Source organism: Pseudomonas sp. AL03, from assembly GCF_029960815.1.
GTDB lineage: Bacteria > Pseudomonadota > Gammaproteobacteria > Pseudomonadales > Pseudomonadaceae > Aquipseudomonas.
In genome coordinates this window covers 1-115343 of record NZ_JASBRE010000008.1, presented here as the reverse complement: position 1 = coordinate 115343, position 115343 = coordinate 1, and the positions used below count along the sequence as shown (strand labels likewise).

Genomic DNA, 115343 nt, shown 5'->3' with positions numbered 1-115343 from the left:
GCTCGGCGGTGAACGCCAGCAGCGCTGCGGCGTGCTGGTCTATGACCTGGACACTCGGCGCTTCACCCTCGGCGAAGAACTGCTGACCCTGACCTCTCGCGAACAGGCCGTACTCGAAGCCCTGATCGCCCGTCCCGGTCGGGTGATGAGCAAGGAGCAACTGGCTGCGCAAGTGTTCGGCCTGGACGAAGAGGCCAGCCCCGACGCCATCGAGATCTATGTCTATCGCCTGCGCAAGAAGCTCGACGGTCAACCGGTCGTCATCGTGACCTTCCGTGGTCTCGGCTACTTGCTGGAAAGCCGTGATGCATAAGCCCAGCAGCCTGCGCTGGCGGTTGCTGTGGAATCTGGCGCTGTTGCTGGTGGTGTTGATGCTGGCCAGTGGTTTGAGCGCTTACTGGAACGGTCGCGAAGCCGCCGACACCGCCTATGACCGGACCTTGCTGGCGTCGGCGCGGACCATCGCCGCCGGTGTGTCTCAGCGCGACGGCACGCTGAGCGCTGACGTGCCGTATATAGCCCTCGATACCTTCGCGTACGACAGCGCGGGGCGAATTTTTTACCTGGTCAACGACATCAATCAGAAACTGATCTCCGGTTACGAAAACCTTCCGCCGCCGCCACCAGGGACGCCGCGCACCGATGATTATCCGGCATTGGCGCGTTTCTATAACGCCCAATACCTGGGACAGAACGTACGCGTGGTGAGCCTGCTTAAACCTGTGAGCGACCCGAACATGAACGGCATGGCGGAAATTCGGGTGGCGGAAACCGATGAAGCGCGGGTCAGCATGGCTCGCAGTCTGGCAGCGGACACGCTGTTGCGTCTGGGCATGCTGGCGGTCGGCGCGTTGTTGTTGGTTTGGTTTGCGGTCAGCGCGGCGCTGCGTCCGCTGGAACGCTTGCGCACGGCGGTGGAGGAGCGGCAGTCGGACGATCTGCGGCCGTTGCCGCTGGTGGAGGTGCAGCACGAGTTGTGGCCACTGGTGCGCGCGCTCAATCACTTTACCGAGCGCCTGCGCGGGCAGTTCGAGCGTCAGGCGCAGTTCATCGCCGATGCCGCCCATGAATTGCGCACGCCCCTGGCGGCGCTCAAGGCGCGACTCGAACTGGGTCTGCGTTCGAGCGAACCGCAAACCTGGCGCAGTACGTTGGAAACCGCCGCCCAAGGCACGGACCGATTGACCCACCTTGCCAATCAATTGCTCTCGCTGGCACGGGTCGAAAATGGTGCCCGGGCCATCGCCGAGGGCGGTGCGCAGTTGCTTGACCTCAGTCAGCTGGCTCGCGAGCTCGGCATGGCCATGGCACCGCTGGCCCACGCACGCGGTGTGGCGCTGGCGCTGGAAGCGGACGAACCCGTCTGGTTGCGCGGCGAGCCGACGCTGTTGAACGAATTGTTGAGCAATCTGGTGGATAACGCGCTGGCCCATACACCGCCGGGTGGCAATGTCATTCTTCGGGTCACGGCACCGGCAGTGTTGGAGGTCGAGGACGACGGCCCGGGGATTCCTCTTGAAGAGCGCGATCGGGTGTTCGAACGCTTTTACCGGCGCAACCAGCAGGTGGCCGGTTCTGGGTTGGGGCTGGCGATTGTCGGCGAGATCTGCCGCGCACACCTGGCGCAGATCAGCCTGCACGATGGCGAGCAGGCGGGGCTGAAGGTGCGGGTGAGTTTTATTGCGGGGTAGTTTTGTGGTGTCTGGACTGGCCTCACCGCGGTCTCTCGATCAATAAAACATCGACCGCGACTCTTCCAGATCGCGGCACATCGCCTCGTTTTCAGGATCAATCCCCAGCTTCTTGAACGCCGGCACGCTGAATGCGTCGATACGGGCGAGGGGATGGTCGGTGTCCTTGTGGCAATACAGGCTGGCCACTTGTACCAGATCGACATAATCGACCCGCTCCGACTCTCGCTTGAAGTCCAGATAAAGCCCCGGCACCTGTACCAGCATTTCCGGAAACTCCCAGACCCTGAGCAATTTGTCGCCGATCCACGGATGAATCTGGTCGATCACATGGTTGAGGCTGACCGCGTCAGACAGCAGTTCATAGTGATCTTCAGCGTAGGTCAGGATCGGCAGCACACCGATCTGGTGCACCAGTCCGCCAAGGGCTGCCTGATCGGGTTTTAGTTGGGTGTAGCGGCGGCACAGTGCGTAGCTGACTCCGGCGATTTCCAGGCTTTTGCGCCAGACTTCTCGCATTTTCTGTTCCACCACCTCGGAGCGGGCATGGAAAATCTGCTCCATGACCAGCCCGATGGCCAGGTTGCTGCTGTAATTGACACCCAGTCGAGTGATCGCCGTGTGCAGATCAGTGACTTCCTGGGTCGCGCGCAACAGCGGGCTATTGACCACTTTGATCAGGCGTGCCGACAGCGCGGTATCGCGGCCGATCACTTTGCTCAATGTGCTGACACTGATTTCAGGGTCTTCTGCGGCCTTGCGAATCTGCAGGGCCACTTCCGGTAACGTTGGCAGAACCAGGTCGTCGTTATCGATGGCCTCAACCAAATCCTGTTGGACCTTTTCCGCCAGCTCACTCATTTCGTTTCTCTAGGTGTTGCGACAAGTGCTGCTGTTAACGCTGGATTTCGCGATCGCGATCCAGTGGGTACGGCAGGTCGAGCAGGTGCAGGGCTGGCCCTTCGAGCGCGCCCAGATGGATATCACCCCCTTCTGCTGCTTCGGCTTGCAGCACGGCCAGAAGTTCAATGTTTTGCTCGGCGCGGGCGGCCAGCACCACTTCACCGATGGAACTGCCATGGGTCGGGGAGAACAGTGACGTACCAGGTTCAGGCAGCTCGTTGGCATCCAGTTTCAGGCGATACAAGCGGCGCTTGAGCTTGCCCAGGTACTGCATGCGCGCGACGATTTCCTGACCGGTGTAGCAACCTTTCTTGAAGCTCACGCCACCAACGGCTTGCAGATTGAGCATCTGCGGGATGAACAACTCGCGAGTGCTCGGCATGACCTGACCGATCCCTGCGCGGATCTGGCCCAGCAGCCATTGATTCAAATCGCCTTCGGCCAACAGGGCGGACAGCTTGACCTTGATGAGGTCGGCCTGGTCGGCGGCGACCCAGAGTTCGGCACGATCCGGCGAGACGCGAATGGCAATCAGACCTTCACTGCGCACGACGCTGTCGGTTTCTGCCGGCAGCTCAAGTCCCAGGCTGATCAGTGCAGCCTCACCATGATCGACGCCGAGGCGGACCCAGGCTGCGCTTTCGTCGGTCAGTTTGGATTTGGAGAACACCGCGTACTTTTTCAGGTCCGCCAGTTGCGGCTCCAGCAACTCAGTGGCCATGGCCATCAGAAAGCCATCGCCTTCCAGCAGGATGCGGAAGCTCGATTGCATCCGGCCTTTCTGCGTGCAGCGGGCGCCGAGGCTGGCGTGGGATTCGCTCAGGTAATTGAGGTTGCAAGTCAGTTGGCCTTGCAGGAATTTGCTGGCATCCGCGCCGCGTACTGCGAGAGCGCCTTCATGAGACAGGGTGCAGAAAAAAGCAGAATCGGCCATGGGTCATCGCAGGTTAAAGAGTCTGGGGGACATCATAAGGGGGCGCTCTCGAAATGGGTAGTTCACAAAGGATCGTTGGTGGCCGACCAAAGCCGAGTGTCCGACTCTGTCTGGGGCTGTATACTTGCGGCCTATTTGAGGAGCGCTCCATGGTCGAAGATGTTGAACTGAATCGCCTCTACTGGCACAGCCGCCGCGGCATGCTTGAGCTTGACGTGTTGCTGGTGCCGTTCGTGAAAGAGGTCTATCCGCACCTCAATGATGTCGACCGCGATTGCTACCGCAAGCTGCTCGAATGCGAAGATCAGGACATGTTCGGCTGGTTCATGGAGCGCGCCGAATCGGAAGATCCAGAGCTTCAACGCATGGTTCGCATGATCCTGGATCGTGTCCAGCCCAAATAATGCGTTCGAATGCCGCTGGCATGCCTCACGGCAGTTGCTGGCGGCGTATCTTCTGGCCCAGCTGTTCGCGCTGGGTTCGCTGTTTCTTCTCTCTATTCCAGTCTGGGCCAGTCTGCTCGGCGTTGTTCTGTGCGTGGTTCATGGCTGTTGGGCATTGCCGAGGCAGATTCTGCTGACGCACCCTCAGGCATTTCGCGGCTTGCGTCGCGATGCCGATGGCTGGCAGTTGTGGAACCAGGCTGCAGGTTGGCAGTCAGTGCAGTTGCGACCGGACAGCCTGGCGTTGCCATTGATTGTGGTGCTGCGTTTTCGACTGCGAGACGAGCGGCGGGTCAGATCAATCTGCGTTCCCCGCGACTCGCTGGCGACGGATCTGCACCGACGCCTGCGGGTTCGGCTCACGTTCAGTCGACGTAGGTGGGCGGCACCAGAATAGTGTCCAGGGCGACCGGCAACATGTTCGGATAGTCGAGGGTGTAATGCAGACCGCGACTTTCCTTGCGCTCCATGGCGGACTGGATCATCAGCTCGGCCACTTGGGCCAGGTTACGCAATTCGATCAAATCGCGACTGACCTTGTAGTTGCTGTAGAACTCATCGATTTCGTCCAGCAACAGCCGCACCCGGTGTTGCGCCCGTTGCAAGCGCTTGTTGGTGCGCACGATGCCGACATAGTCCCACATGAATCGCCGCAGTTCGTCCCAGTTGTGCGCAATGATCACGTCCTCATCGGAGTCGGTGACCTGGCTCGCATCCCAGACGGGCAGGGCGATCGGAATCGAAACCTGCGGCAGCTGCTCAAGAATGTCCGCCGCCGCCGAGCGCGCGTACACGAAACACTCCAGCAACGAGTTGCTGGCCATACGGTTGGCGCCATGCAGGCCGGTGAAGCTGGTTTCGCCAATGGCATACAACCCTGGCACGTCGGTGCGACCGTGCTGGTCAACCATCACGCCGCCGCAGGTGTAGTGCGCCGCTGGCACCACCGGAATCGGTTGCTTGGTGATGTCGATGGAAAACTCGAGGCAGCGTTCGTACACAGTCGGGAAGTGAGTCTTGATGAACGCTTCCGGCTTGTGGCTGATGTCCAGATAGACACAATCGACGCCCAGACGCTTCATTTCATGGTCGATGGCCCGGGCGACGATGTCCCGTGGCGCCAGCTCGGCGCGAGGGTCGAAGCGCTGCATGAAGCGTTCGCCGTTGGGCAGCTTAAGATGTGCGCCTTCGCCGCGCAGGGCTTCGGTGACCAGAAAGCTTTTGGCTTGCGGGTGATACAGGCAGGTGGGGTGGAACTGGTTGAACTCCAGATTCGCCACCCGGCAGCCCGAACGCCAGGCCATGGCGATGCCATCACCGCAGGCGCCGTCGGGGTTGCTGGTATAGAGGTAGACCTTTGCTGCGCCACCCGACGCGAGGATCACAAAGCGAGCGCCGTAGGTGTCGACTTCACCGGTCCCTCGATTGAGGACGTAGGCGCCGAGGCAGCGATTACCTTCAAGGCCAAGGCGCTTTTCGGTGATCAGATCGATCGCGACTCGTTGCTCCAGCAGTTCGATGTTCGGTCGTTGCCTGGCCTTGTCGAGCAAGGTTCTGAAAATCGCTGCACCCGTGGCATCGGCGGCATGGATGATGCGCCGATGACTGTGACCGCCTTCGCGGGTCAGGTGAAACTCAAATCCACCATCTTCGGTTCCGGACTGTTCATCGCGGGTGAAGGGCACGCCTTGGTCGATCAGCCATTGAATCGCCTCTTTACTGTGCTCGACGGTAAAGCGCACGGCGTCTTCGTGGCACAGACCGCCGCCGGCATTGAGGGTGTCATCGACATGTGACTCAACGGTGTCGGTGTCATCCAGGACGGCGGCGACGCCACCCTGGGCCCAGAAAGTCGAGCCATTGGCGAGGTCGCCTTTGCTCAGTACGGCAATGCGCAAATGACCGGGCAAGGTCAGCGCAAGGCTCAAGCCGGCAGCACCGCTGCCAATGACCAGTACATCGTGTTGAAACTGTTGGCTCATTTCAGGATTCCGCTCAAAGCGACCTGGGTCGGGGTTGGCGCAAGACACCTGGATCGGCGAGTCAAGACAGCCACACAGCCCACTAGTATATAGAGGGGGGGAGCGGCACAATAGCCGAGCCCACATGGCATTGTGAAACTACTGTGACGGAAAAGACTGGACGCTTCGTCGGATGTTTTTTTGACCGGTTCGGCGACTAGAAGACTGTATCGTGGATTTAACAGTCTTTTTCTCTTCACGGTTGCACAATGTCAGCCTTGCGCAGCTATAAATATTTGGAACTTTTGCCAAAGGCCCAAGATCAATAGACCGTTGCCTGATTTAAGGGACAGTGTCGGCTTCAACGCGGGATCTGTGGTTTGATCCTTGCCGGCGAATCCGATGACAAGATTATTCGCGCAGCCGGGCTAACCCGAGCTGCGCTTTTCGTGCGTGCCAAATCAGAGCCCGCAGGAAACTTGCTTGGAGGGGGAGAACTTTTGCGAAAAGCCCGAGTCTATGTTTGCAAGTCTGGTTGTTTAGTTATGCAAGCCTCTTCCGAGCTTATCGAGGAGTGTTCATGCTAACCCAGGAAGAGGATCAGCAGCTGGTCGAACGCGTTCAGCGCGGCGACAAGCGAGCTTTTGATCTGCTAGTGCTGAAATACCAGCACAAAATTCTCGGGTTGATCGTGCGTTTCGTGCACGACACCCATGAAGCCCAGGATGTGGCGCAGGAAGCCTTTATCAAGGCGTACCGTGCACTTGGAAATTTTCGCGGAGACAGCGCGTTTTATACGTGGCTTTACCGCATCGCCATCAACACGGCGAAAAACTATTTGGTTTCACGCGGCCGCCGGCCGCCGGATAGCGATGTCAGTTCCGAGGATGCAGAGTTCTATGATGGCGATCATGGCCTGAAAGATCTCGAGTCGCCAGAGCGTGCATTGCTGCGGGATGAGATCGAAGGCACCGTCCATCGAACCATTCAGCAACTGCCAGAAGATTTGCGGACGGCGTTAACTTTACGTGAATTCGATGGTCTGAGTTACGAGGACATTGCGGCCGTCATGCAATGTCCGGTGGGTACCGTGCGCTCCCGGATTTTCCGCGCTCGGGAAGCCATCGATAAAGCCCTGCAGCCGTTGTTGCAGGAAAACTGAGACAGCGGCGACAGCCAAGAGAGGAACGCCATGAGTCGTGAAGCCCTGCAGGAATCGCTGTCCGCAGTGATGGATAACGAAGCGGACGAATTGGAATTGCGTCGGGTATTGAATGCCTTTGACGATGTTGAAACCCGTGAAACCTGGGCTCGTTATCAGATCGCTCGGGCAGTTATGCATAAGGATCTGCTGCTTCCACGTCTGGATATCGCTGCGGCAGTCTCTGCTGCGCTGGCTGACGAAGCCGTACCGGCAAAAGCCTCCCGTGGTCCATGGCGCAGCCTGGGTCGTCTGGCGGTCGCAGCATCGGTAACCGTCGCGGTACTGGCGGGCGTTCGTCTGTATAACCAGGACGAGATCGCTGGTGTCGAATTGGCACAGCAATCCAATCAACCGGGTCTGGCCGTTCCTCAGGTCAAGGGTCCAGCTGTTTTGGCAGGCTACAATGAGAGTTCGGAAGCCACTGGTCCTATGGCCAACGGCGTATTGCAAGGTCAGCCAGGCTGGCACGATCAGCGGCTGCCGGGCTACTTGCGCCAACATGCTCAACAGGCTGCATTGAAAGGTACTGAGAGCGCTCTGCCCTACGCTCGTGCAGCAAGTCTGGAAAACCGTTAAGGAGGATCATGCGCGCCATACCTCTACTTACGCTTCTGCTCGGTGGCTGGTTTGTTGTTCCAGCCAATGCTGATGAAGCCCAGGACTGGTTGATCCGTCTGGGCCAAGCCGAGCAACAGCAAAGCTTTCACGGTACATTCGTCTACGAGCGTAACGGTAGTTTTTCTACCCACAACATCTGGCACCGCGTCCAGGATGGCAAGGTCCATGAGCGTTTACTTCAGCTCGACGGCTCGGCACAGGAAGTCGTGCGCATTGATGGACATACTCAATGTGTCAGCGGCACCCTGATAGCAGGGCTTGGGGATTCCCCCAACTCCGCTGCTCGTGCACTCGATCCACATAAGCTAAAGAATTGGTACGACCTTGCCGTCATTGGCAAGTCGCGTGTGGCCGGGCGTGCGGCAGTGATCGTTTCACTGACACCCCGCGATCAACACCGTTACGGTTTTGAATTGCATCTGGATAAAGAAACCGGCCTGCCTCTGAAATCATTGCTTCTGAATGAAAGAGGGCAATTGCTGGAGCGATTCCAGTTCACCCAGCTGGATACAGCCGATGCTCCGTCCGATAGCGACTTGCAGCCTGGCGCCGATTGCAAAACTGTTGCCCTCGACAGCGACAAGGCTTCTGCAATCAAGGCCGCTCAGGTATGGCGTTCGGACTGGTTGCCGCCTGGTTTCGAGCTGACCAGTAGTACATCGCGCAAGGATCCAGAGACCAAAACTCAAGTTAACAGTCTGATGTATGACGATGGTCTGGCCCGTTTCTCGGTTTTCCTGGAACCGTTGAATGGCGCAACAGTCACTGATACTCGCACCCAGTTGGGGCCGACCGTTGCAGTTTCCCGGCGCTTGACTACCCCGCAAGGTGAGATGATGGTGACCGTGGTCGGTGAGATTCCGATTGGCACCGCTGAGCGGATTGCGCTATCCATGCGCTCCGACGCCACTGCAACCAAGTAGTGAGCTTATCGAAATGTTTGGTGAGCATTTCAACTTGCAAATATCTCCGAATTTTTCTATAGGTCAGAGCCCCTCGGCTCTGGCCTTGTTTGTTGTTCCCGGAACAAAAATACCGGCGTATTGTTCCCGGTGTTCCTTGCTCCATATCGCTTAACCATGCTCGTCGTAACGGGAGCCGTATGTCGATACCACGCTTGAAGTCTTATCTCTCTATTTTTGCCACCGTGCTGGTGCTTGGTCAGGCGGTCGCTGTTCAAGCGGCCGAGTTGCCTGACTTCACACAGTTGGTCGAGCAGGCCTCGCCCGCGGTAGTGAACATCAGTACCACGCAGAAACTGCCGGACCGCAAAGTGTCGAGCGAGCAGATGCCTGACCTTGAAGGCTTGCCGCCGATGCTGCGCGAGTTCTTCGAGCGTGGCATGCCACAGCCGCGTGCGCCTCGCGGTGATCGTCAGCGTGAAGCCCAATCCTTGGGTTCGGGCTTCATCATCTCGCCTGATGGCTACATCCTGACCAACAACCATGTAATCGCCGATGCCGACGAAATTCTCGTTCGACTCGCTGACCGTAGCGAATTGAAGGCGAAGCTGGTCGGCACCGATCCACGTTCCGATGTGGCTCTGTTGAAAATCGAAGGCAAGGATCTGCCTGTCCTGAAACTAGGCAAATCTCAAGATCTGAAAGCCGGCCAATGGGTCGTGGCTATTGGCTCGCCATTCGGTTTCGACCATACCGTGACCCAAGGTATCGTCAGTGCCATCGGTCGCAGCCTGCCGAACGAAAACTATGTGCCGTTCATCCAGACCGATGTGCCGATCAATCCAGGTAACTCTGGTGGTCCGCTGTTCAACCTGGCCGGTGAAGTGGTTGGCATCAACTCGCAGATCTACACCCGTTCCGGCGGCTTCATGGGCGTGTCGTTCGCGATCCCTATCGACGTAGCCATGGACGTCTCCAATCAGCTCAAAAGTGGCGGCAAAGTCAGCCGTGGGTGGTTGGGTGTGGTGATTCAGGAAGTGAACAAGGACTTGGCCGAGTCATTCGGTCTGGAGAAACCGGCCGGTGCGCTGGTGGCTCAGATCCAGGATGACGGCCCGGCTGCCAAGGGTGGCTTGCAAGTAGGCGATGTGATCCTGAGCATGAATGGCCAACCGATCGTCATGTCCGCCGATCTTCCGCACCTGGTGGGTGCGCTGAAGGCCGGCTCAAAAGCTGATCTGCAAGTGATACGTGAAGGCAAGCGCAAGAATGTCGAGTTGACTGTTGGCGCTATCCCGGAAGAAGGCAAAGAGCTGGACACCCTGCCAAAATCCAGCACTGAACGCAGCAGCAACCGCCTGGGTGTTTCCGTGGCCGAGCTGACTGATGAACAGAAGAAAACCTACGACCTCAAAGGCGGCGTGGTCATCAAGGAAGTCCAGGACGGTCCTGCTTCTCTGATTGGCCTGCAGCCAGGCGATGTGATTACTCACCTGAACAATCAGGCGATCGGTTCCACCAAGGAGTTCACGGATATTGCCAAGGCGCTGCCGAAGAACCGCTCGGTGTCGATGCGGGTTCTGCGTCAAAATCGCGCCAGCTTCATCACCTTCAAACTGGCTGAATAAACCGGTTGTTGGCTGAATAAAAAACCGCCTCGAAAGAGGCGGTTTTTTTGTGTCTGCTGATAAGAGTCAGCCCATCATGTCCTTGATCATGCGCTCTTGCTCCATCAGCTCCCGTTGCCGAGCGTCGATTCGCGACGACAGCGGGAAGTTGGTGCCGGCCTTGCGCTTGGCGAAGTCCAGTTGCTGAATGGCCTGACGGTAGTCCCCAACCAGGGCGAAATACTCGGCGCGGGCCTGATGCAGGCCGATGATGTTGCCTGACAGACCACGGGTTTCGGCCACCATGTACCAGACGTCCGGATCGTCCGGACGGCTCTTGAGCAGATTCTCCAGTGCTTTTTCCGCTTCGGGTGCACGGTTCTGCTTTAGCAGCAGGTCGACACGCACCGAATTCAGCGGATAGTTGCCCGGGTATTGAGTCAACATCCGGTCAACCCGAGTCTGGGCGTCCGGCAGGCGATTGTTGGTAATATCGAGATCGACCTGAGCCAGGTTGTAGATGATCTCGTTTGGCGACTTGGCCAGCAGCAACTTGAGGTTTTCCCGTGCTTCGTTCAGCTGACCACCCTTGATCTGGGCGAGCGCCAGGCCATAGCGCGCGACATCGTTTTTCGGGTTTTCATCAAGCTGGGCGCGAAAACGCTTGGCGCCCAGGCCAGGGGTTTCTTCATAGATCAACTGGACCCGTGCACGAATCAGCTGATAACGCATGGTGTCTTCGACGCCGCCCGGTTTTGCCTGTTCGGCGCGGTTGCGGGTGTCGGCGATCCGCGACTCGGTGACCGGGTGAGTCAGCAGAAACTCGGGTGGCTTGGCGTCAAAGCGGTATTGGCGCGCCAATCGCTCGAACATGGTCGGCATCGAGCGCGGGTCGTAACCGGCCTTTTCCAGATTGAGGATGCCGATGCGGTCGGCTTCCTGTTCGTTCTGGCGAGAGAAGCGCCGCTGTTCCTGAATGGCCGCCGCCTGTGTGCCCGCAATGGCCGCGATCCCGGCATCGCCGGCACCGGCTGCGGCAATCACGATCCCGGCCAGCAGCGCGGCCATCATCGGCACTTGCATGCGCTGTTGGGCTTCGACGCCGCGGGCGAAGTGGCGTTGCGACAAGTGAGCCAATTCGTGAGCGAGTACCGAGGCGTATTCGCCCTCGGTCTGGGCATTGAGAAACAAACCACCGTTGACCCCGACAATTCCGCCTGGTGCCGCGAAGGCGTTGAGTTGCGGGCTGTTGATCAGGATGAACTCCAAGCGCCGGTCATTGACCTGGCTGGTCTCCACTAGTCGGTAGACGCTGGATTCGACGTAGTCCTTGAGTTGCGGATCATTGAGCTGTGCAACCTGACTACGTAACAGCGCCAGCCAGGCACGGCCCAACTGGTGTTCCTGTTGCGGCGAGACGATGGCAGAACTGGCGTCGCCGAGTGACGGCAGGTCGTCGGCGAAGCCCGGTGAGGCGAGCAGGCAAGCGAGCGTCAGCAGGGTAGGGCGCAAAAAAGTCATGCACAAAGCCTTAGTCGACAAAGACCTTACTGTAGCCGGACACTACGCTTCGGACCAGATATTCTAGCCGCTCAACCACCTGACCCCGGAGTGATGCAATGACCGACGCTGTAGCCCATGACGCCGAACTCGACGCCAGTGGCTTGAATTGCCCGTTGCCGTTGCTCAAGGCCAAGCTGGAACTGAATCGACTGGCCAGCGGCGCAGTGCTCAAGGTGATCGCTACCGATGCGGGCTCACAGCGCGACTTCCGCACCTTTGCCCGATTGGCCGGTCATACGCTGCTTCGTGAAGAAGATGAAGCGGGTGTTTACCGCTACTGGTTGAAAAAAGCCTGAATTCTGCTGCGTTCGTTTCTAAGGGATTATTGATGTTCAAGGTGTTACGCGACTGGATTCAGCGCTACTTCTCCGATGAAGAAGCCGTGGTGCTGGCAGTCCTGCTGTTTCTGGCGTTTACCGCCGTGCTTACGCTGGGCGGCATGCTCGCGCCAGTGCTGGCCGGGATGGTGCTGGCGTATCTGATGCAAGGGTTGGTCGTCACTCTCGAACGCCTGCGCATGCCCGGAGGGGTGGCGGTGGGGCTGGTCTTCGCCTTGTTCATGGGGGTTTTGCTGGTATTCATTATTGTCGTGGTGCCGTTGCTCTGGCATCAGCTGATCACCTTGTTCAACGAGTTACCCGGCATGCTCGCCAAGTGGCAGTCGCTGTTACTGCTGCTGCCCGAGCGCTATCCGCATCTGGTATCCGACGAGCAGGTGCTGCAGGCCATCGAAGTGGCGCGGGGCGAGATCGGCAAGTTCGGTCAGTGGGCGCTGACGTTCTCGCTGTCGAGTCTGCCGCTGCTGGTGAACATCATGATCTACCTGGTGCTGGTGCCGATCCTGGTGTTTTTCTTTCTCAAGGATCGGCAAATGATCGGTCAGTGGGTGCGTGGCTACTTGCCCCGTGAGCGGGCGCTGATCACCCGCGTCGCGCAGGAAATGAACCGGCAGATCGCCAATTACATTCGCGGCAAGGTCATCGAAATCTTCATTTGCGGTGGCGTGACTTACATCGCTTTCGTCGCCCTGGGCCTGAACTACGCGGCGCTGCTGGCGTTGCTGGTGGGTGTGTCGGTGGTGGTGCCCTATGTCGGGGCCGTGGTGGTGACCGTGCCGGTGCTGTTGATTGCGCTGTTCCAGTGGGGCTGGAGCGATCAGTTCATCTATTTGATGGCGGCTTACGGGATCATCCAGACACTGGACGGCAACGTGCTGGTGCCGCTGTTGTTCTCGGAAGCAGTCAATCTGCATCCGGTGGCGATTATCTGCGCGGTGTTGTTGTTTGGCGGGCTGTGGGGTTTTTGGGGGGTGTTTTTTGCGATTCCCCTGGCGACGCTATTCAAGGCTGTGCTGGATGCGTGGCCGCGCAAGGAGCCGGTGGTGGCGCCGCTGTTGTAAGCGGTCTGTGGGAGCAGGCTCCCACAGCATTCAACGATCAGGCCTTGTTCAGCGCTTGAGCAGCAGCCAACACCACATCTACATGCCCCGGTACCTTCACACCCCGCCATTCCTGACGCAGCACACCGTCCTTGTCTATCAGGAATGTGCTGCGCTCAACACCCATATACTCTTTGCCATAAAGCTTCTTCAGCTTGATCACGTCGAACAACTGGCAAAGTGCTTCTTCCTTGTCGCTGATCAGCTCGAAGGTGAACGCTTGCTTGGCCTTGAAGTTTTCGTGGGATTTCAGGCTGTCGCGAGACACGCCGAAGACTTCAGTGTTGGCGGCTTTAAAAGCGTCCAGCTGATCGCGAAAGCCCTGACCCTGCTTGGTGCAGCCCGGTGTGCTGTCCTTCGGATAAAAGTAAATTACCCCCTGCTTGCCTTTGAGGCTCGCGAGGCTGACGGTCTGCCCGCTGGTGGCGGGTGCTTCGAAGTCGGCAACCGGTTGGTCGATGGCGACGGCCATGAAAGCTTCCTTACATCGGGTTTTGTGGGCGCCACGGTTCGATCAGGGCATCCAGGTTCAGCGCGTCGGCGAAATCCAGGAACTGATCGCGCAGCCAGCTGATCTGCACACCGGCCGGCAAGGTCACGGTAAACGTGGCATTGAGCATGGTGCCGCCGGTTTGCGGAGCCTGATAGGTGTCGCAGGTCAGGTTTTCCAGCTCGACGTTGTGGTCCATGAAGAACTGGCACAGCTCGTTAATGATGTCCGAGCGGTAAGCCGAGCTGACATAGGCGACGTACGGCAGGGCCTGAGGACGATTCTCCAGCGCCGCGCTGCGCACCACGTTGACCGTAAAGGCGTGCTTCTTGGCGAGGCTCGGCAGGCTGCCTTCGAGGCGCGCCAGGGCGTCCCAGCTGCCGGAGATCTCGAGAATCAGCGCACTGCACTCGCCATGACGCGTCAGGCGAGAGGTGACCACGGCGCAGCGGTTTTCATGGCTGGCGCGGCACAGGACGTTAGTCAGCTCCATGGGGTTGGCGCCGAGGGCACTGATGACAAGGAATTGTTCGCGAACTGTGGGGGTGGACATGCAGCATTCCTAAAGCGATGAGCGGTCGATACTTCTACGGGCTTTTTTTGCCGAGAGCGAGCCTGCGGATGCGAATTCAGAAAACCCGAGCCGCAAGGTTGCAACGTGCTCCAGTGTGGCAAGAGCGAGGGGTGGCAACGCTGGGTCGGGGCTTGTGATGCCGAAAAAGAAGGCTGGAACCCGGCGTACGAGCTTATCAGTACCGATCAAAGTCTGAAGGGTAGCGAAAAGCAGCGCCAAGGGGAATGGCAGCAGCGCAGTACTTTGCTTGTACAAGCATCTTGGCGCCAGTACCATTACCGCTCTCTTTTTCCGGCAGGAGCGGTTGCATGATTGCGGGCAGTATGGTGGCACTGGTCACACCCATGGATGCACAAGGTCGTCTCGACTGGGACAGCCTGAGCAAACTGGTGGACTTTCACCTGCAAAACGGCACCCACGCCATCGTGGCGGTCGGCACCACAGGTGAATCGGCCACTCTTGACGTGAATGAGCACATCGAAGTGATTCGTTACGTGGTGAAGCAGGTTGCAGGGCGCATCCCGGTGATCGCCGGTACCGGCGCCAACTCGACTCGCGAAGCCATCGAGCTGACCAATAATGCGAAGATGGCCGGCGCCGATGCCTGCCTGCTGGTAACGCCGTATTACAACAAGCCGACCCAGGAAGGCTTGTACCAGCACTTCAAAGCCATCGCCGAAGCCGTCGACATCCCGCAGATTCTTTACAACGTGCCGGGCCGTACAGCCTGCGACATGCTGACCGAAACCGTGATCCGCCTGTCGACCGTGAAAAACATCATCGGCATCAAGGAAGCCACCGGCGACCTGACGCGTGCCAAAGCCATCATCGACGGCGTCAGCAAAGACTTCGTGGTGCTTTCCGGTGACGACGCCACCGCAGTCGAACTGATCCTGCTCGGCGGCAAGGGCAACATCTCGGTGACCGCCAACGTTGCGCCGCGCGACATGAGCGACCTGTGCAACGCTGCTCTGAAAGGTGACGCCGTGACGGCCCGCGCGATTCACGAAAAGCTGATGCCGCTCAATAAAACCCTGTTTATCGAATCCAACCCTATCCCCGTGAAATGGGCGCTGCATGAAATGGGCTTGATGCCGGACGGTATCCGTCTGCCGCTCACCTGGCTCAGCGCTGCCTGTCACGAACCGCTGCGGCAGGCCATGCGCCAGTCCGGCGTCCTGGTTTAATTGAGGAAGTACTACGCATGAAGCGAATGGCCGGACTTTCCGCACTTGCCTTGATCATCTCCAGCACCAGTGGCTGCGGATGGGTTTGGGGCCCGGAAGGTTATTTCCGTGACCGTGGTAGCGATTACCTGGAAGCGCAACAAACTGCACCCATGCAATTGCCGGCGGATGTCAGCACTGCCAAACGTCTGGATCCGCTATTGCCGATCCCGCGCAACGTGGCCGATGACACCGCTAAGGGCGAGTACATCGTTCCTCGTCCGCAACCGTTGTCGGCAGCCGCCGACGCCAGCGCCTACTCCCTGCAAAAGACCGGTGATTCGCGTTGGATCGTCGCCCAGAACCCGCCGGCCGAAGTCTGGCCAGTGGCTGTGCAGTTCTTCCAGGACAACGGTTTCCGTCTGGACGAACAGCGCCCGCAAACCGGCGAGTTCACCACCACCTGGCAGCATTCCGACGAACTGTCCGCCGCCATGGCCAAGCGCCTGAGTGCGGCCGGTGTCGGCGCTGACAGCGAAACCCGCGTGCGGGTCCGCATTGAGCCTGGCGTGCAACGCAACACCAGTGAAGTCTATGTGGTCAGCGCCGAGCGTCCTGCCGGTAGCACCTCCGACGTGGCCTTTACCAACCGTTCGGTCAACACTGGCCTGGACGCGGCACTGGTCGACGACATGCTCGCGAGCATGAGCCGCACCTCGGAGAAGGGCGGTTCGGTTTCCATGCTGGCTTCGCGTGATTCCGATACGCCAAGCCGTGTCAGCCTGAGCGAAGACGGCAGCGGCAACCCGGTTCTGAACGTCGGCAACGATCTGGATCGTGCCTGGTCGAGCGTCGGTCGTGCGCTGGAACAGGGCGAATGGCGCGTTGAAGACATCAACCGCAGCCTGGGCCTGTACTACATCAACCTGGCCGAAAAAGCCGAGAAGAAAGACGAGAAGCCTGGTTTCTTCAGCAGCCTGTTAGGCAGCGCGCCGAGCAAGGAAGAAGTTGAATCCCGTGCCGAGCGTTATCAGGTTCGCCTGAGCAAGGTTGGCGAGAACGTCCAGGTCACCGTCGAGAAAAACATCAATACCGTGGCGCCAGCAGACGTGGCGCGCAAAGTGTTGAGCGTGATTCAGGACAACCTGGGCTGATCACATGCGTTTTGCCGTTCTCGGCAGCGGTAGCCAAGGGAACGGCACGCTGATAGCCAGCGCTGACACGTATGTGCTGGTGGATTGTGGTTTCTCCCTGCGGGAAACCGAAAAACGCTTGCTGCGCTTGGGTGTGAGCCCTGCGCAACTGAGCGCGATACTCGTGACCCACGAACATGCCGACCACGTGCATGGCGTGGGTTTGCTGTCTCGGCGCTACAATCTGCCTGTCTACCTCAGTCGCGGCACCCTGCGCGGGATGCGCAAACCCATTGAACCGGCTGGCCTTCTGGCTGGCGGTGAGCAACTGCAGATCGGCGCACTGAGCATCGGCGTTATTGCCGTGGCACACGATGCACAGGAGCCGACGCAATACGTATTCAGTGACGGTGAGCGGCGTTTCGGCCTGTTGACTGACCTGGGCTCGTATTGCAACAAGGTGCTGGACGGTTATCGGGACCTCGATGCGTTGATGATCGAGTCCAATCATTGCCGTGACATGCTGGCTCGCGGTCACTACCCGTACTTTCTCAAGCAGCGGGTGGGTGGTGAATTGGGACATTTGAACAACCATCAGGCGGCATTCCTGGTGTCTGAGTTGGGCTGGCAAGGCCTGCAACACTTGGTCCTGGCCCATTTGAGCAGCAAGAACAACCTGCCGCAGCTGGCCCGGCAATGTTTTGTCGACACCCTCGGGTGCGACCCGGACTGGCTGCAACTGGCCGATCAAGATTCAGGGCTCGACTGGCGACATATCGCCTAGCCCACCTACTTAGCAAGCGGAGCCCATCATGGAAAAACGTGAAGAACTCTACCGCGGCAAAGCCAAATCGGTTTTCAAGACCGACGACGCTGACCGCTTGATCCTGCTGTTTCGCAACGACACCTCGGCGTTCGACGGCAAGCGCATCGAGCAGCTCGATCGCAAAGGCATGGTGAACAACAAGTTCAACGCCTTCATCATGCAGAAACTCGAAGCAGCCGGCGTGCCGACCCAATTCGACAAACTGCTGGGCGACAACGAATGCCTGGTGAAAAAACTCGACATGATCCCGGTCGAGTGCGTCGTGCGTAACTACGCCGCCGGCAGCCTGGTCAAGCGCCTGGGCGTCGAAGAAGGCCTGAAGCTCAACCCTTACACCTTTGAACTGTTCCTGAAGGACGACGCCAAGGGCGACCCGTTCATCAACGAGTCCCATGTTGTGGCATTCGGTTGGGGCACCGCCGAGCAACTGGTTCGCATGAAAGAACTGTCGCTCAAGGTCAACGAAGTCCTGAGTAAACTGTTCGACGACGCCGGCCTGCTGCTGGTCGACTTCAAACTCGAATTCGGTGTCTTCTCCGACGGCTCCATCGTCCTGGGCGACGAATTCAGCCCGGACGGCTGCCGTCTGTGGGACAAGGCCACCGGCAAGAAAATGGACAAAGACCGCTTCCGTCAGGGCCTCGGTGACGTCATCGAAGCCTACGAAGAAGTCGCCAATCGTTTGGGCGTACCGCTTTAATCGACGCAAGCATCTGATAGCACGGAAAAATTTCGCTTAGGGGGTTCGCTTCCGGCAAAAGTGTTGTTATGATGCGCGCCGTTGGAGAGATGCCAGAGTGGCCGAATGGGACGGATTCGAAATCCGTTGTACCTTCACCGGTACCTAGGGTTCGAATCCCTATCTCTCCGCCATATTTATACTTAAAGGCCCCATTTTATGGGGCCTTTTTGCATTCTGCTGTTTCTGTTCCCCCATGTGTTCCCTTGCGCGGCCTAGCCCTCTGGGTGCTACAGCTGTGGTCAGTCAGCGCGCTATCGTCGTCCTGCCGCAACCGATGGCAAATTAGGAAAAACGCCGCTTTTCTCGACATGAGAAAGCGGCGTTTTACTGGGCTTTTCACCGTAGAGCTTGAAATCAAAAAGCTCCGGTCTCCGGCTTAAGTGAACAGCATTGCGGTCAACACCGGTTTTTTATTGTCGCTAGAGCCGCTTCAGGCCGCTGCGAGGTCTGGCCGAATGCGCGTCGAACGGACTGCGGTCACCAACGCCAGAATCGGCGCAATGGTGAACAGCGCAAACAGCCAGCGCGCGGCGTTGGCGGTGCCTTCGGCGTTGGAAGGGTCGTTGAGCCCGGCCATGTTGGCGATCATGCCGGCCAGTGCGGCGCCCAGCGCGGTGGCGAACAGTTGTACGGTGGTGATGGAGGACGCGGCTGAGTCCTGGTCTTCGGCCGAGGCCACTTGCAGGACCCGGGTCAGCAGGTGTGGCCAGCCGATGCCGATGCCGAATCCCACCAGGGTCAGGGCAATGCAGATTGGGGCGAGCAGCGCCCAGTCTCCGCCACTGTTGAACGGTGTGGCGACGGCGAGGATGATCAGTCCGACCAGTACGAACACCGGGCCGCTGATGATTGCGCGGCGCACGCCACGCTCGCGCCAGCCGGAGCTCATCACTTCAGACAACGTCCAGCCAGCGGCCATGAGGGCCGCCAGGTAGCCGGAAATCAGCGGTGTCTGCCCGTGCAGGGTTTGGAGGAAGTACGGTACGAAGATCTCGCTGGTCATGCCGATCACCAACAGTCCCATGGTCGCGTACAGCGCACAGAGTGGGGTATTGAGCCGCAAGGCGTCCTTGGGCAGCAGGCGCGTCAGGGTGCTGGATTCATGACGAACCAGGAAAAATACCAGCAGCAGGCAGAGGCCTATGCCAAGCAGGTTCCAGGTTGGAAGCGACGAGGCGCTGCCGGCGCATACCGATAGCACTGCCGCGGCCAGCAGAAACAGTTGCAGCAAGGGCAAGCGGCCCACGGGCGGTTGGTTCATGTCACGTTTGGGCAACACGTTGCTGGTCAGCAGGATGTACGCCAACGTCACAGGGACCAACGAGCCAAAGGCGGCGCGCCAGGCATCCATTTCAGCAAAAATGCCGCCGATGGCCGGGCCGATCAGCGTGGCGATCCCCCACATACCCGAGACCAGAGCCATGGCTCGAGGCCAGAGACGCTCTTCGAACACCAACTGAATCATCGAGTAGCACAGGGCGAACATCAAACCACCGCCCAGGCCTTGAACCGAGCGACCGACCAGCATCACCGGCATACTCGGTGCCAGTGCGCAGATGAGGCTGCCGGTGAGGAAAAGTAACGCGGCTATCGCATAGGAAACGCGTGGCCCTGTGCGTTGCAGGACTTTGGCCGTGAGCGCGGAGCCCAGGATGGATGCGACGACGAAAAGTGTGGTGTTCCAGGCGTACAGGTCGAGCCCGCCGATTTCCTTGACCACGGAGGGCAGGATGGTCGTGGCGATGTAAATATTGATCGCATGCAGCGCAACGCCTCCTGACAGTGCGATGGATCGCGCGGCGTTTTTTCCGGAGAGTAAATCGCTCCAGCTGCTTTCTTCCGTAGACATACAACCTCCTGCTGTGACTCGCGACCCGACGGATTGCGAGAGTTAATTGCCTGATTTCAAGGCTTGGGTTAGATTTACCAAGTAAATTCTTTAAATATTGAAGCTGCGGGGGTCGTTGTTTGTCAAGAAAATACTTGGAAAAACAGGATGAAGTCTCGATGTCGCCAGCCGACCGACTGCTTTACATGCTCAAGACCCTTGGCCCGCAACTGGCGGCCGATGCCGGACGCGCGCTGGGTACCACGGGGGAAGCGGCGCGCCAGCAGTTCGTCAAGTTGGCCGCCAGCGGCCTGGTGCACGCTCAGTCCGAGGCCCGGGGCGTCGGACGCCCGTCGCAGGTCTGGCACCTGACGGCGGCTGGCCATGCGCGGTTTCCCGATACCCATTCGGAACTGGCCGTGCAGCTCTTGCAGACCGTGCGCGAGACCTTCGGGCCCGGGGCCATCGATCGTCTGATCGATGTTCGCGAGCAGCAGAGTCGCACCTTGTACCTGCAAGAACTGGCCGGTGCCGAGACCCTTCAGGAACGGGTCAAACGCCTTGCGGCCCTGCGTGCCCGTGAAGGCTATATGGCCGAGTGGAGCGAGCAACCGGACGGGGCCTTCGTGTTGATCGAGAACCATTGTCCGATCTGCGCGGCGGCGGCCGCGTGTCAGGGTTTCTGCCGTGCCGAACTGAATGTGTTCGAGCAGGTTCTGCAAGCCAGGGTTGAGCGCGTGGAGCACATTCTGATGAATGCCCGCCGTTGCGCTTATCGCATTACCCCGGTCTGAAGAACCCACCGGACGCTCATTTCTGGCACACCAGCCCCACCTGATCGCAATTGCGTTGAAAGTCGTACCAGTATGCTTCGCCAAATTCGTCCAGATGCTTTTGCGGGATCATCGGGACGACCCATTCGAAGTGACTAAAACCGGCTCGTCGGATGGCGCGCTCGTAGACCTCACGGCTGAGGCGATAGAAGTGGAAGGGCACCGGTGGCTCGGTGACGAACTGCGCATCACAGGAGAAGCCGCCCTCTATAGGCTCTTCACTGAGGATAGTCAGGCCGTAGCGGGTGAAGTTGCAGATCCCCAGGCGGAAGTCCGGGTTAGAGGTGTAGGCAATCAACCGACCGCCTGGCAGCAGGCTGTTGTGGATGTTGACCAGCATCTGCACCAGGGTTTCCTCGCTGTCGGCGTAGCACAGCAGCCAGACGGCACTGACCAGATCGAAGCTGCCCAAGTGAGGCATCAGCGCCACGTCATGCACGTGGTACTGCAGGTTCGGCACGTCCAGGCTGTCGTTGATCGCCAGCTTGATCATCTCGCTTGAGATGTCGACACCCACCACTTCATCAGCCCCGCGTTCGATCATTTGTCGGGCGAAGAACCCATGGCCGCAGGCCAGGTCGAGCACTCGCTTGTTGTTCACATCGCCGAGCATGTGGAAGAAGGTGTTGACCTCCACCTCTCGCTCGCTGGCCTTGCTGATGGCCTGGTCAAACTTTTCGCCGATACCGTCGTAGATTGCCACGTAGTTGTTCATGGTGCGGATGTCCTGGGAAGTAGGGAGATACAGCAAAATCCGGCAACCGCTGCCGAGATAACGTTGGGCAACGGTTGCAACGGAGGGAGGGTTACTGAGCGGGAATAACCGCCTGCCATTTTGGCAAGGCGGCCTCCAGGCGCTTGCCGAACTCGATCAGCCGCGCCTCCTGCCAGTGCGGGGCGACGATCTGGATACCGATCGGCAAACCGCTGGCTTCATCGACCCCGGCCCGAATGACCAGCACCGGTGACCCGGACAGGCTGAACGGGAACACGTAGCCATATTGGTGACGATCGTTCAGGGAGTGGCCATGCTCGAACGCGACCGTGGGGTGGACCGGCGTGATCAGCAGGTCATGAGTTCTGAAGAACGCCGCCAGCTGGTAGCGCATGCGATCAAGGTTGTTCCAGTCGAGCTTCACCTGGTCGATGCTGCATTCGACTTCCTCGCTCATGGCCACCAGAGTGTTGAGGGCCGGGGTGAAGGACTTCTTGCCAATGTCGCTGAACAACTGTTTCCAGCCCCTGGCCGAATCGCCGCCAGTGATGAACAGACGCCACAGCACATCGCAGGATTCTTCGAGCATCGGCGGCTGTTCGTCGCTGATGCTGGCGACGATCTTGCCGGTCAGCTCGCGTACCGTATCCAGCGTGCGGGCGACGGCGAGCGACGGTGAAACCCGTGAGGTTTCATACAGGAATGCCACCCGCAGCTGATCCAGCGGTGTATCCAGACCTTGCCAGGGCACGTCGACGGTGTCCGGGTCATGACCGTCGGGCCCGGCGATGAGGCGGCCCATGACTTCGACGTCTGCGACATAACGACCCATCACTCCGAAGCTGGAGGTGTGGTGAAAGAGCCCGGAGCGCTCGCGTGGAAACTGTCCGGTCAACGGCACTCGGCCCTGCGTCAGTTTGAAGCCGCAGACCCCATTGAAGTGCGCCGGAACCCGCACGCTGCCGCTGGCATCCGACGCCAGGCCAGCCGGGGAAATCCCGGCGGCAATAGCGGCGCCTTCGCCACCGCTGCTGCCGCCGGCGGAACGGTTCAGGTCGTGGGGATTGCGGGTCAGTCCATAGACGAAATTGTCGGTTTCAAAGGCCATGCACAGTTCGGGTACGTTGGTCAGCCCGATGATGATTGCTCCCGCAGCACGCAGGCGGGCGACGGCAGTGGCATCTTTCTGACTGGCGTCACCGAGAAACTCGGTGAGCCCGCGCGACAGCCGATAACCTTCGACATGCAACACGTCCTTGATGGTAATCGGCACACCGTGCAGCGGCCCCAGAGACTGACCCCGGGAAACCGCGGCGTCGGCCTCGCGGGCCCGCGCGAGGATCGTTTCGTCGGTGTGCTTCTGGATCACCGCGTTGACAGCAGGGTTGCGTTCTTTCAAGGCCTGCAAGTAGTGGCGGGTGATGGCTTCGCTGGTCAGGGTTGAATGACGGATCAGCGAGGCCATTTCAACCAGGGAGAGATCGTCCACGCTAATCATTGGTCTGCGCTCCGTGGGGTCATGGCGTAAGGGAGGCGGTAGAGGTTGCGGATGATCGGCGTCATCAGTTTGAGCATCCAGCGCGGCTTGCTGGCAACGGCTTCGAGCGATTCTTCCAGGGCCTTGAGGACCTGGCTGATTTCCCCGGTGCTGATGGTCAGCGGTGGATAGAAACGCAACACCGGCGCCGAGGCTTTTTCGTTCAACGAGTGCCCGGCGTGAACCCCGCGTTTGGTCAGTTCCATGCTGATCAAGCTTTCCCACACCGCGCCCTTGAGGCGCAAACCGGTCATCAGGCCAATCGCTGGCGCGTCGCTGATTATCTGCGGGTAGGCTTCGGCCAGTAGCTGCAATCCCCGGCACAGCTGTGTGCTGGAAGCTCGGGATTTTTCGATCAGTTGGCCGTCTTCAATCGCATGGATTGCGGCCAGGGCCGTTTCACAGGCATAAGGCAAGCCACCCTGGCCGCAGACTTGATCTTCAAGAGGGTCGAGTGGCAACTGTTCGATCAAGGCGCGGCTGTACATCACCGCCGCGATGGCTGCGTAGCCGCCGGTCAAGCCCTTGGAAAGCACCATGATGTCGGGCACTACATTGTCGTAATCGACGGCGAACCATTTACCGCAGCGACCGAACGCCGTCTGGATTTCATCGGCGATCATCAGGCAGCCGTGGGCGCTGCACAATTCGCGGATCCGCGTGTTGTAGCCGACCTCGGGCAGGGTCAGGTAGGCGCCGCCGAGGATCGGCTCGATGTAGACCGCCGCCACCTGGTCGGTGATGGCGTGTTCCAGTGCGGCGAAGTCTCCGTAGGGAATGAAGTCGACCGTGAGGCGGTTCAGACCATGCTGGTTGCTCTGGTACTGCTGGCCGAGGATCGCCATCGTGGTCAGGGTCTTGCCATGGTAGGCATTGCGCATGACCACGATCCGTTTGCGCGGCAACTGCCGTTTGAGCACGTAGCGCAAGGTTTGCTCGATGGCTTCGGCACCGGTCATGGTGTAGCGCACATCGCCCCACTCGCCGGGCGCCAGACGCCTGAGGGTCTCACTCAACTGGTGTTGCGAGTCGTGGGTCAGCCCTTCGGGCTGCCAGGCCATCCGGTTCAACTGACGCTGGCTGGCGTACTTGACCAGAGGGTTCTGGTGGCCGACCAGAAATATTCCATAGCTGCACGCACAATCGATGAAATGCTTACCGCGATGGTCGGTGACGATCGCACCTTCGGCGGAGCGTTCGATTCCGGTATTGGCGATGCGATAAAGCTTGGCCGCCGAGGGCGTCCAGTGTTTGTAGCAGTCATCCACCAGGCTGTTAAGCAGCATATTGCAAGGTCCTTTTTATAAGGCGTGCGGCGTCGACGACGCGCTCCGTGCGCGCGACCAATGGGCAACGCAAGAGCAATTCACGCCCGCTTGGCCGACGAATATGCACACCGGCGGCGTACAGCGCCCGTTGCGCCTCAACGGCTTGCTCAGTGCTGGCCAGCGGTACCTTGACGATGCCGCCGATGGCCCGTGCACTGAGGTCGGCCAGCTCTGTGGCCAGCGCCTTGCCGTTGTCGAGACTGCGCTGGTCCAGCCGCTTTTCCTGCGCATAGCGCAGGGCGGTCCGTGCCGCGATGCACGATGGCGGGTTACCGGCGGTGGTGCTCCCGTGTTTGGCAGGTGAGACTTTGCCGTAGGCCTTGTAGGCCAGCGCATGGCTGCAGGTGTAGGTGCCGATGGGGATGCAGCCGCCGCCCAGGCTTTTGCCCAGAACAACGATGTCCGGGCGCGCACCGGACAGACTCTGCGACAGCAGATGCCCGACGCTACCCAGACAGGTGTCGACGTCGTTGAACAGGGTCGCAATTCGCTGGCTGTTGGCGATCCGTTCCAGACTGGCGATCAGCATTGGGTCGACCGCTTCCAGCAGTCCGTTGGCGGCCGTGCGCAACGGGCCGTAGCACAGGGCAAAACAGTCCTGCCAGATCGCCATGTCCGGCAGGTCGTGCACCGAGTCGACATGCACCACCTTGATCCCCAGAAACTCCCCGGACTCCGGGTAATGCTCGGGGGCGCTCAGATAGCGTCCATAAGACAACGAGCCGTACGCCACGCCACCCACGGCGATCACCGTACGCCGATGGGGATTGATCGAGCGTGCGAGTTTCAGCGCACCTTCAAACGCCTCGTCGCCGGAGTTGCAGACATACGAGTTCTCCAGCCCTTCGGGCATGAAGTCGCTGAGTTGCTTGCACAACTCGATCAACGGCGCGGACAACAGGACACGGTTGGACAGGCCGATTTTATCGACCTGCCGACTCACTGCTTGCACCACCTCGGGTACTTGCAGGCCGAACCCGCCACTGAGGTCAATCAGTTGATGGCCGTGGTTGTCGATGAAGCTTTCGTACTGGCCTTCGACGGCCCAGGTCTGACCTGGGTGATTCGTGATGGCGGCCATTACCGGTAGCTCAGCGCATTGAAGATGCGACGCTGGTCATCGATGATCGCTTGTCGGCCGTGCATGACCCGGCGGTTGTCGATCATCACCAGGTCCAGGTCCTGCCAGCCCACGGTGTGAGTATTGCGTTCGGTGATCTCGGTGATTTCCGCCAGCAGGTCGGCGGGAATCTCTTCGCCGTTCTCGAAATCGATCACCGGTTTCTCGTAGTTGAAGGACGGCCCGAGAATGCTGTTGGCGAAGGCGGGGTGCTCACAGAAACTGGAGGTCTGGCACGCCGGGACGCTGTAGGCGTAGGCCACGCAATCGGTGCCTGGGTTGTATTCCATCCGGGTGTTGGGGTCCTGGCCGATGATCTCGCTCAGGTGCTCGAAACTGGCGTCTTCCAGTTGCTGGATTTCCGGTTTGTAGTAGCAGACGATCTTGCGCCACTTTTCGCCCGGTACGGTGCGGCGGTAGCGGATACGGCTGCTCTCGAAGCGCTGACGGGCCTCTTCGCTGAGTTCCTGGTAGACCTTCACCCCATCGCACAAGGTGGTTTGCGAACCTTTGGTGGGGGCGATTTCGCAGAAGAACCATGTCAGGTCCGGCCAGATCGGCGCGTTGCCGTTTTCGCAGTGCAGGCCTACGGCATCGGTGCCGGCGTCCACCAATTGTGCGACGCCTTTGGCGATCACGCGGCCCGGGTCCAGGCTAAGGCGCGAGCTGTGTTTTTTCACGAAGGCACCGAACTCGTCCAGAGACAGGATGCAGTTGCGGAAGATAATCACGCCGGCGCTCGAGAGCTCTTCGAAAACCGCCGCGGTGTCGGTGTTCAAGGCATACTCGCGATCGGTGATGACCCGCGCCTGATAAGTAGATTGATTCATGTCGCTAGTCCTTTAGTGAGTACATGTCTGACGATGCAGGTCAGTGGCGTGGGCTCTACGGGCCGGGCCGTTGAGGGTATAGAGGCTTTGCAGCTGCGGGGCGTCCGGCGCCAGCGGCCAGAGGGTCTGCGGCAGCTCGACTTCCGAGAAGCGCTGTTGCGCCCAGTCCTGGGTGTGTGGGTGGCTGAACTGCGGCCCGACGCTGAGCACGATCGCCAGTTGACCGTCTGCGGTCATGAACATCAGCGCATCGTTCACGCCGGTTTGCTCTTTGAACTCCAGCTCGATTTGCTCCGGAGAAACATTGCGGCCGTTGGGCAGGCAGATGATGTTTTTCTCGCGTCCGGTGATGAACAGGAAGCCCTCGTCATCGAGCTCGCCGATATCACCTGTGCGCAGCCAGCCATCCTCGGTGAAGGAACAGGCACTCGGATCGACCCAGGAGTAACCCCGGAACATCGAGGTGCTTTTGATTTCTACCCGTTGCTGATCCGTCACCCGGACCTGGACGTGAGGCAAGGGTTTACCAACGCTGCCCAGCTTGCTGTGGGTAGGGGTGTTGACGCTCACCACCGAACCGTTCTCGCTCAGCCCGTAACCCTGATGAACCTCAATACCCTGCGCGCTCAGGCGTTGCAGTTTTTCGCTGCTGATCGGAGCGCCACCGGCGGTGATGTACAACTCGTTGCGCAGCAACGACAGCAGCTCTGGATCGGTGTTTTGCTCGGCCACTTCAAGGAACACGTCGAGCATTATCGGCGGTACGGTGACCGCGCTCGCCCGGGTTTTGAGCAGTTGCGCAAGAATCGCCGAGGTGGTGTAGCCAGCCTCACCGATCAGCGGCGTGTGCTCGTCCAGGAAATATACCGTGCCGCCGGACAGTAGCGGCAGGTAGACCGCCGTGACCTGTTCGATCAACAGGCTCAGCGGCACCACCGACAGGTAGCGTTTCTGAAAGGCGGCCGGGACCACGCCGAGTAGCGATTGCAGCACAGCGCTCAGGCCGTCCAGACTTTGCTTCACGCCTTTGGGCTTGCTGGTGGTGCCGGAGGTGTGGATGACTTTGCAGATCCATTCAGCATCGGCGCTGTCGATGAAGCTTGGGCCCGCCGGCACTGGAATCGGGGTCTGAAGTGCGCTGGGTACATGGACCAGACGGCTGGCGTTGAGGTCGATTTCCCAGCGCGTTTCCAGAGTCTCCAAGCCTTTGTCATCGACCAGGAAGCCCGAACATTCTAAGGCCAGGTGTTCGGCCTGGTACTTACTGAAACCCAAAGGCAGCGGCAAGGAGGTGAAGCCGAAGAGCAGACAGGCGAAGTCGGCAATGACCCAGTCGCTGCTGTTGCGCATGACGATGCCGATGGTGCGCTTTTCGTCGGTGAACTGGCGGTTCATGTGTTGCCCAAGCTGCCGGGCATGGTCCAGCACCTGGGCGTAGGTCAGACGGCACCCGCCCGTGCCTTGCGCCGAAGGAGTGTCGACGACGCAGATGGCATCCGGTGTGCGTTGGGCCTGGGCCAGCAAGCGTTCGACGAAATGCGTCATGCTGCTTGCTCGCTCTGCACGTCGAGCCGGAAAACGGTCTTGAGGACGGTCTCGTGATAGTGACGCTCCATCTCGCCCAGCTTGATGTAACCGGTGATAGGCGTCTGGTCGTAGTAGGAGCCCCATTCGACTTCCGCTTGGGAGGTCATGCGTTGCGGGTCGGCCTCGCAGATTTTGTTGACCTTGACGTTGCAGTTGCCCATCACTTTGATCAAGTGGGGGGTGCAGGTGCACAGCAAGTAGCGTGCGCCCATGCACCAGGTCACCACCGAGAGCATATTGAACAGGGTCTGGCCGGCAACCGGATTGATCGACGCGGTACTGCCGACTTCGACGATGCAGTCGCGTTCGATCCGGGTGTTGGTGATGCTGGACAGTGTCTCCTCGCACGCTGAGTCCAGATAACACTCGGACAATAGAGGGCCTGACTTGGCAAAACTAAAACCTGCACAAGACTGAATGGAGTCATTGTGTTGTAAAACGATTAAAAAGTACTCGGGAGATGGCTCGATGATGGCATTAAAGGATTTCATGTACCGACGTTTTACAAATTCAACGGCGGACTTCCAGAGTTGGGTATTGCGTTTGGCTACTTGAATGCGCATGCAAGTTTTCCTTTCTTTTCTGCGGGAGTCGATAGTGAGATTGTTGAATCGCTTGGTTGTGGTACATGCGTGCTCATTGATCTTGTTGTTAATTACGGCAACCGGCGCCCTTTCATACCCCCTGTAACAGCTTGGTTTTATCAACTGTTGGGCCATGTTTCTCGACGGTGTTCGTTCACCATTGGGTGTCTGTTGTTTTTAGACTCCCACTCGTGTCCACAGCTATAGCCACACCGATGCGTGTAGGGCTTTCTGGTCGGGAACGGTGGGGGGCGTATTCGGTATGTCAGTGAATAGCAAATCCTTGCGATGACGTACTTAGACAGCGTTCTGCGTGGGTTCGATTTTTCTCATAAGTGGCTTGATTGTTTAAAGTGAATTAATTAACCAGTACCTATTCAGAATCTTCATGTGAGACATGAAGCCGATGCCGGGTAATCTTTTGACGGACAAAAAAATAAATAAAACGGTGCGTTAATTGTCTCGTTCTAGTTGTATGACAGAAAGAATACAGGCGAGGGGAGTGTCGGAGGATATGAGTCCGGGTGGGGCCCGGACTCGGAGGGTGCATATTCGATCAGGCGGATTGTGCCAGCCAGGCCAGTTGTGGTCCGTCGGGAACGATTCGTGTCGGGTTGATGTGGTTGTGGGAGTAGTAGTAATGCAGTTTGATGTGTTCCATGTCGATGGTGCGCCGCACGTCTTCGCGTCGGGTCAACCGGCACAGATAGTCGTACAGTGCCGGGTAGTCTTGCAGCGGGCGCAGATTGGCCTTGAAATGCAGGCAATACACTGCCTCGAAACGAATCAGCGTGGGTAACAGGAACAGGTCGGATAATGTCAGTCGGTCGCCGAACAGGTAGCGTTGATCAGCGAGACGCGTTTCCAGTTCGTCCATGGCGTCGAAGAACACCGTAAACGCCTCGCTGTAACTCTGCTGGTCGCTGGCAAACCCCATGTTGTACACCATGCGATTGACGTGCGTGTGCAACCAGTCGTTGAGGCTCGCGATTTTGTCGCCCAGGTCGTCGGGCACCAGTTCGATGGGCGTCTTCGCCAGCGGCAGCAACCGGGTCGCCATCTGCCAGGCGAGGTCTGCGGAATCGTTATGGACGATCCGCTTCTGGTGTTTGTCCCACAGCACGGGCACCGATTGATTACCGGTGAACCCGGGTCGGGAATGTTCATACAGCGTGGAGAGCAAGGACACTTCTTCGTGCAGAGGGTCCGGGTCCACGTTGTCGAACTCCCAACCCTGGTCATGACGGCGTGCGGCAACCGACGAGACGTCCAGTACACCCTCAAGCCCCAGTACGCTCAGGACCAGATAGGCACGGTGCGAAAATGGGCAAGCCTGCGAGATATACAGATGGTAACGGTCGGTTTCAGCCACGAGCTCGGAGAGAAACAGCTGATCGTTGAGGGTGTTGTTCACCGCTTTGGTCATGTTACCTCCCTTGCGAACCAACCATTTTCAGGCGAGGTCGTTCGCCCAATTCGTTGATTGCCTGGTCGATCTCGTGACGCGCTTGTTTGAGACCTTTGGCCAGGCTTTCTTCACCCATGCCCAGGCCTTCGGCGTAGACGTATTTGATCTGGGTCAGGCCAATGAAACCGAGGATCTGCGACAGCCACAGGGCCAGGGTGTCCGGGCCATTGCTGTAGATGCCGCCGCTGGCGGTCAGGACGTACACCGGCTTGCTGTCGATCAGGCCGACAGGAACGGTTTTGTTGTACGTGAAGGTCACGCCGGAGATGACCAGTTGATCGATGTAGGCGTGGATCAGCGAAGGCGCACCGAAGTTGTAGCGCGGCAGGCCGATGACGATGCGGTCGGCTTCGTTGATTTCTTCGATCAGTTCGTTCGAGAGGCTCAGGGCTTGGCGCCCTTCATCGTCGCTCGGCTCGCGGCCATACAGCGCAGCCATGGTGTTGGCGTTGAGGTGGGCAATCGGCGTTTTGCCGATGTCGCGAACGACGATGGAGGATTCAGGAATGACTTCTTTGAGCTGGTCCAGGAAGTAGTCCACCAGTTGCCCGGAAAAACCACCATCGTGTTTGATCGACGAACGTATCACCAGTATTTTTTGACTCATGGCTTTCTCTCTCTCAGGAAATGCAGCGGCTGTTTGAGAGTAAGTTTTGAACAATCGGAGAGGCAGGAATAGCGCATAAATTCAGGTTCACCCACCCATGGCAGTCATGTATTTCTCAAGGCCCTTTTTACAGGAGCTTTGTCGGCGTTTTGGGGGGGGGAGTTGATGCGGCTCAAGCGTTGGAGGAGGGCTGGAAAGCCCCGGGAGCGGGGCTTTCGAGGTTACCACTGATGTTTTAGGCGGAACTTGCTTAATTGCGCTGAAGCGATTTTAGTACGGGTTTGATCGCTGTTTATTTTCCAAGCGGCTGCTTGAGTAAATATCAGGTTTCGGCCGCTTCTTACAACTTCGGCCTCAATAACTACTTCGCTGTGCAGGGGCGTGGCTGACATCAACATGCTATTGAAACTGTTGGTCAGCGCATATTCATCTGGCCCTAGCAGCGGCAGTGTGGCAAGCATGCTCACCACATCCAGCATCGAGTAAATGACCCCGCCGTGGAGCGTTTGGCTGAGGTTGTCGATGGCCTCGCTGACCACCAGTCGACATTGGCAGAACCCCTCTCGTTGTTCCACCAGCCGCAAACCGCAGTAGCGCTGGTAGGCGTGTTCCAGCAACGCGCTGGAATGGGCGGCGGCGTGTTCGCTGATTTGGCGCATGTCCCTGCTCCTATAAAGATCGTCCGATGATGTCCAGCATGATTTCGTGGGTGCCGCCGCCGATGGCCAGCAGGCGCGCGTCGCGATGGATCCGCTCCACCAGGGCCGGTTCGATGCAGCCGTGGGCACCGTGCACTTGCACCGCGCCACGAGCGATTTTCTCCAGCACGGCGACCGACTGGTTCTTGGCGATGGCTACCCGGTGTGGATCGAGGTTGCCGTCGGCCATCCAGTTCACTGCCGACTCGACATAGTGTTGCGCCACCGCGAGTTCCGCGTGGTACTCGGCCAGTCGTTGGCGGATCACCGATTTGTCGAAGAGCGGTTTGCCCCCCATCTGACGCTGCTTGCACCAGTCGATACTGGCTTGCAGCGCCATGTCGGCGGAGGTTACGGCCATCACCGCAAGATTCAGGCGTTCCTGCAGCAGGCTGTTTTGCAAGATGCGCCCGACCCCGGAGCCTTGAGTGAGACGTACCACCGGGGTGTTCGTAAAATGCAGGTCGGTCAAAGGCAGGCACCGCCAACCGAGGCACCGCTGCGGGGTGTGCATGATGCCTGGGGCATGGCCTTCGGCGAGAAACAGCGCCAGACCGTCCGGAGAGTGCGCGATCAATAACAGCCAGTCTGCCCGTTCACCGTTGCAGACGAAGGCCTTGGTGCCGGTCAGCCGGTATTGCCCGTTTTCGAGTACGGCACGACAGTTCATGCCGCGCAGGTCCGAGCCGGCCTGGGGTTCGGTCAACGCCAGGGAAATACTGCATTCACCGCTCAACACCGCGGGCACCACACTGCTCGCAAGCTCAGGCGCACACCGTTGCAGCGCCTTGAGGCTGACAAAGTGTGAGGCCAGGCCCATGGTGATGCCCTGCGCGCCACTGCGAGTCAGCTCCTGCACCAGGATGGCCAAGGCGCGTGGATCATCGGGCAGTTGGTTCTGGTTCTGACCCAGTGCCAACAGGCCGGCAAGGCCTGCGCGCCGGTGCAGTGCCGGCGGGTAGGTGCCCAGGGTTTCCCACTCGGCGACATGGGGCGTGATGTGCTCCGCAACAAAGTGTGCAACCCGCTTGCGAAAAAGTTCGCTCATGGCAATTCCCTCAAAAAACCGTGGTCAGGGCCAGGTCCTGGAAGCGGTTGACGATGGGGGAGATGCGCGTCGGTGTCATGGCTCGGTCTTCTTCGAAGTAATACAGATCCGTCATGTCGCTCATCACCTTGAGCATCGACCGTGAGCGCTCCGCGGCGCGAATCTCGTAGCGTTGCAGTGCGCTGTCGAGGTTGTCGTCGCAATGGCCGATCAGCGCCTGGGCCAGCATGAAGCCGTTCTCAAGACCCAGGGTCAGGCCATAGCCGAGGGTCGGCAGCATCGCGTGGATACTGTCGCCGAGCATCACCACCCGTGAACGTTGCCAGGCGCCGTCGCCGGTCAGGGCTGTCATCTTGTGGGTGAGAATCTCCGACTCCTCGGTGGCGGCGATCATCCGTACCACCTCGCTCGGCAGCTCGGCGAACAGCTTCAGCAAGCCGGCCCGATCATGCAGGGGCTGGTGATGATGCTGATACGCGGCGAACCAGTAGCGATAGTTACTGTGGGCATCCAGCGGGTATGTCACCACGCGCGAGAAGGCCGAGGTGAAGATCTGGCAGCGATCGGATTTGAGCAGGTCCGAACCGAAATCCACCATGCCGCGGCTGGCCACCAGACCGGTGTCGTAAGGCGCAAGGTTCGGGTTGATGAATTCGCGCACGGTGGAACCGACGCCGTCGGCGCCGATCACCAGGTCGAAGTCTTCCTCACTGTTGTCGCTGAAGCTCACCCGGGTCTTTTGTCCCAGATCCTGCAAGCGGTTGCAGCCCATCTGAAAGCGCACGGCGCCGTCGCCCAGTTCCTGCAACAGCAGGCGGAACAGCTCGGTACGCCGGAACATCATTGCCGGTGCGGGGATCCCCAGCCCGCTCGGTCGCACCGGCTGGCTGTGGATCAACTGGCCTTCGCGTGAGTAGGTGTCGAGGAACTCGATCGCCTTGCCCTGCTCCAGGAACTCGCGGCTATTGAACAGAAAGCGCAGCACTTGCACGCCTTGGGGCCAGACGTAGATCCCGGTACCTGAGTCCCGAGGACCCAGGCTGCGTTCATACACCGTACAGGACAGCCCGAAGCGTTTGAGCATCAGCGCACAGGCGAGGCCATTGAGGCCTGCGCCAATGATCGCGATTTTCATGCAGCGACTCCTCGTATCCTCTGCGGGTTGACGGTGGCTTGCATCTTGTAGCGACGCTGCAACAGGCAGAGGCTGGTCAGCTCCATCAGCATCGGATCGAGCAGGCCTTGTTCCAGTGGCGTCAGGCCTGGCAGACGATCGAGCAACTGACGGACTTTTGCCGCATCGAAGAACGGCAGGTTGTCCAGCTCGCTGCCGTGCAGCACGTCCTGCACCAGTTGATACAGACGACCTTGCTGCTGCAGCGTGGCCGGTGGTGCACGGAAGTAATGCTTCTTGCGCTCATACAAGGCTTGCGGCAGGTAAGGGCGCATGGCTTCGCGGAAGATGAACTTCTCGGTCGAGCCACGGACTTTCATCCAGACCGGCATCTTGCAGGCCAGCTCGACCACGTGGTGATCGAGCAGCGGTACGCGACCTTCGATGCTGTTGGCCATTTCCATGCGATCGCCCAGGGTGGTCAGCACGAAGTTTGGCAGGTACGACTTGGCCCAGAGGTACATCGATTTATGCACCGGGTCGCGACCTTCGAGCTGGCTGTGATCGAGGCGGTCGAAGAACTGGCGATACGGGTCGATCCCGCTGAAGTGATTACGGAAGTCACTGCTGTACAGGCTTTCCAGCGCCTTGAACCAGCCGGCCTGGTTGTCCAGCCAGGACACACCGTGGTTGAGCTGATTGATCATCCAGTGAATGTCATCCGGCATCTCGGAACGGGTGTAGCCCTGTTCGCTTTTCTGGATGCGCTGGCGCAGCTTGCTGATGACCTGCGGGTCCTGGCGTTCGACGTTGTACAGCAGCATGTCACGACGGAAGTGCGGGTAACCGGCGAACACTTCATCGGCGCCCTCACCGGTGAGCACGACTTTCATGCCGGCCTTGCGCACTTCCTGGCTGAGGATGTACTTGGCCACGCCGTGGGCATTGAAGAAGGGTGTTTCGTTGTGCCACAGCGCCTGTTCGAAATTGTCCGCCAGGTCATCCTGGGTAATTTCGATAGTGTGGAAGCGTGCGCCGTTGTGCTCGGCGGCCAGGCGGGCGAAACGGTTTTCGTCGTAGTCTTCCATGTCGGTGAACGACAGGTTGAACGCATCCAGGGGTTTGCCTGTCAGCTGCGTGGCGAGCCCGAGCATCGCCGAGGAATCGATGCCGCCGCTCAGGTAGACACCGATTGGCACGTCGGCACGCAGGCGCAGGCGCACCGATTCTTCGACGGCCGAGCGAATCGCTTCGATCATGCCCTGCTCGTCGGTAGGGTCTGGCGCATCCTTGCGGGCGAACTCCATGTCCCAGTAACGGCCGCTCTGCATGCCGCCGTTATCCACCAGCACCCAGGAACCGGGTTTGACGCTGCGCACGCCCTTGAACAGGGTATGGTCGCGCAGGTAGAACGCGCGGCTCGCGTAAGCATCTTCATCCCACTCGCAAGGCACGCCGGCCGCGAGGATGGCTTTGACTTCCGAGGCGAAATACCAAGTGCCTTCGTGTTGGGTGTAGAACAGCGGCTTGATGCCCAGACGATCACGCACCGCCAGTATCAGGCGACGTTGGCGGTCGAACAGCACGAACGCGAACTCGCCGCGCAGGTGCTTCAAGCCGGCCATGCCGTAGCGACGGTACAGGTGCAAGGCGATTTCGCTGTCGGATTCGGTCTTGAATACGCAGCCTTCGGCTTCCAGTTCCAGGCGAATACGCTCATGGTCATAGAGTTCGCCGTTGACTACGATCACGAGGTCGCCTTCGTCGGCAACGATAGGTTGTGCGCCATTGTCCAGACCGATGATGCTCAAGCGCGTATGGCCCAGGGCCGCACGACCCGCCGGATCGTGCCATACACTGCTTTCGTCCGGACCGCGATGGTTGATGCTCTTAAGGGCGTCGGCCATGGCCTGTTCGGACATGGCTCCTGGAGCGGCTTGATACATACCGATAAAACCACACATAAAAATTTTTCCTTGAGAACATCAATAATGTTGGCGACGTTTCACTGCGTTTGCTCCGTGCCCGTGGACCGAGTGTTCACGCAGGGTCCGGGGCGATGTTTCAGAGGGCCCAATCAGGTTTGCGATTGTTGAAAAACGCATTCAGGCCGGCCTGTCCTTCGGAGGAGGTGCGCACCTTGGCGATCAGGCGAAGGTTGTCGGGCTGCTCCTCAAGCAGACCGTCGTGTTTGCCCAGTCGGCGCAGCATGGTTTTTATTTCGCGGCAGGCTTGCGGCCCGCCTTTGTGGATATGCCCAAGCCACTGATCGCGACTGCTGTGGAGTGCCGAGGTCGCGGTCTGTCGATGCACCAGGCCGAGGTGCACGGCGCTGGCGGTATCGAAAATCTCGGCCGACAGCATGTAGTGCCGGGCCTGGCGCATACCGATGGCGCGTACCACATAGGGGCTGATCAATGCGGGGACCAACCCCAGGCGGGCCTCGCTGAACGAGAACCGCGCATCGCTGCTGGCCAGCACATAGTCGGCGCAGCTGATCAAGCCCAGGGCGCCGCCGAACACCGAGCCCTTGGCCAGGGCGAGCACCGGAACCGGGAACTCGTCGAGCCGCTGTAGCACGATGGCCAGGCGTTCCGCATCGTCCAGGTTTTGCGCGTGACGGAACTCCAGGCTGCGGCGCATCCAGTGCAGGTCTGCGCCGGTGCAAAAGTGCGTTCCCTCCCCATCGAGCACCAGGGCCCGAAGGTCATCCTGGCTGGCCAGCAGCTCGAGATGCTCGGCCAGTTGCAGCAACAGTGCTTCGTTCAGCGCGTTGCCTGCATGGGGCCTGTTCAGTGTCAGGCAGGCCACGTCTGGATTGATCCAGCTCAGCAGAACCTCACTCATTACGCGACTCTCAAGGCTTGCTGAGTGTTTTCTTCATACAGCCGGCGATAGCCTTCGGTACCGGCGAAGCGATAGCTGGCGCTGCTGATGCGTGGCGTTTGATAGGTTTCGGCATCGCTTTGTTTGTCGCCATAGAACCAGTCGGTGTACTGCGCGTGTTCCAGCTGTGTGCGGCGCTCGAGCATGTTGGCGTGGAAGTGCTTGCGCGAATGGTTTGCGTAGCCCTTGACCACCGTGCCGGAGAAGAACTCGCCGACACTGCCGGAGCCATAGCTGAACAGGCCGATGTTTTTGCCAGAGAGGTCTTGCGCGTTGTTTTCCAGCAGTGACAACAGTGCGATGTAGAGCGAAGCGGTGTAGCAGTTGCCGATGGCTTTACCGTAGATCTGGCTGTCGGCGTAGCTGCTTTCGCCGAGCGCGGCGGCTGCGGCTGGCTCCAGGGTTTCGAACACCGAAAAGGCTTTCTTGGCCATTTTGGTGAACGGTTGATGGAAGCACAGGTAACTCAAATCGGTGAGCGCCAGGCCACCGTCATTGCGGTAGTTCTCCCAGGAATGCTTGAGCGATTCCATGTAAATATCGATCGACAGCTTGCCGTCGACAAACGCGGTGGAGGCGAAGTTCGGACGCCAGAAATCCATGACGTCCAGGCTGTATTTACCCTCATGCGGGTGAATTTCCAGAATGCGCGGGTCCTTGGCGATGATCATCGCGATAGCCCCGGCGCCTTGGGTGCATTCGCCTTCCGAGTCCTGTTTGTAGCGGGCGATGTCCGAGGCAATCAGCAGGATTTTTTCGTTTGGACGCTGACGCACCAGTGCACAGGCCATTTGCAGGCCGGCGGTCGCGCCGTAGCACGCCTGTTTGAACTCGATGACTCGGCAATCGGCTTTGAGCCCCAGCATCCGGTGCACGAAAAGCCCGGCGGACTTGGACTGGTCGATACCACTCTCGGTTGCCAGGATGACGGTCGAAATGGACGCTCTCAGATCGTCGGTCAGCAGCGGTTGGGTGGCGTTTGCGGCCATGCTGACGATGTCTTCGTCAGGCGCTGGAACCGCCATGAATTCCTGACCGATACCCACCAGGTATTTGTTGGGATCAATGTTATGCCGCACGGCAAGTTCGTGAAGCGGGAAAAAGTGCTCCGGTACATACAACCCAATGTCATCGATGCCGATCTTCATGTTCAATTCCATGATCTTTTATTCCATAGGTGAGGTGTTGGTGTTCTGCAGTGCGGCGTCGATTTATTAAGAAATCAAATGACGACAAATTATTACCGTAATCCTCTCAAGCTGGAAAAGCGAAATATTCAGATCGGATCCAGTACCTCCCTTCATGTTTTTCATTACGCTTATGCATGTGAATGTTTTTTAGGCAGCCTTCAGTCATCATGCGCAGTTTTGGCGCAGGCTTTATTCATATAAAAATCGGTGATTCTGCTGCGCACGGCACCGATGTGGCTGTTTTATGAACAACCGTAGAGGCTGGATGTGACAGAAAAGTTATAAGGTAATGCTTAAGGTATTTGCCGATTTGTCCTTCGGAAAAACAAGGTTTCTGGTTCTGGCAATAGCCCGGGGGAGGAGGACGCTAAAGAAGGGAGTCATTCAGGAGTTGGAGACTTAAATAACAAGGCAATAGACTACGCACCCACTGGAATGACCAGTCAGTGGCAGGGAAGTTGACAGGGGCTGTGTTTTTTAAACTAACCTGTGGCGCTGGTTTGTTTTCTCCAAAATGAACTTCTGCGTGTCGCGCGATAGCGGTGTTTGGAGCGCGAGTCCTATTGTTTTGTTCGCGGCGGGTAACAGTGATAAAGGTAAAGAACGGGTCTGGAAAAGTGAATTAAATTGAGTCAAACCAATCATTGTTTTCATGTGTTCTAAAACGACACGGATCGACAGTGAGCACGCACGAGTCGAGCGCGTCGATTGAGTAGGGCGAGAGGGTTTTTTGTGGTAAAACGCCACGTCGCAGTAGCTCTGATTTTTACCTGATACGGACAAGGAGGTTCGAATGTTTTCCAAGATCAGTCTCGACCAGTGGCAGGCTTTTGTTTCTACGGTTGAGTGTGGCGGTTTCCAGCAGGCTGGCGAGCACATGTTCAAGTCGCAGTCGGCCATCAGCCATTCGGTCAATCGCATGGAAGCCCTGCTGGGTCAGGAACTGTTCCTGATCGAGGGGCGCAGGGCGGTATTGACGCCTCTGGGCCAAGCCCTGCTGCCTCAGGCCAAGCACTTGCTGGGCTCGGCGCAAAAACTTGAGCGACTGGCCAATCAGTACCAGCCGGGGCTGTTTACCGAACACGCGCTGGCGGTCGACATGCTGTTTCCCGCCGATTTGCTGGAGCAGGCGCTGTTCCGGTTTTCCTCCGTCTTGCAAGGGCACCGTATCCGGCTGTACGAAACGGCGTTGTCCGGCGCACGCGAACTGCTGGAAGACGGCAAGGTCGAGCTGGGCATCGCCAGCAGTCTGCCGGCGGGCTATATGCAGGAATTCTTGCTCAACGTCTCGCTGCTGTGCGTCGTGGCGTCCGATCACTCACTGGCCCATTTCAACGGCGAGCTGAGCCTTACCGACATGAAAGACTACCGACAAATCGTGATTCGCGATTCGGGCATGCGCACCTCGCAGAACAGCGGTTGGCTCGGCACGTCGCAGCGCTGGACCGTGAGCAACCTGAGCACCGCGCTGACCTTTGTCGAACGAGGCCTGGGCTTTGCCTGGCTGCCGGAGCACATGGTCAGCGAGAAGCTGGCGGGTGGTCAGTTGCGCACGGTGCCACTGTGTCATCAGCGTGAACGCGAAGTGCCGATGTATATGGGCTTCCCGGAAGAGTACAAGCTCAACCCGGAAGTCCGGCTGATGACCGACATCATTCGCGAGCTGTGCCAGGGCATCAAGAGTGACAAATCCGAGGCCCTGGCACTCTGAAACCGTGACCCACCTGTGGCAAGCGGGCTTTCCTCAGAGTGTCTTGACGTCTTGTTGCGCCAGGTCTGCCGGCAGGAAGTCCTTGTCGGGGTCGTAATCAGGTTTCAGGTACTGCGCCAGACTTTGCAGGTCAGCGGGGCTCAAGGTTCCGGCCGCAAGCTTCAGGCGCAGGCCGCTGAGGATGTAGCTGTAGCGGGCCAGGTTGTATTCGCGTACCGCGTTGTACAGATCACGCTGGGCGGACAGGATGTCGACGATGTTGCGGTTACCCACTTCATAGCCGACTTCCGTCGCGTGTAACGCGCCTTGGCTGGAGATGATAGTCTGGCGCAACGCGCGCACCTGTTCGCGCTCGCTGTTGACCGAACGAAAGGCATTGCGTGAGGCCTCGACCACCTCCCGTTGCAGGCTGGTCTGGTCGTATTCGCTTTCGTCGAAACGGTGATAAGCCTCGCGAACCCGAGAGCTGGTGCGTCCACCGCTGTACAGCGGCAGCTTGAAGTTCAGCAGCACTGAACTCTGTTTCTCATTACCGCCGCGCTGGCCGAAGGCAGGTGGGTTGTCCATCACATCGGCGTCACCCTCGGAATACCCCAATTGCAATCCCAAGGTAGGTAAGTGTTCGGCTTTTTTGCTGCGCAGGTTTTCCTGTGCCGCCTGGGTTCTCAGCTGACTGGCACGCAGGCGCAGGTTTTGCGTCAGCGCCTGGTCAACCCAGGACTGGGCTTCGTTGGGCACCGGTGGTTCGACAGGGAGGGTATGGCGGATGCCGATCAAGGGTGCCTGAGGCTGGCCGGTCAGGCGATTCAGCGCCTGGTAAGCATCGTCGGTCAGGCGCTGGGCATTGATCACGCTGGCATGGGAGCGGTCGTAGCTGGCCTGCGCCGAAAGCACATCGTTCTGGTCCGAGAGGCCGGCGTCGTAGCGTTGCCGGGTCTGGTTCAACTGACGCTCGAAAGCGCGCAGTTCGGCTTTGGTGGCGGCCAGGGTGTCTTCGGCCAGCAGCGTGTCGAAATAGCTCTGGGCGGTCTTGAGTACCAGCCCTTGCTGGACGGTGGAGAAGTCCAGTTGAGCCTGTTCGCTCAGGGCGTGGGCAGACTTGAGGTTGAACCAGTGCGCGGCATCGAACAGCGGCTGGTTCAATGTCACGCGGTACAGGCTGCCGTTGCGTGTGTCGACATCATGCAGGTTGGTCCGGGTGCTGCCGTTCAGGGCTTGCAGGTCTATCTGTGGCAACAGGTCGGCCCGTGCCTGGGGCACGGCTTCGCGGCGGGCGAAGTAGTCTTCCTGAGCGGCGGCTAATTCGCTGTTGTGTTCCACGACCTGGCTGTACACCGACATCAGTGTGCTGCGTGGGGACGTTTCAACGGCGTTGGCCTGGGTGGCGAAGATCAGCAGGGTTATCAAAGACAATCTGAACATGACAGGTACTCTTTTTCGGCCAGCCTGTCCCGCAGAACCCGGTGCGGGTTCTGCGGCAGGTGGCGAGATGAAAACAGTTGGGGGCGGAATCAGTCCGTCAGGGCGTTGCTGACCTGGCTGAGTTCCTGATTGCGGGCCGAGTGCTGAGCGGCTCGGTGATCCTTGGCCAGGTAGGTATAAACGGTGGGCAGGATGAACAGCGTGAACAGCGTGCCCACCAGCATCCCGACCACAATCACCAGACCCAGGCTGAATCGGCTGTGGGCACCCGCACCGCTGGCCAGCAGCAGTGGGATCAGCCCCACCACCATGGCGGCGGTGGTCATCAGAATCGGCCGCAAACGGATAAGCGCCGCCTGCTCGATGGCTGTGCGCCGGTCGAGTTGCTGGTTCTGTTGCAGTTCGTTGGCGAACTCGACCATCAGGATCCCGTGCTTGCTGATCAGACCGATCAGCGTCACCAACCCGATCTGGGTATAGATATTGACGGTGGCGTAGCCCAGGTACAGCGGAATCAACGCGCCGCAGATCGACAACGGCACACTGATCAGAATCACCAACGGATCGCGCAGGCTCTCGAATTGCGCTGCCAGTACCAGGTAGATCACCAGAATCGCGAAGGCGAAGGTGATCATCAACGCGCCGCCTTCCTGAACGAATTGGCGGGCATCCGACAGCCAGTCATGGGTAAAGCCGGCAGGCAATGTCTGGGCTTGCGCGGTCAGGAATTTTACCGCATCGCCGATGCTGACACCGGGCGCCGGAACGGCTTGCAGGGTGGCCGAGTTCAGCTGGTTGAACTGGGTCAGCTTGTTCGCTTCCACCGCCATCTCGAAACTGACCAGTGTCGACAGCGGAATGTGTGCGCCGTTGGCCGCCTCGACGTATTGGCCCACCAGCAGCTCGCCGGACATGCGCTGGTTGCGCGGCACCTGCGGGATCACATCGTAGGCCCGACCATTGAGGGCGAAGCGGTTGATGTAGTTTTCGCCCACCAGCACCGCCAGTGAATCACCGATCGCCTGCATGCTGATGCCCAGATCGTTGGCCTTGGTACGGTCGATCTTGATGTTGACCAGCGGGCTGTTGAAGTCCAGATCGCTGTCGACTACAGCGAACAGTCCGCTAGCGCGCGCCGCTTGCTTGATGCGTTCCAGTTCTTCGAACACCACGCGGTGATCCTGGGAGCTCTGAATCACCATCTGCACCGGCAGGCCACCGGTGGAACCCGGTAATGAGGGCAGTTGGAAGGCAAAGATGCTCATGCCTTCGATCTCGTTCGCTTCCTGCTGCACCTGGGCCTGAATGGTGTCGGCGCTGCGGGTGCGTTTGTCCCATTCGCTGAGGTTGGCGCCGCCGAATGCGCTACGTGGTCCGTCGTTGCCGACCACGACCCAGGTCATGTCGGTTTCCGGGTAGGTGCCCAGCAAGGTATCGAGTTTGCGCGAGTAGGTTTCGGTGTAGTCGATGTTGGCGTATTGCGGGGCCTTGGCCACCGCCAGCACTTGTGCCTGGTCTTCGCCGGGGGCGAGTTCACGCTGGGCGTTGAGGTAGAGAAATGGCAGGCTGGCGAACACCAGCACGGCAATCACAGCGGTGATCCACGAATGGTGCAACGAGAAGTCCAGCACCCGGCCGTACTTGTCGCCCAGCCAGTGGAAGAACCGTTCCGCGCCACGGGCCATCACGCCTTCGTTGGACTTGCTGGTGAGCAGCAACGAGCTCATCAGCGGCGACAGCGTCAAGGCAACGATCCCGGAGACGATCACCGCCCCTGCGAGGGTAAAGGCGAACTCTTTGAACAGTGCGCCCGTGAGGCCGCCCATCAGGCCGATGGGTGCGTAAACCGCCGCGAGGGTGATGGTCATGGCGATCACTGGACCACTGATTTCCCGTGCTCCCACCATCGCCGCATGCAGCGGTGACTTGCCTGACTCAATATGTCGGTGGACGTTCTCCACCACCACAATGGCGTCGTCCACCACCAGCCCGATCGCCAGCACCATCGACAACAGGGTCAGCAGGTTAATGCTGAAGCCGAACAGGCTCATCATCGCCGCGGCGCCGACCAGCGACAGCGGAATCGTCACCAGTGGAATCAGTACCGTGCGCATCGAACCGAGGAACAGGAAAATCACCACGGCAACGATGACCACCGCTTCCAGCAAGGTGCGCATCACTTCGTCGATGGACGCCTTGATAAAGCGCGCGACCTCGAAAACGATGTTCATGGTCATGCCCGGCGGCAGGGTTTTCTGCACTTGAGGCATCATGTCCTCGACCCCTTTGACGATGGTCAACGGGTTGCCGCTGGGCGTCGGGTGCAGGCCGATGAAGACGCTCTTCTCACCGTCCATGATGCCGCTGGTTTCATAGGCGGTGGCGCCCAGCTCGGCAGTGCCGATGTCACTCAGACGGATCAGCGTGTCGCCCTTGCTCTTGATCACCAGCTGTCGAAACTGCTCGACACTGGTCAGATCGGTGTTGATGTTGATGTTGGCCGAAACGTATGCACCCTTGGTCTGGCCGGGGGCTGCCTGGAAGTTGTTCTTGCGGATCGCCTCGGCCACGTCGCTGGCGGAGATATTACGCGCCGCCATGCGCACCGGGTCCAGCCACAGGCGCATCGCCAGGGTCTGACCGCCAAGCACTTCGGCATTGGCGACGCCGTCGATGGAGGAATACAACGGCTGGATCACCCGCGACAGGTAATCGGTAATGGCCGGCAGGCTGATATCCTTGCTGGAGAAACCGATGTAGATCACCGCTGTGCCTTCGCCGGAGGATTTGGCGATCACCGAGTCATAGGCGCCTTCGGGCAGGCGGTACTTCACCTGATTGACCGCCGCCATGATTTCCGTCAGCGCCTTGTTGGAGTCGGCGTTGAGTTTCAGGCGGATGCTGATCAGGCTCTTGCCTTGAGTCGAGCTGGACGTCAGGTAATCGACCCCGTCGACCGAGGCCACCGCCTGGGAAATCGGTTGGGTGACGAACCCCTGCATCAGCGAGGAGCGGGCGCCGGGATAGTTGGTGGTGACGGTGATGGTTGCGCTTTCCAGTGCCGGATACTGGCGTATCGGCAGATTGAGCAGCGCCAGAACGCCGAGCATCACGATCAGCGCGCTGACCACCAGCGTCAGCACGGGACGACGAATAAACAGGTCGGTGAATTTCATACCGGAACAGAGCCTTCTTCTGTTGCTCGTTGGCGAAGGGAACGCTTCATTGCTTTTGCGCCATATCCAGGAGCGGGCCATTGTTCTGGGCCATGGCATCCTCGGTGATGCGCACCGGCATGCCATTGCTCAGCTTGATCTGGCCGGAAATCACCACGCGCTCACCGGGTTTGATCGCATCGAGTACGACGATGCGATCGCGATGACGGGGGCCGACCTTGACGAACACCTGCTCGACCTTCAGTTGGCCGCCATTGTCGCGCACCACAAACACCGAGTTGCCGTAAGCGGTGTAGTTGATCGCGGTTTCCGGCACGGTCAGGGCGGTGGTCGGGTTGGGCAATGAAATCGTGACGTCGGCGAACATCCCCGGTTTGAGCAATAGGTCAGGATTGTCCAGCGTGGCCTGGACCTGCATGGAGCGGGCGCCCGGATCGATCTGCTGTTCGAGGGTGCTGACAATGGCCTTGAACAACCGGTCCGGGTAGGCGTCGACGCGCAAATGGACCTCTTGGCCAGGTTGCAACTGGGCCGCGGTCTGTTCCGGCATCGGGAAGTTGACGAACAGGCGCGAGAGATCGGTCAGGGTCACCACCGGATCACCGGGGTTGAGGTACTGGCCCAGGTTGGCCCGGCGAATACCCAGGACCCCGGCGAACGGTGCGCGGATGGTCTTCTGATTGATCACCGCCTGGACGCCGGCGATATCCCCGCGCACTTGGTCATAATTGGCCTGAGCCTGATCCAGTTGCGATTGCGTGGAGGCCAGCAGCAAGACTTTGCGGGTGCGCTCCAGGGCCAGCCGGGCGTTCTTGGCCTGGGCCTGTAGCTTGCTCATGTCACCCTGCTCGGGTTCATCATTGAGCTTGATCAGCACCTGGCCGGCGCTGACGCTTTTGCCGGAGGTGAAGTTCAGTTGCACGATCCGCCCGCCGACTTCCGGCGAGACCTGGACCTGATTCACCGCTTCGAGGGTGCCGACGCCGGAAAGCTCCACCGGGATCGGGCCGGACACCACGCTGGCCACGGCCACCGGGGTCAGCGCGGCCACTGATGCGACAGGCTTGTCGGCCTTGCCGCTGGCCAACAGCGGGGTGAAGGCGGCAATCCCGATCGCCGCTGCCAGCGCAGTGCCGCCGCTGAGCCAATAAGTCATTTTCATCTCAGTTGTCCTCGAGAACCGGAAGGTTGTCAGCAATGGCTTGCTGCATTTGTGTGAAGTTGTCGCACAGCGTGTCCAGCGACAGAGCCCCCGGTATCATCCACATTCCTTCGACCACGAGGCTCGGCACCGAGCTGATGTTCAGGGCCAGGCCTCGGGCGAGATCGTTTTCCAGGTCACTCAGCGCGTGCTGGTGCAGGTACTGGGCGAAGTATTCCGCGGTGAAGCCTTGCTCCTCGGCCACTTCGAGGATGGTCTGCAGGCTGCCGATGTTGCGGCTCTCCACCAGATGGGCGTGCTGCAGGCGGTCAAACATCAGTTCGTGGGCCTTGGGTCCGGCCAGGGACTGGGCGGTCTGACAGGCTTTGGCGGCCAGCAGGCCCGAGGGGTATTCAAAATCCTGTTGGCGCATGTCTTCGATATTGATGCGCTTGACCTCTTCGGCATTTGCGCACTGTTCCCAGTGCTGGAGGATCACTTCCTTGGCCTGGGGCATCGAACCGAAACGCTGGATCATCTGCGCGTTGTTCGATTGCAGGACGAAACTGCGATGCTCGATATCCAGATCGAACTCTTCGCTCAACGCTTTCAAACGAGGGCCCAGTACAAAGCACCAACCACACACAACATCATGAAAATATTCAACTTTTAGAGGCTTCATGGGGGACTTCCTGAAATCAATGAGATGGCAGGACTATCCCTTGGCGGGTGATGAACAAAAAAGCGACTTTTTTGAGGTATATCCACCCATGGTGCTCATCATCGGGCGGATAGCTGTCGTAGTAGACAGGTATGGGGTCGGGCGGAATCACGGAGCGATCTTGTTTGTGCTGAGCTTTTCGTGAGCAGGTCGGGATGAATGCGGCATAGGCGCTGTATGAAAAATAAGTAATGTTTCCTGAAAAGTGACTGTACTCAGTTACCCTTTTTACTGGCCTCAGTGTCTGTTGGCTTTCGTCGAGATGGAGTGATTTTTTAGCAGTGTTTGCTTACTTTTGATCGCCCTTAAATCTTGAATCACTCGTCTACTCTGCGTGCACAGACCAGGAGTCTGTCGTTATCAGCAGTCGCAAGGAGCGAACCATGTACTTTGAGATTTACAGGCAGTCGCGAGGCACTCCGCTTACCGGGAAGGGCCTTGCTTGCACGTGATCGGGTTGATAAAAAGCGCCCACAACGAAACGTCGGTGAAGGAAATCTAGGCAGTACCTGCGGGTGTGTTGAAACGGGGCTGCTCAGGCTGTCAGCGCAGACGGATTCAGAAAGTACGATGCATCCAGGTCATTAGCTATCATGAATACAGCGCAAATCACCGGATGACGGAGGAGTGCATGAACAGGTGGCGACGTCTTTGGGTGTTTGTGAAGCTGGTGGCAGCATTTTCGGCCTGCCTGACCGTTGCTGTTGAGGCTTTTCGCTACCTGTTGGAAAGCCCCGACGCAGCGCAACTTCATCCTTTGAGCATTGTGGTTGCCGGGCTTATCTTTGGCTTCATCACCTATGGAATCCTTTCACTGATTGATAGGGTTGTACGGGGTTTCCTACCCCGTCCTGACCCAGTCGCCACTACGGCAGCACCACTTGAGGAAGATCCAGTGCTGATGCAGGAACAGCCTCTGGCCTTGTCAGCTGACGATTCAACTCAGCAGAAAAGTTAGTCAACTGACGTCGGAACAGGTAACGCTACAGCGTAAGAAAATTAAGCCAGTTTCTGGGAAAACTTACTCAACCCAGTCACTCTATTTACCAACCCCCGTATCCATTGGCCGCCCCGCGAATCAAGGATATTTCTCCGAAATATCCGCTGACATTGAAACCCGTTGCCTCAAAAAATCCTCATCTATTCTGGTTTCGCAGGTCACTGATCTGCCGTAATCAGCAATCGCAAGGAGCGAGCAATGTATTTTGAGATTTACAGGCAAACCCGTGGCATCGCACAGACTGGCAAAGGTCAATGGCGGTGGCGTTTGAGGGCGGGAAACAATGAAACGATTGCCAGCGGGGAGGCTTACGTCAACAAGGCTGATTGTGTGCATGCCATCAGTTTGATCAAAGGGACCCACGATCAGACGCCGGTCAAGGAAATCTAGGCTTCAAGCGGTGAAGCTGCTCAGTCAGAGTAGCTTCGTTTAACCGGGCGGTCTTACGGTTGCGACTGTCCCAGTTTTCTTTTGATCAGTTCGTAGACGCCTTTGCCCTAAACATTGCTGAGCTTAAAGTCGTAAGCGCTTGCCGCCAGATGAACGAAGAAATCAGGAAGAGGATGTAAGACGAGGCCGCTGTCTGAATTTGGATTAAACGCAAACTGCTTGAGTCGCATAGACGCCGATTGCGCCACCTACCTAAACTGTTATCAGATTTGGGAGCGGGGGCAGTGGATGAATCGCAACGAACTACGCAAGGCCGACATCAACCTGATGGTGGTGTTTGAAACGCTGATGCTCGAACGCAACGTCACCCGGGTGGCGGAGAAGTTGTTTCTCGGTCAGCCGACCATCAGTTCGGCGCTCAATCGCTTGCGCACGATGTTCAACGATCCGCTGTTCATTCGCGTCGGCCATCGAATGGAGCCGACGGCGCGGGCCGAGGAGATCATTCTGCACCTGTCGCCGGCCCTGGATTCGTTGTCGGTGGCGTTGAGCCTGACCCATGATTTCGACCCCGCCAGCAGCACCATGACCTTTCGAATCGGGCTGTCGGACGATGTCGAGTTTGGCCTGTTGCCACCGTTGCTGCGTGCCCTGCGCCAAGAGGCACCGAAGGTGGTGTTCGTGGTGCAGCATGTCGATTACTGGCGGATCCCGGATTTGCTGGCATCGGGCGATATCACGGTGGGTATCAGCCAGACCCGTGGCTTGCCAGCCAACGCCAAGCGCAAGTTGTTGCGGCACATCCTGCCCAGCATTTTGCGCGCGGATGCATCGGACACACCGCTGACGCTCGATGAATATTGCGCGCGACCGCACGTGCTGGTTTCCCACACCGCCAATGTCAGTGGTTACGCCGATGAGTGGCTGGCGGAGATTGGTCGTACGCGTCAGGTCGTCCTTTCCGTGCCGCAATACAGCTCGCTGCCGGCTTTGCTCGCGGGCACCGATCTGATCGCCAGCCTGCCGGACTATACGGCTGAGGCCATGGCGGCGTCCGGCCAGCTGTTCCAGGAGCCGTTTCCGTTCAAGACACCGACACTGGATCTGTCGATGGTCTGGCTCAGCCATGTCGATACCGACCCCGCCGAGCGCTGGTTGAGGTCGAGGCTGGAGGCGTTCATGAGTGAACGTGCGGTGTTGCCGCTGCCCGAGTGAGTAGGGCAACGCTGTGTTATATGTATGACCTTTCTGCCAACCTTGAGGAGCTCAGTCATGCCTCACCTGCACATGGAATACACCGCCAACCTGCCCGAGCTCAATGCCGACGTGGCGTTGATCCGGCTCAACAATACGTTGGTGGCTTCCGGTGAGTTTGCTGCCGAATACGACATCAAGAGCCGAGCGGTGAAGGTCGAGTCGTTCAAGGTCGGCACGGCGTTAGGTGAACGGGCCTTCGTGCATGTGAAACTGGCACTGCTGAGCGGTCGCTCGGCGCAGATCAAGAAGCAGTTGTCCGAAAGTCTGCTGGCGGTGGTGCAGGACTTGTGTGAATGGCCGATGGACGTTGAAGTCCAGTTGGCCGTGGAAATCCTCGACATCGATCGAGAGTCCTACACCAAGATTGCCATCAGCCCCTGAGTTTCAGGTCATTTCCTGCTCGGTGCAGGCTTTGACCACTTGTTCGCGCAGCCAGGTGTTGGCACTGTCCTGATCGACATTCTGGCTCCACTGCATGTCGAGGCTGAAACCCGGCAAGTCGTCAGGCACTTCGCAGTGATTGAAGATTGCCTCGTTGGCCAGCAGTTGCTGGATGCGCCGAGGCAGGGTCACGATGAAGTCGGTACCGGTGATCATCTTCAGTGCCGCGCTGTAGCTGTTGGAGCGCGCGACGATCTGCCTTTTTTGCGCCTGCTGCGCCAGCCTGCCGTCGACCATGTTGGTGGTGGATGTCCAGGGTGTCGGGAACACGTGCCGGCGTTCTGCAAAGGCTTGCAGGCTTAAACGCGGCTCCGGCGGTGTGGCCCGTTTGTCGAAGACACAGACCAGGTCATCTTCCAGCAGCCTCCGGGATTTGAAATCGCCGTGACTGCGATGAAAGTTCGGGCCGAAGCAAATCACCAGGTCGAGGCTGCCGTCGCGCAGTTCTTCGGCCGGGATGTCGGTTTCGAACTTGTGCATGTTGACCATCACCGGAAGGTCGGCGAAATCGAAGCTTTTCAACAGACGCGGCAGGATCAACTGCTCGAAGTATTCAGGTGCGTAGATATTGAAGGTGACCGGTTGCCGGGTCGGGTCGAACGCCTGGGCACCGGCGTGACACAGGTTGATGCTTTCGAGGATCTTCAGCACGTGGGTGTACATGGTGCTGGCTTTGTAGGTGGGGCGCATACCCGCGCGGGTATTGATGAATAGCTCGTCTTTGAAACTGGTGCGCAGTTTTTTCAGGCAGTAGCTCACAGTGGACTGGCTGACGCAGAGCGCCTCGGATACACCGGTGACGCTGCTTTGCTCATACACAGCGATAAACACCATGAGGTCCTGCATATCGAGCTTTCTAAGCAAGTTACTGTTCAGCATCCGTTCCGTCTCGCTGTGCTCCTTGCGCTGACTGTGCGCAAACTTGTGCGAGTGATCCTAACGGAACGATGGTGCCAGGAGAATGCCCTGTAGGAACTTTCATGGAAAGTTGTGGGGCAGTTCCAGATGCCTTCAACCCTGACCGGCTGCAGGCGTTTCATGATGTGGGTTCCGGGTCATGGGATGTGTTGGGCGTAATGTCGCGGATCGAAGCGCAAGACCATCAGGATCATCAGTGCCATGACGCCGGTCAGTGACCACCAGGCCCATTCGAAGCGGCCGAACCGATTGCCTATCAACCCGGCAATCAGTGGCGAGAGACCGGCAATCAGATAGCCAATGCCTTGCACGAACGCGGTCAGGCCGCCGGCACGCTGGGGATTATCCAGATGATCCAGGGACACGATGAGGCTCAACGGGAACAGTCCGCCGATGACGAGCCCTAACAGACATGGCCACAACAGGCTCAGGTGTTGCGGGCTGAGAATAAGCCCGCAGAAACCGGCCATGATCAGCGCCAGCAACACCACTAGCACCACGCGTCGGTCTCGGCTGCGGTTGGCGATGGCCGGTGTCAGCAGGTCGGACAACACTTCCATGGCGGTCAAGAAACCCAGCAGCAACCCGGCGTTTTGCTCGCTCCAACCCTTTTCGACTAGTACGGCGCCAGCCAGGCCAGCACACAGGTGTAGGACGCCGTGCCCAGTCCGAAGAAGATTGCAAGTAACCAGGCGCGGGAGTTGCCGAAGAAGGACCCATTGCGTTGCGCCTGAGCAGGCTGCGCCGGCATCCTTTCGTGCTGCATGGACCCAAACAGCAACGCTACCAGCACCCGCGTCGCCCAGATCGCCAAGCCCATGCGCCAGCTGCCGGTGCGGATCATCACCCGCGGTGCAAACGACGCGCGCGAGGTCTGCAGACCGCAAATCAGAAAGTCCGGAGCAGTATTTAGACATTAAATACAACTGTGTGAAGCCGAAAGGCGCGAACAATGTTTAGCGAGTCCGCAACCAAAGTTCTTCAAATCCCGATTTAACGACTTAACCTCCCGTGTGACGCTGCTGGTCATCTGTTCTCTGTGGTTTTTTCTATGGACGGTTGTCCCGTCACACTTCCCTCCGAATTAGCCTTCTGGGCGCTGTGGCACTGCCGTCACGCGCGCCCACCGGATTCCTGCATTTCCCGTTGATTGTTCTTACAGGTCCCGCGCTGCGCGCCGGGATCAAAGTGGCGGCGCCTGTGCGTTTGCCTGACGCGGAAATAAGAGAATTCCCATGAGTTTTGCCACGACATCCTTCGCCTCCAAGCAAGAAGCCCTGATCTTTCTTGAGCAGAACCCGGATATCGAGATGTTCGAGTTGTTCATCCTCGACAACAACGGTGTACCTCGGGGCAAGTTGCTGCATCGCGATGAATTGCTGGCGGTGTACGAAAGCGGGCGGCCATTGCCGAGCACCATTCTTGGCCTGACCATCAACGGCGATGACGTGGAAAACTCCGGCCTGGTCTGGGACGTTGGCGATGTCGACTGCCGGGCTTACCCGATCAGTGGCAGTTTGAAGCGCATGCCTTGGCGGCTGATTCCTACGGCGGCGGTGCAAGTCAGCATGCACCCGAAGGATGGCATGCCCGCGACGATTGCCGATCCACGGCATCTGCTGGCGAACGTCATCGAAGGCTTGAAGGCCGACGGTTATTACCCGGTGATGGCGGCGGAGCTGGAGTTCTACCTGCTGGATCAGCAGCGCGACAGCGACGGTCGGCCGCAGCCGGCGCGGGATGTCGATGGCGGGCGGCCCCGTGGGACTCAGGTCTACGGCTTGCGTGAACTGGAACAGATCGAGCCGTTTCTGGCTGATCTCTACAGCGCCTGCAAGCTCCAGGGTATTCCGGCGCGCACGGCGATTTCCGAATACGCGCCGGGGCAAGTGGAAATCACCCTCGAACACCGCACCGACGCCTTGCAGGCGATGGACGAAGCGGTGCGCTACAAACGGCTGGTCAAAGGCGTGGCCCACAAGTACGGGATGACGGCGTGCTTCATGGCAAAACCGTTCGATGACTTGGCGGGCACTGGCATGCACATGCACGTCAGCCTGGCGGACAAGGAGGGCAACAACCTGTTCGCCAGCGAAGCCCCGGACGGCACGCCGCTGCTCAAACAGGCGGTCGGCGGGATGCTCAGCACCTTGCTCGATTCGTTGCTGCTGTTCTGTCCGAACGCCAACTCTTACCGCCGTTTCCAGACCAACAGCTACGCACCACTGGCGGCCACCTGGGGCGTGGACAACCGCACCGTGAGTTTGCGCGTGCCCGGCGGGCCGGCGTTTTCCCGGCATATCGAACACCGCATCTGTGGCGCCGACGCCAACCCGTATCTGGCGGCTGCGGCGATTCTGGCCGGGATCCATCGCGGTATACGCGAACAACTCGATCCTGGCGCGCCGGTGGAGGGCAATGGGTACGCCCAGGCCACGGAACTGTTGCCGACTGACTGGCTGACCACGTTGCGGGCGCTTGAAGGTTCGAGCTGGGCACGGGAAGCGTTCGGCGGTGAGTTCCTCGGCGTTTACCTGGCGGTAAAACGTGCCGAGTATCGACAGTTCATGGGCGAAGTCGGCGAGCAGGACTGGCGCTGGTATTTGAATCAAGCCTGAACAGAACCTGAACCATTCTCAAATAAGTTAAAAGTTTTGGCCTAGTGCCATGAGCCAACTAATCGTTGGCTTCTTTTTCACAAAAAATTGATGGTTGGCTGCCTAAAGTTAGTGCTGTCGCGGTAAATGAAATTTTCACATTTACCGAAGGCCCTTCTTTTCAGGAACAGCCGATCATCATGTTGAAGATTAAAGCCGTGCGCCCCGAGTGGGTGACACTGATTGCCAGCGCCTTTCTATTAACGGGCTTCAATCTTGTTCTCTGGCAACACCTGTTTGAAATCACGGCGTCTGACGGTAAGGGCATCGTCATTCGCGTGGCTTTCGGATTGATGATCCTGGCCGCTTTTAACATTGTGCTGACCCTGCTGGCTTTCCGGCCCGTGATGAAACCGATCCTGACGCTGATCTTCATGGTCAGTGCGGGCGTGGCGTACTTCATGAGCCAATATGGTGTTTTGATTGACACCGGCATGCTGCGTAACTTTGCGCAAACCAATGCGACGGAAGTGCGTGACTTGCTGTCATTGAAATTGCTTGTTTATATACTTTTGCTGGGCGTTTTGCCGTCGTTGTTGTTGTGGGGGATCCCGGTTAATTATCGCCGCTGGCACCGTGAGCTAATAAGTAAAACACTGGTAAGTGTCGCGTCGGTTGCCGTGATCGGAGGCGTTGCACTGGTTAACTATCAGGGCCTGTCTTCGTTGTTTCGCAATCACCATGAGTTGCGCCTGATGATAGTACCCAGCAACTACATCGGTGCCTCGGCTGGCTATCTGCGTGAGCAGGTCGCGTCGGCGCAACAACCCTTTGTCACGCTCGGTGAAGATGCCCAGCGAACTCCGGCCTGGCAAACCCATGGCCGCAGATCCCTGACGGTGCTGGTGGTGGGCGAAAGTGCCCGAGCCGAGAACTTCGGCATTCTGGGGTATGACCGCGACACCACACCCAAACTGAATAAAGAAGCTGGCCTGATCGCTTTCACCAACGTGCATTCCTGCGGGACGGAAACAGCGGTGTCGGTGCCGTGCATGTTCTCCGACATGGGCCGCAAGGATTACAACGCCAGTAAGGCAAAGAATCAGGAAGGCCTGCTGGACGTGCTCAAACGCGCGGGTCTCGACGTGATCTGGCGTGATAACCAATCGGGCTGCAAAGGCACGTGCGATCGGGTCACCCTCGACGACGTCAGTAACCTGAAAGACCCGGTGCTGTGCGCCAATAGCGAATGCCGCGATGAAATCCTGCTGCAAGGTTTGCAGCACTTCATCGATACCCTGGATAAAGACACGGTACTGGTGTTGCACCAGATGGGCAGTCACGGTCCGGAGTACTTCAAGCGCTACCCGAAAGAATTCGAACGCTTCACCCCGGTTTGTGAAAGTAACGCTCTGAACAATTGCAGCCGCGAAAGTATCGTCAATGGTTACGACAACACCCTGGTGTATACCGATCACGTGCTGTCCACCCTGATCGATTTGTTGCGTAAAAATCAGGACAAAGTCGATACCGCGATGCTCTATTTGTCGGACCACGGCGAATCCCTGGGCGAGTACAACTTGTACCTCCACGGCACGCCTTACATGCTGGCGCCGGAACAACAAAAGCATGTCGCGATGTTGGCATGGTTTTCCGACAGCTATCAAAAGTCGTTCTCGGTGGACGCCCATTGCCTGCAACTGAGTCGTGAGAAGCCCTTGAGCCAGGACAATCTGTTCCATTCGATGCTTGGTCTGCTGGAGGTCAGCAGCAAGGTGTACAACCAGAATCTGGATATGTTTGCCGGATGTCGCGGTGCGGTGATTGACGGCGTGTTGGCCAAAGAATGAGCGTTCCCACCTTTTTTTCACGCCCCGGCCGCTAACCTGCGGCTGGTAGAGTTTCCCCCAAGAGCCCTTGCACATGTCCGCTCAACCCCCATCTGCCATCGAGCTTGAGATCGCCCGGCGCTACGATCAGGAGCACGCCCGCGTCTGTCTTCAGTCGCAACCGCGTGGCCTGGCCGGGCGGTTGACGTTCTGGCGTAAAGAGCAACTGGTGCGCAACGCGCTCAAGGTTGCTGGCGAGCCAGGCCTGGTTCTCGATTTGGCCTGTGGTGTCGGGCGCTTTTGGCCGGTATTGGCCGAGCATGCCAACCGGGTGATCCTTGCGGCCGACCCGTCTCAGGACATACTCGACCATGCCCGTACCCATCATCCGCAAAGTCTGCTGAAACGGGTCAAGACCTTTCAGAGTTCAGCGTTCACAATTGGCTTATCGGCGAACGCGGTTGACTGCATTTTTTGCATGCAGCTGTTTCAACACCTCGCCAGCCCCGAACATCGTTTGGCCATGCTTAAGGAGTTCCATCGGGTCAGTCGCGATACGGTGATTGTGGCGGTAAAGGTCGATGCTCATTTCAAAGGCCAGCGCTCGGATGCACAGGGCGCTCCGGCCCGACAGTTGGCCAGCAAGGCCGAGGTGGAAGCCGAGTTCAAGCGCGCAGGTTTGCGCTTGCTCAGTCATCAAGACTTCCTGCCCGGCTGTGCGCGGATGCGGGTCTACGTCCTGCGTAAGGCCAGCTAGGCTCCGCTTGTCAGACATTTCTTGCTGTCAGGCAGGCTTTTTCGCTAAAGCTCTTGTTCAGTGGATGCGCGGAAATCGCCGGGGGCGATATATACTGCGCGCCATTCTTCAAGGGAGAGCCGTGTGGCCATCGATATTCACTGGATTCGCGACAACGATAGCCTCGGTCAGTTTTGCGCCGAGTGGCAGCAGCTGCCATTCGTTGCCCTCGACACCGAATTCATGCGGGTCGACACCTTTTATCCGATCGCAGGCCTGCTGCAGATCGGCGATGGCGTACGCGCTTACCTGATTGACCCCCTGACCATCGACAACTGGCAACCTCTGGCCGCGTTGCTGGAAAACCCGGCCGTGGTCAAAGTCGTCCATGCGTGCAGCGAAGACCTCGAAGTCCTGCTGCGCCTGACCGGCAGCCTGCCGGCGCCACTGTTCGACACTCAACTGGCCGCCGCTTACCTGAACCTGGGTTTCTCCATGGGTTATTCGCGGTTGGTGCAGGAAGTGCTCGGCATCGATCTGCCCAAGGGCGAGACCCGTTCCGACTGGCTGCAACGCCCACTTTCGGAGACTCAAATCAGCTACGCCGCCGAAGATGCCTTGCACCTGGCGGAAGTTTTCGTACAGCTTCGTCCGAAGCTTTCTGACGACAAGTACGCCTGGGTCCTGGAAGACGGCGCCGAGCTGGTGGCCAACCTGCGTCGCGAAGTTGATCCGTATGAGGTCTATCGCGAAGCCAAGCTGGCCTGGAAGCTCTCCCGCGCCCAACTCGTGGTGTTGCGTGAACTGTGCGCCTGGCGCGAGCGCGAAGCCCGTGCCCGTGATCTGCCGCGAAATCGCATCGTTCGTGAGCATTCGCTGTGGCCGCTGGCGCGGACTCAGCCGGACAACCTCGGCGCGTTGGCGAAAATCGAAGACATGCACCCGCGTACCGTGCGTCAGGATGGCGAATTTCTGCTTGATCTGATCAAGCGCTCTGGCAGTGTGTCGCCAGACCAATGGCCGCCAGCAGTGCCGGAGCCATTACCGGTGGACGCCGCCGCCCTGGTCAAACAGCTGCGTGCGATCGGCCAGGCCGAAGCCGAGCGCCTGAACATTGCGCCAGAGCTGATGCTGCGCAAGAAAACCCTGGAAGCGCTGCTCAAGAGCGGCTACCCCAATGGTCCTTACCAATTGCCTGATTCGCTGCGTGGCTGGCGCCGCGAATTGATGGGCCAGGCGCTGCTCGACAGCCTGGCCACCGCCGGAGAACAGCCTTGAAACGTATTTGCTCCATTTATCGAAGCCTGAAGAAAAACGAGATGTACCTCTATGTGCTCAAAAGCGATGCACTGGAGCGCGTTCCGGAAAGCCTGATGGCCGCCTTCGGCAAACCGCATCACGCCTTCGACCTGGTGCTGACCCCCGAGCGCAAACTGTCGCGCGAGGACATCACCGTGGTGCTGGAAAACCTTGAGAAGCAGGGTTATCACTTGCAAATGCCGCCGGCCGAAGACGAGTACATCGAACACTTGCCGGAAGAATTGCTGCGACGTAACGACCCGATGTGATCGGCAGACAGGCTCTGTTCAGAGCCTTTATGAAACACTGGAATGATTTTGGCGATGGCCAGGGCGATGGGGCGATACTCCGTCGGTGGCCGTCTGCACTGTTTTCGAAAGGTTTGAACCATGCGCGTTCTGATAGCTGAACACGACCACCCTGTGTACGCCCAGCTGTTGCGTCAAGCAGCGCCTGACCTGGAAGTGCTGACCAGCGGTGACTCCGCCGAACTGGCCAGCCAGGCCGCCGATTGTCCGATCTGGCTCGGTCAGCCGGACCTGCTGGCGACCCTGCTGCGTCAGGGCCACGAGCCACAATGGCTGCAATCGACCTGGGCGGGCATCACGCCGCTGCTGGCCGACGGCTTGCCTCGGCACTATCGCCTGACCCGGGCGGTGGGGATTTTCGGTCAGGTCATGGCCGAATACGTGCTGACCTACATGCTTGGCCACGAGCGCGAAGTGCTGCCGCGGCTGGTCAGCCAGGTCGAGCGCAGGTGGGACAGTCGCCAGGGCCAAAGCCTGGCCGGCCGCAAAGTGTTGATCGTCGGCACCGGTGACATCGGGCAGACCGTGGCACAGTTCCTCGTGCCGTTTGGCGTCGAGTTGTACGGCGTCGCCAGCGAAGCCCGTGAGCAGACGCCGTTTGTCGAAGTGGGGGCGCTGGCTGATTTGCCGCGTCTGGTGGGTGAAGTGGATTACGTGATCAATCTGCTGCCGAATACGCCGAACACCCACGACTTGTACGACGCGGCGCTGTTCAAGCAATTCAAACCGACCGGTTTGTTCATCAACGTCGGACGCGGCGTGGCAGTGGTCGATGCGGACCTGGTGGAATCCTTGAAAGAAGGGCATCTGGCCGGTGCCGTGATCGACGTCTGCCGTCAGGAACCGTTGCCGCAGCGTCACCCGTTCTGGACGGCGTGGGGCTTGCTGCTGACCGGCCACAGCTCGGCACCGACTTCGCCATCGATGATGGTGAATCTGTTTGTCGAAAACCTGCGGGCGTATCAGGCGAGTGAGGCGTTGCGCGGGGAAGTGGATTTCAATCGCGGCTACTGAGTACACCGCAATGATCGTTCCCACGCTGCGTGGGAGCGATCGGGTGGAGCGCGGTTAGAGGGTGAAGTCGCCTTCGGCGGCCAACTCGCTCAGCGGACGACGCGGGCTCGGTTCTTCACGCGCTTGCAGGTAATCCGCCAGCGTTGCCTTATCGCCCAGTTTGCCCACCGCCACCGCCGCGTGCAGCGCATAACCCTCAGGAATGTTCAGCGCTTTGCGGGTCAGTTCCTGGTCGAAACCGGCCATCCCGTGGGTGTGCCAGCCGCTGATGCTCGCTTGCAGCGCCAGATGGCCCCAGGCCGAACCGGTGTCGAAGGTGTGCCACAGCGCCGGGGTTTCTTCGGTGGCGCCAGGCACTGCGAAGGTGGTTTTCGAGATCACGATCACCAGCGCCGAGGCGTGTTGCGCCCAGCTGCGGTTGAATTCGTTCAGCAGCCCCAGATAGCGCTCCCAGTTTGGCGTGTCGCGACGCGCATACAGAAACCGCCAAGGCTGCGAGTTGTAAGCCGATGGCGCCCAGCGTGCGGCTTCAAAGAAGCTCAGCAGGGTCTCGATGGGGATCGCTTCACCGGTGAAGGCGCGGGGCGACCAGCGATCAGTGAACTGAGGGTGGATGGCATAATCGGCAACGCGTGGATTAGCACTCATCAAGACATTCCTTGCTACGTTTGAACGTGAGGGGCGACGCAAAACCCTACTGGGCGGCGCAATAACTGGCAAGTCCGGTTCTACCGGCAGTCGCCAATGCTTGGCCGACAACGGCCTTGGCACTAGACTGGCGGCCTTTTCACCACCTGATGTTGATGCTTGAGCCATGGCCGCCAAAGTCGAACCGTTCTGGATACGCAAAACCCTCGATCAACTTGATCAAGAGGAATGGGAATCGCTGTGCGATGGCTGTGGCCTGTGCTGCCTGCAAAAGCTCGAGGATGAAGACGACAACAGCGTTTACTACACGCGCATCGCCTGCAAACTGCTGGACCTGAAAACCTGTCAGTGCACCGATTACCCCAACCGCCGCGATTTCGTCCCGGACTGCATCCAGCTCACACCGGGCAAGGCCGATGAGTTCAAATGGTTGCCACCGACCTGCGGCTATCGATTGGTCAGCGAAGGCAAGGACCTGCCGCTCTGGCATCCTCTGGTGTGCGGTGATCGCGATGCGGTGCACCACGAACGTATTTCCCAGTCCGGGCGCATGCTCGCCGAAGGCAGCGTGGCTGAAGAGGATTGGGAAGACCATCTGATATTCAGGGCGGGTTGAACGCCTAACGTTTCACGAAGGAGTGTGTATGGCTGTGGGATTGCGGCTGGCGTTGGCCTTTGGGCTTTTTGCCCTGAGTTCGCCCGTGTGGGCGGCGAAGAAGGTCGATCTGGATTACCACGTTCGCCTGTTCCCGCAAAGTGATCAGGCTGAAGTGCGATTGACCCTGGCCCAGGGTTCGGCAGTGCGCAGTCTGGATTTCGACCTGGGTGACGGCAGCCACTACAGCGACTTCAAGGCCGATGGCCAATGGCAGCTCACGCCGGGCAAACAGGCCCGTGGTGTCTGGCGTCCGGCCGCCGACAAGGCCAGCCTGACCTACCGCGTACGCATCAGCCACGGGCGCAAGAGCGGCAGCTTCGACACGCGCATGACACCAACTTGGGCGCTGATGCGCGGCGATGACCTGGTGCCGGCGGCCAAACTCGATCAGCAGGATGGCATCGAGTTGGTTTCGCGGCTTGAATTCGAATTGCCCACCGGCTGGAAAAGCGTTGAAACCGCCTGGCCGCGGACCGGCAAGAACAAGTTCCGGGTCGATAACGTTTCTCGCTTGTTCGACCGGCCCACGGGCTGGATGCTTGCGGGCCACCTCGGCAGCCGTCGCACGCGGTTAGGGGAAACCGAGGTCACCGTCGCCTCGCCTCAAGGCCAGGGCATGCGCCGCATGGATGTCCTGACGCTGCTGACCTTTATCTGGCCGCAAGTGCAGGCGGTGTATCCCCGTCATCCCACCAAACTGTTAATCGTCGGTGCCAACGACCCGATGTGGCGTGGCAGTCTGGCGGCACGTGAATCGATCTATCTGAACACGCGTCTGCCGCTGGTCAGCGAAAACGGCACCAGTGCGTTGGTGCGGGAATTGGCTCAGGTGTTCGGGCGGATCAACGACAAGCAGCGCAGTGACTGGATCAGCGAAGGATTTGCCGAGTATTACGCCATCGAACTGGTGCGCCGCGCTGGCGGCATGAGTGATGAGCGGTATGAGAGTTTGCAGAAGAAGTTGGCCAAGGACAGCCAGAAGGTCAGCACATTGCGCGGTGAACAGGCCAGTCCGGCGCAGGTCTCGAAAGCGGTCGTGTTATTGCAGGAACTGGATCGCGAAATTCGTCTGAAGACCCGCAACAAGCGTTCGCTGGATGATGTATTGCAAGGAGCGATGCATCTGGAGAGCGTGGATACCAAGGAATTTGTTCTGCTCAGTGAGAGCGTTATTGGCGAGTCCTCCAAAGTCCTCGATACCGAGTTGCTGCAGTGATCGTTCCCACGAGCGTGGGAACGATCGTCGCCTGGATCAAACCCCGGTTTTTGGCGACGTCAAAGAATCATTGCCCGTTACGGTAGCGGTATTGGTCGCCGCTTCAGCATTCGCCTTCAACCGGTTCAGCTCTTCACCCGCCCGCTGAATCTTCACCCGTACGTTGTTCATGTCCTGACGGCTTTTCTCAAGCAGGCTTTTCACCGAACTGTGCCCGGTAATCCCACGCGCCAGGGCCACACCGCCGATCGCCACTTGAATCAACCCGAAAACGCCGCCGCGACGCAGGCCCTTGCCGACCATCACCACACCGCCGGCCAGGGAAGCAATGCGTTCCCAACCCTCAACGTTCTGGTCAGTGTGAGTCTGGAACGGGGTGGATTCGATGCGTTCTACGCGTTTGAGATCGCTCATGATCTGTCTCCTGGCTGGAATAGCTGCTTCAACAATAGATAATTAAGCTGACTGCCGAGGTGGGCGGCTTGTTCCATCGGATGTTCGGTGAGTCAGCGAAACTTCGCCCCGGAACGGGTGTTGAGTCCCTTGGACAGGCGGTCATAGAGCACGACGTTGACGGTGGCCGCCAGGTTCATGCAGCCGGTGGTCGGGATGTAGACCACGTCTTCGCACCAGTCACGAATCTCTTTATCCAGCGAGCCGTCTTCCGGGCCAAAAATGTACAGCGCGCGGTCCGGGTGCGTGTATTCCGGCAGCGAACGGGCGCCGTCCACCAATTCCACAGCGACCGGGACGCAGCCCAGCGGCAGGATTTTTTTCAGGTCGTCGATGCCGATCAGCGGAATGTCGTAGTGGACTCGCTTGGTGTCGGTGACGAAGTCGGCGGCGCGTTCATAGCGCTTGCCGGTGTAGAACACGGACGCCACGCCATAACAGCCAGCGGCGCGCATCACCGAACCGACGTTCTCCGGTGATTTGGGGTTATACAAACCAATGCAGCTGTACCGTTTGTCTGCCACGAGCGGGTGCCTTCGGGGAAAAAACGGCGATTATACGGGGATTGGGGGAGGGGTGTTCGGTGATCGCTCCCACGCTCTGGTGGGAACGATCATGCGGGGCTCAGTCTTCTTTCTTCATCAACCCCGCCAACGCCGCAAACGGGTTATGCGTCGCTTTGGCGATTTTCGGCGAGCTCAGCGAGCCTTCACCAAAATACTGCTGGTCGGTGTACCGCGAGTGTTCGTTGTCGTGGCAATACAGGCACAACAGCTCCCAGTTCGAGCCGTCCTGAGGGTTGTTGTCGTGGTTGTGGTCGCGGTGGTGCACGGTCAGTTCGCTCAGGCGCTTGCCGGAAAACTCACGGGCGCAGCGACCGCACACGTGCGGGTACATTTTCAGGGCCTTGTCGCGGTAACCCATTTCCTTGTCGCGCTGGTTGTCAGCAAGGATGCGGTCCAGCTTCGACGTGTTGGACGGAGGCGTTGACGAACTCATGGGTTCACCTTTGTAAAAGACTAATGACGGTAATAAACGCAGTTTAGCTCAGCCCTTGAGCTTCTCGGCAATCCAGATGGTGTGACGGGTACCTTTGTTGCCGTGGGCGAAGACTTGGACTTCCTCGGCCTTGAAGCCGGCCTTCTTCAGTTTGTCGGAAAACTGTCGGTCAGCGCTCGCAGACCATACGGCCAGCACTCCTTTGGGCCGCAGGGCCTTGGCGCAGGCGCTCAGGCCACCAGCGGAGTAGAGCCAGCTGTTGGCCTTCTGGGTCAGGCCTTCGGGGCCGTTGTCGACGTCGAGCATGATCGCGTCGAAACCTTGTGGCTCGGCTTGTAGCACGTTGGCCACGTCTTCCATGCGAATGACCGTACGCGGGTCGAGCAGCGGGTTCCCGGCTTTCTCGCCCAGCGGTCCACGGTTCCACTCCACCACCCCCGGCACCAGTTCGGCGACGACCACTTCAGCGGTCTTGCCCAGGTGCTTGAGGGCCGAGGCGAGGGTGAAGCCCATGCCCAGGCCGCCGATCAGCACGCGCGAATTCGGCCGGCCGGCCACTTTACGGCACGGGATCTCCGCCAGCGCATCTTCGGAGCCGTGCATGCGGGTGTTCATCAGTTGCCCGCCGTCGCCGCCCTGGATCTTGATGACAAAATCCTCACCGTATTCGAACAGGCACAAGGCACCGCCATTTTCAGGTATTGGAGTGGTGTCGAGCAGAACGAAACGTTTCATGGGACTCACTTGAGGAGAAGTTGGCAAAAGAGGAGGAAGGCAAACACGCGCCGTTGGGAGTAGCCTGCAAAAAGACACCAAGGCCAACGGAGCCATTGATGAAGCGCACCATTCTAACGGTCATTGCCTTGGCCGCGCTCTCGATAACTGCAGTGCAGGCCCAGGCGCTGCAAACCATTCCCACCAACCCCGCACCCCTGCCCGGTTCGCCCGGTACTGCGACCCCGACACCGTACCCGCAAATCACTCCGACCAGCGTGCCCAAGGTTGGCCCGGGCAGTGGCGGTCCGCCGTTGGTGCCCATTGAAATGCCTAGCCCGCCCACCAAGGACCAGCCGCTGCCGGGGCTGGAGCAAAACTCGTCGAAAACCAAATCACCCGGCGGTTAAACCTGCTGCGAGAGCAGTTGTCCGTCGGCCATGCGCAGGCGTTTGGAGAGGGAAACGGCAAGGGCGCGGATGACTTTGGCGGCGATTTTCGGTGCATCGTTGAGCATCTTTTCCATCGAGTCCTTACCCAGATTGAGCAACTGGCAATTGCTCGCGGCCACGCAACTGGCTGAACGTCGTTCGCCGTCAAGTACGGCCATTTCGCCGAACGCCCGACCACTGCGCAACGTTGCCATGGTCACCCGTTGCCCGTCGCTGTTGGTTTTCTGCACCGCCACCTGGCCGGTGTGGATGATGCACATGAAGCTGCCGGCATCGCCCTCATGGAAAATCTCTTCGCCCTGAGCAATGGTGCTGATGCTGAAGTAACCCGAGGCAGCGGCGAAGTCCGCCGGCAGCAGTTGATCGAACAGGCCACAGTCCATCAGCCAGTCACGAATTTCGTTGTTCAGTAAGGTCGGTTCTGACATGTCGTCACGGTCTTTTTCGTGTGTCTGTTGCTGGTCCGGGCCTGGCTAAGGTCAATGATACTGGCCACCCACGATCCCATGTAGCAGCTGGCGAAGCCTGCGTTCGGCTGCGCAGCAGTCGTAAAATCAGACGCCGCGGTGTTTCATTTAATCCGCGGTATCCGCATTTACGACTGCTGCGCAGCCGAACGCAGGCTTCGCCAGCTGCTACAAGGATAGCGTGTAGGCAGGGCCCGGCGTACTGGTGTTAAGACCGGCACGCCGAACGGAGTTCCTCAGGCGATGCCCAAAACCTTGAAAACAAATGCGTATTCGAGTGCTACGTCACGCAATCCCTGATAACGACCGCTCATCCCGCCATGCCCGGCACCCAATTCGGTCCTGAGCAGCAGGGGATGGGTGTCGGTTTTGGTCGCGCGTAATTTTGCCACCCACTTGGCTGCTTCCCAGTACTGCACGCGGCTATCGTTGTAGCCGGCAATCACCAGGGTCGCCGGATAGGCTTGCGCGGTGACATTTTCGTACGGGGCGTAGGCCTTGATTCGCTCATAGACCTCTGGCTCTTCAGGATTGCCCCACTCGTCGTATTCGGTGACGGTTAACGGCAGATCCGGGTCGAGCATGGTGTTCAGCACGTCGACGAACGGTACTTCGGCAATCGCTACGCCGAACAGCTCCGGCCGCTGATTGAGCACCGCGCCGATCAGCAGACCGCCGGCACTGCCGCCGCTGATCGCCAATTGCTGTGATGTGGTGAAGCCCTCGGCGATCAGGTGTTCGGCGCAGGCGATGAAGTCGCTGAAGGTATTGTGCTTGTGTTCCTGCTTGCCAGCGCGATACCAGGCTTCGCCCAGTTCACCGCCGCCCCGCACGTGAGCGATGGCGAATGCCACGCCACGATCCAGCAGACTCAAACGCGCGTGGGAGAACCACGGGTCGAGGCTTTCACCGTAGGCGCCATAGCCGTACAGATAAAGCGGCGTCGGCTTGCCAAGTGCTTCGCGTTTGACGACGAAACTGATCGGCACTTTCGTACCGTCCGGTGCCGTCGCCCACAGACGCTGACTGACGTAGGCATCGGCGTCGAACGGCCCGAGCACCGGGGTTTCCTTGAGGACTTTCTGCTCGCCGCTGCCCAGCTCAAGCTGGCGGATTTGCGCCGGACGGTTCAACGCTTCGTAGCGCAGGCGGATCCTGTCGCTGACGAATTCCAGGCTGTTTTGCACGTGAAGGCTGTAGGCCGCATCCGGTAGTTGCACACGGTAGCTGGGCAGGTCTTGCGGATGAACTTCAATCACTGGCAAGCCACCGACCCGCAGGCTCAGGGTCATGGCCCCGGCGTTGAGGCTCATGCCGTCGATCATCACCGTGTCGCTGTGCGGGATCAGGTTCTGCCAATCGGCCTCGGTCGGCGCCACGCCGGTGTCGACGGCGTGGTACAGGGCAAAGTTGATACCGTCGCGGTTGGTGCGAATGAACCAGGTCCATTGACCGTCGAGCGCGCCGTGGTCGACGTCGTACTCATGGTCTTCAACCCTCGGTGCGATACAGGTAAAAGCTTGCTGCGGCTGGAACGCGTCGAGCACCCAGACTTCGCTGGTGGTCTTGCTGCCCAGGGACAGCAGCAATTGCTGCTCGGAGCTCGAGCGGTAGCAATGCATGAAGAATCGACCGTCCTGCTCATGGAACACTTCTTCAGCCGCTGTACCGTCCAGCCGATAGCGGAACAGTTTGTGCGGGCGATGGGTCTCGTCCAGCTCGCCGAAGAACAAGGTCAGGCTGTCGTTGGCCCAGGTCATGCTGCCGTCGCAGTCCTGGAATTCCAGTTCGCTGACACGGCCGTTGGACAACTCCTTCACGAACAGCGTGTAAATCTCATCGCCCGTGGCGTCGATGCTGTAGGCCAGGCGCTGGTGGTCCGGGCTGATACTGAACGCGCCCAAGGAAAAGAAGCCGCCTTTGGCCAACGCATTCGGGTCCAACAGCAGCTGTTCCTGGCTTTCGTCGAGCTGCAGGCTGTCATCGGCCGGGCGCGGGCAGCGGTAGTGACGGGCGTATTCATCACCCGCCGTGGTGCGCGTGTAATACAGGTATGGACCCCAAGGGGAGGGCAAGGACAGGTCGGTTTCGAGAATTCGGCCCTTGATCTCCTGGAACAGGGTTTCACGCAGCGCGGCCTGATCGGCGGTTTGCGCCTCTTGATAGCTGTTTTCCGCTTTCAGGTAGTCGAGCACAGCGTCGGTGTCGCGTTCCTGCAGCCAGGCATACGGGTCGTCGCCTTCGGCCTTGTGGGCAATGGGAGCGTCGCAAACGTTGACGGATAAGGGCATGAAGGACTCTCGAGCGGTTTACGAAAAGGGGTCTCGCAGACGGCGGGCAAGCCTGACGTGCGAAAAGTCGTTACTATAAGCGCCTCTTTGCCTGCCTTGCCATGGACACCATGACCGAGAACGACTATCTGATCGCTTGGGGCCTCTACGCCTTTGCCGCTTTGGGCTGCCTGTTGGTGTGGATGCGCTTGACCCGCTGGATGTGGCGCTGGCTGCGTGAGCCGCTGCGGCTGCTGGTTGCCGTGTTGCTGTTCAGCCCCACCATCATCGACCCGGTGAAGGAAAAGGTCGCTCCGGCCATCGCCATTACTGCCCTTGATCTAATGTTCAAGGTCGGCAACAACGCCTGGCGGGCGGTTTCCGACCTGTTCATGTACGGCATGATCGTCTTCGGCATTTACCTGGTATTTGTGGCGATCCGTTTCCCTATCGAACGTGCGTCCAACGCTCGCAAGGAACAGGCTGCCGCTGCCAAGGCTGCGGCCCGGGCCGATGACCCTGAAGAGGATCAGTATTTCGGCGGTGCGGGCGATGATCGTTACGGTCGTCCACCGGTACCGAGCAACCCTCAGCGTTTGCGGGTTGAACCACGTCTGTAACCTTGCCCCTGCCTTTCAGCGAGAATCCGAGCATGTGTGAGTTATTGGGCATGAGCGCCAATGTGCCGACCGATATCGTGTTCAGTTTCACCGGGCTGATGCAGCGCGGCGGCCGCACCGGTCCGCACCGTGACGGTTGGGGCATCGCCTTTTACGAGGGCCGTGGCCTGCGCCTGTTTCAGGACCCGGCGGCAAGCAGTGAGTCCGAAGTCGCCAACCTGGTGCAGCGCTATCCGATCAAGAGCGAAGTAGTGATCGGGCACATCCGTCAGGCCAATGTTGGCAAGGTTTGCCTGTCCAACACCCATCCGTTCGTGCGTGAACTGTGGGGGCGCAATTGGTGTTTCGCCCACAACGGTCAGCTCGCGGAGTTTCAACCGATCAAGAGTTTTTACCGCCCGGTCGGCGATACCGACAGCGAAGCGGCGTTCTGCGATGTGCTTAACCGCGTGCGCGCGGCGTTCCCGGAACCGGTAGAGGTCGAAGAACTGCTGCCAGACCTGGTAGCCGCCTGCGCCGAATACCGCAGCAAAGGCGTGTTCAACTGCCTGCTCAGCGACGGCGATTGGTTGTTCTGCTATTGCTCGACCAAGCTGGCGCAAATCACCCGTCGCGCGCCATTCGGCCCGGCGCGCTTGAAGGACGTCGATGTGATCGTCGACTTCCAGGCCGAAACCACACCCAACGACGTGGTCACGGTGATCGCCACCGAACCCTTGACCGAAAACGAAACCTGGACCCGCTACGAACCGGGCCAATGGAGCCTCTGGCGACGCGGTGAATGCGTCAGCCAAGGCAAGACCGAATAAGGATTGCCCCTCATGTTGCTCAGTTATCTACGGCTGGTGTTGTTCGCGGCGGGCCTGTTGATCGGTGTCCAGGTGCCGGGGTTTATCAGCGATTACGCCAAGCGGGTCGAAGCGCATCTGATAGAGGCGCAGACCGGTTTAAGCGGTTTTCAGGGCACTGCCAATCAGTTCTTCAAAGGTGACATGCAGGCGCTGGTGGCCCATTACCGCGCGAGCGAAGACCCGATTTTTCGCAGCGATGCCGACAGCCTGAGCACCTTGCTGACCCGTCAACTGGCCCTTGATAAACAGTTCCAGGCCATGCAGGGCCCGTGGTACATCCGCTTCCTGCAGGTTGCGCTGGCGGCCGACCCGGATATTCGCAAGGAAACCTGGAACGGCTACAGCTACCAAATTCTGCTGACGCCGGAAGCGATGATCTGGGGCATGAGCGGGGCGTTGCTGTTGTCGTTCGGCATTGAATGCCTGTTCCGGCTGATCGACTGGGTGGTGCTGGGCGGCAAACGCCTGCGCCAGAGCCGGCCGATCGAAGATCGGGATGTGCGGGGGTTGTAATCAGCAACGGCGCAGACCCTGTAGCAGCTGGCGAAGCCTGCGTTCGGTTCGGGCCGCGTTCGGACGAAGCAGTCGCAAAATCAGGCACCGCAGTGTTTCAGGCAAACCGAGTTGGCTGGATTGACGACTGCTACGTCCGAACGCGGCCCGAACCGAACGCTGGCTTCGCCAGCTGCTACAAGGCTAGCGTGCGAGAACTATGTAATCCTCGCCCACCTTGCGCGCATACCTGTCCAGCACCTGCTGACACAACGCAACAATCTCCTCGACCCACTCCACGCCAACCCGCCACGACACCACCACCTGCAAATTCGGCGGCCGTTGCTCGATGGTCAGCAAGGTCAGTTCACCCCGTGCCAGTTCTTCGGCCACCAGCACCGGCGGCAACGCGCCAATGCCGAAGCCATCGCGCAGCAGACGGGTAATCGCCGATACCGAGTTCACGCAGTTGAGCCGTGGCGCCATGACGCCATTGGCCTGCATCAAACTCAGGATGTCCTGATGCGGGTGTGAGTTTTTCGAGTAAGTAATGATGCGCTCGCGTGCCAGATCGGCAACGCTTGAATACTCACGGTTGTAGATCGAATTGCTGGCCACAATCCACCCCATCGGGTGGCTGGCCAGCTCAAGGCTGCGCACACTTTCCTGTCGCAACAGGTCGGTTTGCAGGATCAGATCGAGAAAGCCTTTTTGCAGCTGATCGCAGAGGTTGAGCGCGGTATCGGCCACCAGCTCGATTTCCACCCGCGGATAGTGATCCATCATTTGCGCCACCAACGGGCTCAGCCAAGTATGGATGACCGTGTCCATCACGCCGATGCGAACCCGACCGACCTTGCTCGAACGGGTCTCGATCGACTGTTTGAGCGCCTGCATGGTGTCCATCATTTGCTCGGCGTATTCGAGCACTTTCAAGCCTTCGGGCGTCAGGCTCACGCCGCGTGAATCGCGCAGGAACAGCTTCACCCCGAGCTCGCCTTCGAGCACTGCAATGCGGCTGGATATCGACGCCTGGGTGGTGAAAAGTTTGTCTGCCGTCAGGCGAAAACTCTTGAGTCGGGCGACCCAGACAAAGGTCTCGAGAAACTTCAGGTTCATGGGGTCAGCTCGTGCGACCCGCTTGTTGGATAAGGTTTTCTTATGTCTAGAGCGGGTTTTTATTAGTTGGACTTAACAGGGCAAGGCACTCAAAAATCAGGCCATCCGGTTCCCACGATAGGCGTCGTCGGGGCTCAGAACAATACCAATAAAATTAGCGCGGAGATTTGCCATGAGTGCGCCCGACACGCTCGACATCCCCAAAGCCACGGTTCGCCCGGGACCTTTCGACTGGTACCGCAACATCAATCAGCAGGAACGCCGCACCTTCTGGAGCTGCAAGATCGGCTATGGCCTGGACGGCATGGACACCCAGATGCTCAGCTTCGTGGTGCCGACCCTGATTGCGATGTGGGGCATCACCACCGGCGAGGCAGGGCTGATTCACACCAGCACCCTGATCGCCTCGGCCATCGGCGGTTGGGTGGCGGGGATTCTCTCCGACCGCATCGGTCGCGTACGTACCCTGCAACTGACGGTTCTGTGGTTTGCCTTCTTCACCTTCCTTTGCGGTTTCGCCCAGAACTACGAGCAACTACTGATCAGTCGCACCCTGATGGGCTTCGGTTTCGGTGGCGAATGGACCGCCGGCGCCGTGCTGATGGGTGAAGTGATTCGTGCCAAGGACCGCGGCAAGGCCGTGGGCATGGTGCAATCCGGCTGGGCGCTGGGATGGGGGATGACGGCGATCTTGTATGCGCTGCTGTTCTCGGTGCTGCCGCCGGAAGACGCTTGGCGCGCACTGTTCATCCTCGGCATCGTGCCGGCGATTTTTGTGATCTTCGTCCGCCGTTTGGTCAAGGACCCGGAAATCTACCGGGAAGCCAAAGCCAAGCAGGAACCGAGCAACCCGGCAAAGTTCTACGAGATCTTCGCCCCTGGCATCCTCTTCACTACGATTCGTGCTTCGGTGCTGACCACCGGTGCTCTGGGCGGTTACTACGCAATCACCTCCTGGTTGCCGACATTTCTGAAGAATGAGCGCGGTTTGAGCGTACTCGGCACCGGTGGCTATCTGGCGATGGTGATCGTCGGATCCTACGTCGGCTATGTCATCAGCGCGTATTTGACTGACATCCTCGGGCGTAAAAAGAACTTCATTCTGTTCGCGGTCGGCTCATTCACCATTGTTCTGCTCTACACCCAATTGCCGGTCAGCAATGGCGTGATGCTCTGGCTGGGCTTTCCGTTGGGCTTCTTCGCCTCGGGGATTTTCAGCGGAATGGGCGCGTTTCTGACCGAGCTGTTTCCAACGCGGATTCGCGGTTCGGGTCAGGGCTTTTGCTACAACATTGGCCGGGCGCTGGCGGCGTTGTTCCCGCTGTTGATCGGCTTGATGAGCCAGACGGTGCCATTGAGCGTAGGCATCGGTGCTTTTGCGGCGGTGTCCTACGGGGTGGTGATCCTTGCGGCCCTGAGCCTGCCGGAAACCCGTGGCAAGCAACTTGAAGCGGAGTAGCTGATAATCTGCGGGCAAATGCCTACAGCTAAAATGAATCAAACCTACAGGAGTGTTCACCGTGAACCGCCTGCTATTGAACTGCGACATCGGCGAGAGTTTCGGCAACTGGACCATGGGTCTGGACGCCGAAGTCATGCCCTTCATCGATTGCGCCAACATCGCCTGCGGCTTCCATGCCGGCGACCCGAGCATCATGCGCAAGACCGTCAGCCTCGCCCTGAGCAACTGCGTACAGATTGGCGCGCATCCGGCGTATCAGGATCTGGTCGGCTTCGGCCGCCGCTCCATGGCCTACACCGCCCAGGCACTTCAGGACATTTTGCACTACCAGATCGGCGCCCTCGACGGCATCTGCCGGGCCCAGGGCGGGCGGGTGAGTTACGTCAAACCCCACGGTGCGATGTACAACGACATGATGGCCAACCCGGCGCAATTGCGCGCCGTTCTTCAGGCGGTAGCGTCCTATGATCGCCAGTTGCCGCTGATGTTGATGGCCACTCGCGACAACCGCGCCGCACAGCAATTGGGCGATGAATACGGCGTGACCCTGTGGTTCGAAGCCTTTGCCGATCGCGCTTACGACAGCGCGGGAATGCTGGTTTCGCGGCAATTGCCGGGCGCGGTGCATCACGATCCCGAGACAATCATCAAACAGGCGCTGATCATTGCCCGTGGTGGCAACCTCACGGCCAGCGATGGCAGTGCGTTGCACTTGCAGGCAAACACCCTCTGCGTACACGGCGACAACGCCAGTTCAGTGGCCGCCGTGCGACGCATTCGCGAAGCCCTTGTTCAACAGAGTGCGCCATGAAATTTCGGGTGGAAGTGGCGGCGCTGGATTGCCTGATGGTGCGTCTCTTTGATGAGATCAGCGAGGCCAACATGCCGTGGATGCTCGCTGCCAGCGAAGGATTGCGTGCTGCGTTCGCCGGGCATCTGATCGATCTGGTGCCGTCCTATACGACGTTGATGGTGCATTACGATCTGACCGCGTTGAGTCCCGCTCAGGCTCGGGAGCTGATCGCCGAGGCCTTGATCGATCTGTCGCCCAACGCCTGCACTCGCGGCAAATGTCATGTGCTACCGGTCTGGTATGACGTGAGCGTTGGCCCCGAATTGAACCTGTTGTCCCAGCGCAGCGGGCTGGCGGTGGATGAAGTGATCCGCCGCCACAGCGAGCGTGAATATCAGGTGTTCGCCTTGGGTTTCGCACCGGGTTTCGCCTTCATGGGATTGGTGGAAGAAGCGCTGGCGGCGCCGCGTCTGAACACTCCGCGTAAAAAGGTAGCCGCCGGCAGTGTCGGCATCGCCGAACGCCAAACGGCCGCTTACCCGGTGGTGTCCCCGGGTGGCTGGAATCTGATCGGTCGCACCCCGGCCAAATTGTTCGACCGCGAACGCGACGGCTACAGCCTGATGCAACCCGGCGACACGGTGCGTTTCGAAGCCGTCAGCCATGCAGAATTCATCAATCTCGGCGGTGACGACACGCCGTTGGAGGCGCAGGCATGAGTCGTTTATCAATAGAAGCGAGTACGCCGCTGTGCCTCTTACAGGACGCCGGGCGATTCGGTGTGCGGCATCTGGGCGTGACCCAGGGCGGGGCGGCGGATTGGCGATCGATGTTGTGGGCTAACTGGCTGCTGGGTAATGAGCTGGAGGCACCGGTGATTGAAATCACCCTCGGCGGGTTCACCGTCGTTGCCGAAGAGGATTGCGTGCTGGCCTTGGCCGGGGCGGATCTGGGGGCGCGGTTGGATGGCGAGGCGTTGGCACCGTGGCGCAGTTTCAGGCTGAACAAAGATCAGCAGTTGCAATTCACTCAGCCGCTGCTTGGCGCTCGGGCTTATTTGGCGGCGCCGGGCGGATTTGATGCGCCAGCAGTGTTGGGCAGTAGCGCAACGGTGGTCCGTGAGGAGCTCGGCGGGCTGGATGGCATGGGCCGGGCGTTGGCCAAAGATGCGCAGTTGAGTTTTTCGGGGTGCTCACGGCTCCTGCTGCGGGAGTTGGCGCGCGAACAGGTGCCGGATTTCAAACTCAACTCGCCGCTGGACCTGGTGCTCGGTGCACAGATTGGCGAGTTCAGCGGGCAGAGTTTGTTTGATGCGTTCAACAGCGTCTGGACCCTCGACAGCCGTGCCGACCGGATGGGCATCCGCTTGCTGGGAACGGCGTTGCAGTATCAGGGTAAGCCGATGATTTCGGAAGGCATCCCGCTGGGTGCGGTTCAGGTGCCGCCAGACGGGCAGCCGATTGTATTGCTCAATGATCGACAGACCATGGGTGGTTATCCGCGATTGGGCGCCTTGACGCCGTTGGCATTGGCACAGCTGGCGCAGTGTCTGCCGGGGGCAACGGTGCGGTTGCGGCCGGTGATGCAAGATGTGGCGCATCGGGAGCAGGTCCAATATCTACGGCGCTTCATAAATCGCTAAAAGCTTCGCGGGCAAGCCTCGCTCCTACAGGGAAATGCATTCCAATTGTAGGAGCGAGGCTTGCCCGCGAAGGCGACCGCCCAGACAACACAATTATTTGGAAAGAAACCGCATCCCTTCCTCCAGTCCCCGCAACGTCAACGGATACATCTGGTCGTTGATCAAGTCCCGCACGATGTTGGTCGAAGACGTATAGCCCCACGTATCTTTCGGATACGGGTTGATCCAGATGACCTTCTTGTACTTCTCCATGAACCGCTGCATCCACACATAACCCGCTTCTTCATTCCAGTGCTCGACGCTGCCGCCGGCCTGGGTGATTTCATACGGCGCCATGGCGGCGTCGCCGATGAAGATCACTTTGTAGTCAGCACCGTACTTGTGCAACAGGTCCTGGGTCGAGGTACGCTCGGAAGTACGGCGCATGTTGTTCTTCCACACCGATTCATAAACGAAGTTGTGGAAGTAGAAGTACTCCAGGTGCTTGAACTCGGTCTTGCAGGCCGAGAATAGCTCTTCGCAGATCTTTACGTGGGCGTCCATCGAGCCGCCGATGTCGAACAGCAGCAACAGCTTGACGGTGTTGCGCCGCTCCGGCCGCATCTGGATGTTCAGCAGGCCGGCATCACGCGCGGTGTGGTCGATGGTGCCATCGATGTCCAGCTCTTCCGCCGCGCCCTGACGCGCGAATTTGCGCAACCGGCGCAGGGCGACCTTGATGTTGCGCGTGCCCAGCTCCACCGAATCGTCGAGGTTCTTGTACTCGCGCTGATCCCAGACCTTGACCGCTTTGCCCTGGCGCTTGCCGGCATCGCCGACCCGAATACCTTCCGGGTTGAAACCACCCGAACCAAACGGGCTGGTGCCGCCCGTGCCGATCCACTTGTTACCGCCGGCATGGCGTTCTTTCTGTTCTTCGAGGCGCTTCTTGAACGCTTCGATCAGCTTGTCCAGGCCGCCGAGGGACTGGATCGCGGCTCGCTCTTCGTCGGACAGGGAACGCTCGAACTCCTTGCGCAGCCAGTCTTCCGGGATCAATGCCTGAAGGTGATCGTCGAGTTTTTCCAGGCCATTGAAATAGGCACCGAAGGCCCGGTCGAACTTGTCGAAATGCTTTTCGTCTTTCACCAGAATCGCCCGGGACAAATAGTAAAACTCGTCCATGTCGGCGAAGGTCACGCGCTGTTTCAGCGCGTTGATCAGGTCCAGCAGCTCCCGTACCGAGACCGGCACTTTGGCTGCACGCATTTCATTGAACAGGTTAAGCAGCATGGCTATCGCCCTCTATCTTGTTAAACAGAGGGATCAGCGAGTGCCGCGACGGCTCATGAACGCCAGACGCTCAAGCAACTGCACGTCCTGTTCGTTCTTCACCAAGGCACCGGCCAGCGGCGGAATGGCCTTGGTCGGATCGCGTTCACGCAGTACCGCTTCGCCGATGTTGTCGGCCATCAGCAGCTTCAGCCAGTCCACCAGCTCGGAGGTCGATGGTTTCTTCTTCAGGCCCGGCACCTTACGCACGTCGAAGAACACGTCCAGCGCTTCGCTGACCAGGTCCTTCTTGATATTCGGGTAGTGCACATCGACGATCTTCTGCAGCGTGACGCGATCGGGGAAAGCGATGTAGTGGAAAAAGCAGCGGCGCAGGAAGGCGTCCGGCAGCTCTTTCTCGTTGTTGGAGGTAATGATGATGATCGGACGCTTCTTGGCCTTGATGGTCTCGTCGATCTCGTAAACGTAGAACTCCATCTTGTCGAGTTCTTGCAGCAGGTCGTTCGGGAACTCGATGTCGGCCTTGTCGATTTCGTCGATCAGCAGGATCACCCGTTCTTCGGACTCGAAGGCTTCCCAGAGCTTGCCCTTTTTCAGGTAGTTGCGAACGTCGTGGACCTTTTCCGTGCCCAGCTGCGAGTCCCGCAGGCGGCTGACCGCGTCGTACTCGTACAAGCCCTGATGCGCCTTGGTGGTGGACTTGATGTGCCAGGTGATCAGCTTGGCGCCGAAGGATTCGGCCAGTTGCTCGGCGAGCATGGTTTTGCCGGTGCCCGGCTCGCCCTTGACCAGCAGCGGGCGCTCCAGGGTGATGGCGGCGTTGACCGCCAGCTTCAGGTCATCGGTGGCGACGTAGGCCGGGGTGCCTTCGAACTTCATCTGCTAATCCTCGAACGGTAACGCCGACCTGAACGAGGCAGGGCGGGGCGCAATAATTGTAGTACCCGACTATAACGCGGTGCCCGGTCGACTGTGAACGCAGACGGCTTATTCAGTCTCTGAATGGGGCGTCACATCTTGACTTAGTCTCGGCTGCTAGCCAGTATTGAGCTATCGCCATTTTGGCGATAGCTTGCGGGGTATGTCTACTAAATATCGATTTCGCGATACATACCGCATTCAGTTGCGCGAGAAGGATCATCCGCCGCCCCATGTCCACCTGACTGGTGGCGGGCTCGATGTGATGCTCAGCCTTGAAACCGTCGAAGTGATGGTGGGCAAGGCGCCGCCGCTGATTATCAAGGAAGCGCTGGAGTGGGTCAGGGCCCATCAGGTGCAATTGCTGGAGGATTGGAAACGATGTTACCCATGAAACGACCACGGCTGTCGTCTGTGCAGGCGTTGCCGGATCACCAGCTGGCGCTGACCTTTATCGACGGTCAGCAACTGAACCTCGATTTGAGTCGAGACCTGCGTGGCTATCCAGGGTTGCAACCATTGCTGGAGTCTGGCGCTTTCGACGGTGCAACCCTGGGCGATGATGGCTGGAGCGTTGAATGGCCTGAATTGGACATTCAGATCGGCGCAGACACGCTTTATCTGGATGCGCTCGCGCAAAACGCATCGGACGAAAACACCCGGATCTTCATCGACTGGCGCGCTCGAACTGGGTTGCCGTTGAATCAGGCGGCCGAAGCGCTGGGAGTCAGTGCCCGTAGCATCACTCGTTACAGCAGCGGTCGTGAAGCGGTACCCCGATCATTGGCTCTAGCCTGCCTGGGCTGGGACTTCTTACAACAGCAATCGAACCCGGCGCGGGCGGCTGAAGAAACCGGTCGCTATACCATCACACGCAAGTCTTAACCGGCATCCGGCTTCGGCCGTTCATACCGGGCATTGAACGCCTGAATGAAGCCATTGCGTAAAATCTGCAAAAACGCCTGAAACGCGCTGATATTTTGGCGATGTACATTGCCTCTCAGTTCGACGCGAGTCGCAAATTGGTTCTTGCCCTGGTTTTTCAGTACGTTTTCGGAGCCACCAACGATGGCCTCCCAGATGGAGCGGAAAAGCCCTTTGTCCTTGTTCTCTACGTCCTGCTGCCAATTGAACACGTCGACATCCTTCAGCAGCGGTTTGATGTAACCCGTTAATTGAGCTTTTTTAGCCTGCGCTTCAATGACCACATCACCGTGACCTGCATTGAAGTCGAACTTGCCATAGGCCGAGGCGAAGTCGTTCATGCGTTTGAGTTGGATGTCCCTGGCTCGCAGGCGGAATTCGAAGTCTTCGAAATTGCTCAAAGGGTCGAAGGTTGCGGTGGTTTCCAGGGGCGCGTGCCCTAGCAGCAGCGCCTTGCCTTCGAAGCGAGCGTCTCGTTTGCCTTTGGTGTCGACCACGTTGGTCAGGTTGTAAAAGCTGGCGTTGACCTGAGTGGCGTTCATGTTCACGGGGGGCTTGGAATTGAAGTTGCGGAAAGTGATCTTGCCATCGTTGATCCGCACTTCGTTCAAGGTGATCGGCGCCAGTTTGCTCAACTGCGCACGCCAGTCGGTGCCCTGACCGGTTTGAGAGTTTTTCTTGTTGGCGCCGCCGTCGACGAAGTTCACCTCAGGGTTGAAGAACTGCACCTCGGCCACGACGGCGTGGTCGGACCAGAGCGAGTGCCAACTGACGGAAAGGTCGATCAGCGGCGCGTTGACGAAAGGCACCGGGACCTTGCCGTCGACTTTGACGATTTTCAGCCCGTTGATTTTGTACGCACCGCGCCACAGGGCCAAGTCTACATCGGTGATCTGGCCACGGTAGTCGCCCATGTCCGCCAGCTTGTCATTCAGGTAGTCGCGCACTATGTAGGGCAGGGCGATGTGCAGGGCAACCAGCAGCACAACGAGGCCGGCGAGGGTCCACAGGGGCCAACTGTATCTGCGTTTCATGATGGCAAATCTCTGGCGATGTAAAACCATTGACTGCGGCGGTTACAGGACGTTCGACTGACTGGACGACCACGGGCAACAGGCATACCTTGGAGAGCTTATTCAACGCTGTACAAGGACCCAGCCATGAGCCGTATCTACGCTGACAACGCCCACTCCATCGGCAATACGCCGCTGGTGCAGATCAACCGTATCGCCCCGCGAGGGGTGACCATCCTGGCCAAGATCGAAGGGCGTAACCCCGGTTACTCAGTCAAGTGCCGGATCGGTGCGAACATGATCTGGGACGCCGAAAGCACCGGCAAATTAAAGTCTGGCATGACCATCGTCGAACCGACCTCGGGCAATACCGGTATAGGCTTGGCGTTCGTTGCCGCGGCTCGCGGTTACAAGCTGATGCTGACCATGCCGGCATCCATGAGTATCGAGCGACGCAAAGTGCTCAAGGCACTGGGGGCCGAACTGGTGCTGACCGAACCGGCCAAGGGCATGAAAGGAGCGATTGAAAAAGCGACTGAAATCCTCGCCAGTGACCCGTCCAAGTACTTCATGCCAGCGCAATTCGACAACCCGGCCAACCCGGCCATCCACGAAAAAACGACCGGTCCGGAAATCTGGAACGACACCGACGGTGCAGTCGACGTATTGGTGGCAGGCGTCGGAACGGGTGGAACCATCACCGGGGTTTCGCGGTATATCAAGAATACCCAGGGCAAACCGATCATCTCGGTGGCGGTGGAGCCAGCGGTGTCGCCGGTCATCACTCAGGCAATGGCCGGTGAAGAGATCAAGCCCAGCCCTCACAAGATCCAGGGTATTGGCGCCGGTTTTGTGCCGAAAAATCTTGATCTGTCGATGGTCGATCGGGTGGAATTGGTCAGCGATGACGAATCCAAGGCCATGGCCCTGCGCTTGATGCAGGAAGAAGGGATTTTGAGCGGCATTTCCTGTGGTGCCGCCATGGCTGTCGCTGTTCGTCTGGCGGAAACCCCGGAAATGCAGGGCAAGACCATCGTGGTGATCCTGCCGGACTCTGGCGAGCGCTACCTGTCGAGCATGCTGTTCAGTGATCTGTTTACCGAGCAGGAGAATCAGCAATGACACTGCAAAAGGCTTGGATTGTTTGAGCGAATCGCGAGGGTTGATTCAGGTCAGCCCTTGTTCAGGCACCTTAGGTTAAGAAGTGCTTTGTTGCGCGATCCTTAACACTGAATGTTGAGACAGGCGGGTTTTTCCCGAGGCCGGTAATGTTGATCATGGCCGACTGCCACGTTGGGTAAATGGCGTTGTACAGAGTTGTCTACTATCAAGGAGTTGTTGATGACCTTTTCCATTGCCGCGAAGGCGTCGCTGTTGCTGCTGTTCCTCGGCAGCACTCTCTATGTGCATTTACGCGGCAAGGCGCGTTTGCCGGTCTTGCGTCAGTTCGTCAACCATTCGGCATTGTTTGCGCCCTATAACGCCTTGATGTACCTGTTCTCAAGCGTGCCCTCCAAACCCTATCTGGACCGCAGCAAGTTCCCGGAGCTGGACGTGCTCAAGGACAACTGGGAAGTTATCCGCGACGAAGCGATGCACCTGTTCGACGAGGGTTACATCCGCGCCGCCGAAAAAAACAACGACGCCGGATTTGGTTCGTTTTTCAAGAAAGGCTGGAAGCGCTTCTACCTCAAGTGGTACGACAAACCGCTGCCATCGGCGCAAGCCCTGTGCCCGAAAACCGTGGCACTGGTCAGCAGCATTCCCAACGTCAAAGGCGCCATGTTCGCGTTACTACCCGGTGGCAGTCACCTCAACCCGCACCGTGATCCGTTTGCCGGTTCCCTGCGTTATCACCTGGGGTTGTCGACACCGAATTCCGACGATTGCCGGATCTTCGTCGACGGTCAGGTCTACGCTTGGCGTGATGGCGAAGACGTGATGTTCGACGAAACCTACGTGCATTGGGTCAAGAACGAAACCGACAAGACTCGGCTCATCCTGTTCTGCGACATCGAACGACCGCTGAGCAACCGCCTCATGACCCGCATCAACCGCTGGATCAGCGGATTCCTGGGCCGCGCCACTGCGCCGCAGAACCTGGGTGATGAACGTGTTGGCGGAATTAACCAGGTTTATGCCTGGAGCAAGAATTCCAGCGACAAGTTCAGTGGTGTGATCAAACAGTGGAAGCGTCGTAATCCCAAGGCCTACCGTGTGCTGCGACCGGTGTTGGCGTTGGTGGTGTCGGCGCTGTTGGGGTATTGGTTGTTTGGTTGAGGCCGATCACGAAATGAAAAACCGCTCCTTGGGAGCAGTTTTTTTAAGTTAGCCCGGTCTTGTGGTGAGGGCGGCGGTGTAAACCACTGTTGTTTTGTTTACCTGCGAAGCCATTGCAATACCTGTCACGCGCTGGTTATAGTCGGCGCTCGGTGGTTTACTAACCCACCTTCCAACCCATCAAAAAAGATCAGCCCATGCCTGCTTCCCTCTTCAACGCGGTAGTCGATTCAGCGGTCAACGCTGGCGTCGTGCCGTGCGGGAATCAGCAGCCTGCGCAGATCAGTCATTACCCCCCACCTGTCAGTAGCACGCCGGTGTGCGCAGTCGTATCACCGCCGGGCGTTGGCTTTTCGGGCTGATCAGCTTTTTTCTGCTGTTCCCATGCCCGTCTGAAAAAGCGCCCGCTTGAAAATAACTACTGAATTTCAGCTTCGGCTGAGTTGGCTTTTTGCCTGACTACAGGTGGTATTCATGTTTGTCCTTTCGAAAAAATCCGCGCTCGCGGCGGCGTCCACGAGCCTGTTCGTTTTGCTGTGGAGCAGCGGGGCGATCTTCTCCAAATGGGGCCTGGCCCACGCGTCACCGTTTGCCTTTTTGCTGTTTCGTTTCGCCATCGCGCTGTGCGGTCTGGTGCTGCTGGTGCCGTTGCTCAAGCTCAAACTGCCCAAGGGTGGCAAGCCGATGGTGTATGCAATGGCCACGGGCGTGGTGTTGCTGGGGGCCTACCAGATTTTCTATCTGCTGGCCCTGGACCTGAACGTCACGCCGGGGGTCATGGCGACGATCATGGGCGTGCAGCCGATCCTCACGGTGGTGTTGATGGAGCGGCAGCGTTCCTGGAGCCGGATGTTCGGCCTGGCGCTGGGGCTGGCGGGGTTGATCATGGTGGTCTATCAGGGCATCGGTCTGGCCGGCATGTCGTTGGCCGGCATGCTCTTCGGATTGCTGGCGCTGGCGAGCATGACGTTCGGTTCGATCATGCAGAAACGCATCACCGAAAATCCCCTCGGCACACTGCCAGTGCAATACCTGGCGGGACTGTTGCTCTGCGGGATCTTCGTGCCATTCCAACCTTTTCATTTCGAACACGGCAGCGGTTTCATCGTGCCGGTGTTGTGGATGGGATTGGTCGTGTCGGTGCTGGCGACCTTGCTGCTGTATCGCTTGATCGCCCGGGGCAACCTGGTCAATGTCACCAGTCTGTTTTACCTGGTGCCAGCGGTGACGGCGGTCATGGACTACCTGATTTTCGGCAACCGGCTGGCGGCATTGAGCATGCTCGGCATGCTGCTGATCATCGTCGGTCTGGTGTTCGTTTTCCGTCAATCAGCCTGAACCGAGCCGACGCCTATATCGCGAGCAGGCTCGCTCCCCCAGGTTATATGCGATCCCTGTGGGAGCGAGCCTGCTCGCGATGGCAATTTCAATAACGGCACATATTACCGGGCAACCACTTCACTCTTCTTCACCACCGCCGGCTTCAACACCAACCACAACGCCGCCGCGATCAACACCCCGCCATAAATGTGCGCCATCGACAGCGGCTCATCCAGCAACAACGCCCCCCACAACACTCCGAACGGCGGGATCATGAAGGTCACGGTCATCGACTTCACCGGGCCAACCGAGCTGAGCAAACGGAAGTAAATAATGTACGCAAACGCGGTGCACACCAGCCCCAACCCGAGCAATGACAACCAGACACTCCAGCCGCCCCAGCTCGCCGGTGGCTGGCTGATCACGCTGTAACCAAACAGTGGCAACAGAAACAACGTCGCGCCCAGCATGCTGCCCAACGCCGACAGTCGGCTGTCGAGACCACCGGCCTGATCAAGCCAACGGCGCGCGAGGAACCCGGCGAAACCGTAGCAGGTCGTGGCGAGCAGGCAGGCGAGGGCGCCCGTCAGCAGTTCCATGTCGAACGCCACCGGACCCGCACGCGTTAGGACTCCAACGCCAAACAGCCCGAGAAACACCCCGCCAAGCTTGGCGGCGGTGAGCCTTTCATGAAAGAACAGACCGCCGATCAGCACACCCATCAGCGGCGTGGTGGCGTTGAAGATGGCCGAGTAACCGGCCGGCAGCACTTGCGCGGCGACCGAATACAGGGTCGCCGGAATCCCTGAGTTGATCACCCCGAGCAGCATCACGGTTTTGAGCTTGCCTTTGAAATCCCAGCTGATGCGCATCAGCCCGAGGATCACCAACAGGCCGACCGCGGCAATCGACACGCGGAAAAAGGCAGTGGGGATTGTGCCAATCACCGGGGCGATGATGCGCATGAACAGAAAACTCGCGCCCCAAATGGCGGCAAGCGACAGCAAACGCAGAGTATCGACGGGGTTCACAGCACATTCCTTCCTTGATTGGCGCGCAAGTGTCGCGCCAGTCAGGACGCAAGGCAATGGTTGCGTTGCGTAACAAAGGGCCACTAAGCTCAGGCCCCAACGATAAGATTCAGCCGCCGAGGTTTTACCTATGCCGCAGCAATGGCCCGCCGCCGACATCGCCCGAATGATCCTCGATGGCTTTGACGATTATCGCGAGCATTTCCGCCAGATCACCGACGGCGCCCGAGCCCGCTTCGAGCAGGCCAAGTGGCAGGAGACGCAATCGGCGTCGGCGGCGCGGATCAATCTGTACGAAGAAAAAGTCGGCGAAACAGTGGAACGGCTGCGCATCGCTTTCGACGCCGACACGCTGGATGTCAGTTGCTGGCCGCTGGTCAAAAGCGCTTACATCACCTTGATCGACCTGCGCTTCGACGATGAGCTGTCCGAGACCTGGTACAACTCGATCTTCTGCGGGCTGTTCAGCCATGACCTGATCAGCGACGGCTGCATGTTCATCCACACCACCCGGCCGAGCCTGCGCCGGGCCCGTGCCGCGCAAACCCGCACGTACAAGCCCCAGGGCCAACTGTCCGGGATGCTGGCGAGCATTTTTGCCGACTACCGCTTCAGCGAGGATTACGCCAACCTGGCGGGCGACCTGTCTCGACTCGAAGGGCAATTGCGTGAGAACCTGCCGGACTGGGTCTGCAAGGATCCGGAGTTGAGCGTCGAACTGTTTTCCTCGGTGCTTTACCGCAACAAGGGCGCGTACCTGGTGGGGCGCATCTACACCCAGGACGAACAATGGCCGCTGGTGATTCCGCTGCTGCACCGCGAAGGCCGCGGGATTCAGATCGATGCGCTGATCACCGATGAAGCGGACGTGTCGATCATCTTCTCGTTCACCCGTTCGTATTTCATGGTCGACGTGCCGGTACCGGCGGAGTTCATCGGTTTCCTCAAACGCATCCTGCCGGGCAAGCACATTGCCGAGCTGTACACCTCGATCGGTTTCTACAAGCACGGCAAGTCCGAGTTCTACCGGGCGCTGATCAATCACCTGGCCAACACCGACGACCAGTTCATCATGGCCCCTGGCGTGCGTGGCATGGTGATGAGCGTGTTCACCCTGCCGGGTTTCAACACCGTATTCAAAATCATCAAAGACCGCTTCTCGCCGTCGAAGAACGTCGACCGCGCCACGGTGATCGAGAAGTACCGTTTGGTGAAGAGCGTCGACCGGGTCGGACGCCTGGCCGACACCCAGGAATTTGCCGACTTCCGTTTCCCATTGAGCAAATTCGACCCGGCGTGCCTGGAAGAGCTGCTTGAGGTGGCCGCGTCCACGGTGTCGGTTGAGGACGACACCGTGCTGATCCGCCATTGCTGGACCGAACGGCGGATGACGCCGTTGAACCTTTATCTGGAGAACGCCAACGACGCTCAGGTCCGAGAGGCGCTGGAAGATTACGGTCTGGCGATCAAGCAACTGGCGGCAGCAAACATCTTTCCCGGTGACATGCTGCTGAAGAACTTTGGCGTCACTCGTCATGGGCGGGTGGTGTTTTATGACTATGACGAGATCTGCTTCCTGACTGAGGCCAACTTCCGTCACATCCCGCTACCGCGTACGCCGGAAGATGAGATGGCGTCCGAGCCGTGGTATTCGATTGGGCCGCTGGATGTGTTTCCTGAGGAGTTTCCGCCGTTTTTGTTTGCCGATTCCGGACAGCGCAAGTTGTTTGATCAGTTGCATGGTGAGTTGTACAACGCTGATTACTGGAAGAGCCTGCAGGAGGCGATTCGGGCGGGGAAGGTGATTGATGTGTTTCCGTATCGGCGTAAGGGCCTGGATAACGAATAGTCGCAATTGCACGACGTCGTAGCAGCTGTCGAGCCCCAGCGAGGCTGCGTCGGGGCCAACGCAGCCTCGCTGGGGCTCGACAGCTGCTACAGGGATCTCGTTCGTTCTTTAAATCTGCGACAATCCGCCCCCTGCGCCACCAGACAACTTATTGCGTACCAGATGACTGACGAATCGCCTTCAATCGACAAACTGCTGAAAAACCTCGATCACGCCATGCTCGCCGACCGCCACCGGCTGCGGCGGCAGTTGCTTGAGCTGCGCAAAAAACCTGATGAGGCCAAGCTGGCCCAGTGGGTGACACGCATGCAGGCGTCCTGTGATCAGGTGTTGGCGCGGCGTGCCAGCCTGCCGGTGATTCGATACGACGACAGCCTGCCGATCGCCGCCAAACGCGCCGAAATCAAAGAAGCACTGCTCAAGCATCAGGTGCTGATCATTGCCGGTGAAACCGGTTCGGGTAAAACCACCCAGTTGCCTAAGATCTGCCTGGAAATCGGTCGCGGCCAGCATGGCCTGATCGGCCACACCCAGCCGCGTCGAATCGCCGCCCGCAGCGTGGCCAGCCGGGTTGCCGAAGAACTGGCAACGCCGTTGGGCGCGCTGGTCGGCTACCAGGTGCGGTTCGAGGACCAGAGCGATTCCAACACCCTGATCAAACTGATGACCGACGGCATCCTGCTGGCGGAAACCCAGAACGACCGCTACCTCGAACGCTACGACACGATCATCGTCGACGAAGCCCACGAGCGCAGCCTCAACATCGACTTCCTGCTCGGTTACCTGAAAACCCTGCTGCCGCGTCGTCCGGACCTGAAAGTCATCATCACCTCGGCGACCATCGACCTGGAGCGCTTTTCCAAGCACTTCGACGATGCGCCGATTGTCGAAGTCTCCGGCCGCACCTTCCCGGTGGACACCTGGTATCGCCCGCTGACCCTGGAGCAGGACGAAGAGGGCAACCGCGTCGAGGATGACTTGACGGTGGATCAGGCGATTCTCGCCACCCTCGACGAAATCGCCGCGTTCGAACGCAGCGAGCGCAAGAGCCCCGGCGATGTGCTGGTGTTCCTGCCCGGCGAGCGCGAAATTCGCGACGCCGCCGACATGCTGCGCAAGGCTCAGCTCAAGCACACCGAGATTCTGCCGCTGTACGCACGCTTGTCGCCGGCCGAACAGCAGCGGATTTTCCAGTCGCACCCAGGCCGTCGCGTGGTCCTGGCGACCAACGTCGCGGAAACCTCGCTGACGGTGCCGGGTATTCGTTACGTGATCGACAGTGGCACCGCGCGCATCAGCCGCTACAGCTACCGCGCCAAGGTCCAGCGTCTGCCCATCGAAGCGATTTCCCAGGCCAGCGCCAACCAGCGTAAAGGTCGCTGCGGGCGGGTTGAACCGGGCATTTGCATCCGCCTCTATGGCGAAGAAGATTTCATCGGTCGCCCGGAGTTTACCGACCCGGAAATCCTGCGGACCAACCTCGCGGCGGTGATTTTGCAGATGCTGCATCTGCGCCTCGGCGAGATCACCGATTTCCCGTTTATCGAGCCGCCGGATGGCAAGGCCATCAGCGACGGTTTCAACCTGTTGCAAGAACTCTCGGCGGTCGACCGCAACAGCCAGCTGACCCCGCTGGGTCGGCAGTTGGCGCGGTTGCCGGTGGACCCGCGCATGGGCCGCATGCTGCTGGAAGCGGCGAAACTCGGCAGCTTGCAGGAAGTGCTGATCGTCGCCAGCGCCATGTCGATTCAAGACCCGCGCGAACGTCCGCCGGAGCGTCAGCAAGCGGCGGATCAGGCGCACGCTCAGTGGAAAGACGTGGACTCGGACTTCGCCGGGCTGGTCAATCTGTGGCGTGGTTTCGAAGAACAGCGCCAGGCCCTGACCGCCAGTCCGCTGCGTAATTGGTGCCGCAAGAACTTCCTGAATTACCTGCGTCTGCGCGAATGGCGCGACTCTCATCGCCAGTTGAGCCTGATCTGTCGCGACATGCAGTTGAGCCTCAACAAGGAACCAGCGGATTACCCGAAACTGCACAAAGCCGTGCTCTCGGGGCTGCTCAGCCAGATCGGCCAGAAAACCGAAGACGGCGACTACCTTGGCGCCCGACAGCGGCGCTTCTGGATTCACCCGTCATCGGGTCTCGGCAAGAAACGCCCGCAATGGCTGATGGCTGCGGAGCTGGTAGAAACCACCAAGCTTTACGCGCGGATGGTCGCCAAGATCGACGCCGACTGGATCGAACCGTTGGCCGGGCACCTGATCAAGAAAAACCATTTCGAACCCCATTGGGAGAAGAAGCGCGGTCAGGTCGTGGCCTTCGAGCAAATTACCCTGTTCGGGCTGATCGTGGTCGGTCGCCGGCCGGTGCATTACGGGCCGATCGATCCTGTGGTGTCTCGTGAGTTTTTCATTCGCGAAGGCCTTGTGCGCGGCGAGATTCAGTCCAAGGCCAAGTGCCTGACGGCCAATGCGCAGTTGCTGGAGCAGCTCGACGAACTGGAAGCCAAGGCCCGTCGTCGCGACATTCTGGCCGACGAAGAAACCATGTTCGCCTTCTACGACGCGCGACTGCCGGCAGAGATTCACCAGACCGCCACGTTCGACAGCTGGTACCGAATCAACAGCCAGAAAGACCCGCAACTGCTGATCATGCGCGAAGAAGACGTACTGGCTCGCGAGGCCAGTGAAGTCACCGCCACGCATTACCCGGACACCTTGCACATCGGTGATCTGGAGTTGGCGCTGAGTTACCACTTCGAACCGAATCACCCGCGCGATGGCGTGACCCTGCGTGTGCCAGCGCCGTTGTTGCCGATGCTGCCGCCGGAGCGTCTGGAATGGCTGGTGCTGGGCGTCATCGAGGCCAAGTGCATCGCGCTGGTGCGCAACCTGCCCAAAGCCCTGCGCAAGAACTTCGTGCCGGTGCCGGACTTCGTCAAAGCCGCGTTGCAGCGGATGACCTTCGCCGAGGGCTCGTTGCCGCAGGCGTTGGGCCGTGAACTGTTGCGCATGACCGGTGCGCGGGTCAGCGATGAAGCCTGGGCGCAAGCGTCGCAACAGGTCGACAGTCATCTGCGGATGAACCTGGAAATCGTCGACGGCCAGGGCAAGTTCCTCGGTGAGGGACGTGATCTGGCGGAACTGACCGCACGCTTTGCCGAAGCCAGTCAGGCCGCGCTGGCCGTACCGCAAACCGCAAAAAACCAGCAACCGGTCGAGCCGAAAGTCTTCGCCGCCGTCGCCGAGAAAACCCAGCAAAAGATCGCCGGGTTGTCGATGACGGTCTATCCGGCGCTGATGGAGGAAAGCGGTACGGTCAAGGAAGGGCGTTTCTCGACCCCGGCCGAGGCCGAGTTCCAGCATCGCCGTGCCTTGCAGCGCCTACTGATGCAGCAGCTGGCCGAGCCAGCGAAGTTCCTGCGCGGCAAGTTGCCGGGGCTGACCGAACTGGGTTTGATGTACCGCGAATTGGGGCGCATCGATGCCTTGGTGGAAGACATCCTGCTGGCCAGCCTCGACAGTTGTATTCTCGACGGTGAAGACCCGTTGCCGCGTGATGGCGCCGGGTTGGCGTCACTGGCCGAACGCAAGCGCGGCGGCTGGACTGAGCACGCCGAACGGTTGGCGAAGCTGACGCTGGAGATTCTCAAGCTCTGGCACGGCCTGCAAAAACGCTTCAAGGGCAAGATCGACCTGGCGCAAGCCGTGGCCTTGAACGACATCAAGCAGCAACTCAGTCATTTGGTGTATCCGGGTTTTGTACGGGAAACCCCGATGCAGTGGCTCAAGGAGCTGCCGCGCTATCTGAAAGCTGTCGAACAGCGCTTCGAGAAAATCGGCGCTCAGGTTCAGAGGGATCGGGTCTGGAGCGGCGAACTGTCCGGCCTGTGGACGCAATACCAGACCCGCGCGAAAAAACACGCCCAGGAAGGCAAACGCGATCCGCAACTGGAACTCTATCGCTGGTGGCTTGAGGAATACCGGGTTTCGCTGTTCGCCCAGCAATTGGGGACCAAGGTGCCGATTTCCGATAAGCGTTTGAACAAACAATGGACACAAGTCGAGCCGTAGTTTTCGATCTCGCAAAAGGGGCCAAACCCCAGCGTTTATGGCAAACTTCGCGCCTATAAACGCCGGCCCCGCAGTTTGAGCCTTCACAGGCCGGGGCGGATCGGAATAAGCGATGCCAGGTTTGCTTCCCGTGAGGGGAATAGACTCTTTGTGTATTGGTACGTCGGTGCCACTACTTTCTGCCTGACCAGATTAGAGAAACGACCATGCATAACGTCGTCATCAGCGGCACCGGCTTGTACACCCCGGCCAACAGCATCTCCAACGAAGAGCTGGTGCAGTCTTTCAATGCTTACGTCGCGCAATTCAACGCCGACAATGCCGACGCCATCGCGCGCGGCGAAATCGAAGCGTTGACCGAGTCCAGCGCGGCGTTTATCGAAAAAGCGTCTGGCATCAAAAGCCGCTTTGTCATGGACAAGGACGGCATTCTCGACCCGCAACGCATGGCGCCACGCCTGCCGGAGCGCTCGAATGACGAGTGGTCGGTGCTTTGCCAAATGGCCATCGGCGCCGCCGAGCAAGCCTTGCAGCGCGCCGGCAAGACCGCCGCGGACATCGACGGCGTGATCGTCGCCTGCTCCAACCTGCAGCGGGCCTATCCGGCCATCGCCATCGAAGTTCAAGAAGCCTTGGGCATTCAGGGTTTCGGTTTCGACATGAACGTCGCCTGCTCCTCTGCAACCTTCGGCATTCAGGCCGCCGCCAACAGCGTGCAACTGGGCCAGGCCCGGGCGATCCTGATGGTCAACCCGGAAGTCTGCACCGGTCACCTGAACTTCCGCGACCGCGACAGCCACTTCATCTTCGGTGACGCCGCGACTGCCGTGGTCATCGAACGCGCCGACCTGGCGACGTCCAAGCACCAGTTCGATGTCGTCAGCACCAAGCTGCTGACCAAGTTCTCCAACAACATCCGCAACAACTTCGGCTTCCTTAATCGCGCGGCGGAAGAGGGCATCGGTGCCAAGGACAAACTGTTCGTGCAGGAAGGTCGCAAGGTATTCCGCGATGTCTGCCCGATGGTCGCCGAGCTGATCGCAACGCACCTGGAAGAGAACGCGCTCAACATCAGCGACGTGAAACGCTTCTGGCTGCATCAGGCCAACCTCAGCATGAACCACCTGATCGTCAAGAAACTGCTGGGCCGTGAAGCCACTGAAGAAGAAGCTCCGGTGATTCTCGACACCTACGCCAACACCAGCTCCGCCGGTTCCGTGATTGCGTTCCACAAACATCAGGATGATTTGGCCGCCGGTTCGCTGGCCGTACTCAGCTCTTTCGGCGCCGGTTACTCGATTGGTAGCGTGATTCTGCGCAAGCGCTGAGTTCGTCAAAAAAAGATCGTCCGAGTTCGGACGATTTTTTTTGCGCAGACAAAAAAACTCGCGTTGTTGTATCGGACGGATGATGGGGACCGATACAGCAACGCGAGTTTGGTAAAGCAGCTCAGGCTTCCTTGCCCGAGCCGTGTAGCGTGGATCAGAACTTGGCTTCAGCATCCAGTTGCAGGGTGTTGATTTTCGAATCCCGCAGGGTGGCGTTGGTGTAGTCGGAGTCAGCCATTAAGTACGTCGCGCCGAGGGAGAAGTTCTTGTCGATCTCGTAGCTCACTTTCAGCTTGCTGCCGCGCGAACCGGTGAAACCGTTGGCGAAGTCGGAGTCGGTGAAGGCGCCGACCACCGCGTTACGCTGTACGTCGCGGTAGTTGTAGTCAACTCCGAAGCCGTAGAACTTGGTCTTGACGCCAGCCAGCCAGCCCATGTCCTGATCGTTGCTGGCATCGTCGTTGGTGACGATTTGACCGTAAAGCGACAGCGGCATTGGCAGGCCGCCGATGTCGAGCTGACCAAAGCCTTCGTACAGTTTGAACTGTTCGTTCGCAGTGTTGCCGTTGACGGCCAGTCGGCATGTTGCCGCGGCACACGTATTGTTGATGTCGTTGTCGTTGTCGTAAGCGTAGACACTGCCGCCCAGAGTCATTTTCAAGTTGTCGGTGATCGCGAAACGCGCGCCCAACTGGCCCGCGTACAGACGCAGGTCATGACGGAACTGCTTGCCTTCGCCGTCGACGTTGTCCTTGAGCGTGTAGTGACCGGCGCTACCGAACATCTCGACAGGGCCCAGCGCGTGCTTGTAGGTTGCTGCCAGACCTTCAGGGCTGATGTCGCTATCCCAGATGATGTCGCCGGTGCTCACCCACGGTTGCGGCATCTTGCCGCCGATCAAGTGCAGGTCCTTGATGGCCGTAGGGTGGTAATCCACGTAGCCCTGGTCCAGCCAGATATCCTTCTTGGTGAAGTTGTTGTCCAGGCTCTGGTTGGTGGAGCGCGAGTCGTTGTCGCTGCCCGTGGCGATCCGGATACCGGTGTCGACTTGCGGGTTGATTTCGGTGTAGGCACCCAGGCGCACACGAATGCGTTGACGGTCCTGGTCGCCAGTGTTGGAAACACCATCGTTCTTGACTGTTTCCTGACGGAAACGAACATCGCCCTTGAACTGGGTCTTGGCAGCCCACGCCAGTTTCTGGTCGAAGGTGCTCAGTTCATTGGTTTTCTTCGCGGTCGCCGCGATCTGCTCGTTGGTCTCTCGCTGAGCCTGACGGGCGATTTGCTGGTCTTTCTGATCGCTGGCCAGCTCGGCTTGCAGTTCGGTGTACTGCGCAGGCGAAATCGAGCCGTTTGCCTTGAGCATGTCGAGCAGTTTGGCGTCGACTGCGGCGCTGGCCGGAACGCTCATGGCCAGCAGCAAGCCACCACACAAGGCCGCCGCAGTTTTCGTGGAAGCAAGACGCATATCAATCTCCGAAGATGAAAGGGGATGACTGAGCCATCCAGGACACAACCGACCGTTGACGGGCGGAAAACGGTGGCCGGGCTAGAACCCGACGCTCTAAAAACAGGCGCCAGTATCGCGATGGTTTATGACAGGGCGGTGGCAATGTGATGGCATCTCGATGACGATATAAAGTCGTCTCGAACTATCGAGCTAGAGCGCTGTCGTCGAATTGCTCGTGTGCAATGCAAAGCGATAAGCGATACTCGCGGTGCTTTCACGCCATGAAGAGTGAGGATGGTGATGCCGTTGCAACGTCTGCAAAGCCTGTCGGAAATCGCCCCGCACACGTGGGATGCGTTGGTCCCCGATACTCAGCCATTTTTGCGTCACGCTTTTCTGAGCGCGCTGGAAGACAGCGCCAGCATTAGCCCCCATTCCGGATGGCAGCCCGAGCATTTGCTGCACATCGAAGGCGATCGTCTGATCGCCGCGCTGCCCAGTTACCGCAAATGGCATTCTTACGGCGAGTACGTGTTCGATCATTCTTGGGCTGACGCGTGTGAGCGTGCCGGTATCGATTACTACCCCAAACTGTTGACTGCCGTACCGTTCAGTCCGGTCAGTGGCCCGCGTTTGCTGGCAGCTACTCTGAAGGACGGATTCGAACTGTTGAAAAGCCTGCCCGGCTACCTTGAGATCGAACAACTTTCCAGTGCCCACATCAACTTCACCGATCCTTTCACCGACGCAGCATTGGCCGAGCAGCCGGGCTGGTTGCAGCGAATCGGCTGTCAGTACCACTGGCAGAATCGCGGGTATCGGGACTTTCAAGACTTCCTCGACGTCCTCAGTTCGCGCAAGCGCAAACAGATGCGCAAGGAACGCGAACAAGTGGCGGGGCATGGCATTGATTTCGAATGGCTCGAAGGTAGGCAACTCGATCAAGCGCAGTGGGATTTTGTGTATGCCTGCTACGTCAACACCTACGCAGTGCGTCGGCAAAGGCCTTATCTGACGCGGGAGTTTTTCAGCCTGTTGGCCGAGCGCATGCCGGAGTCGATTCGTGTGGTGTTGGCCAAACAAGGTTCACGCCCAGTCGCGATGGCTTTCAGTCTGGTGGGCGGAGACAGTTTTTACGGGCGTTACTGGGGGTGTCTGGCAGAGTTCGACCGCCTGCACTTTGAGACCTGTTTCTATCAAGGCATGGACTACGCGATTGCCAATGGTTTCCAGCGATTCGATGCCGGCGCCCAAGGCGAGCACAAGTTGATTCGCGGGTTTGAACCTGTGATCACTCATTCATGGCACTACTTGCGTCATCCTGGCCTGAAAGCCGCCGTCAAAGACTTCCTGCAGCAGGAACGCGTTGGCGTGTTGGCGTATGCCGAGGAAGCGAGGACGGCCTTGCCTTATCGGCAAGACTGAGCCTTGCTCCGGGTTTTAGCATCCCCAGCGGAGAAGACGTGGCCAGGACCGCACTGCCGCAACCTCCCAATGAAGTAACTCCATGTAGCCGCTGGCGCAGCCTGCGTTCGGCTGCGCAGCAGTCGTTAATTCAGCAGATGCGTTATGCCTGAAACACCGCGTTATAGGATTTTGCGACTGCTTCGCAGCCGAACGCAGGCTGCGCCAGCTGCTACAAGGATCTCGGCAACCGACAAATTTAGTCGATCCCGACAAACCCACCGGTTTGATGCTGCCACAACCGCGCATACAACCCGCCACGGGCCAGCAGTTCGGCGTGGCTGCCGGTTTCGGCGATCTTGCCGTTTTCCAGCACCACCAGTCGGTCCATTCGGGCGATGGTCGACAGCCGGTGGGCGATGGCGATCACGGTTTTGCCCTGCATCAGGGTTTCGAGGCTTTCCTGGATCGCCGCTTCGACCTCCGAGTCCAGCGCCGAGGTCGCCTCGTCCATGATCAGGATCGGCGCGTCCTTGAGCAGCACGCGAGCAATCGCAATCCGCTGGCGCTGGCCGCCGGAGAGTTTCACGCCGCGTTCACCGACATGGGCATCGAAACCGGTGCGGCCTTCGGCGTCCGACAACAACGGGATGAACGCGTCGGCTCGGGCCTTGTGTGCCGCTTCCCAAAGTTCGGCGTCGGTGGCGTCGGGTTTGCCGTAAAGCAAATTGTCGCGGATCGAGCGATGCAGCAGGGACGTGTCCTGGGTGATCATGCCGATGCGCTCGCGCAGGCTTTCCTGGCCGACTTCAGCAATGTTCTGCCCGTCGATGAGGATGCCACCGCCCTCCACGTCATAGAGGCGCAGCAGCAGGTTGACCAGGGTCGATTTGCCGGCACCGGAAGGACCGATCAGGCCGATTTTCTCGCCAGGCTTGATGGTCAGATTGAGGTCGCCGATGATCCCGCTCTTCTTGCCGTAGTGGAAATCCACGTGCTCGAAACGCACTTCGCCACGGGTGACCGCCAGCGGTTTGGCCTGCTCGCGGTCGGTGATGCTGACCGGTTGAGAAATGGTCTGCAAACCGTCCTGGACCATGCCGATGTTTTCGAAAATCCCGGTGACCACCCACATGATCCAGCCGGACATGTTGACGATGCGGATCACCAGGCCGGTGGCCAGGGCAATGGCGCCTACGGTGATCAGCGACTGCGTCCACAGCCACAGCGCCAGGCCGGTGGTGCCGACGATCAGCAAGCCGTTCATGCTGGTGATGACCACGTCCATGCTGGTGACCACCCGGCCGGCCAGTTGGGCTTTTTCGGTTTGTTCCTTGATCGCTTCGCGAGCGTATTGCTGCTCGAAGTTGGTGTGGGCGAACAGCTTCAGCGTGGTGATGTTGGTGTAACCATCGACAATCCGCCCCATAAGTTTTGAGCGCGCATCGGAGGACACGACCGAGCGTTCCTTGACCCGTGGCACGAAGTAGTAAAGGGCACTGATGAAGGCGACGATCCAGGTCAGTAGCGGGATCATCAGGCGCCAGTCGGCTTCGGCGAACAGCACCAGCGAACTGATCGCGTAGATGAGCACATGCCACAGCGCGTCCACTGCTTGCACGGCGGAATCGCGCAGCGAGTTGCCGGTCTGCATGATGCGTTGGGCGATGCGCCCGGCAAAGTCGTTCTGGAAAAAATTCAGGCTCTGTTTAAGCACATAACTGTGATTCTGCCAGCGGATCAGGCTGGTCATGCTGGGGCTCAGGGTCTGGTGCACCAGCAAGTCATGCAGGCCAACAAAAATCGGCCGAAAAATCAGGGCTACCACCGCCATCCAGGCCAGCTCGATGCCGTGTTCCTTGAAGAAATCGACGTTAGGCGTGCCTTGGGTCAGGTCGATGATGCGGCTCAGGTAGCTGAACAGCGCCACTTCGATCAGCGCGCCGAACAGGCCGACGATCAGCAGGACGGCGAAACTCGGCCAGACCTGCTTCAGATAATAGGTATAAAAAGGGAGAACCCGATCCGGCGGAGCGGCCGTCGGGGCATCGCGGAAAATGTCGATCAGTTTCTCAAAACGGCGATAAAGCATCAGTTCTCCGCCCGCGCACGGGCTCTCCTTTGAACAGTGTGAGCGGCGCACTCCGGCAGCCGCTCAAGACTCCCTGTGCAGCTTAGTCGATGACTTTGGCCGACTTGATGAACACAGGGTCGGCTGGCACATCTTTCATGCCGCCACGGGTGGTGGTTTGCGAGTTGACGATCACGTCCACCACGTCCATGCCTTTCACGACTTTACCGAACACGGCATAGCCGTCGCCCTGGTCGAGGAAGTCGTTGTCTTTGACGTTGACGAAGAACTGGCTCGTGGCCGAATCAGGGTTAGAGGTGCGGGCCATGGACAGCGTGCCACGGACGTTATGCAGACCGTTTTTGGACTCGTTCTTGATCGGTGCCTTGGTTTCTTTCTGCTGCATTTGTTGAGTAAAACCGCCGCCCTGGACCATGAAGCCAGGAATTACACGGTGGAAAATCGTGTTGTTGTAGAAGCCGCTGTTGACGTAATCAAGGAAGTTCTTGGTACTGATCGGGGCCTTGACCGGGTCCAGTTCGATTTCGATCTGGCCGTTGGTGGTTTCCAGCAACACGTGCGGCGCCTTGGCGGGCGTTGCGGCCATCAGGTTGGCGGCAAACAGAACGGTGCCAGCGACGAGGGCGATTTTTTTCAGCATGGGTCAGTGATCCTGAGTGGGGTGGTGTCGACTGCGGTGAGAAACTCGAGCAGGGTTTGGTTGAAGCGTTCGGGTTGATCGAGCGGGGTGGCGTGGCGCGAATCGGCGATCACCACCAGCCGCGCATCGGGCAGCAGTTTTATGTAGGCCTCTTTCAGCGAGACCGGTGTGTAGTCACGGTCGGCGCTGACGATAAGGGTTGGACAGGAGACCTTCGAAAGTCGTTCCTGAACACCCCAACCAACGATCGCGTCGAAGCTGGCGAGATAAGCATGTTTGTCGTTTTTTGCCCAGCGCTCGGCCATCTTTTGTCGCAAATCAGCCTGTTCCGGTTTAGGGAACAGCTTGGCGCCCAGAGCCTTGCCGATAGCGCCCAGGCTGAGGACGCGCATCAGGCTCCAGCGCTTGAACCACTGCCAATAGTCGTCGCGGCTGCGCAGTTTGACCTCGGGCGCGCTGTTGACGATGCACAGGCTTTTGAGCAGTTGCGGCTGATCCACGGCCAGTTGAAAACCGATCATGCCGCCCATGGACAAGCCCACGTAATGAGTGGGGCCCAGGTTCAGATGTTCGATCAGGGCGATCAGGTCGGCGCTGAACCCGGCGATGCTGTAGCGCTCACGGGGTTTGTCGGAGCGACCGTGGCCACGCACATCCGGGACGATCACCCGGTAGCGGGCCGACAGCGCCGGGATCTGCTGTTCCCAGTCCAGGGTGCTGGAACCCAGCCCGTGAACCAACAGCAACGGCGTGCCGTGGCCATATTCCTCATAGTGCAGGTTGCAACCTTCATGTTCGAAATAGGCCATGTTTACACTCCGTGTCAGGCTTGTTCAGGGGCGGCGAACGGTGCATCCAGCGGCGCGGTGTCGAAAGTGCGCAGCAGTTCGATGAGAATCTGCGTGGCCGGACCCAAGGGTTTGTCCTTGTTTGAGTACAGGTAGAAGCTCGGGTTGCGGCTGCCACCCTGGTCCAACGGTAGCAGCTTGAGCAGACCTTCCTTGAGTTCTCGTTCGATCATGTGCCGAGGCAACCAGGCGAAACCCAGGCCGCTGCTGACAAAAGTCGCGGCGGTGGCGAGGCTGCCGACGGTCCAGCGCTGTTCCGCGCCGAGCCAGCCAACGTCCCGTGGCTGCTGGCGACCGGAGTCGCGGATGACCACTTGCAACTGGCTTTCCAGGTCCTGGAAATTCAGTTCGCGATTAAGGCGATGCAAGGGATGCTCGGGATGGGCGACCGCGACGAACTCGACGTCGCTCAATTCCGCGCCCAGGTAACCCGGGATGCTGAAACCACTGATGGCCAGGTCGGCCACGCCTTCGAGCAGTACTTCTTCAACGCCCGACAACACCTCTTCACGCAGACGCACCCGGCAGCCACGGCTTTGCGGCATGAACGCGGTCAAGGCGCGGACGAGGCGGGCGCTCGGGTACGCAGCGTCGACTACCAGCCGCACTTCCGCTTCCCAGCCTTGTTCCATGTGATGGGCCAGGTCTTCCAGCTGACTGGCCTGTTTCACCAGTTGCCGGGAACGGCGCAGCAGCACCCCGCCGGCTTCGGTCAGCACCGCTTTGCGGCCGTCGATGCGCAACAGCGGCACGCCGAGCTGGTCCTGCATGCGCGCCACGGTGTAGCTCACCGACGATTGCGAGCGGTGCAGCGCTTCGGCGGCCTGGGCGAAACCGCCGTGGTCGACCACGGCCTGTAACGTTCGCCATTGATCAAGGGTCACGCGGGGCGCTTTCATGAATAGCTCCTCTTGTCTAAGCTGGCAGTCCTTATTGGAGACTGCTGAATGAAAAAGCTTTGTTGTGTGGTGTCGGGTTGTGTGCTGCTGGTGATGTTGCCGCTGACGGCCTTTGCCTATCCAATCGATGTTCAAAAACAGCTGAATGGCTTGAGCATCGACTACAACGCGTATGACACAGATAGCGACATTGCTTCCATTCAGGTGAACAACTACGGCACCACCGATGCGTCTTGTACGGTGGTTTTCAACAACGGCCCGGAAGCACCGCGCACCCGCAAGATTGAAGTGGCCGCAGGCAAACACAAAAATGCCACCGCCAAGTTCACCCGGACCATCATCAAGATGCGTATCAAACTGACCTGCACCCCAAAATGACACAACGCGGAGCACACTCGCCGGGTACGCTCCGCTTATAAACAAATTTATCGATGATTTATAGCAGTTACTTGCGCTTTTTCATCGATATAGTTCTGTTTAACCTTCACTCCATCGCCTTACAGCATTCTCAGATGGAGCCTACATCCCATGTCACGTGTTCTGATCATCGAAAGCAGCGCCCGTCAGCAAGACTCGGTTTCCCGTCAACTGACCCAGACCTTCATCAGCCAGTGGAAAGCCGCTCACCCGGCCGACCCGATCACCGTGCGTGACCTGGCCGTCAACCCGGTGCCGCACCTGGACATCAACCTGCTGGGCGGCTGGATGAAACCTGCTGAACAACGCAATGACATCGAACAGGCTTCCCTGGAACGCTCCAACCAGCTGACCGACGAACTGCTGGCCGCCGATGTGCTGGTCATGGCTGCGCCGATGTACAACTTCGCGATCCCCAGCACGTTGAAAGCCTGGCTCGACCACGTGCTGCGTGCCGGCGTGACCTTCAAGTACACCGACACCGGCCCACAAGGTCTGCTCAGCGGCAAGCGTGCCTATGTGTTGACTGCTCGCGGCGGGATCTACGCCGGCAGCACCGCGGATCACCAGGAACCGTACCTGCGTCAGGTCATGGGCTTCATCGGGATCCACGACGTGACCTTTATTCACGCCGAAGGCATGAACCTGGGCGGCGACTTCCAGGAGAAGGGACTGAGCCAGGCCAACGCCAAGCTGGCCCAGGTCGCCTGAGGCTTTAATCGCCAGATAATCCCTTGATGTTCAAGTGACCTGGCGAACCTCTTCAAGGCTTTACGCGCATCGAACCTCCCTTTGCACTTGTTGCTCCTGAGTGCTGTAGCCCGATTGAACGCTTTAGCGAGATCGGGCTTTTTTTTGCCTGGGATTTAGTGATGGCTAGCAAAAACCGCTATCGTCGCCGCCATTCGAAATGAGGCGAGCATGGGCTATCTACTTTTTGTCACGCTGATTCAGGCGTTTTCCTTCAGTCTGATCGGCGAATACCTGGCCGGTCATGTCGACAGTTACTTTGCGGTGCTGGTGCGAGTGGTGCTGGCGGGGCTGGTGTTCATTCCGTTGACTCGCTGGCGTTCGGTTGAACCGGCATTCATGCGCGGCATGCTGCTGATCGGCGCGTTGCAGTTCGGCGTGACGTACGTCTGCCTGTACCTGAGCTTTCGGGTGCTGACAGTGCCGGAGGTGTTGCTGTTCACCATCCTCACGCCGCTGCACGTGACCTTGATCGAAGACGCGCTGAACCGGCGCTTCAACCCATGGGCATTGATCGCCGCATTGGTGGCGGTGATGGGCGCGGCGGTGATTCGCTATGACCGGATCAACCCGGATTTCTTCATGGGGTTTCTGCTGCTGCAACTGGCCAACTTCACCTACGCCGCCGGGCAGGTGCTCTACAAGCATCTGGTCGCCCGTCATCCGAGCGATCTACCGCATTATCGGCGCTTCGGTTACTTCTATCTCGGCGCATTGGCAGTGGCGTTGCCAGCGTTTCTGCTGTTCGGCAAACAGAACTTCCTGCCCGAAGCACCGCTGCAATGGGGCGTGCTGGTGTTCCTCGGCCTGGTCTCGACTGCGCTCGGGTTGTACTGGTGGAACAAGGGCGCGTGCCTGGTGAATGGCGGGACGCTCGCGGTGATGAACAACCTGCATGTGCCGGTGGGGTTGCTGATCAATCTGCTGATCTGGAATCAGCATGAAGCGCTGGGGCGGTTGTTCCTGGGTGGGGTGGTGATTCTGATGGCGGTGTGGATCAGCCGGTTGGGTGTACGCCAATCGATAACCACACACTAAACCCCTGTAGGAGCGAGGCTTGCCCGCGAAGGCGGTGTGTCAGTCGGCGACGATGTTGCCTGACACACCGCCTTCGCGGGCAAGCCTCGCTCCTACAGGGATATGTGGTGCTACATGATGTGTTTTTCGGGTTCAGGGATGTGGCTCGCGCCGAGCACTGCCGGAAGCAACCCGGCCCTCAGGTCACCGCCGCTCGGTTGCTGATAAAGGCTCAAGCCAAACTCCGGCAACACCGCCAGCAAGTAATCAAAAATATCCCCCTGAATCCGCTCGTAATCGGCCCACGCCGTAGTGCGAGTAAAGCAGTAAATTTCCAGCGGAATACCCTGGGCCGTGGCCTGCATTTGCCGAACCATGCAGGTCATGTTCGGCTGGACCTCCGGGTGACTCTTCAAATACGCCAGCGCATAGGCGCGGAAAGTCCCGATATTGGTCATCCGCCGACGGTTGGCCGACATCGCCGCCACATTGCCCTGGGCTTCGTTCCAGGCCTTGAGTTCAGCCTGCTTGCGGCTGATATAGTCGGTCAGCAAGTGTACCTGGGCCAGTTTTGACTCTTCGTCATCACGCACAAACCGCACGCCGCTGGCGTCGATGAACAGGCTGCGCTTGATCCGACGCCCACCAGATTGCTGCATGCCGCGCCAGTTCTTGAACGACTCGGACATCAGGCGCCAGGTCGGAATCGAAACGATGGTCTTGTCGAAATTCTGCACCTTGACCGTGTGCAGCGTGATGTCGACCACGTCACCGTCGGCGCCGACTTGCGGCATCTCGATCCAGTCGCCGACCCGCAGCATGTCGTTGCTGGTCAACTGCACACTGGCGACGAACGACAGCAGGGTGTCCTTGTAAACCAACAAAATCACCGCCGACATGGCGCCCAGACCCGACAGCAACAACAGCGGCGAACGATCGATCAGCGTCGCGACAATGATAATCGCGCCAAACACGTACAAGACCATTTTCGCCAGTTGCACGTAGCCTTTGATCGAGCGGGTGCGGGCATGCTCAGTGCGCGCATAGATGTCCAGCAGGGCGTTGAGCACGGCGCTGATGGCCAGCACCAGAAATAGAATGGTGAACGCCAGCGCCACATTGCCAAGGAAGATCAGGCTGGTCTTGCCCAACTCCGGCACCAGGTGCAGGCCGAACTGAATCACCAGCGACGGCGTCATCTGCGCCAGGCGATGAAACACCTTGTTGTGGCGTAAATCGTTGACCCAGTGCAGCGCCGGTTGGCGGCCAAGCATTTTGGTCGCATGAAGAATGAGGTAGCGCGCCACTCGTCCGAGGACCAGCGCAATCACCAGCAACACCATCAGCGCCAGGCTGGAATGCAGGAGCGGGTGCTGATCGAGCGCACCCCAAAGGTCTTGGACGTTGAGCCAGAGCTGTTTGATATCCATGGGCGAAAATGCTTCTTCTATAGGACGCGACGGGGCGATTAGAGCATTTAAGACGCTTTGGATGACGTTTTGGGACAAAAGACGCAACAAAAAAACCACTGTTTAGCGCCGTTTGTATAAAGAAACTCGGCCTTAGCGCTCGAAACCGTTACCCTATGCAGCTGTTTTTTTGTATTTCTTCGAGGTAGCACCCGTGTTTTCCCAATTCGCCCTGCACGAACGCCTGCTCAAAGCCGTGGCCGAGCTTAAATTTGTCGAGCCAACGCCTGTGCAAGCAGCGGCTATTCCGCTGGCGCTCCAAGGGCGTGACCTGCGGGTGACAGCGCAAACCGGCAGCGGTAAAACCGCTGCATTCGTTTTGCCGATCCTCAACCGTTTGATCGGCCCGGCTAAAGTCCGCGTCAGCATCAAGACCCTGATCCTGCTGCCGACTCGCGAACTGGCTCAGCAGACCATCAAGGAAGTCGAGCGCTTTGCGCAGTTCACGTTCATCAAGTCCGGCCTGATCACCGGCGGTGAAGACTTCAAGGTCCAGGCTGCCATGCTGCGCAAGGTGCCGGACATCCTGATCGGTACGCCGGGCCGGATGATCGAGCAACTGAACGCCGGCAACCTCGACTTGAAAGAAGTCGAAGTCCTGGTCCTCGACGAAGCCGACCGCATGCTCGACATGGGCTTTGCCGAAGACGTGCAGCGTCTGGTGCAAGAGTGCACCAACCGCCAGCAGACCATGCTGTTCTCCGCCACCACTGGCGGTTCGGGTCTGCGCGAGATGGTCGCCAAGGTGTTGAACAACCCTGAGCACCTGCAGCTGAACAACGTCAGCGATCTGAATGCGACTACCCGTCAGCAGATCATCACCGCTGACCACAACCAGCACAAAGAGCAGATCGTGAACTGGCTGCTGGCCAACGAGACCTACCAGAAGGCCATCGTGTTCACCAACACCCGGGCCATGGCTGACCGAATCTATGGCCGTCTGGTGGCGCAGGAATACAAAGCGTTCGTGCTGCACGGTGACAAAGACCAGAAGGATCGCAAGCTGGCCATCGATCGCCTGAAGCAGGGCGGCGTGAAAATCCTGGTTGCCACCGACGTCGCCGCTCGCGGCCTCGATGTGGATGGCCTGGACCTGGTGATCAACTTCGACATGCCGCGCAGCGGCGACGAGTATGTTCACCGCATCGGTCGTACCGGCCGCGCCGGCAACGATGGCCTGGCCATCTCGCTGATCTGCCACGGCGACTGGAACCTGATGTCGAGCGTCGAGCGCTACCTCAAGCAGAGCTTCGAGCGCCGCACCATCAAGGAAGTCAAAGGCACCTACGGCGGACCGAAAAAGGTCAAGGCCTCGGGCAAAGCCGTTGGCGTGAAGAAGAAAAAAGTCGACGCCAAAGGCGACAAGAAGAAAACCGGTGCCAAGGCCCCGACCAAGCGCAAAATCGCCAACCGCCCGAAGACCGACGCCCTGTCGCTGGTCAGCAAGGACGGCATGGCCCCGTTGAAGCGCCGCAAGCCGGAAGCGCCGGCTGCTGAATAAAAGCCGCGTCGTGACCCCATAAAAAAACCGGACAAATGTCCGGTTTTTTTATGCCTCGGATTCTTGGGTGGGATCAACTCTCGGTTTTCTTCTCCGCCGATTTCAACTCCTTGAGTCGCTGATCGATCAGCTGGCACTTGTCGGGCAAATCCTTGCTGGCTGTGCCCAAATCCATCTGCTGCAACTCAGCGTTGATCTCCTTGGCCTTGGCCGGGTTCTGCTCGGTGAGTTTGGTGACTTCCTTGGCCAGTTGCTCGCGTTTGGCGGTGGCTTCCTCGGGGGTGCAGGCCCAGACGGGGAGGGCGCAGGCGAGGGTGGCGGCTAGGGTGAGTTTCAGCAGAGTGTTTTTCATGAACGAAGCCTCATTTATCAGCGTCACAGCGTTATTGAGTTGAGGGTTCCTCGATCCAGAAAGTTCAGGCTATGGACCTAAACTTGCGAACTAGAGCGTCCACCCAAAAACATCCCGAACGGCTTATTGACGTCAGAATGATGGCAACTTAACATCGCGCCACTATATTGATATCACTTTGCCGTTTCGAGGGATCGGACAGACCACCCACACGCTGATGCAGTGGTTGTTACGCCACGCTTTGGACCTTCTGACCCAAGCGCGCACTTATCCCCTTATGACGTATTCGCTCTGCAAACGCCTCCAGCGTCTGCCGTGTCGGAACGGCTGTGTCTTTGAATTGCTCATTCCATTCTTGCCATTCGCAACGAGACCTTTTTACATGGACGTTCGCCAATACGCCTTCCTCGCCGGCCAGCCTTCTGCTGCGGTCAAAAAACGCGAGCACTTCTGGGGCATGCCCAAGCGCGGGTTGGCGTTCCTGTTGGCCAACGTCATGTTCTGGCAACCGATGTGGGCGCAGGCGGATGGGATTGTGGTGGCTACGCCGGGAGTCAGCCTTGGGCAGGCCGGCAACGGTGTGCCGATCGTCAACATCGCCACGCCCAACGGCACGGGCCTATCGCATAACCAGTTTCACGATTACAACGTCGGCGCCCAGGGCGTGATCCTCAACAACGTCGCCAACCAGACCGGCGCGACGCAGTTGGGTGGGATCATTGTGGGCAACCCCAACCTCACCAATCGGGTCGCAGCGCAGACCATCCTCAACGAAGTGATCGGCGGCAGCCCTAGCCAGTTGCGCGGTTATACCGAAGTGGCCGGGCAGTCAGCCCGCGTCATCGTTGCCAACCCTTATGGCATCAGCTGCAACGGTTGCGGCTTCATCAATACGCCGCGCGTGACGCTGACCACCGGCAAGCCGGTGCTGGACAACGGTCGGCTGGATCGCTTTCAGGTGGATCAGGGCAGCGTGTCCATCGACGGCGCTGGGCTGAACGCCAACAACGTCGACCGCTTCGAAATCATCACCCGTAGCGCCAAGATCAACGCCGAGATTCAGGCGAAAAACCTGACCATTGTCGCCGGTCGCAACGACGTCAATGCCGACAGCCTCAACGCCACCGCCCGCGCCGATGACGGCAGCGGCAAACCAGGGTTGGCCATCGATTCCTCGGCCCTCGGCGGCATGTACGCCGGGGCGATCAAATTGGTCGGCACCGAGCAGGGCGTCGGCGTGAAGCTCGACGGCAAACTGATCGCCAGTGGTGGTGATATTCAGCTCGATGCCAACGGGCACTTGAGCCTGGTAGACACCTCGGCGACTAACGGCACGGTCAATGTCAAAGCCGCCAGTCTCGATGCACGCGGTCCGGTCTATGCGGGCACAGCGCTAAACGTACAAACCCAAGGCAACCTGAGCAACCAGCAAACCCTCGCCGCCCGCGACAGCATCGCGCTGAGCGCCGGCGGGCAGTTGACCAACAGCGGCGTCATCGAGGCCGGGGTCAACGCCGACGGCAGCCGCAACACCAACGGCGATGTGAGCCTCGGCGCGCAGAATCTCAACAACACCGGCAAAAGCCTGGTCGCCAGCCGCACTCTCACCATCAACACTGCTCAGACCTTGAGCAACCAGGGCGGTACGCTGAGCGGGCAAAGCACCCACATCACCGCCGCAACACTGGACAATCAAAACAACGGGCGAGTGCTGAGCAACAGCACGTTGAACCTCAATGCCAATCAGGTGCTGAACTCGAAAGGCGTGATCAACAGCACCGGCAATCTCACTGGCAACGTCGGCCGATTGAGCAACAGCAGCGGTGAACTGAGCAGCCTCGCTGACGTTGTCCTGAACCTGACTTCGCTGGATAACGTTGTCGGCCTTGTCACAGCTGGTCGCCTGCTGGACATCACTGCCAGTGGCGGCATCAACAACATCGGCGGCACGCTGGGGGCGAAACAAGCTCTGACAGTCCGTGCGCAAAACCTCGACAACAGCCAGCAAGGAAAGCTGAACAGCGAAGGCCAACTGACGACCCGAGTCAGCGGTCTCCTGAACAACCAGAGCAAAGGGCTGGTCCAGGCCAACGGCGTGATGGATGTGCAGGCCACGCGTCTGGACAACCGTGAAGGCAAGATTTCCGGGATCAACACACTGACGGTCAGTAGTAACAACGCAGACAACCGCAACGGCGTGATTCGTGCCGATCAGACGTTGAAACTGCTGATCACCGAGCTGGATAACCGCGATAAGGGACGCCTCGAAAGCAAGGCTGCTCTGACCTTTGACGGCAACAAACTGGACAATCGCAACAGTGGTCTGCTGACGGCCAGCGGCCCGCTCAACCTCAAGGCCAAAGAAGTCGCCAACGATGGCGGCCGAATTTCCGGTAAGGGTGATATCGAAGCCAATATCGATACCTTGAGCCAGCAGGCTGGCGAACTGGTTGCCGAGGGCAATCTTAAGTTGACCGGCAAGACGCTGGACAGCCGTAAAGGCGGCCTGGTCGCGTCGCTCAAATCGCTGACGGTCAACGTCGATCAGATCGACAACCGTGGCGGTTCACTGTCCAGCCAGACCGACCTGCACATCAACGGCGCAAGCTTGAACAACAGCGACAACGGCAAAGTGCTCTCTGACACGACGCTGGCACTCAAGGTCGATCAAATCATCAACCAGACCGCCGGGCTGATTTTCAGCAAAGGCGCGAGCACGCTCAGTGGCCTCGGGCTCGACAATTCGGGCGGCAAGATCGTCAGCCAGAACAATCTCGCGTTGACCTTCAACGGCATCAAGAACAACCAGCAAGGGTTGTTCAGCAGCGAAGGCACGCTGATGCTCAACGCCGGCAGTCTGGACAACCGTCTGGGCAAGCTGTCGAGCCTCGAAGCCATGACGCTCGACGTAGCGGCAGCCCTGCAAAACCAGGGCGGTTTGATCGCTTCGCAAAAAGGTCTGGTGCTGACCAGCGCCAGCCTCGACAACAGCGACAAAGGCATTGTCAGCGCCAAGGCTGCATCGAACGTCACGACCGGCGAATTCAACAACAGCAAGGGCGGTAGTCTGGCGGCTGACGGCCCCCTTGGTCTGACAGCTAAGCACCTGGATAACTCGGCCGGGCAAATTGGTAGTCAGCAACAGCTGAATGTCTCGGTCACGAGCCTGGATCAAGACGGCGGCGAGCTGTTCAGCAACAGCGACCTGACCCTCGACCTGAACAACGGCCTGCTGAACAACCAGCGCGGCAACCTCCATACAGCGGGTCTTTTGCTGTTGAAAAACCTCAAGGAGGTGAACAACAGCGGCGGCGAAATCTCCGGTGCCAAGGCCTACAGCATTAACGCCCAAAGCCTGAATAACGATGACGGCAAACTGCTGAGCAATGAAAAACTCACTCTCGTCATCGACCGCGCACTGAGCAACATCCATGGCCTGATCAAGTCTGCCGGCCTCGCCAGTCGCAGTGCGAGCCTGAATAACAACAACGGTGAAATCCGTGGTCGTGGCGAGGTTGATCTGACGGTCACCGATGCCTTCGATAACCAGGCCGGTGTGGTCATCGCCGATGACGGGCTGACCGTGAAAGCCACCAGTCTCGATAACCGTCAGGAGGGTTTGGTAGGGGCGACAAAAGCGCTGAAACTGACCGTCGACAACCTCGATAACCGAAGCGGCGAGTTGTCGAGCAAGGCGGACGTGACACTGATCGGCCAACAACTCGACAACAGCGACGCCGGTTACATCCTGGCCGGTGGCAACCTTGCACTGACCGTAGACAAGGTCATCAACCGCAACAAAGGGCTGCTGTCCGGCGACGCCGGGTTGACGCTGACCGGGCAGACGCTGGAAAACAGCGGTCGGCTGACCACGCTGAACAACCTCACGGTGAACCTGACTTCGGATCTGGACAACAATCAGGGCAGCCTCGTCAGCGAGGGTAAATTGGCGATCAATGCCCAGAGCCTGAGCAACAACGGCGGCACGATTTCCAGCGCCAAGGCGCTCACAATCGATAGCAAAGGCGCAGTCAGCAACCAAGGCGGAAAACTGCAGACCGACACCACACTGACGCTCACTAGCACCAGCCTGGATAACCAGCAAACAGGTGCGATCAGCAGCAAAGGTGGAATGAGCATCACCACCGGCGCGCTCAATAACAGCCAGGCCAGTATTTACGCGGGCGACCGCTTGGAGCTGAGCGCCGGCCTAGTCACCAACACCGGCGGCAGCATCGGCGCGGCCACCTCGCTGGTTGCCAACGTCAGTGGCCTGGATCAGCAAGGCGGCAAGCTCTTCAGCAAGAGCGCCTTGAGCCTGGACCTGAACGGCGGGGCCTTGAACAACCAGGACGGCTTCATTAACGCGCCCGGTCAACTGCTGCTGAAAAACCTCGCCGGTGTGGACAACCGCAATGGTGAAATCTCTAGCGAAGAGGCCTTCGAACTGGTCGCCAAACAGCTGGATAACAGCGATGGCCAGGTGCTCAGCAACCAAAAACTCACACTGCGTATTGAGCAGGCACTGACCTCGGTCAAAGGCAAAATTGCCGCCGCAGCATTGCAAGTTCGCGCCGCCAGTCTGGATAACAGCGCCGGCACAATGCTCAGCGATGGCGATCTGCAAGTGACCGTCGACGGTCTACTGACCAACCAGAACAAAGGCCTGATCAAAGCGGCCGGACAACTCACCCTCAACAGCAACGGTCTGGATAATCAGGGCGGTACGTTGCTGGGTGGCACTGGCCTGAGCATCGATCTGGGGGCAGCACCTGCCGACCTGAATAACCAGAACGGCCTGATCAACACCAAGGGCGTGTTGAGCATTGCGCACCTGCGTGACCTGAATAACCAGCAAGGCGAAATCTCCAGCGTCCACAGCTTCAGCCTGACCGGCAACACGCTGGATAACCGCGGTGGCAACCTGATCAGCAATGATCAATTGATCCTCAACGCTACCCGCCTGAATAACCAGGGCGGCCTGGTTTCCGGCTGGAACAAACTCGCCGTTGCCGGCGGTAGCCTCGACAACAGCCAGGAAGGCACGCTCTCCAGCTTGCTCGGCAATCTGAGCATCGACCTCAGCGGTGCGCTGATCAACAACGCCAAGGGCGGCCTGGCGGGCTTAGGCGACGTGACCATCACTGCCGCCAGCCTTGACAACAGCAACGGCATCGTCACCAGTGGCGGCAAGCAGACGCTGACGATGACTCAAGGTGCGATCAACAACGCATCGGGTGGCCTGATCGAAAGCAGCGGCACACTGGCTATCAGCGCGGCCTCCTTGAACAACGCATCGGGGAACGTCACCGCGAACAAAGCGCTGACCTTCACCGGTACGAGCCTGGATAACAGCAACGGCAGTCTGGTCGGTGCAGACAGCGTCACCCTCGATCTGCTCGGTACGCTGACCAACATCAAAGGTGCGCTGGGTAGTACGGGGCCGCTGGTGATCAAGCGTTCCAGCAGCATCGATAACCAGGGCGGCCAGCTGCTCAGTCAAGGTTTGTTGAGCCTGTTGACTGGAAGCCTGAATAACAGCCTGGAGGGCACCGTGGCTGCCAATGGGCAGCTTGATCTCACCGCCACCGGCAGTGTTCGTAACGACGCCGGCGGCCTGATCTCCAGTCGCGATGCAGGCCTCAACGTCAAAGCCGCTTCCCTCAACAATGCCGGCGGCGCGCTGCAAAGCCAGGGCGCATTGACCCTGGACGTGAAGGGCGGCGCCATCGACAACCAGGGCGGCAAGGTCATCGCCCAGAACGGTGAGCTGAACATCACCGCCGCCAGCCTCGACAGCCGCGCCGGTGTGCTGTCGAGCCTCAAAGGTTTGCTGCAGACCCGCCTGACGGGCGTATTGCGCAACGGCCAGGGCGGCAAGATCGAAGGCAATCGCCTCGACCTTCAGGCCTTGGGCGGAATCTACAGCGACGGCGGACGCATCGCCGCCAATACCGGCAACATTCTGCTTAACGCTGGCAACGCTGCTATCGATAACAGCAACGGCGGGATTTACGCCAAAGGCCAGGTCAAGGTTATTGGCGGTGCGCTGAACAACAACGCCGGCAAGATCAGTGGCGATGGTATCGACATCGTTCTCGATAGCAATCTCACCAACCGCGGCGGCCTGATTGAAAGCGCCGGCACCCTCGCAGTGCGTGCCGCCAACCTCGATAACCAGACCGGCAAACTGCGTGCGCTGGGTATCAGCGGGAAAACCAACTTCCAGATCGGCAGCCTGTTCGATAACCGCAATGGTCTGCTGGAAACGGCGAACACTGACCTGACGCTCGCGACGCCGAGCTTCCTGAACGCGGGCGGTACCGTGACTCATGTGGGCGTGGGTGAGTTTGACATTTCGACGGCCAATGTCATGAATGCCGGCGGTTCGCTGGTGACGCGTGGCGGGCTGACGCTGAATGCCGATAGCTGGACTAACAGCAGTGTGATTCAGGCGGGGCGGTTGAAAGTTAACGTCAACAATTTCACGCAGACCACGAGTGGTCAATTGTTGGCTTCCAGTCATCTGGAAGGGCGAGGCGTAAATTGGACCAACGACGGGTTGATTGCCAGTGATGGAAGCTTGAATCTCAATCTGGGCGGCACTTACACCGGTAACGGGCGGCTCTCCAGTCTGGGCAATCTGACGTTGACTGCCGCGCAACTCGGCTTGTCGAGTGCGACCAGCATTGGCGGGGGCGCGCAAACCACTTTCAATATTGGTGGGCAACTGACGAATGCCGGGCGGTTGACCTCTGATGGCGGACTGACGATCAATGCCGGCAGTGTCAGCAACACAGGCACGTTAGGGGCTGCACAAGACCTGACGATCAAGACATCGAGCCTGGTGAACAACCGCGGCCTGATCTTCAGCGGCCGCAATATGAACCTGCTGCTCAATGACTTCACCAACCAGAATGGGGATGTTTATAGCATCGGGGATCTGACGATTGCCGGGCGCGATGGCGGTCGAGCCAATACTGTTAATAACTTGGCTGCATCGATTAATGTTGATGGTGATTTTTCACTGTCGGCCAATAGTTTCAATAATAAAACCGAGGGCGTCATTGGCGAAGAGAAGCTCCTGTCCGGAGATATTACGTTTGATCCGAATTCCGCTACTTTTTACGTAAATGAAAACTTTGTATCGCAATCAACGATCACCGGTCCCCAGGCGTCGCTCACCGTGGCGGGAAACCTGACCGGCAATGTGGGGGCCTTCACCAATACTGCTTCGCAGATTTCGGCCGGCAAAAATATCAAGCTGGATGTGGACACCTTCGATAATTTTGGACTGCAGTCGGGCAGTTTCACCCGCTCGCGCACTTTCAAACTCGCAGGTCTTCCAGATCGCGAGGATGGTTGGACAAGCACGGATCTGCGGGCTTATGCAAAAAGAAACTCCATCTATGTTTATAAGTATTCAAGATTCTGGCATGAGCTTGATAAGGGCGGGACGAATTGGGAATATGTTGATCTGAATAAGCAGCTAACCAACACAATCAACCCGAATTACGGTATGGGGCCTGAAATAGCGGTGCCTGCGCGAATTCTGTCCGGCGAGCTAAAAAACGATGTCAGGGTCTTCACCAATGGCGGCGGCAGCGTGTCCTCCATCGTTCAAGCCGGGCAAGCGATAGCGATCAACGCTAAAAACACCATCACCAACGGTAATCTCAATCCATACACGAGTTTTGGCGGTACAACCAAGGGTACGGCTGATACCGGCGTTAAAAACGCCGCTAAACCGACCATCATCTTTCTGAATCCACAGTTGCCACCGGACCTGGCCCAACAACAAGTCAACCCGCTGACGTTGCCTGGCTTCACCCTGCCAACGGGAGACAACGGCCTGTTCCGCCTTAGCGGTAAAGGCGGCACCGAGCAGACGATCCTACCCGGACAGAGCTGGACTATTGGTTCCGTTTCAGCCGGTAACACGCAGCGTTCGGACGGCATGCCTGTCAGGCAAGCCACCGAATTCCAGTTCGACCAGAACGACCCGGTCTCGGTCAAAAATCGCGAGCTGGCTCTGGCCAGTCGCCCGTCGGTGAATCTCAACGACAAAACCGCGCTGATCAACGTCAATGCCGCCGCCGGTGACGGTCCGGTCGGTGTGCTGTTGCCCAATAGAGGGAACGCGTCCTTCAACGTGTCGCGTGTGCAGGGGCTGCCTGACACCAGCGTGCGCTCCAACCCGCACAAGTACCTGATCGAAACCAACCCGGTACTGACCAACCTCAAGCAGTTCATGAGTTCGGACTACCTGTTGGCGAACCTCGGCTACAACCCGGACACCAGCGCCAAACGCCTGGGCGATGGTTTGTTTGAGCAACGCCTGGTCCAGCAGTCGATCGTCGCACGCACCGGCCAGCGCTTCCTCGACGGTCAGACCTCTGACGAAGCGATGTTCAAGTACCTGATGAACAACGCCATCGCCAGCAAGGTCCAGCTCAACCTGTCCATGGGCGTGACGCTTACCGCCCAGCAAGTCGCTGCCTTGACCCACGACATCGTCTGGCTCGAAGAGCACGTAGTGAACGGTGAAAAAGTCTTGGTGCCGGTGCTCTATCTGGCCCAGGCCAACAATCGTCTGGCACCCAATGGCGCATTGATCCAGGGCGGCGACGTGACCCTGATCGCCGGCCAGGACCTGAACAATGCCGGCACCCTGCGCGCCACTAACAACCTTTCCGCCGAGGCCGGCAACGACCTCACCAACACCGGCTTGATCGAGGCGGGTGATCGCCTGACGCTGAAGGCGGGCAACAACATCGTCAACAAATCGGGCGGGATCATCTCCGGTCGCGACGTCAGTCTGACGGCAACCAATGGTGATGTGATCAACCAGCGTGACGTGACCGGTGTTGATGTCCGTCGGGGTGGAAGTCTGCAGCATCGCGATTATCTCGATAACGCGGCGCGGATCGAGGCGGCCAACGATCTGAGTATCAATGCGGGTCGTGACATCAACAACATTGGCGGTGTGTTGCAGAGTGGGCGTGACCTCGATCTTAGTGCGACTCGAGACGTCAACATCACCTCAGTCCAGGATCGCAGCACCAATGCGCGTGGCAGCCATTTTCTCAACCAGACCATTACCCAGCATGCTGCTGAAGTGACGTCTGGCCGGGATCTGTCGATCAGCGCTGATCGTGACGTCGCCATTGTTGCCAGTCGTCTGGACGCCAAGCGTGATATCGGGGTCAATGCAGGCAATGACATAATTATCACCTCGGCCGCCAACGAGAGCGATTACGTATCGCGCAGCAAAAAGCGCGCGCAGGAAACCCACAGCACTACTCAGCAGGCTTCCGTGCTGAACGCTGGTCGAGACATTGCCCTTAATGCGGGCAACGATCTGGGGATCATCGCCAGCCGGATCAAAGCTTCGGAGAACATTGATCTAGATGCCGTGCAAGACATCACCGTCGCTTCGGCCAAAGACGAAAGTTCGTCTTACTATTACAAAAAGAAAAAAGGGTCGTTCGGCCGCAGTAGCACCACTCAGAAAGAAAGCTACGACAGCACAAACGTCGCCTCGGTGATTGAGGCGGGGAATGACCTGACCGTCAACGCCACCAAGGATGAAGACGGCGCGGTCAGCCTCGATGGTGGGCGTAACGTCACGATCATCGGCAGTCAGCTGAAGGCCGGTAATGATTTGGTGGTCGGTGCGACCAACGATGTCGCAGTGCTCTCAGCCACCGAAGAAACCGGCGACTACAGCAAGAAGACCAAGACCGGTCTATTCGGCATGTCGAGCAGCGGCAAGAGCCAACTGCAGACCACCGTCACCCACATCGGTAGTGAACTGGATGCTGGCCACGATGCGGTCATTCTGGCGGGGCGCGATGTGCGGTTGAACGCCAGTGAAGTCAATGCCGAAAATGATGCCGAACTGCACGCCGGGCTGGTGGACAAAACCGGTGACATCACGCTGTCGTCCTCCGATGATCTGACCTACAGCCGCGCCGAGGAGTACAAGAAAAAGCTGGGCCTGACGCTCAAGGACGCTATCGGCTGGGCGGTCGGCACGCCAAGTTTCGGGGGTGATATTACTGTCAACTCGTCACACAAAGAGGGGCGCGAGGTCGTCAGTTCCAACAGTGTTGGCAGCCAGGTCAACGCCGGAAATGACGCGATTCTGAATGCGGCCCGTGACATCAATATCATCGGCAGCGGCATCAGCACCGGTAACAACGCGAAGCTGGATGCCGGGCGTGATGTCAACGTCCTCGCCTCCACCGATCAACAGCGCAGCAACAGTTGGGAAACCGATAAAAGCACCGGCCTCAAGCAAACCGTCGATAACAACGGGTACACCACGTTTGTCGGTAATGAAACCATCAAGCATGGGGTGGATAGCAGCGGTTATACGGCGGCGGGCAGCTCCATTGATGCCGGTATGAACCTCAAGGTAACGGCTGGCCGCGATATCAACCAGCAAGGGTCCGACCTTGAAGCCGAAAACAATATAAAGCTCAAAGCCGGTCGCAATATCAATATCGATGCGGCGGAAGAAGCCAACGTAGTCACCACCCGTGACAGCGTGAAACGTACTGGCAGCACCACGACTGTCGCTTACAACTTTGGCAACACCGTTGATAGCCTTAAAGGCACAGGCAAAGGTGAGGATGGGGTCAGCAAGGGTTCCAGCGTTCTGAAGTCGGTTGATGCCCTGGATCAGTTTTTCAGCGGGCCGAAGTTCGACGGGCACATTGGCAGCTCAAGCACCAGCCAGGCCCAAACCCAGACCTCCGTGACACATCGTCCATCCAGCCTGTCGGCCGGTGGTGATATCACGCTAGAGGCTGAAAATGTCAACGTGAAAGGAAGCCAGTTCGATGCCGGGCGAGACATCAATGTCACAGGGCGCAACATCACTTTTGATGTGGCACACGGTGCCGAAAACAGCGAAGACACTCAGACCCAAAGCAAGGGCGGCCTCAAGGGTGGCACCACCGGCGGCTTCAAACTGGGCGTTGGTATCAGTAATGCTGGCAATAAGGGAGAGTCGAGCCAAGGCACCTCTACAGCGACGCAACTGAACGCCGGTGGCAGCATCAATCTGGACGCGAAAAACGATCTGACGCTGATCGCGACTCAGGTGACTGCCGAACGGGATATCAAACTCAAGGCTGGCAACGACCTGAACGTGCTGTCCACGCAAAATGCTTACAGCAGTGAAAACGACCGCCGCAGCTGGGGAGCAGAGGGCGGCATCATCCTCGGTAAAGACGGGTTTGGTATCTATGGCTCCGCCAATATCGGTATCGGCGATCTCAACCGTGAAGGCGTAAAACAACAGGAAGCCTACCTGTACGCAGGCAATAACCTCAACTTCGAAAGTGGCCGTGACACCAACATCGCTGGCGCCACATTGCGTGGTGATGAAGTGATTGGTGATGTGGGTCGCAATCTCACTGTGAGCTCGGTGCCTGATACCGGCAAAGTGCGTGGGCAAGAACTGGACCTGAGCATCACTGGTTCGTTTTACGGTGTCAGTGGTTCGGTCGGGTATGGCAAAACCACTGGCCAGACCAACTGGGTTGAAAACCAGACGGTGATCAGCGGTAAAAACAAAGTCGATATCCGCACCGAAGGCCACACGCAGCTGGATGGCGCAGTACTGACCGCCGACAATGGCAATCTCAAGCTGGATACCGATACCCTGGGTTTCCGCAATATCACCGGCAAGGACAACGAGCACGGTTACTACCTGAATGTCAGTGGTAGCTACGGCGCGGAGGGTGGCTCCCAAGCCGACAAACCCAACAAAGGCATGGAAGCCCCGGATAAGAACAGTTGGGCGGTGGAGGGTTACAACTACACCAAGGATCGTGAGCAGACGCTGAACGCCACAGTGGGCGCGGGCGAAATTGTCGTGCGTCATGACAAGGCTACCGGACAGGACTCAACGGCCGGGCTCAATCGCGATGTGAACAAGGCATACGAAGTAACTCGGGATGAGGAGCATCGGACGGATCTGTATGTCAGCAGTACCTCGATTGATGCGGTAATGCATCCGATCGATACCGTGGATGGTTGGAATAATAGCGCTATTAATTACAGCGATACCGCCAAAGCAAACTTTAATGCGTTGGCTTTGGTTATCGGTAATCAGATTGATCGAATCCAACATGAAGGTGCTGGGCAAGGCGCGATCGCAGCGGGCGGGCAAGAAGTTGCCGAACAGGCCCTGTCCGCTTTAGTGGAGGCGGGTTACAGCAGGAAAGATGCTCGGGTGATGTTGGAAGATCCGGCCTTTCAAAGTCAGGTCCTGGCTCAGCTAAAACAGCTCAATGACCTATCCAAGTATCAGTCGGAAACGATAGCCGCGGTTAAGGATGATCTGGCCGACAAGAACATTGTCGAGAAGAACATCGTTATCAAAGGCCCTGCCATTACCAACTCCAAGCTTGCCCTTGATCGTGTTTCTGACATTAACAAATACCTGAAGGCCAATCCCGACAAGGTTCAGGCTGTCGAGCTTATTCTTGCTGCTGCGCAGGGCCCGAAGGGCATGATTTTGTATGCCACTCAAAAGGTCCTAGGCGAAACGTCCTTGGTACAGTCTTTGAACCAGCTTCAAAGTGATCTGCAAGGTATTGTTGGACGCAAGATCGCTGAAGGTATTGAGGGTAAAAAGCTTAATGAGGATGTTGACCTGGATGCTTGGCGATTGGGCGGTGGGTCGCTCATGGCCTCGATCCTGATAGGGATGGCGACCCCGAGTCACGATAGGGCTGGTGGAAGGGCTATCGAAGTTTTGAAAAAAAATCCGTCTGAAATTTTAGGTGGACCTCATAGAGATACCACTAAACCTAAGAATGATGGATTTGATTCGCACCACTGCCCCGCAAAGGGATGCTATGACGGCGCCCCAATAAGCACCAAGAATGGTCCAGCAATAAAAATGACACCAGCCGATCATGCAAGAACAGCGAGCCATGGTAATTCGGCCAAGGCTGTGGCATATAGGGAGAAACAGGAGGAGCTCCTCAGACAAGGCAAACTGATGGAAGCTATCGATATGGATATTCGAGATATAAGAAGCAAATTTGGCGATAAATACGATGGGGCGATAAAACAGATGTTGGACTATGCCTCAAAGCTGAATCCTGAAGATTTCAAGAGATAAGTATATGAATTTTGAATTGCTGAGCTTCGGAGATCTTGGTTTAATTAAAGCCGGGATGAGTAGGGATCGTGTGAGAACGATTTTAGGCGAAAACTTTGAAGAGTTTTTCAAGGTGGAAGATTCTATAGTCCCTACAGACGCCTATGATGATCTCGGCTTGCACGTTTATTATCTTGAAAATCACAATATTGAAGGCGTGGAATTTCTGAAGTGGAGCAATTTTTTCTGGGGTTCACAACGTTTGGTAGGTGTTGGCTCGCATGAGGTGCAGAGTTTTCTTGAGCGGGCTGGAGAAGTCCTTGAGTTCAACTCTTCAGGTTATTATTTAAATAGGTTAGGGTTGCGTTTTTACGTTCCAGATATACGTGAAGATGACGCTTTGGTTGAGGCTGTGTATGTGGTTTTTTCAGATGAGCAGCCAATTTGAAATTACATAGGGGGCGGTTGCAGCAGCTGAGTGCAACACGCCTATTGAGTTGAAGAGGAGCCTCATGTTGCAATCCAATTAGCTGAGTGAGTACCTCGATCGGGCACTGCCAGTTAAATCGCTTGCGTGGTCGGATGGTCAGCATATACGCAAACTTATCCAGCTCCTCTTGGCTGTGCTTGGACAGGTCGGTTCCCTTCGGCAAAAACCGGCGGACAAGGCTGTTGGTGTTCTCGTTGGTCCCGCGCCGCGCCGATGACGGCAGCGCCAAGCCGGGGCTGGCTATCGACTCCTCGGCCTTGGGCGGTATGTACGCCGGGGCGATCAAACTGGTGGGTACCGAAGCCGGGGTCGGGGTGAAACTCGATGGCAACCTGGCGGCCAGTGGCGGGGATATTCAAATCGACGTCAACGGCCACCTGAGCATGGTCAAAGCTACCGCCAGTAATGTCGTCGACATCAAAGCCAGAAGCCTCGATGCCCACGGACCGGTGTACGCCGGAACGCAATTGGCCGTGCAGACTGCCGAAGACCTGGTCA

Annotated in this window: 98 protein-coding genes, 1 tRNA gene and 2 pseudogenes (1 of these 101 running past the window's edge); 53 read left to right on the top strand and 48 right to left on the bottom strand. The window is 58.7% G+C overall.

Going from position 1 to position 115343, the window contains the following annotated elements:
• Both QK293_RS10580 and QK293_RS10575 read left to right on the top strand, forming a co-directional pair.
• Nucleotides 1–313, top strand: the final stretch of a protein-coding gene (locus QK293_RS10580; protein WP_282377224.1) for a response regulator. It extends 359 nt beyond the left edge of the window; only the last 313 of its 672 coding nucleotides appear in the window; the start codon falls outside the window, past its left edge; it ends in the stop codon at nt 311–313.
• On the top strand, nt 306–1691 hold the full coding sequence (locus QK293_RS10575; RefSeq protein ID WP_282377223.1) for a sensor histidine kinase: 1386 nt from the start codon (nt 306–308) through the stop codon (nt 1689–1691). The genes QK293_RS10580 and QK293_RS10575 overlap by 8 nt, the downstream gene beginning before the upstream one ends.
• Before the next feature lie 39 nt (nt 1692–1730).
• Here QK293_RS10575 and QK293_RS10570 read toward each other — a convergent pair whose 3' ends face one another.
• Both QK293_RS10570 and QK293_RS10565 read right to left on the bottom strand, forming a co-directional pair.
• The gene (locus QK293_RS10570) at nt 1731–2552 is read right to left on the bottom strand and encodes an HDOD domain-containing protein (RefSeq protein WP_282377222.1); all 822 of its coding nucleotides are present in this window, start codon (nt 2550–2552) and stop codon (nt 1731–1733) included.
• Nucleotides 2553–2586: 34 nt separating this feature from the next.
• Nucleotides 2587–3528 carry a folate-binding protein YgfZ gene (locus QK293_RS10565; RefSeq protein WP_282377221.1) on the bottom strand — a complete coding sequence of 314 codons (942 nt, stop codon included), beginning with the start codon at nt 3526–3528 and terminating at the stop codon, nt 2587–2589.
• A gap of 149 nt (nt 3529–3677) precedes the next feature.
• Between QK293_RS10565 and QK293_RS10560 the strand changes: the two genes are divergently transcribed.
• Together QK293_RS10560 and QK293_RS10555 are read left to right on the top strand one after the other, a co-directional pair.
• Entirely contained in the window at nt 3678–3932 is a 255-nt protein-coding gene (locus QK293_RS10560; protein ID WP_007944081.1) for a succinate dehydrogenase assembly factor 2, read from the top strand.
• The gene (locus QK293_RS10555; protein ID WP_282377219.1) at nt 3916–4368 is read left to right on the top strand and encodes a protein YgfX; all 453 of its coding nucleotides are present in this window, start codon (nt 3916–3918) and stop codon (nt 4366–4368) included. Before QK293_RS10560 ends, QK293_RS10555 begins: the two co-directional genes overlap by 17 nt.
• Here QK293_RS10555 and nadB read toward each other — a convergent pair.
• Nucleotides 4337–5953 carry an L-aspartate oxidase gene (gene nadB, locus QK293_RS10550; protein ID WP_282377217.1) on the bottom strand — a complete coding sequence of 539 codons (1617 nt, stop codon included), beginning with the start codon at nt 5951–5953 and terminating at the stop codon, nt 4337–4339. The genes QK293_RS10555 and nadB overlap by 32 nt on opposite strands.
• Before the next feature lie 559 nt (nt 5954–6512).
• Here nadB and rpoE point away from each other — a divergent pair.
• From rpoE to QK293_RS10530, 4 genes are all read left to right on the top strand, one after another.
• On the top strand, nt 6513–7094 hold the full coding sequence (gene rpoE, locus QK293_RS10545; RefSeq protein ID WP_007944079.1) for an RNA polymerase sigma factor RpoE: 582 nt from the start codon (nt 6513–6515) through the stop codon (nt 7092–7094).
• Between the two features lie 30 nt (nt 7095–7124).
• The gene (locus QK293_RS10540) at nt 7125–7712 is read left to right on the top strand and encodes an RseA family anti-sigma factor (RefSeq protein WP_282377216.1); all 588 of its coding nucleotides are present in this window, start codon (nt 7125–7127) and stop codon (nt 7710–7712) included.
• 8 nt (nt 7713–7720) lie between these two features.
• On the top strand, nt 7721–8677 hold the full coding sequence (locus QK293_RS10535) for a MucB/RseB C-terminal domain-containing protein (protein ID WP_282377214.1): 957 nt from the start codon (nt 7721–7723) through the stop codon (nt 8675–8677).
• Nucleotides 8678–8856: 179 nt separating this feature from the next.
• Nucleotides 8857–10284, top strand: coding sequence for a DegQ family serine endoprotease (locus tag QK293_RS10530; protein ID WP_282377213.1), 1428 nt, complete (start codon nt 8857–8859; stop codon nt 10282–10284).
• 66 nt (nt 10285–10350) lie between these two features.
• On the opposite strand, the gene QK293_RS10525 is transcribed toward QK293_RS10530, so the two are convergent.
• Nucleotides 10351–11784: a M48 family metalloprotease gene (locus tag QK293_RS10525; RefSeq protein WP_282377212.1), complete on the bottom strand. Its 1434-nt coding sequence runs from the start codon at nt 11782–11784 to the stop codon at nt 10351–10353.
• 98 nt (nt 11785–11882) lie between these two features.
• On the opposite strand from QK293_RS10525, the gene QK293_RS10520 reads away from it, so the two are divergent.
• Together QK293_RS10520 and QK293_RS10515 are read left to right on the top strand one after the other, a co-directional pair.
• Nucleotides 11883–12122: a sulfurtransferase TusA family protein gene (locus QK293_RS10520; RefSeq protein ID WP_020300476.1), complete on the top strand. Its 240-nt coding sequence runs from the start codon at nt 11883–11885 to the stop codon at nt 12120–12122.
• Between the two features lie 32 nt (nt 12123–12154).
• A complete protein-coding gene (locus QK293_RS10515; protein WP_282377205.1) occupies nt 12155–13225 on the top strand; it encodes an AI-2E family transporter in 1071 nt (356 codons plus the stop codon).
• Between the two features lie 37 nt (nt 13226–13262).
• On the opposite strand, the gene QK293_RS10510 is transcribed toward QK293_RS10515, so the two are convergent.
• A complete protein-coding gene (locus QK293_RS10510; protein ID WP_282377204.1) occupies nt 13263–13736 on the bottom strand; it encodes a peroxiredoxin in 474 nt (157 codons plus the stop codon).
• Between the two features lie 10 nt (nt 13737–13746).
• Nucleotides 13747–14307: a glycine cleavage system protein R gene (locus QK293_RS10505; protein ID WP_008034925.1), complete on the bottom strand. Its 561-nt coding sequence runs from the start codon at nt 14305–14307 to the stop codon at nt 13747–13749.
• Between the two features lie 329 nt (nt 14308–14636).
• Here QK293_RS10505 and dapA point away from each other — a divergent pair, with 329 nt between their 5' ends.
• The 5 genes from dapA to QK293_RS10480 all read left to right on the top strand — a co-directional run bounded on the left by dapA (nt 14637) and on the right by QK293_RS10480 (nt 18326).
• Complete coding sequence (gene dapA / locus QK293_RS10500; RefSeq protein WP_282377200.1) at nt 14637–15515, top strand: 4-hydroxy-tetrahydrodipicolinate synthase; 879 nt, start codon at nt 14637–14639, stop codon at nt 15513–15515.
• Between the two features lie 17 nt (nt 15516–15532).
• Entirely contained in the window at nt 15533–16648 is a 1116-nt protein-coding gene (gene bamC, locus QK293_RS10495; RefSeq protein ID WP_282377199.1) for an outer membrane protein assembly factor BamC, read from the top strand.
• A 4-nt stretch (nt 16649–16652) separates the two neighbouring features.
• Nucleotides 16653–17411: an MBL fold metallo-hydrolase gene (locus QK293_RS10490; protein WP_282377197.1), complete on the top strand. Its 759-nt coding sequence runs from the start codon at nt 16653–16655 to the stop codon at nt 17409–17411.
• 28 nt (nt 17412–17439) lie between these two features.
• Nucleotides 17440–18153, top strand: coding sequence for a phosphoribosylaminoimidazolesuccinocarboxamide synthase (purC, locus tag QK293_RS10485; protein ID WP_123507616.1), 714 nt, complete (start codon nt 17440–17442; stop codon nt 18151–18153).
• Between the two features lie 83 nt (nt 18154–18236).
• A tRNA-Ser gene (locus tag QK293_RS10480) sits at nt 18237–18326 on the top strand.
• A gap of 299 nt (nt 18327–18625) precedes the next feature.
• Here QK293_RS10480 and QK293_RS10475 read toward each other — a convergent pair.
• Entirely contained in the window at nt 18626–20044 is a 1419-nt protein-coding gene (locus tag QK293_RS10475; protein ID WP_282377194.1) for an MFS transporter, read from the bottom strand.
• A 158-nt stretch (nt 20045–20202) separates the two neighbouring features.
• On the opposite strand from QK293_RS10475, the gene QK293_RS10470 reads away from it, so the two are divergent.
• Complete coding sequence (locus QK293_RS10470) at nt 20203–20817, top strand: MarR family transcriptional regulator (protein WP_282377192.1); 615 nt, start codon at nt 20203–20205, stop codon at nt 20815–20817.
• A gap of 16 nt (nt 20818–20833) precedes the next feature.
• On the opposite strand, the gene QK293_RS10465 is transcribed toward QK293_RS10470, so the two are convergent.
• The 15 genes from QK293_RS10465 to QK293_RS10395 all read right to left on the bottom strand — a co-directional run bounded on the left by QK293_RS10465 (nt 20834) and on the right by QK293_RS10395 (nt 37538).
• Nucleotides 20834–21571, bottom strand: a complete 738-nt coding sequence (locus tag QK293_RS10465; RefSeq protein ID WP_282377191.1) for a class I SAM-dependent methyltransferase — start codon at nt 21569–21571, stop codon at nt 20834–20836.
• Between the two features lie 91 nt (nt 21572–21662).
• Nucleotides 21663–23069 (bottom strand): amidase, encoded by a 1407-nt coding sequence (locus QK293_RS10460; protein ID WP_282377187.1) that lies wholly within the window; start codon nt 23067–23069, stop codon nt 21663–21665.
• The gene (locus QK293_RS10455; protein WP_282377185.1) at nt 23066–24394 is read right to left on the bottom strand and encodes an aminotransferase class III-fold pyridoxal phosphate-dependent enzyme; all 1329 of its coding nucleotides are present in this window, start codon (nt 24392–24394) and stop codon (nt 23066–23068) included. The genes QK293_RS10460 and QK293_RS10455 overlap by 4 nt, the downstream gene beginning before the upstream one ends.
• The gene (locus QK293_RS10450) at nt 24384–25517 is read right to left on the bottom strand and encodes an aminotransferase class III-fold pyridoxal phosphate-dependent enzyme (protein ID WP_282377182.1); all 1134 of its coding nucleotides are present in this window, start codon (nt 25515–25517) and stop codon (nt 24384–24386) included. Before QK293_RS10450 ends, QK293_RS10455 begins: the two co-directional genes overlap by 11 nt.
• Nucleotides 25517–26386: a TauD/TfdA family dioxygenase gene (locus QK293_RS10445; protein ID WP_282377180.1), complete on the bottom strand. Its 870-nt coding sequence runs from the start codon at nt 26384–26386 to the stop codon at nt 25517–25519. The genes QK293_RS10450 and QK293_RS10445 overlap by 1 nt, the downstream gene beginning before the upstream one ends.
• A 12-nt stretch (nt 26387–26398) precedes the next feature.
• Nucleotides 26399–27931 carry an AMP-binding protein gene (locus tag QK293_RS10440; RefSeq protein WP_282377177.1) on the bottom strand — a complete coding sequence of 511 codons (1533 nt, stop codon included), beginning with the start codon at nt 27929–27931 and terminating at the stop codon, nt 26399–26401.
• Nucleotides 27928–28536 (bottom strand): thermostable hemolysin, encoded by a 609-nt coding sequence (locus QK293_RS10435; protein WP_282377175.1) that lies wholly within the window; start codon nt 28534–28536, stop codon nt 27928–27930. Before QK293_RS10435 ends, QK293_RS10440 begins: the two co-directional genes overlap by 4 nt.
• A 577-nt stretch (nt 28537–29113) precedes the next feature.
• Nucleotides 29114–29983, bottom strand: coding sequence for a glutathione S-transferase C-terminal domain-containing protein (locus tag QK293_RS10430; RefSeq protein WP_282377173.1), 870 nt, complete (start codon nt 29981–29983; stop codon nt 29114–29116).
• 1 nt (nt 29984) lies between these two features.
• On the bottom strand, nt 29985–30632 hold the full coding sequence (locus tag QK293_RS10425; RefSeq protein WP_282377171.1) for an NAD(P)H-dependent oxidoreductase: 648 nt from the start codon (nt 30630–30632) through the stop codon (nt 29985–29987).
• A gap of 221 nt (nt 30633–30853) precedes the next feature.
• Nucleotides 30854–31291 carry a PaaI family thioesterase gene (locus QK293_RS10420; protein ID WP_282377170.1) on the bottom strand — a complete coding sequence of 146 codons (438 nt, stop codon included), beginning with the start codon at nt 31289–31291 and terminating at the stop codon, nt 30854–30856.
• Nucleotides 31292–31301: 10 nt separating this feature from the next.
• Nucleotides 31302–32378: an acyl-CoA dehydrogenase family protein gene (locus tag QK293_RS10415; protein ID WP_282377169.1), complete on the bottom strand. Its 1077-nt coding sequence runs from the start codon at nt 32376–32378 to the stop codon at nt 31302–31304.
• A gap of 10 nt (nt 32379–32388) precedes the next feature.
• Entirely contained in the window at nt 32389–33513 is a 1125-nt protein-coding gene (locus QK293_RS10410) for an FAD-dependent monooxygenase (protein WP_282377168.1), read from the bottom strand.
• A complete protein-coding gene (asnB, locus tag QK293_RS10405) occupies nt 33510–35456 on the bottom strand; it encodes an asparagine synthase (glutamine-hydrolyzing) (protein WP_282377167.1) in 1947 nt (648 codons plus the stop codon). The genes QK293_RS10410 and asnB overlap by 4 nt, the downstream gene beginning before the upstream one ends.
• A gap of 100 nt (nt 35457–35556) precedes the next feature.
• Nucleotides 35557–36339 (bottom strand): enoyl-CoA hydratase-related protein, encoded by a 783-nt coding sequence (locus QK293_RS10400; protein WP_282377166.1) that lies wholly within the window; start codon nt 36337–36339, stop codon nt 35557–35559.
• The gene (locus tag QK293_RS10395) at nt 36339–37538 is read right to left on the bottom strand and encodes a hydroxymethylglutaryl-CoA synthase (protein ID WP_282377165.1); all 1200 of its coding nucleotides are present in this window, start codon (nt 37536–37538) and stop codon (nt 36339–36341) included. Before QK293_RS10395 ends, QK293_RS10400 begins: the two co-directional genes overlap by 1 nt.
• An 823-nt stretch (nt 37539–38361) precedes the next feature.
• Between QK293_RS10395 and QK293_RS10390 the strand changes: the two genes are divergently transcribed.
• A complete protein-coding gene (locus QK293_RS10390; protein WP_282377163.1) occupies nt 38362–39279 on the top strand; it encodes a LysR family transcriptional regulator in 918 nt (305 codons plus the stop codon).
• 33 nt (nt 39280–39312) lie between these two features.
• On the opposite strand, the gene QK293_RS10385 is transcribed toward QK293_RS10390, so the two are convergent.
• The 4 genes from QK293_RS10385 to QK293_RS10370 all read right to left on the bottom strand — a co-directional run bounded on the left by QK293_RS10385 (nt 39313) and on the right by QK293_RS10370 (nt 45700).
• Entirely contained in the window at nt 39313–40701 is a 1389-nt protein-coding gene (locus QK293_RS10385; RefSeq protein WP_282377162.1) for a TolC family outer membrane protein, read from the bottom strand.
• 89 nt (nt 40702–40790) lie between these two features.
• Complete coding sequence (locus QK293_RS10380; protein ID WP_282377161.1) at nt 40791–43877, bottom strand: MexW/MexI family multidrug efflux RND transporter permease subunit; 3087 nt, start codon at nt 43875–43877, stop codon at nt 40791–40793.
• A 46-nt stretch (nt 43878–43923) separates the two neighbouring features.
• On the bottom strand, nt 43924–45039 hold the full coding sequence (locus QK293_RS10375) for an efflux RND transporter periplasmic adaptor subunit (RefSeq protein ID WP_282377160.1): 1116 nt from the start codon (nt 45037–45039) through the stop codon (nt 43924–43926).
• 1 nt (nt 45040) lies between these two features.
• Nucleotides 45041–45700, bottom strand: coding sequence for a DsbA family protein (locus tag QK293_RS10370; protein WP_282377159.1), 660 nt, complete (start codon nt 45698–45700; stop codon nt 45041–45043).
• A gap of 670 nt (nt 45701–46370) precedes the next feature.
• Between QK293_RS10370 and QK293_RS10365 the strand changes: the two genes are divergently transcribed.
• From QK293_RS10365 to QK293_RS10350, 4 genes are all read left to right on the top strand, one after another.
• Nucleotides 46371–46697: a hypothetical protein gene (locus QK293_RS10365; protein ID WP_282377158.1), complete on the top strand. Its 327-nt coding sequence runs from the start codon at nt 46371–46373 to the stop codon at nt 46695–46697.
• A 240-nt stretch (nt 46698–46937) separates the two neighbouring features.
• Nucleotides 46938–47129, top strand: coding sequence for a DUF1508 domain-containing protein (locus QK293_RS10360; RefSeq protein ID WP_282377157.1), 192 nt, complete (start codon nt 46938–46940; stop codon nt 47127–47129).
• 288 nt (nt 47130–47417) lie between these two features.
• Complete coding sequence (locus QK293_RS10355; protein ID WP_282377156.1) at nt 47418–48344, top strand: LysR family transcriptional regulator; 927 nt, start codon at nt 47418–47420, stop codon at nt 48342–48344.
• Between the two features lie 57 nt (nt 48345–48401).
• Nucleotides 48402–48767 carry a 5-carboxymethyl-2-hydroxymuconate Delta-isomerase gene (locus tag QK293_RS10350; protein WP_282377155.1) on the top strand — a complete coding sequence of 122 codons (366 nt, stop codon included), beginning with the start codon at nt 48402–48404 and terminating at the stop codon, nt 48765–48767.
• A 3-nt stretch (nt 48768–48770) separates the two neighbouring features.
• Here QK293_RS10350 and QK293_RS10345 read toward each other — a convergent pair whose 3' ends face one another.
• Together QK293_RS10345 and QK293_RS10340 are read right to left on the bottom strand one after the other, a co-directional pair.
• The gene (locus tag QK293_RS10345; RefSeq protein ID WP_282377153.1) at nt 48771–49706 is read right to left on the bottom strand and encodes a LysR family transcriptional regulator; all 936 of its coding nucleotides are present in this window, start codon (nt 49704–49706) and stop codon (nt 48771–48773) included.
• Between the two features lie 176 nt (nt 49707–49882).
• Nucleotides 49883–50610, bottom strand: a pseudogene (locus tag QK293_RS10340) (MFS transporter); the annotation flags it as partial.
• A 370-nt stretch (nt 50611–50980) separates the two neighbouring features.
• Between QK293_RS10340 and QK293_RS10335 the strand changes: the two are divergent.
• The 6 genes from QK293_RS10335 (at nt 50981) to QK293_RS10310 (ending at nt 57528) form a co-directional block, all read left to right on the top strand.
• Nucleotides 50981–52363, top strand: coding sequence for a glutamine synthetase family protein (locus QK293_RS10335; protein ID WP_282377151.1), 1383 nt, complete (start codon nt 50981–50983; stop codon nt 52361–52363).
• Nucleotides 52364–52542: 179 nt separating this feature from the next.
• Nucleotides 52543–54192 carry a phosphoethanolamine--lipid A transferase gene (locus QK293_RS10330; RefSeq protein ID WP_282377150.1) on the top strand — a complete coding sequence of 550 codons (1650 nt, stop codon included), beginning with the start codon at nt 52543–52545 and terminating at the stop codon, nt 54190–54192.
• A 73-nt stretch (nt 54193–54265) separates the two neighbouring features.
• The gene (locus QK293_RS10325) at nt 54266–54928 is read left to right on the top strand and encodes a class I SAM-dependent methyltransferase (RefSeq protein WP_282377149.1); all 663 of its coding nucleotides are present in this window, start codon (nt 54266–54268) and stop codon (nt 54926–54928) included.
• Between the two features lie 123 nt (nt 54929–55051).
• Nucleotides 55052–56185 carry a ribonuclease D gene (rnd, locus tag QK293_RS10320; RefSeq protein WP_282377148.1) on the top strand — a complete coding sequence of 378 codons (1134 nt, stop codon included), beginning with the start codon at nt 55052–55054 and terminating at the stop codon, nt 56183–56185.
• Nucleotides 56182–56475: a YcgL domain-containing protein gene (locus tag QK293_RS10315; protein ID WP_007898694.1), complete on the top strand. Its 294-nt coding sequence runs from the start codon at nt 56182–56184 to the stop codon at nt 56473–56475. The genes rnd and QK293_RS10315 overlap by 4 nt, the downstream gene beginning before the upstream one ends.
• Before the next feature lie 120 nt (nt 56476–56595).
• Nucleotides 56596–57528: a D-2-hydroxyacid dehydrogenase gene (locus QK293_RS10310; protein ID WP_282377146.1), complete on the top strand. Its 933-nt coding sequence runs from the start codon at nt 56596–56598 to the stop codon at nt 57526–57528.
• A 54-nt stretch (nt 57529–57582) separates the two neighbouring features.
• Here the strand turns inward: QK293_RS10310 and QK293_RS10305 are convergent, their stop codons facing one another.
• Nucleotides 57583–58176: a nitroreductase family protein gene (locus tag QK293_RS10305; protein WP_282377145.1), complete on the bottom strand. Its 594-nt coding sequence runs from the start codon at nt 58174–58176 to the stop codon at nt 57583–57585.
• Nucleotides 58177–58342: 166 nt separating this feature from the next.
• Here QK293_RS10305 and QK293_RS10300 point away from each other — a divergent pair, with 166 nt between their 5' ends.
• Together QK293_RS10300 and QK293_RS10295 are read left to right on the top strand one after the other, a co-directional pair.
• Nucleotides 58343–58792 (top strand): YcgN family cysteine cluster protein, encoded by a 450-nt coding sequence (locus tag QK293_RS10300; protein WP_282377144.1) that lies wholly within the window; start codon nt 58343–58345, stop codon nt 58790–58792.
• Nucleotides 58793–58820: 28 nt separating this feature from the next.
• Nucleotides 58821–60050 (top strand): hypothetical protein, encoded by a 1230-nt coding sequence (locus QK293_RS10295; protein WP_282377143.1) that lies wholly within the window; start codon nt 58821–58823, stop codon nt 60048–60050.
• 36 nt (nt 60051–60086) lie between these two features.
• On the opposite strand, the gene QK293_RS10290 is transcribed toward QK293_RS10295, so the two are convergent.
• The 4 genes from QK293_RS10290 to QK293_RS10275 form a co-directional block, all read right to left on the bottom strand.
• Nucleotides 60087–60464, bottom strand: coding sequence for a DUF2892 domain-containing protein (locus QK293_RS10290; protein WP_282377142.1), 378 nt, complete (start codon nt 60462–60464; stop codon nt 60087–60089).
• Nucleotides 60465–60556: 92 nt separating this feature from the next.
• Nucleotides 60557–61027: an RNA methyltransferase gene (locus QK293_RS10285; RefSeq protein ID WP_129441984.1), complete on the bottom strand. Its 471-nt coding sequence runs from the start codon at nt 61025–61027 to the stop codon at nt 60557–60559.
• Nucleotides 61028–61127: 100 nt separating this feature from the next.
• Complete coding sequence (locus QK293_RS10280; protein ID WP_282377139.1) at nt 61128–61502, bottom strand: YajD family HNH nuclease; 375 nt, start codon at nt 61500–61502, stop codon at nt 61128–61130.
• Between the two features lie 48 nt (nt 61503–61550).
• Nucleotides 61551–62237: a hypothetical protein gene (locus QK293_RS10275; protein ID WP_076030084.1), complete on the bottom strand. Its 687-nt coding sequence runs from the start codon at nt 62235–62237 to the stop codon at nt 61551–61553.
• Nucleotides 62238–62335: 98 nt separating this feature from the next.
• Here QK293_RS10275 and QK293_RS10270 point away from each other — a divergent pair, with 98 nt between their 5' ends.
• On the top strand, nt 62336–62626 hold the full coding sequence (locus tag QK293_RS10270; protein ID WP_282377133.1) for a hypothetical protein: 291 nt from the start codon (nt 62336–62338) through the stop codon (nt 62624–62626).
• Here QK293_RS10270 and QK293_RS10265 read toward each other — a convergent pair.
• Nucleotides 62623–63096: a cyclic nucleotide-binding domain-containing protein gene (locus QK293_RS10265; protein WP_282377131.1), complete on the bottom strand. Its 474-nt coding sequence runs from the start codon at nt 63094–63096 to the stop codon at nt 62623–62625. The genes QK293_RS10270 and QK293_RS10265 overlap by 4 nt on opposite strands.
• A gap of 275 nt (nt 63097–63371) precedes the next feature.
• A complete protein-coding gene (locus QK293_RS10260; protein ID WP_282377129.1) occupies nt 63372–65426 on the bottom strand; it encodes a S9 family peptidase in 2055 nt (684 codons plus the stop codon).
• A 101-nt stretch (nt 65427–65527) separates the two neighbouring features.
• Between QK293_RS10260 and QK293_RS10255 the strand changes: the two genes are divergently transcribed.
• Genes QK293_RS10255 through QK293_RS10245 form a run of 3 tightly spaced genes read left to right on the top strand, consistent with a single transcriptional unit; the run spans nt 65528 to nt 67389 of the window.
• Complete coding sequence (locus tag QK293_RS10255; RefSeq protein ID WP_282377127.1) at nt 65528–66025, top strand: MFS transporter; 498 nt, start codon at nt 65528–65530, stop codon at nt 66023–66025.
• A gap of 32 nt (nt 66026–66057) precedes the next feature.
• On the top strand, nt 66058–66834 hold the full coding sequence (locus QK293_RS10250; protein WP_282377125.1) for a class II glutamine amidotransferase: 777 nt from the start codon (nt 66058–66060) through the stop codon (nt 66832–66834).
• Between the two features lie 12 nt (nt 66835–66846).
• Nucleotides 66847–67389: a DUF2937 family protein gene (locus QK293_RS10245; RefSeq protein WP_123366761.1), complete on the top strand. Its 543-nt coding sequence runs from the start codon at nt 66847–66849 to the stop codon at nt 67387–67389.
• A gap of 183 nt (nt 67390–67572) precedes the next feature.
• On the opposite strand, the gene QK293_RS10240 is transcribed toward QK293_RS10245, so the two are convergent.
• On the bottom strand, nt 67573–68487 hold the full coding sequence (locus QK293_RS10240; protein WP_282377124.1) for a LysR family transcriptional regulator: 915 nt from the start codon (nt 68485–68487) through the stop codon (nt 67573–67575).
• Between the two features lie 172 nt (nt 68488–68659).
• Here QK293_RS10240 and QK293_RS10235 point away from each other — a divergent pair, with 172 nt between their 5' ends.
• The 4 genes from QK293_RS10235 (at nt 68660) to QK293_RS10220 (ending at nt 72384) form a co-directional block, all read left to right on the top strand.
• Nucleotides 68660–69946: an MFS transporter gene (locus tag QK293_RS10235; RefSeq protein WP_282377123.1), complete on the top strand. Its 1287-nt coding sequence runs from the start codon at nt 68660–68662 to the stop codon at nt 69944–69946.
• Nucleotides 69947–70007: 61 nt separating this feature from the next.
• Nucleotides 70008–70760, top strand: a complete 753-nt coding sequence (locus QK293_RS10230) for a 5-oxoprolinase subunit PxpA (RefSeq protein ID WP_282377122.1) — start codon at nt 70008–70010, stop codon at nt 70758–70760.
• Entirely contained in the window at nt 70757–71461 is a 705-nt protein-coding gene (locus QK293_RS10225) for an allophanate hydrolase subunit 1 (RefSeq protein ID WP_282377120.1), read from the top strand. Before QK293_RS10230 ends, QK293_RS10225 begins: the two co-directional genes overlap by 4 nt.
• The gene (locus QK293_RS10220) at nt 71458–72384 is read left to right on the top strand and encodes a biotin-dependent carboxyltransferase family protein (RefSeq protein WP_282377118.1); all 927 of its coding nucleotides are present in this window, start codon (nt 71458–71460) and stop codon (nt 72382–72384) included. Before QK293_RS10225 ends, QK293_RS10220 begins: the two co-directional genes overlap by 4 nt.
• Nucleotides 72385–72477: 93 nt before the next feature.
• Here the strand turns inward: QK293_RS10220 and QK293_RS10215 are convergent, their stop codons facing one another.
• On the bottom strand, nt 72478–73656 hold the full coding sequence (locus tag QK293_RS10215) for a VWA domain-containing protein (RefSeq protein ID WP_282377115.1): 1179 nt from the start codon (nt 73654–73656) through the stop codon (nt 72478–72480).
• A 33-nt stretch (nt 73657–73689) separates the two neighbouring features.
• Complete coding sequence (locus QK293_RS10210) at nt 73690–74535, bottom strand: MoxR family ATPase (RefSeq protein WP_140677330.1); 846 nt, start codon at nt 74533–74535, stop codon at nt 73690–73692.
• A 202-nt stretch (nt 74536–74737) separates the two neighbouring features.
• Between QK293_RS10210 and QK293_RS10205 the strand changes: the two genes are divergently transcribed.
• A complete protein-coding gene (locus QK293_RS10205) occupies nt 74738–74968 on the top strand; it encodes a DUF4160 domain-containing protein (protein WP_033047627.1) in 231 nt (76 codons plus the stop codon).
• The gene (locus QK293_RS10200) at nt 74956–75459 is read left to right on the top strand and encodes a DUF2442 domain-containing protein (RefSeq protein ID WP_282377110.1); all 504 of its coding nucleotides are present in this window, start codon (nt 74956–74958) and stop codon (nt 75457–75459) included. The genes QK293_RS10205 and QK293_RS10200 overlap by 13 nt, the downstream gene beginning before the upstream one ends.
• On the opposite strand, the gene QK293_RS10195 is transcribed toward QK293_RS10200, so the two are convergent.
• Entirely contained in the window at nt 75456–76532 is a 1077-nt protein-coding gene (locus QK293_RS10195; protein WP_282377108.1) for a DUF748 domain-containing protein, read from the bottom strand. The two genes, QK293_RS10200 and QK293_RS10195, sit on opposite strands and share 4 nt — an antisense overlap.
• A gap of 126 nt (nt 76533–76658) precedes the next feature.
• Here QK293_RS10195 and cysK point away from each other — a divergent pair, with 126 nt between their 5' ends.
• The 3 genes from cysK to QK293_RS10180 all read left to right on the top strand — a co-directional run bounded on the left by cysK (nt 76659) and on the right by QK293_RS10180 (nt 80129).
• Entirely contained in the window at nt 76659–77633 is a 975-nt protein-coding gene (gene cysK / locus QK293_RS10190; RefSeq protein ID WP_282377107.1) for a cysteine synthase A, read from the top strand.
• Between the two features lie 219 nt (nt 77634–77852).
• A complete protein-coding gene (locus QK293_RS10185) occupies nt 77853–78791 on the top strand; it encodes an aspartyl/asparaginyl beta-hydroxylase domain-containing protein (RefSeq protein WP_282377106.1) in 939 nt (312 codons plus the stop codon).
• A gap of 474 nt (nt 78792–79265) precedes the next feature.
• Nucleotides 79266–80129, top strand: a complete 864-nt coding sequence (locus tag QK293_RS10180) for a DMT family transporter (protein WP_282377104.1) — start codon at nt 79266–79268, stop codon at nt 80127–80129.
• 104 nt (nt 80130–80233) lie between these two features.
• Here QK293_RS10180 and QK293_RS10175 read toward each other — a convergent pair whose 3' ends face one another.
• Complete coding sequence (locus QK293_RS10175; protein ID WP_282377102.1) at nt 80234–81142, bottom strand: DMT family transporter; 909 nt, start codon at nt 81140–81142, stop codon at nt 80234–80236.
• A gap of 130 nt (nt 81143–81272) precedes the next feature.
• Here QK293_RS10175 and aceK point away from each other — a divergent pair, with 130 nt between their 5' ends.
• The 3 genes from aceK to QK293_RS10160 all read left to right on the top strand — a co-directional run bounded on the left by aceK (nt 81273) and on the right by QK293_RS10160 (nt 88393).
• Nucleotides 81273–82991 (top strand): bifunctional isocitrate dehydrogenase kinase/phosphatase, encoded by a 1719-nt coding sequence (gene aceK, locus QK293_RS10170; RefSeq protein ID WP_282377100.1) that lies wholly within the window; start codon nt 81273–81275, stop codon nt 82989–82991.
• A gap of 162 nt (nt 82992–83153) precedes the next feature.
• Nucleotides 83154–87065, top strand: coding sequence for an ATP-dependent RNA helicase HrpA (gene hrpA, locus QK293_RS10165; protein WP_282377099.1), 3912 nt, complete (start codon nt 83154–83156; stop codon nt 87063–87065).
• Between the two features lie 206 nt (nt 87066–87271).
• Nucleotides 87272–88393, top strand: a complete 1122-nt coding sequence (locus QK293_RS10160) for a beta-ketoacyl-ACP synthase III (RefSeq protein ID WP_282377097.1) — start codon at nt 87272–87274, stop codon at nt 88391–88393.
• A gap of 154 nt (nt 88394–88547) precedes the next feature.
• Here the strand turns inward: QK293_RS10160 and QK293_RS10155 are convergent, their stop codons facing one another.
• A complete protein-coding gene (locus tag QK293_RS10155; protein ID WP_282377094.1) occupies nt 88548–89861 on the bottom strand; it encodes a putative porin in 1314 nt (437 codons plus the stop codon).
• Nucleotides 89862–90143: 282 nt separating this feature from the next.
• Between QK293_RS10155 and QK293_RS10150 the strand changes: the two genes are divergently transcribed.
• Nucleotides 90144–91268: a GNAT family N-acetyltransferase gene (locus QK293_RS10150; RefSeq protein WP_282377092.1), complete on the top strand. Its 1125-nt coding sequence runs from the start codon at nt 90144–90146 to the stop codon at nt 91266–91268.
• 238 nt (nt 91269–91506) lie between these two features.
• Here the strand turns inward: QK293_RS10150 and QK293_RS10145 are convergent, their stop codons facing one another.
• The 4 genes from QK293_RS10145 to QK293_RS10130 form a co-directional block, all read right to left on the bottom strand.
• Nucleotides 91507–93339, bottom strand: coding sequence for an ABC transporter ATP-binding protein (locus tag QK293_RS10145; RefSeq protein WP_282377090.1), 1833 nt, complete (start codon nt 93337–93339; stop codon nt 91507–91509).
• Between the two features lie 82 nt (nt 93340–93421).
• The gene (locus tag QK293_RS10140; protein WP_282377088.1) at nt 93422–93979 is read right to left on the bottom strand and encodes a peptidylprolyl isomerase; all 558 of its coding nucleotides are present in this window, start codon (nt 93977–93979) and stop codon (nt 93422–93424) included.
• Nucleotides 93973–94788: an alpha/beta hydrolase gene (locus tag QK293_RS10135; protein ID WP_282377087.1), complete on the bottom strand. Its 816-nt coding sequence runs from the start codon at nt 94786–94788 to the stop codon at nt 93973–93975. The genes QK293_RS10140 and QK293_RS10135 overlap by 7 nt, the downstream gene beginning before the upstream one ends.
• A gap of 14 nt (nt 94789–94802) precedes the next feature.
• On the bottom strand, nt 94803–95726 hold the full coding sequence (locus QK293_RS10130; RefSeq protein ID WP_033056127.1) for a LysR family transcriptional regulator: 924 nt from the start codon (nt 95724–95726) through the stop codon (nt 94803–94805).
• Between the two features lie 48 nt (nt 95727–95774).
• Between QK293_RS10130 and QK293_RS10125 the strand changes: the two genes are divergently transcribed.
• The 3 genes from QK293_RS10125 (at nt 95775) to QK293_RS10115 (ending at nt 97931) form a co-directional block, all read left to right on the top strand.
• Nucleotides 95775–96104 carry a 3-phosphoglycerate kinase gene (locus QK293_RS10125; protein WP_282377086.1) on the top strand — a complete coding sequence of 110 codons (330 nt, stop codon included), beginning with the start codon at nt 95775–95777 and terminating at the stop codon, nt 96102–96104.
• Nucleotides 96105–96254: 150 nt separating this feature from the next.
• On the top strand, nt 96255–96854 hold the full coding sequence (locus QK293_RS10120) for an FMN-dependent NADH-azoreductase (protein WP_282377085.1): 600 nt from the start codon (nt 96255–96257) through the stop codon (nt 96852–96854).
• A gap of 210 nt (nt 96855–97064) precedes the next feature.
• The gene (locus QK293_RS10115) at nt 97065–97931 is read left to right on the top strand and encodes a carboxylate/amino acid/amine transporter (RefSeq protein ID WP_282377083.1); all 867 of its coding nucleotides are present in this window, start codon (nt 97065–97067) and stop codon (nt 97929–97931) included.
• Between the two features lie 110 nt (nt 97932–98041).
• Here QK293_RS10115 and QK293_RS10110 read toward each other — a convergent pair whose 3' ends face one another.
• Nucleotides 98042–99340, bottom strand: a complete 1299-nt coding sequence (locus tag QK293_RS10110) for a mechanosensitive ion channel family protein (protein WP_282377081.1) — start codon at nt 99338–99340, stop codon at nt 98042–98044.
• A gap of 193 nt (nt 99341–99533) precedes the next feature.
• Between QK293_RS10110 and QK293_RS10105 the strand changes: the two genes are divergently transcribed.
• Entirely contained in the window at nt 99534–100880 is a 1347-nt protein-coding gene (locus QK293_RS10105; protein WP_064679181.1) for a DEAD/DEAH box helicase, read from the top strand.
• A gap of 73 nt (nt 100881–100953) precedes the next feature.
• Here QK293_RS10105 and QK293_RS10100 read toward each other — a convergent pair whose 3' ends face one another.
• The gene (locus tag QK293_RS10100; protein WP_282377068.1) at nt 100954–101232 is read right to left on the bottom strand and encodes a hypothetical protein; all 279 of its coding nucleotides are present in this window, start codon (nt 101230–101232) and stop codon (nt 100954–100956) included.
• Nucleotides 101233–101614: 382 nt separating this feature from the next.
• On the opposite strand from QK293_RS10100, the gene QK293_RS10095 reads away from it, so the two are divergent.
• Nucleotides 101615–114376 carry a hemagglutinin repeat-containing protein gene (locus tag QK293_RS10095; protein ID WP_282377066.1) on the top strand — a complete coding sequence of 4254 codons (12762 nt, stop codon included), beginning with the start codon at nt 101615–101617 and terminating at the stop codon, nt 114374–114376.
• Between the two features lie 4 nt (nt 114377–114380).
• Nucleotides 114381–114803: a hypothetical protein gene (locus QK293_RS10090; protein ID WP_282377296.1), complete on the top strand. Its 423-nt coding sequence runs from the start codon at nt 114381–114383 to the stop codon at nt 114801–114803.
• A 55-nt stretch (nt 114804–114858) separates the two neighbouring features.
• Here the strand turns inward: QK293_RS10090 and QK293_RS10085 are convergent.
• Nucleotides 114859–115053, bottom strand: a pseudogene (locus QK293_RS10085) (IS30 family transposase); the annotation flags it as partial.
• A gap of 58 nt (nt 115054–115111) precedes the next feature.
• Between QK293_RS10085 and QK293_RS10080 the strand changes: the two are divergent.
• Nucleotides 115112–115343, top strand: a 232-nt coding sequence (locus QK293_RS10080) for a hypothetical protein (RefSeq protein WP_348775348.1), incomplete at its 3' end; no start/stop codon positions are given.

Excerpts from the sequence above, each read along its gene's own strand:
- QK293_RS10575 (WP_282377223.1), top strand. The coding sequence starts at position 306 with ATGCATAAGCCCAGCAGCCTGCGCTGGCGGTTGCTGTGGAATCTGGCG.
- QK293_RS10570 (WP_282377222.1), bottom strand. The coding sequence starts at position 2,552 with ATGAGTGAGCTGGCGGAAAAGGTCCAACAGGATTTGGTTGAGGCCATC.
- QK293_RS10565 (WP_282377221.1), bottom strand. The coding sequence starts at position 3,528 with ATGGCCGATTCTGCTTTTTTCTGCACCCTGTCTCATGAAGGCGCTCTC.
- QK293_RS10560 (WP_007944081.1), top strand. The coding sequence starts at position 3,678 with ATGGTCGAAGATGTTGAACTGAATCGCCTCTACTGGCACAGCCGCCGC.
- nadB (WP_282377217.1), bottom strand. The coding sequence starts at position 5,953 with ATGAGCCAACAGTTTCAACACGATGTACTGGTCATTGGCAGCGGTGCT.
- rpoE (WP_007944079.1), top strand. The coding sequence starts at position 6,513 with ATGCTAACCCAGGAAGAGGATCAGCAGCTGGTCGAACGCGTTCAGCGC.
- QK293_RS10540 (WP_282377216.1), top strand. The coding sequence starts at position 7,125 with ATGAGTCGTGAAGCCCTGCAGGAATCGCTGTCCGCAGTGATGGATAAC.
- QK293_RS10535 (WP_282377214.1), top strand. The coding sequence starts at position 7,721 with ATGCGCGCCATACCTCTACTTACGCTTCTGCTCGGTGGCTGGTTTGTT.
- QK293_RS10530 (WP_282377213.1), top strand. The coding sequence starts at position 8,857 with ATGTCGATACCACGCTTGAAGTCTTATCTCTCTATTTTTGCCACCGTG.
- QK293_RS10525 (WP_282377212.1), bottom strand. The coding sequence starts at position 11,784 with ATGACTTTTTTGCGCCCTACCCTGCTGACGCTCGCTTGCCTGCTCGCC.
- QK293_RS10520 (WP_020300476.1), top strand. The coding sequence starts at position 11,883 with ATGACCGACGCTGTAGCCCATGACGCCGAACTCGACGCCAGTGGCTTG.
- QK293_RS10515 (WP_282377205.1), top strand. The coding sequence starts at position 12,155 with ATGTTCAAGGTGTTACGCGACTGGATTCAGCGCTACTTCTCCGATGAA.
- QK293_RS10510 (WP_282377204.1), bottom strand. The coding sequence starts at position 13,736 with ATGGCCGTCGCCATCGACCAACCGGTTGCCGACTTCGAAGCACCCGCC.
- QK293_RS10505 (WP_008034925.1), bottom strand. The coding sequence starts at position 14,307 with ATGTCCACCCCCACAGTTCGCGAACAATTCCTTGTCATCAGTGCCCTC.
- dapA (WP_282377200.1), top strand. The coding sequence starts at position 14,637 with ATGATTGCGGGCAGTATGGTGGCACTGGTCACACCCATGGATGCACAA.
- bamC (WP_282377199.1), top strand. The coding sequence starts at position 15,533 with ATGAAGCGAATGGCCGGACTTTCCGCACTTGCCTTGATCATCTCCAGC.
- QK293_RS10490 (WP_282377197.1), top strand. The coding sequence starts at position 16,653 with ATGCGTTTTGCCGTTCTCGGCAGCGGTAGCCAAGGGAACGGCACGCTG.
- purC (WP_123507616.1), top strand. The coding sequence starts at position 17,440 with ATGGAAAAACGTGAAGAACTCTACCGCGGCAAAGCCAAATCGGTTTTC.
- QK293_RS10475 (WP_282377194.1), bottom strand. The coding sequence starts at position 20,044 with ATGTCTACGGAAGAAAGCAGCTGGAGCGATTTACTCTCCGGAAAAAAC.
- QK293_RS10470 (WP_282377192.1), top strand. The coding sequence starts at position 20,203 with ATGTCGCCAGCCGACCGACTGCTTTACATGCTCAAGACCCTTGGCCCG.
- QK293_RS10465 (WP_282377191.1), bottom strand. The coding sequence starts at position 21,571 with ATGAACAACTACGTGGCAATCTACGACGGTATCGGCGAAAAGTTTGAC.
- QK293_RS10460 (WP_282377187.1), bottom strand. The coding sequence starts at position 23,069 with ATGATTAGCGTGGACGATCTCTCCCTGGTTGAAATGGCCTCGCTGATC.
- QK293_RS10455 (WP_282377185.1), bottom strand. The coding sequence starts at position 24,394 with ATGCTGCTTAACAGCCTGGTGGATGACTGCTACAAACACTGGACGCCC.
- QK293_RS10450 (WP_282377182.1), bottom strand. The coding sequence starts at position 25,517 with ATGGCCGCCATCACGAATCACCCAGGTCAGACCTGGGCCGTCGAAGGC.
- QK293_RS10445 (WP_282377180.1), bottom strand. The coding sequence starts at position 26,386 with ATGAATCAATCTACTTATCAGGCGCGGGTCATCACCGATCGCGAGTAT.
- QK293_RS10440 (WP_282377177.1), bottom strand. The coding sequence starts at position 27,931 with ATGACGCATTTCGTCGAACGCTTGCTGGCCCAGGCCCAACGCACACCG.
- QK293_RS10435 (WP_282377175.1), bottom strand. The coding sequence starts at position 28,536 with ATGCGCATTCAAGTAGCCAAACGCAATACCCAACTCTGGAAGTCCGCC.
- QK293_RS10430 (WP_282377173.1), bottom strand. The coding sequence starts at position 29,983 with ATGACCAAAGCGGTGAACAACACCCTCAACGATCAGCTGTTTCTCTCC.
- QK293_RS10425 (WP_282377171.1), bottom strand. The coding sequence starts at position 30,632 with ATGAGTCAAAAAATACTGGTGATACGTTCGTCGATCAAACACGATGGT.
- QK293_RS10420 (WP_282377170.1), bottom strand. The coding sequence starts at position 31,291 with ATGCGCCAAATCAGCGAACACGCCGCCGCCCATTCCAGCGCGTTGCTG.
- QK293_RS10415 (WP_282377169.1), bottom strand. The coding sequence starts at position 32,378 with ATGAGCGAACTTTTTCGCAAGCGGGTTGCACACTTTGTTGCGGAGCAC.
- QK293_RS10410 (WP_282377168.1), bottom strand. The coding sequence starts at position 33,513 with ATGAAAATCGCGATCATTGGCGCAGGCCTCAATGGCCTCGCCTGTGCG.
- asnB (WP_282377167.1), bottom strand. The coding sequence starts at position 35,456 with ATGTGTGGTTTTATCGGTATGTATCAAGCCGCTCCAGGAGCCATGTCC.
- QK293_RS10400 (WP_282377166.1), bottom strand. The coding sequence starts at position 36,339 with ATGAGTGAGGTTCTGCTGAGCTGGATCAATCCAGACGTGGCCTGCCTG.
- QK293_RS10395 (WP_282377165.1), bottom strand. The coding sequence starts at position 37,538 with ATGGAATTGAACATGAAGATCGGCATCGATGACATTGGGTTGTATGTA.
- QK293_RS10390 (WP_282377163.1), top strand. The coding sequence starts at position 38,362 with ATGTTTTCCAAGATCAGTCTCGACCAGTGGCAGGCTTTTGTTTCTACG.
- QK293_RS10385 (WP_282377162.1), bottom strand. The coding sequence starts at position 40,701 with ATGTTCAGATTGTCTTTGATAACCCTGCTGATCTTCGCCACCCAGGCC.
- QK293_RS10380 (WP_282377161.1), bottom strand. The coding sequence starts at position 43,877 with ATGAAATTCACCGACCTGTTTATTCGTCGTCCCGTGCTGACGCTGGTG.
- QK293_RS10375 (WP_282377160.1), bottom strand. The coding sequence starts at position 45,039 with ATGAAAATGACTTATTGGCTCAGCGGCGGCACTGCGCTGGCAGCGGCG.
- QK293_RS10370 (WP_282377159.1), bottom strand. The coding sequence starts at position 45,700 with ATGAAGCCTCTAAAAGTTGAATATTTTCATGATGTTGTGTGTGGTTGG.
- QK293_RS10365 (WP_282377158.1), top strand. The coding sequence starts at position 46,371 with ATGAACAGGTGGCGACGTCTTTGGGTGTTTGTGAAGCTGGTGGCAGCA.
- QK293_RS10360 (WP_282377157.1), top strand. The coding sequence starts at position 46,938 with ATGTATTTTGAGATTTACAGGCAAACCCGTGGCATCGCACAGACTGGC.
- QK293_RS10355 (WP_282377156.1), top strand. The coding sequence starts at position 47,418 with ATGAATCGCAACGAACTACGCAAGGCCGACATCAACCTGATGGTGGTG.
- QK293_RS10350 (WP_282377155.1), top strand. The coding sequence starts at position 48,402 with ATGCCTCACCTGCACATGGAATACACCGCCAACCTGCCCGAGCTCAAT.
- QK293_RS10345 (WP_282377153.1), bottom strand. The coding sequence starts at position 49,706 with ATGCTGAACAGTAACTTGCTTAGAAAGCTCGATATGCAGGACCTCATG.
- QK293_RS10335 (WP_282377151.1), top strand. The coding sequence starts at position 50,981 with ATGAGTTTTGCCACGACATCCTTCGCCTCCAAGCAAGAAGCCCTGATC.
- QK293_RS10330 (WP_282377150.1), top strand. The coding sequence starts at position 52,543 with ATGTTGAAGATTAAAGCCGTGCGCCCCGAGTGGGTGACACTGATTGCC.
- QK293_RS10325 (WP_282377149.1), top strand. The coding sequence starts at position 54,266 with ATGTCCGCTCAACCCCCATCTGCCATCGAGCTTGAGATCGCCCGGCGC.
- QK293_RS10310 (WP_282377146.1), top strand. The coding sequence starts at position 56,596 with ATGCGCGTTCTGATAGCTGAACACGACCACCCTGTGTACGCCCAGCTG.
- QK293_RS10305 (WP_282377145.1), bottom strand. The coding sequence starts at position 58,176 with ATGAGTGCTAATCCACGCGTTGCCGATTATGCCATCCACCCTCAGTTC.
- QK293_RS10300 (WP_282377144.1), top strand. The coding sequence starts at position 58,343 with ATGGCCGCCAAAGTCGAACCGTTCTGGATACGCAAAACCCTCGATCAA.
- QK293_RS10295 (WP_282377143.1), top strand. The coding sequence starts at position 58,821 with ATGGCTGTGGGATTGCGGCTGGCGTTGGCCTTTGGGCTTTTTGCCCTG.
- QK293_RS10290 (WP_282377142.1), bottom strand. The coding sequence starts at position 60,464 with ATGAGCGATCTCAAACGCGTAGAACGCATCGAATCCACCCCGTTCCAG.
- QK293_RS10280 (WP_282377139.1), bottom strand. The coding sequence starts at position 61,502 with ATGAGTTCGTCAACGCCTCCGTCCAACACGTCGAAGCTGGACCGCATC.
- QK293_RS10275 (WP_076030084.1), bottom strand. The coding sequence starts at position 62,237 with ATGAAACGTTTCGTTCTGCTCGACACCACTCCAATACCTGAAAATGGC.
- QK293_RS10270 (WP_282377133.1), top strand. The coding sequence starts at position 62,336 with ATGAAGCGCACCATTCTAACGGTCATTGCCTTGGCCGCGCTCTCGATA.
- QK293_RS10265 (WP_282377131.1), bottom strand. The coding sequence starts at position 63,096 with ATGTCAGAACCGACCTTACTGAACAACGAAATTCGTGACTGGCTGATG.
- QK293_RS10260 (WP_282377129.1), bottom strand. The coding sequence starts at position 65,426 with ATGCCCTTATCCGTCAACGTTTGCGACGCTCCCATTGCCCACAAGGCC.
- QK293_RS10255 (WP_282377127.1), top strand. The coding sequence starts at position 65,528 with ATGGACACCATGACCGAGAACGACTATCTGATCGCTTGGGGCCTCTAC.
- QK293_RS10250 (WP_282377125.1), top strand. The coding sequence starts at position 66,058 with ATGTGTGAGTTATTGGGCATGAGCGCCAATGTGCCGACCGATATCGTG.
- QK293_RS10245 (WP_123366761.1), top strand. The coding sequence starts at position 66,847 with ATGTTGCTCAGTTATCTACGGCTGGTGTTGTTCGCGGCGGGCCTGTTG.
- QK293_RS10240 (WP_282377124.1), bottom strand. The coding sequence starts at position 68,487 with ATGAACCTGAAGTTTCTCGAGACCTTTGTCTGGGTCGCCCGACTCAAG.
- QK293_RS10235 (WP_282377123.1), top strand. The coding sequence starts at position 68,660 with ATGAGTGCGCCCGACACGCTCGACATCCCCAAAGCCACGGTTCGCCCG.
- QK293_RS10225 (WP_282377120.1), top strand. The coding sequence starts at position 70,757 with ATGAAATTTCGGGTGGAAGTGGCGGCGCTGGATTGCCTGATGGTGCGT.
- QK293_RS10220 (WP_282377118.1), top strand. The coding sequence starts at position 71,458 with ATGAGTCGTTTATCAATAGAAGCGAGTACGCCGCTGTGCCTCTTACAG.
- QK293_RS10215 (WP_282377115.1), bottom strand. The coding sequence starts at position 73,656 with ATGCTGCTTAACCTGTTCAATGAAATGCGTGCAGCCAAAGTGCCGGTC.
- QK293_RS10210 (WP_140677330.1), bottom strand. The coding sequence starts at position 74,535 with ATGAAGTTCGAAGGCACCCCGGCCTACGTCGCCACCGATGACCTGAAG.
- QK293_RS10205 (WP_033047627.1), top strand. The coding sequence starts at position 74,738 with ATGTCTACTAAATATCGATTTCGCGATACATACCGCATTCAGTTGCGC.
- QK293_RS10200 (WP_282377110.1), top strand. The coding sequence starts at position 74,956 with ATGTTACCCATGAAACGACCACGGCTGTCGTCTGTGCAGGCGTTGCCG.
- QK293_RS10195 (WP_282377108.1), bottom strand. The coding sequence starts at position 76,532 with ATGAAACGCAGATACAGTTGGCCCCTGTGGACCCTCGCCGGCCTCGTT.
- cysK (WP_282377107.1), top strand. The coding sequence starts at position 76,659 with ATGAGCCGTATCTACGCTGACAACGCCCACTCCATCGGCAATACGCCG.
- QK293_RS10185 (WP_282377106.1), top strand. The coding sequence starts at position 77,853 with ATGACCTTTTCCATTGCCGCGAAGGCGTCGCTGTTGCTGCTGTTCCTC.
- QK293_RS10180 (WP_282377104.1), top strand. The coding sequence starts at position 79,266 with ATGTTTGTCCTTTCGAAAAAATCCGCGCTCGCGGCGGCGTCCACGAGC.
- aceK (WP_282377100.1), top strand. The coding sequence starts at position 81,273 with ATGCCGCAGCAATGGCCCGCCGCCGACATCGCCCGAATGATCCTCGAT.
- hrpA (WP_282377099.1), top strand. The coding sequence starts at position 83,154 with ATGACTGACGAATCGCCTTCAATCGACAAACTGCTGAAAAACCTCGAT.
- QK293_RS10160 (WP_282377097.1), top strand. The coding sequence starts at position 87,272 with ATGCATAACGTCGTCATCAGCGGCACCGGCTTGTACACCCCGGCCAAC.
- QK293_RS10155 (WP_282377094.1), bottom strand. The coding sequence starts at position 89,861 with ATGCGTCTTGCTTCCACGAAAACTGCGGCGGCCTTGTGTGGTGGCTTG.
- QK293_RS10150 (WP_282377092.1), top strand. The coding sequence starts at position 90,144 with ATGCCGTTGCAACGTCTGCAAAGCCTGTCGGAAATCGCCCCGCACACG.
- QK293_RS10145 (WP_282377090.1), bottom strand. The coding sequence starts at position 93,339 with ATGCTTTATCGCCGTTTTGAGAAACTGATCGACATTTTCCGCGATGCC.
- QK293_RS10140 (WP_282377088.1), bottom strand. The coding sequence starts at position 93,979 with ATGCTGAAAAAAATCGCCCTCGTCGCTGGCACCGTTCTGTTTGCCGCC.
- QK293_RS10135 (WP_282377087.1), bottom strand. The coding sequence starts at position 94,788 with ATGGCCTATTTCGAACATGAAGGTTGCAACCTGCACTATGAGGAATAT.
- QK293_RS10130 (WP_033056127.1), bottom strand. The coding sequence starts at position 95,726 with ATGAAAGCGCCCCGCGTGACCCTTGATCAATGGCGAACGTTACAGGCC.
- QK293_RS10125 (WP_282377086.1), top strand. The coding sequence starts at position 95,775 with ATGAAAAAGCTTTGTTGTGTGGTGTCGGGTTGTGTGCTGCTGGTGATG.
- QK293_RS10120 (WP_282377085.1), top strand. The coding sequence starts at position 96,255 with ATGTCACGTGTTCTGATCATCGAAAGCAGCGCCCGTCAGCAAGACTCG.
- QK293_RS10115 (WP_282377083.1), top strand. The coding sequence starts at position 97,065 with ATGGGCTATCTACTTTTTGTCACGCTGATTCAGGCGTTTTCCTTCAGT.
- QK293_RS10110 (WP_282377081.1), bottom strand. The coding sequence starts at position 99,340 with ATGGATATCAAACAGCTCTGGCTCAACGTCCAAGACCTTTGGGGTGCG.
- QK293_RS10100 (WP_282377068.1), bottom strand. The coding sequence starts at position 101,232 with ATGAAAAACACTCTGCTGAAACTCACCCTAGCCGCCACCCTCGCCTGC.
- QK293_RS10095 (WP_282377066.1), top strand. The coding sequence starts at position 101,615 with ATGGACGTTCGCCAATACGCCTTCCTCGCCGGCCAGCCTTCTGCTGCG.
- QK293_RS10090 (WP_282377296.1), top strand. The coding sequence starts at position 114,381 with ATGAATTTTGAATTGCTGAGCTTCGGAGATCTTGGTTTAATTAAAGCC.